The sequence below is a fragment of the Bradyrhizobium sp. SZCCHNRI1029 genome (genome assembly GCF_032487555.1).
In the GTDB taxonomy this organism is placed as follows: Bacteria; Pseudomonadota; Alphaproteobacteria; order Rhizobiales; family Xanthobacteraceae; genus Bradyrhizobium.
The window spans coordinates 115,051-230,393 of the sequence record NZ_JAUEUK010000002.1 but is presented as its reverse complement, the minus strand read 5'-3'; the positions used below and the strand labels follow the sequence as shown (position 1 = coordinate 230,393).

99 protein-coding genes, 2 other RNA genes and 1 pseudogene (2 of these 102 only partly in view) are annotated in these 115,343 nt (G+C 66.6%); 41 read left to right on the top strand and 61 right to left on the bottom strand.

What is annotated here, in order from left to right:
• From QW861_RS06675 to QW861_RS06660, 4 genes are all read right to left on the bottom strand, one after another.
• Positions 1-362 carry the 5' end (the start) of a tripartite tricarboxylate transporter permease gene (locus QW861_RS06675; RefSeq protein WP_315752476.1) on the bottom strand. It extends 1,153 nt beyond the left edge of the window, so only the first 362 of its 1,515 coding nucleotides appear in the window; its start codon is at positions 360-362; its stop codon lies off the left edge, out of view.
• Between the two features lie 7 nt (positions 363-369).
• The gene (locus tag QW861_RS06670; RefSeq protein ID WP_315713366.1) at positions 370-1,149 is read right to left on the bottom strand and encodes a tripartite tricarboxylate transporter TctB family protein; all 780 of its coding nucleotides are present in this window, start codon (positions 1,147-1,149) and stop codon (positions 370-372) included.
• Positions 1,150-1,248: 99 nt separating this feature from the next.
• Positions 1,249-1,782 carry a chromate transporter gene (locus QW861_RS06665; protein ID WP_315713367.1) on the bottom strand — a complete coding sequence of 178 codons (534 nt, stop codon included), beginning with the start codon at positions 1,780-1,782 and terminating at the stop codon, positions 1,249-1,251.
• Positions 1,779-2,375, bottom strand: a complete 597-nt coding sequence (locus QW861_RS06660) for a chromate transporter (protein WP_315713652.1) — start codon at positions 2,373-2,375, stop codon at positions 1,779-1,781. The genes QW861_RS06665 and QW861_RS06660 overlap by 4 nt, the downstream gene beginning before the upstream one ends.
• Before the next feature lie 94 nt (positions 2,376-2,469).
• Here QW861_RS06660 and ssrA point away from each other — a divergent pair.
• The 7 genes and pseudogenes from ssrA to QW861_RS06625 all read left to right on the top strand — a co-directional run.
• Positions 2,470-2,824, top strand: a transfer-messenger RNA (tmRNA) gene (gene ssrA, locus QW861_RS06655).
• Positions 2,825-3,085: 261 nt separating this feature from the next.
• Positions 3,086-3,616: an SspB family protein gene (locus QW861_RS06650; RefSeq protein ID WP_315752475.1), complete on the top strand. Its 531-nt coding sequence runs from the start codon at positions 3,086-3,088 to the stop codon at positions 3,614-3,616.
• A gap of 96 nt (positions 3,617-3,712) precedes the next feature.
• The gene (gene fumC, locus QW861_RS06645; protein ID WP_315713369.1) at positions 3,713-5,137 is read left to right on the top strand and encodes a class II fumarate hydratase; all 1,425 of its coding nucleotides are present in this window, start codon (positions 3,713-3,715) and stop codon (positions 5,135-5,137) included.
• A 238-nt stretch (positions 5,138-5,375) separates the two neighbouring features.
• A complete protein-coding gene (locus QW861_RS06640) occupies positions 5,376-5,561 on the top strand; it encodes a DUF4169 family protein (protein ID WP_315713370.1) in 186 nt (61 codons plus the stop codon).
• Complete coding sequence (locus tag QW861_RS06635; RefSeq protein WP_315713371.1) at positions 5,561-5,848, top strand: ribbon-helix-helix domain-containing protein; 288 nt, start codon at positions 5,561-5,563, stop codon at positions 5,846-5,848. The genes QW861_RS06640 and QW861_RS06635 overlap by 1 nt, the downstream gene beginning before the upstream one ends.
• A gap of 107 nt (positions 5,849-5,955) precedes the next feature.
• Positions 5,956-6,231 (top strand): ferrous iron transport protein A, encoded by a 276-nt coding sequence (locus tag QW861_RS06630; protein ID WP_315713372.1) that lies wholly within the window; start codon positions 5,956-5,958, stop codon positions 6,229-6,231.
• 20 nt (positions 6,232-6,251) lie between these two features.
• A pseudogene (locus tag QW861_RS06625) lies at positions 6,252-8,120 on the top strand (ferrous iron transporter B); the annotation flags it as partial.
• Here QW861_RS06625 and QW861_RS06620 read toward each other — a convergent pair.
• Positions 8,109-8,897: an NAD(P)H-dependent oxidoreductase gene (locus QW861_RS06620; protein ID WP_316187339.1), complete on the bottom strand. Its 789-nt coding sequence runs from the start codon at positions 8,895-8,897 to the stop codon at positions 8,109-8,111. The pseudogene QW861_RS06625 and the gene QW861_RS06620 overlap by 12 nt on opposite strands.
• 90 nt (positions 8,898-8,987) lie before the next feature.
• On the opposite strand from QW861_RS06620, the gene QW861_RS06615 reads away from it, so the two are divergent.
• A complete protein-coding gene (locus QW861_RS06615; protein WP_316183978.1) occupies positions 8,988-9,911 on the top strand; it encodes a LysR family transcriptional regulator in 924 nt (307 codons plus the stop codon).
• A 1-nt stretch (position 9,912) separates the two neighbouring features.
• Here QW861_RS06615 and QW861_RS06610 read toward each other — a convergent pair whose 3' ends face one another.
• The 13 genes from QW861_RS06610 to QW861_RS06550 form a co-directional block, all read right to left on the bottom strand.
• A complete protein-coding gene (locus tag QW861_RS06610) occupies positions 9,913-11,784 on the bottom strand; it encodes a bifunctional sugar phosphate isomerase/epimerase/4-hydroxyphenylpyruvate dioxygenase family protein (protein WP_316192845.1) in 1,872 nt (623 codons plus the stop codon).
• Entirely contained in the window at positions 11,781-12,518 is a 738-nt protein-coding gene (locus QW861_RS06605) for an ABC transporter ATP-binding protein (protein WP_316192844.1), read from the bottom strand. The genes QW861_RS06610 and QW861_RS06605 overlap by 4 nt, the downstream gene beginning before the upstream one ends.
• A gap of 10 nt (positions 12,519-12,528) precedes the next feature.
• On the bottom strand, positions 12,529-13,272 hold the full coding sequence (locus QW861_RS06600) for an ABC transporter ATP-binding protein (protein ID WP_316192843.1): 744 nt from the start codon (positions 13,270-13,272) through the stop codon (positions 12,529-12,531).
• Positions 13,269-14,267, bottom strand: a complete 999-nt coding sequence (locus QW861_RS06595) for a branched-chain amino acid ABC transporter permease (RefSeq protein ID WP_316192842.1) — start codon at positions 14,265-14,267, stop codon at positions 13,269-13,271. The genes QW861_RS06600 and QW861_RS06595 overlap by 4 nt, the downstream gene beginning before the upstream one ends.
• On the bottom strand, positions 14,264-15,139 hold the full coding sequence (locus QW861_RS06590; RefSeq protein ID WP_315755128.1) for a branched-chain amino acid ABC transporter permease: 876 nt from the start codon (positions 15,137-15,139) through the stop codon (positions 14,264-14,266). Before QW861_RS06590 ends, QW861_RS06595 begins: the two co-directional genes overlap by 4 nt.
• Before the next feature lie 71 nt (positions 15,140-15,210).
• Entirely contained in the window at positions 15,211-16,350 is a 1,140-nt protein-coding gene (locus QW861_RS06585) for an ABC transporter substrate-binding protein (RefSeq protein ID WP_315713381.1), read from the bottom strand.
• 79 nt (positions 16,351-16,429) lie between these two features.
• Positions 16,430-17,311: a shikimate dehydrogenase gene (locus QW861_RS06580; RefSeq protein WP_316192841.1), complete on the bottom strand. Its 882-nt coding sequence runs from the start codon at positions 17,309-17,311 to the stop codon at positions 16,430-16,432.
• A gap of 121 nt (positions 17,312-17,432) precedes the next feature.
• Complete coding sequence (locus QW861_RS06575; protein ID WP_315713383.1) at positions 17,433-18,374, bottom strand: LysR family transcriptional regulator; 942 nt, start codon at positions 18,372-18,374, stop codon at positions 17,433-17,435.
• A 31-nt stretch (positions 18,375-18,405) separates the two neighbouring features.
• Positions 18,406-22,179: an AsmA-like C-terminal region-containing protein gene (locus QW861_RS06570; RefSeq protein ID WP_315752463.1), complete on the bottom strand. Its 3,774-nt coding sequence runs from the start codon at positions 22,177-22,179 to the stop codon at positions 18,406-18,408.
• A 168-nt stretch (positions 22,180-22,347) separates the two neighbouring features.
• The gene (locus QW861_RS06565; protein ID WP_315713385.1) at positions 22,348-23,580 is read right to left on the bottom strand and encodes a cytochrome P450; all 1,233 of its coding nucleotides are present in this window, start codon (positions 23,578-23,580) and stop codon (positions 22,348-22,350) included.
• Positions 23,581-23,652: 72 nt separating this feature from the next.
• Positions 23,653-24,954 carry an MFS transporter gene (locus QW861_RS06560; protein ID WP_315752462.1) on the bottom strand — a complete coding sequence of 434 codons (1,302 nt, stop codon included), beginning with the start codon at positions 24,952-24,954 and terminating at the stop codon, positions 23,653-23,655.
• Positions 24,955-25,752: 798 nt separating this feature from the next.
• Positions 25,753-26,565, bottom strand: coding sequence for a class III extradiol ring-cleavage dioxygenase (locus QW861_RS06555; RefSeq protein ID WP_315713387.1), 813 nt, complete (start codon positions 26,563-26,565; stop codon positions 25,753-25,755).
• Between the two features lie 213 nt (positions 26,566-26,778).
• On the bottom strand, positions 26,779-27,213 hold the full coding sequence (locus QW861_RS06550) for a DoxX family protein (RefSeq protein WP_315713388.1): 435 nt from the start codon (positions 27,211-27,213) through the stop codon (positions 26,779-26,781).
• Between the two features lie 102 nt (positions 27,214-27,315).
• Here QW861_RS06550 and QW861_RS06545 point away from each other — a divergent pair, with 102 nt between their 5' ends.
• The 4 genes from QW861_RS06545 to QW861_RS06530 all read left to right on the top strand — a co-directional run bounded on the left by QW861_RS06545 (position 27,316) and on the right by QW861_RS06530 (position 30,949).
• Positions 27,316-28,233, top strand: a complete 918-nt coding sequence (locus QW861_RS06545; protein WP_315713389.1) for a LysR family transcriptional regulator — start codon at positions 27,316-27,318, stop codon at positions 28,231-28,233.
• A gap of 42 nt (positions 28,234-28,275) precedes the next feature.
• A complete protein-coding gene (locus QW861_RS06540) occupies positions 28,276-29,979 on the top strand; it encodes a SulP family inorganic anion transporter (RefSeq protein WP_316192840.1) in 1,704 nt (567 codons plus the stop codon).
• A 199-nt stretch (positions 29,980-30,178) separates the two neighbouring features.
• A complete protein-coding gene (locus QW861_RS06535) occupies positions 30,179-30,409 on the top strand; it encodes a hypothetical protein (protein WP_315736839.1) in 231 nt (76 codons plus the stop codon).
• A 267-nt stretch (positions 30,410-30,676) separates the two neighbouring features.
• Positions 30,677-30,949, top strand: a complete 273-nt coding sequence (locus QW861_RS06530) for a GCG_CRPN prefix-to-repeats domain-containing protein (RefSeq protein WP_315713392.1) — start codon at positions 30,677-30,679, stop codon at positions 30,947-30,949.
• A 159-nt stretch (positions 30,950-31,108) separates the two neighbouring features.
• On the opposite strand, the gene QW861_RS06525 is transcribed toward QW861_RS06530, so the two are convergent.
• Complete coding sequence (locus tag QW861_RS06525) at positions 31,109-32,530, bottom strand: FAD-binding oxidoreductase (protein ID WP_315713393.1); 1,422 nt, start codon at positions 32,528-32,530, stop codon at positions 31,109-31,111.
• 72 nt (positions 32,531-32,602) lie between these two features.
• Between QW861_RS06525 and QW861_RS06520 the strand changes: the two genes are divergently transcribed.
• Entirely contained in the window at positions 32,603-33,109 is a 507-nt protein-coding gene (locus QW861_RS06520) for a thioesterase family protein (RefSeq protein ID WP_315713394.1), read from the top strand.
• Between the two features lie 16 nt (positions 33,110-33,125).
• On the opposite strand, the gene QW861_RS06515 is transcribed toward QW861_RS06520, so the two are convergent.
• Positions 33,126-34,664, bottom strand: coding sequence for a helix-turn-helix domain-containing protein (locus QW861_RS06515; RefSeq protein WP_316192839.1), 1,539 nt, complete (start codon positions 34,662-34,664; stop codon positions 33,126-33,128).
• Positions 34,665-34,823: 159 nt separating this feature from the next.
• Between QW861_RS06515 and QW861_RS06510 the strand changes: the two genes are divergently transcribed.
• Entirely contained in the window at positions 34,824-35,663 is an 840-nt protein-coding gene (locus QW861_RS06510; RefSeq protein ID WP_316169800.1) for a class I SAM-dependent methyltransferase, read from the top strand.
• Between the two features lie 133 nt (positions 35,664-35,796).
• Here the strand turns inward: QW861_RS06510 and QW861_RS06505 are convergent, their stop codons facing one another.
• Both QW861_RS06505 and QW861_RS06500 read right to left on the bottom strand, forming a co-directional pair.
• Positions 35,797-37,014 (bottom strand): alpha/beta hydrolase, encoded by a 1,218-nt coding sequence (locus QW861_RS06505; RefSeq protein ID WP_316165973.1) that lies wholly within the window; start codon positions 37,012-37,014, stop codon positions 35,797-35,799.
• 265 nt (positions 37,015-37,279) lie between these two features.
• Positions 37,280-38,779 (bottom strand): amidase, encoded by a 1,500-nt coding sequence (locus QW861_RS06500; RefSeq protein WP_316192945.1) that lies wholly within the window; start codon positions 38,777-38,779, stop codon positions 37,280-37,282.
• Positions 38,780-39,039: 260 nt separating this feature from the next.
• On the opposite strand from QW861_RS06500, the gene QW861_RS06495 reads away from it, so the two are divergent.
• Genes QW861_RS06495 through QW861_RS06480 form a run of 4 tightly spaced genes read left to right on the top strand, consistent with a single transcriptional unit; the run spans position 39,040 to position 42,108 of the window.
• A complete protein-coding gene (locus tag QW861_RS06495; protein ID WP_315825259.1) occupies positions 39,040-39,879 on the top strand; it encodes a roadblock/LC7 domain-containing protein in 840 nt (279 codons plus the stop codon).
• A 60-nt stretch (positions 39,880-39,939) separates the two neighbouring features.
• On the top strand, positions 39,940-40,701 hold the full coding sequence (locus tag QW861_RS06490) for an MBL fold metallo-hydrolase (RefSeq protein ID WP_315713400.1): 762 nt from the start codon (positions 39,940-39,942) through the stop codon (positions 40,699-40,701).
• Between the two features lies 1 nt (position 40,702).
• Positions 40,703-41,467, top strand: coding sequence for an OmpA family protein (locus QW861_RS06485; RefSeq protein ID WP_316192838.1), 765 nt, complete (start codon positions 40,703-40,705; stop codon positions 41,465-41,467).
• Positions 41,464-42,108, top strand: coding sequence for a hypothetical protein (locus QW861_RS06480; RefSeq protein WP_315713402.1), 645 nt, complete (start codon positions 41,464-41,466; stop codon positions 42,106-42,108). The genes QW861_RS06485 and QW861_RS06480 overlap by 4 nt, the downstream gene beginning before the upstream one ends.
• A gap of 83 nt (positions 42,109-42,191) precedes the next feature.
• On the opposite strand, the gene QW861_RS06475 is transcribed toward QW861_RS06480, so the two are convergent.
• A complete protein-coding gene (locus tag QW861_RS06475) occupies positions 42,192-42,365 on the bottom strand; it encodes a DUF1328 domain-containing protein (RefSeq protein WP_006614063.1) in 174 nt (57 codons plus the stop codon).
• Positions 42,366-42,656: 291 nt separating this feature from the next.
• Here QW861_RS06475 and QW861_RS06470 point away from each other — a divergent pair, with 291 nt between their 5' ends.
• The 6 genes from QW861_RS06470 to QW861_RS06445 all read left to right on the top strand — a co-directional run bounded on the left by QW861_RS06470 (position 42,657) and on the right by QW861_RS06445 (position 48,940).
• On the top strand, positions 42,657-45,257 hold the full coding sequence (locus QW861_RS06470; RefSeq protein ID WP_315752452.1) for an ATP-dependent helicase: 2,601 nt from the start codon (positions 42,657-42,659) through the stop codon (positions 45,255-45,257).
• Positions 45,258-45,367: 110 nt separating this feature from the next.
• Positions 45,368-45,784, top strand: a complete 417-nt coding sequence (locus QW861_RS06465) for a hypothetical protein (protein ID WP_315713404.1) — start codon at positions 45,368-45,370, stop codon at positions 45,782-45,784.
• Entirely contained in the window at positions 45,784-46,455 is a 672-nt protein-coding gene (locus QW861_RS06460) for an OmpA family protein (protein WP_315713405.1), read from the top strand. The genes QW861_RS06465 and QW861_RS06460 overlap by 1 nt, the downstream gene beginning before the upstream one ends.
• Before the next feature lie 243 nt (positions 46,456-46,698).
• A complete protein-coding gene (locus QW861_RS06455) occupies positions 46,699-47,250 on the top strand; it encodes an Mpo1-like protein (protein ID WP_315713406.1) in 552 nt (183 codons plus the stop codon).
• Complete coding sequence (locus tag QW861_RS06450) at positions 47,250-48,275, top strand: NAD-dependent epimerase/dehydratase family protein (RefSeq protein ID WP_315713407.1); 1,026 nt, start codon at positions 47,250-47,252, stop codon at positions 48,273-48,275. The genes QW861_RS06455 and QW861_RS06450 overlap by 1 nt, the downstream gene beginning before the upstream one ends.
• A 41-nt stretch (positions 48,276-48,316) precedes the next feature.
• Positions 48,317-48,940: an isoprenylcysteine carboxylmethyltransferase family protein gene (locus QW861_RS06445; protein WP_315752449.1), complete on the top strand. Its 624-nt coding sequence runs from the start codon at positions 48,317-48,319 to the stop codon at positions 48,938-48,940.
• 5 nt (positions 48,941-48,945) lie between these two features.
• Here the strand turns inward: QW861_RS06445 and QW861_RS06440 are convergent, their stop codons facing one another.
• Both QW861_RS06440 and QW861_RS06435 read right to left on the bottom strand, forming a co-directional pair.
• Positions 48,946-49,992: an alpha/beta fold hydrolase gene (locus QW861_RS06440; protein ID WP_315752448.1), complete on the bottom strand. Its 1,047-nt coding sequence runs from the start codon at positions 49,990-49,992 to the stop codon at positions 48,946-48,948.
• Between the two features lie 119 nt (positions 49,993-50,111).
• Positions 50,112-50,846, bottom strand: coding sequence for a hypothetical protein (locus tag QW861_RS06435; protein WP_409998012.1), 735 nt, complete (start codon positions 50,844-50,846; stop codon positions 50,112-50,114).
• Positions 50,847-51,129: 283 nt separating this feature from the next.
• Between QW861_RS06435 and QW861_RS06430 the strand changes: the two genes are divergently transcribed.
• Both QW861_RS06430 and QW861_RS06425 read left to right on the top strand, forming a co-directional pair.
• The gene (locus QW861_RS06430) at positions 51,130-52,050 is read left to right on the top strand and encodes an ABC transporter ATP-binding protein (RefSeq protein WP_315752447.1); all 921 of its coding nucleotides are present in this window, start codon (positions 51,130-51,132) and stop codon (positions 52,048-52,050) included.
• Positions 52,047-52,808 (top strand): ABC transporter permease, encoded by a 762-nt coding sequence (locus tag QW861_RS06425; protein ID WP_315713411.1) that lies wholly within the window; start codon positions 52,047-52,049, stop codon positions 52,806-52,808. The genes QW861_RS06430 and QW861_RS06425 overlap by 4 nt, the downstream gene beginning before the upstream one ends.
• A 14-nt stretch (positions 52,809-52,822) precedes the next feature.
• Here QW861_RS06425 and QW861_RS06420 read toward each other — a convergent pair whose 3' ends face one another.
• Complete coding sequence (locus QW861_RS06420; RefSeq protein ID WP_315752446.1) at positions 52,823-53,173, bottom strand: hypothetical protein; 351 nt, start codon at positions 53,171-53,173, stop codon at positions 52,823-52,825.
• A gap of 317 nt (positions 53,174-53,490) precedes the next feature.
• On the opposite strand from QW861_RS06420, the gene QW861_RS06415 reads away from it, so the two are divergent.
• Positions 53,491-54,279 (top strand): L,D-transpeptidase, encoded by a 789-nt coding sequence (locus tag QW861_RS06415; RefSeq protein WP_315752445.1) that lies wholly within the window; start codon positions 53,491-53,493, stop codon positions 54,277-54,279.
• Positions 54,280-54,332: 53 nt separating this feature from the next.
• Here QW861_RS06415 and QW861_RS06410 read toward each other — a convergent pair whose 3' ends face one another.
• The 4 genes from QW861_RS06410 to QW861_RS06395 form a co-directional block, all read right to left on the bottom strand.
• Complete coding sequence (locus QW861_RS06410) at positions 54,333-55,358, bottom strand: ABC transporter permease (RefSeq protein ID WP_315752444.1); 1,026 nt, start codon at positions 55,356-55,358, stop codon at positions 54,333-54,335.
• A gap of 12 nt (positions 55,359-55,370) precedes the next feature.
• Positions 55,371-56,873, bottom strand: coding sequence for a sugar ABC transporter ATP-binding protein (locus QW861_RS06405; protein WP_315752443.1), 1,503 nt, complete (start codon positions 56,871-56,873; stop codon positions 55,371-55,373).
• Between the two features lie 13 nt (positions 56,874-56,886).
• Positions 56,887-57,840, bottom strand: coding sequence for a sugar-binding protein (locus QW861_RS06400; RefSeq protein WP_315713416.1), 954 nt, complete (start codon positions 57,838-57,840; stop codon positions 56,887-56,889).
• 506 nt (positions 57,841-58,346) lie between these two features.
• Positions 58,347-60,626 (bottom strand): fused MFS/spermidine synthase, encoded by a 2,280-nt coding sequence (locus QW861_RS06395; protein ID WP_315752442.1) that lies wholly within the window; start codon positions 60,624-60,626, stop codon positions 58,347-58,349.
• 200 nt (positions 60,627-60,826) lie between these two features.
• Here QW861_RS06395 and QW861_RS06390 point away from each other — a divergent pair, with 200 nt between their 5' ends.
• Positions 60,827-62,428: an NAD(P)/FAD-dependent oxidoreductase gene (locus QW861_RS06390; protein WP_315752441.1), complete on the top strand. Its 1,602-nt coding sequence runs from the start codon at positions 60,827-60,829 to the stop codon at positions 62,426-62,428.
• Positions 62,429-62,603: 175 nt separating this feature from the next.
• Here the strand turns inward: QW861_RS06390 and QW861_RS06385 are convergent, their stop codons facing one another.
• Complete coding sequence (locus QW861_RS06385) at positions 62,604-62,768, bottom strand: Flp family type IVb pilin (protein WP_315713419.1); 165 nt, start codon at positions 62,766-62,768, stop codon at positions 62,604-62,606.
• 267 nt (positions 62,769-63,035) lie between these two features.
• Between QW861_RS06385 and QW861_RS06380 the strand changes: the two genes are divergently transcribed.
• Positions 63,036-63,932, top strand: a complete 897-nt coding sequence (locus QW861_RS06380; protein ID WP_316192837.1) for a 50S ribosomal protein L11 methyltransferase — start codon at positions 63,036-63,038, stop codon at positions 63,930-63,932.
• Between the two features lie 68 nt (positions 63,933-64,000).
• Here QW861_RS06380 and QW861_RS06375 read toward each other — a convergent pair whose 3' ends face one another.
• On the bottom strand, positions 64,001-64,183 hold the full coding sequence (locus QW861_RS06375) for a hypothetical protein (RefSeq protein ID WP_315713421.1): 183 nt from the start codon (positions 64,181-64,183) through the stop codon (positions 64,001-64,003).
• A gap of 261 nt (positions 64,184-64,444) precedes the next feature.
• On the opposite strand from QW861_RS06375, the gene QW861_RS06370 reads away from it, so the two are divergent.
• Both QW861_RS06370 and QW861_RS06365 read left to right on the top strand, forming a co-directional pair.
• Entirely contained in the window at positions 64,445-66,268 is a 1,824-nt protein-coding gene (locus QW861_RS06370; RefSeq protein ID WP_316192836.1) for an aminopeptidase P family protein, read from the top strand.
• A gap of 120 nt (positions 66,269-66,388) precedes the next feature.
• A complete protein-coding gene (locus QW861_RS06365) occupies positions 66,389-67,666 on the top strand; it encodes a multidrug effflux MFS transporter (protein ID WP_316192835.1) in 1,278 nt (425 codons plus the stop codon).
• Positions 67,667-67,857: 191 nt separating this feature from the next.
• Here QW861_RS06365 and ligA read toward each other — a convergent pair whose 3' ends face one another.
• From ligA to murC, 10 genes are all read right to left on the bottom strand, one after another.
• Positions 67,858-70,005 (bottom strand): NAD-dependent DNA ligase LigA, encoded by a 2,148-nt coding sequence (ligA, locus tag QW861_RS06360; RefSeq protein WP_315713424.1) that lies wholly within the window; start codon positions 70,003-70,005, stop codon positions 67,858-67,860.
• A gap of 107 nt (positions 70,006-70,112) precedes the next feature.
• Complete coding sequence (recN, locus tag QW861_RS06355) at positions 70,113-71,786, bottom strand: DNA repair protein RecN (protein WP_315752435.1); 1,674 nt, start codon at positions 71,784-71,786, stop codon at positions 70,113-70,115.
• Between the two features lie 125 nt (positions 71,787-71,911).
• Positions 71,912-72,802 carry an outer membrane protein assembly factor BamD gene (locus QW861_RS06350; RefSeq protein ID WP_315713426.1) on the bottom strand — a complete coding sequence of 297 codons (891 nt, stop codon included), beginning with the start codon at positions 72,800-72,802 and terminating at the stop codon, positions 71,912-71,914.
• Between the two features lie 391 nt (positions 72,803-73,193).
• Entirely contained in the window at positions 73,194-74,153 is a 960-nt protein-coding gene (gene lpxC, locus QW861_RS06345) for a UDP-3-O-acyl-N-acetylglucosamine deacetylase (protein WP_315713427.1), read from the bottom strand.
• 346 nt (positions 74,154-74,499) lie between these two features.
• The gene (gene ftsZ / locus QW861_RS06340) at positions 74,500-76,338 is read right to left on the bottom strand and encodes a cell division protein FtsZ (protein WP_315713428.1); all 1,839 of its coding nucleotides are present in this window, start codon (positions 76,336-76,338) and stop codon (positions 74,500-74,502) included.
• 90 nt (positions 76,339-76,428) lie between these two features.
• Entirely contained in the window at positions 76,429-77,748 is a 1,320-nt protein-coding gene (gene ftsA, locus QW861_RS06335; RefSeq protein ID WP_315713429.1) for a cell division protein FtsA, read from the bottom strand.
• A complete protein-coding gene (locus QW861_RS06330; RefSeq protein WP_315713430.1) occupies positions 77,745-78,794 on the bottom strand; it encodes a cell division protein FtsQ/DivIB in 1,050 nt (349 codons plus the stop codon). The genes ftsA and QW861_RS06330 overlap by 4 nt, the downstream gene beginning before the upstream one ends.
• Before the next feature lie 288 nt (positions 78,795-79,082).
• Positions 79,083-80,084 carry a D-alanine--D-alanine ligase gene (locus QW861_RS06325; RefSeq protein WP_315752434.1) on the bottom strand — a complete coding sequence of 334 codons (1,002 nt, stop codon included), beginning with the start codon at positions 80,082-80,084 and terminating at the stop codon, positions 79,083-79,085.
• A 70-nt stretch (positions 80,085-80,154) separates the two neighbouring features.
• Complete coding sequence (murB, locus tag QW861_RS06320; protein WP_315752433.1) at positions 80,155-81,078, bottom strand: UDP-N-acetylmuramate dehydrogenase; 924 nt, start codon at positions 81,076-81,078, stop codon at positions 80,155-80,157.
• 202 nt (positions 81,079-81,280) lie between these two features.
• Positions 81,281-82,684 carry a UDP-N-acetylmuramate--L-alanine ligase gene (gene murC / locus QW861_RS06315; protein WP_315752432.1) on the bottom strand — a complete coding sequence of 468 codons (1,404 nt, stop codon included), beginning with the start codon at positions 82,682-82,684 and terminating at the stop codon, positions 81,281-81,283.
• A 77-nt stretch (positions 82,685-82,761) separates the two neighbouring features.
• On the opposite strand from murC, the gene QW861_RS06310 reads away from it, so the two are divergent.
• Both QW861_RS06310 and QW861_RS06305 read left to right on the top strand, forming a co-directional pair.
• Complete coding sequence (locus QW861_RS06310) at positions 82,762-82,902, top strand: hypothetical protein (protein WP_316172373.1); 141 nt, start codon at positions 82,762-82,764, stop codon at positions 82,900-82,902.
• 139 nt (positions 82,903-83,041) lie between these two features.
• Entirely contained in the window at positions 83,042-83,779 is a 738-nt protein-coding gene (locus tag QW861_RS06305; protein WP_315752431.1) for a carbonic anhydrase, read from the top strand.
• A 4-nt stretch (positions 83,780-83,783) separates the two neighbouring features.
• On the opposite strand, the gene QW861_RS06300 is transcribed toward QW861_RS06305, so the two are convergent.
• Positions 83,784-84,443, bottom strand: coding sequence for a helix-turn-helix domain-containing protein (locus QW861_RS06300; protein WP_315752430.1), 660 nt, complete (start codon positions 84,441-84,443; stop codon positions 83,784-83,786).
• A 15-nt stretch (positions 84,444-84,458) separates the two neighbouring features.
• Between QW861_RS06300 and QW861_RS06295 the strand changes: the two genes are divergently transcribed.
• Positions 84,459-84,671 (top strand): hypothetical protein, encoded by a 213-nt coding sequence (locus QW861_RS06295; RefSeq protein ID WP_315752429.1) that lies wholly within the window; start codon positions 84,459-84,461, stop codon positions 84,669-84,671.
• Here the strand turns inward: QW861_RS06295 and murG are convergent.
• The 9 genes from murG to rsmH all read right to left on the bottom strand — a co-directional run bounded on the left by murG (position 84,668) and on the right by rsmH (position 95,789).
• The gene (gene murG / locus QW861_RS06290; protein WP_315752428.1) at positions 84,668-85,771 is read right to left on the bottom strand and encodes an undecaprenyldiphospho-muramoylpentapeptide beta-N-acetylglucosaminyltransferase; all 1,104 of its coding nucleotides are present in this window, start codon (positions 85,769-85,771) and stop codon (positions 84,668-84,670) included. The genes QW861_RS06295 and murG overlap by 4 nt on opposite strands.
• 45 nt (positions 85,772-85,816) lie before the next feature.
• Positions 85,817-86,968 carry a putative lipid II flippase FtsW gene (gene ftsW, locus QW861_RS06285; RefSeq protein WP_315752427.1) on the bottom strand — a complete coding sequence of 384 codons (1,152 nt, stop codon included), beginning with the start codon at positions 86,966-86,968 and terminating at the stop codon, positions 85,817-85,819.
• A gap of 84 nt (positions 86,969-87,052) precedes the next feature.
• Positions 87,053-88,453, bottom strand: coding sequence for a UDP-N-acetylmuramoyl-L-alanine--D-glutamate ligase (murD, locus tag QW861_RS06280; protein ID WP_315752426.1), 1,401 nt, complete (start codon positions 88,451-88,453; stop codon positions 87,053-87,055).
• 1 nt (position 88,454) lies between these two features.
• The gene (mraY, locus tag QW861_RS06275) at positions 88,455-89,561 is read right to left on the bottom strand and encodes a phospho-N-acetylmuramoyl-pentapeptide-transferase (RefSeq protein ID WP_315713440.1); all 1,107 of its coding nucleotides are present in this window, start codon (positions 89,559-89,561) and stop codon (positions 88,455-88,457) included.
• A 187-nt stretch (positions 89,562-89,748) separates the two neighbouring features.
• Complete coding sequence (gene murF / locus QW861_RS06270; RefSeq protein WP_315752424.1) at positions 89,749-91,125, bottom strand: UDP-N-acetylmuramoyl-tripeptide--D-alanyl-D-alanine ligase; 1,377 nt, start codon at positions 91,123-91,125, stop codon at positions 89,749-89,751.
• A complete protein-coding gene (locus tag QW861_RS06265; protein WP_315752423.1) occupies positions 91,122-92,582 on the bottom strand; it encodes a UDP-N-acetylmuramoyl-L-alanyl-D-glutamate--2,6-diaminopimelate ligase in 1,461 nt (486 codons plus the stop codon). The genes murF and QW861_RS06265 overlap by 4 nt, the downstream gene beginning before the upstream one ends.
• 70 nt (positions 92,583-92,652) lie before the next feature.
• A complete protein-coding gene (locus QW861_RS06260) occupies positions 92,653-94,401 on the bottom strand; it encodes a penicillin-binding protein 2 (protein ID WP_315752422.1) in 1,749 nt (582 codons plus the stop codon).
• The gene (locus QW861_RS06255) at positions 94,398-94,790 is read right to left on the bottom strand and encodes a hypothetical protein (protein WP_315713444.1); all 393 of its coding nucleotides are present in this window, start codon (positions 94,788-94,790) and stop codon (positions 94,398-94,400) included. Before QW861_RS06255 ends, QW861_RS06260 begins: the two co-directional genes overlap by 4 nt.
• Before the next feature lie 3 nt (positions 94,791-94,793).
• Complete coding sequence (gene rsmH / locus QW861_RS06250) at positions 94,794-95,789, bottom strand: 16S rRNA (cytosine(1402)-N(4))-methyltransferase RsmH (protein WP_316192834.1); 996 nt, start codon at positions 95,787-95,789, stop codon at positions 94,794-94,796.
• Between the two features lie 555 nt (positions 95,790-96,344).
• Here rsmH and QW861_RS06245 point away from each other — a divergent pair.
• Positions 96,345-97,196 carry an N-acetylmuramoyl-L-alanine amidase gene (locus QW861_RS06245; protein WP_315713446.1) on the top strand — a complete coding sequence of 284 codons (852 nt, stop codon included), beginning with the start codon at positions 96,345-96,347 and terminating at the stop codon, positions 97,194-97,196.
• A 4-nt stretch (positions 97,197-97,200) separates the two neighbouring features.
• Here the strand turns inward: QW861_RS06245 and QW861_RS06240 are convergent, their stop codons facing one another.
• Both QW861_RS06240 and QW861_RS06235 read right to left on the bottom strand, forming a co-directional pair.
• A complete protein-coding gene (locus tag QW861_RS06240) occupies positions 97,201-98,445 on the bottom strand; it encodes an RNA polymerase sigma factor (RefSeq protein ID WP_315752419.1) in 1,245 nt (414 codons plus the stop codon).
• Positions 98,446-98,479: 34 nt separating this feature from the next.
• Positions 98,480-98,833 carry a YciI family protein gene (locus QW861_RS06235; RefSeq protein ID WP_315713448.1) on the bottom strand — a complete coding sequence of 118 codons (354 nt, stop codon included), beginning with the start codon at positions 98,831-98,833 and terminating at the stop codon, positions 98,480-98,482.
• Positions 98,834-98,972: 139 nt separating this feature from the next.
• On the opposite strand from QW861_RS06235, the gene rnpB reads away from it, so the two are divergent.
• Positions 98,973-99,414, top strand: an RNA gene (rnpB, locus tag QW861_RS06230) — RNase P RNA component class A.
• Positions 99,415-99,461: 47 nt separating this feature from the next.
• Here the strand turns inward: rnpB and QW861_RS06225 are convergent.
• From QW861_RS06225 to QW861_RS06215, 3 genes are all read right to left on the bottom strand, one after another.
• Positions 99,462-101,279, bottom strand: coding sequence for an ABC transporter ATP-binding protein (locus QW861_RS06225; RefSeq protein WP_315752418.1), 1,818 nt, complete (start codon positions 101,277-101,279; stop codon positions 99,462-99,464).
• A gap of 274 nt (positions 101,280-101,553) precedes the next feature.
• Positions 101,554-103,143, bottom strand: a complete 1,590-nt coding sequence (locus QW861_RS06220; protein WP_315752417.1) for a DHA2 family efflux MFS transporter permease subunit — start codon at positions 103,141-103,143, stop codon at positions 101,554-101,556.
• A gap of 225 nt (positions 103,144-103,368) precedes the next feature.
• Positions 103,369-104,700, bottom strand: a complete 1,332-nt coding sequence (locus tag QW861_RS06215; RefSeq protein WP_316192833.1) for an efflux RND transporter periplasmic adaptor subunit — start codon at positions 104,698-104,700, stop codon at positions 103,369-103,371.
• A 187-nt stretch (positions 104,701-104,887) separates the two neighbouring features.
• On the opposite strand from QW861_RS06215, the gene QW861_RS06210 reads away from it, so the two are divergent.
• Positions 104,888-105,526 carry a TetR/AcrR family transcriptional regulator gene (locus QW861_RS06210; protein WP_316192832.1) on the top strand — a complete coding sequence of 213 codons (639 nt, stop codon included), beginning with the start codon at positions 104,888-104,890 and terminating at the stop codon, positions 105,524-105,526.
• Between the two features lie 767 nt (positions 105,527-106,293).
• Entirely contained in the window at positions 106,294-106,869 is a 576-nt protein-coding gene (locus tag QW861_RS06205; protein ID WP_316159281.1) for a hypothetical protein, read from the top strand.
• Between the two features lie 1,023 nt (positions 106,870-107,892).
• Here QW861_RS06205 and nikR read toward each other — a convergent pair.
• Positions 107,893-108,384 carry a nickel-responsive transcriptional regulator NikR gene (nikR, locus tag QW861_RS06200; RefSeq protein ID WP_316192831.1) on the bottom strand — a complete coding sequence of 164 codons (492 nt, stop codon included), beginning with the start codon at positions 108,382-108,384 and terminating at the stop codon, positions 107,893-107,895.
• Positions 108,385-108,558: 174 nt separating this feature from the next.
• Here nikR and QW861_RS06195 point away from each other — a divergent pair, with 174 nt between their 5' ends.
• Both QW861_RS06195 and QW861_RS06190 read left to right on the top strand, forming a co-directional pair.
• Entirely contained in the window at positions 108,559-110,931 is a 2,373-nt protein-coding gene (locus tag QW861_RS06195; RefSeq protein WP_410052251.1) for a TonB-dependent receptor, read from the top strand.
• 333 nt (positions 110,932-111,264) lie between these two features.
• Positions 111,265-111,879, top strand: coding sequence for a class I SAM-dependent methyltransferase (locus QW861_RS06190; RefSeq protein WP_316174269.1), 615 nt, complete (start codon positions 111,265-111,267; stop codon positions 111,877-111,879).
• Between the two features lie 101 nt (positions 111,880-111,980).
• On the opposite strand, the gene QW861_RS06185 is transcribed toward QW861_RS06190, so the two are convergent.
• Positions 111,981-112,247, bottom strand: coding sequence for a hypothetical protein (locus QW861_RS06185; RefSeq protein WP_315713457.1), 267 nt, complete (start codon positions 112,245-112,247; stop codon positions 111,981-111,983).
• Positions 112,248-112,525: 278 nt separating this feature from the next.
• Entirely contained in the window at positions 112,526-113,710 is a 1,185-nt protein-coding gene (locus tag QW861_RS06180; protein ID WP_316192830.1) for an extensin family protein, read from the bottom strand.
• Between the two features lie 463 nt (positions 113,711-114,173).
• Here QW861_RS06180 and QW861_RS06175 point away from each other — a divergent pair, with 463 nt between their 5' ends.
• Positions 114,174-114,944 carry a DUF2147 domain-containing protein gene (locus QW861_RS06175; protein ID WP_316192829.1) on the top strand — a complete coding sequence of 257 codons (771 nt, stop codon included), beginning with the start codon at positions 114,174-114,176 and terminating at the stop codon, positions 114,942-114,944.
• Between the two features lie 78 nt (positions 114,945-115,022).
• Here QW861_RS06175 and QW861_RS06170 read toward each other — a convergent pair whose 3' ends face one another.
• Positions 115,023-115,343: the 3' end of an ATP-binding protein gene (locus QW861_RS06170; RefSeq protein ID WP_316192828.1), read on the bottom strand. 1,047 nt of this gene lie beyond the right edge of the window; 321 of the gene's 1,368 nt are visible here — the last part of the coding sequence; the start codon falls outside the window, past its right edge; it ends in the stop codon at positions 115,023-115,025.

The window sequence follows — 115,343 nt, the reverse complement described above, 5'->3', positions numbered from 1 at the left end:
CCGGCGAAGAATGAGCCGATCGCGGCAATCGCCAGCGCCGGACCGGCACGGCCCTGCTTCGCCATCTGGAAGCCGTCGAGCGCGGTCACCACCGACGTCGCCTCGCCGGGAATGTTGACCAGGATGGAGGTCGTCGAGCCGCCATACTGGGCGCCGTAGTAGATGCCGGCCAGCATGATCAGCGCGCCGACCGGCGGCAGGCCGAAGGTGATCGGCAGCAACATCGCGACGGTGGCGATGGTCCCGATGCCCGGGAGAACGCCGACCAGCGTGCCGACCAGCGCGCCGATCAGGCACATCAGCAGATTGATTGGCGACAACGCGACGGCGAAACCGTGGGCGAGATTTGCAAACAGATCCATCACGCCCTCACTGCAAAAGGAAACGCGGCAACAGCGGCATCGGCAACCCCAGCACGTAGGGGAACAGCAGCGCGCAGCCGCCGGTCAGGCAGATGCCGACGATCAGGGCCTCGCGCCAGCGCGTCTCGGGGCTGCCGATCGCCGCGATCAGGAAGCTTGCAAGCCCCGTGACCAATAGTCCGAGCGGGCGAATGGAGACGGCGAAGGTCAGGATCGCGAGCGAGACGAACAGCGGTCCGCGCCAGTGATAGGTCGCAAGCTGCGCGCCTTCACTCACGACGCCGATCACGGCCACGGCAGCTCCGAGCCCTAGCAGCAGCAGACCGAACATCCGCGGCGCAGTTCCGGCACCGAACGAGAAGCCGCGCATGCCCTGCAGGTCGCTGGAGGCCCACAACGCGAACAGCGCGATCGCCATCAGCACGACGCCGCCGAAATAGTCCTGCGGCGCGCGTGGACGTACCATGAATGTGAACACCGCGACCGCGATCAGCGGATAGGTGTAGATGAGAGCCAGCAGAACATCGGAAGACAGCGAGGTCTTGCCGCTTGCGGCATATTGCTGCGCCAGGCTCGGGATCGCCATTGACAAGGCCGACGCATGGGCTCCAATGACCTGCAGCGGACCGCGTCCGGAGAGTGGACCTACAAGACCGGCCAAGGCGATCAGCAGTTCGATGATCTGGGGCGCGAAGGCAAGGACCAGAATGATCGATGCGCCGGTCACGCTGCGGGCGGCCGACATGCCCGCCGTTTCGCCCGACAATTGGCCCGTGGTCTCGGCCATGCCTCGCCCCCCCCCCGATCGGCCTTGATGGCCGGCACTGTTTTCGTTCGGCGGCCCGGAGCAAACCGGTCGCGCTTCTATTTTGCCTAGCGACTTTCCCTAGAGAAGGCCAGCAAAACCAAGACAGCCGCCCGCGGCGAGCAGCCAGAGCGGATTGAGTCGCGTCATAGATGCAACGACTGCGGCAAGGACCGTCAGCGCGAACGCCCGCCACGTCTGGTCGGAAGCCTGACCGAGAATCCATGCGCTCGCCGCCATCAAGCCGATCGACAACGGCACCAGCGTCGCCTGCAGCATGGCGGGCCAGCGCGCATCCCGCGCATTCGAGAGCCAGCGGCTGACAAAATAGGAGAGCACGGCGGTGGGACCGCACATCGCGATCGTCGCGACCGCCGCACCTGCCACGCCTGCGACCGAATAGCCGATCAGGGTGACGATCAGAACGTTGGGCCCGGGCGACAATTGCGAGAGTGCGAACAGATCGGCGAACTGTTTGTCCGTCATCCAGTGCCGGGCCTCGACTGCAACACGTTGCAGTTCGGGAATCGCCGCCACTGCGCCGCCAACCGCAAACAGCGAGATCAACGCAAAGGTCCAGAACAGCTGGAACAACGGATTGTCGTCCCCGCTCATCGTGCCGACCGCGTCTTGGCATAGGTGACGGCTAGGCTGAGCGGCACGGCCACCAGCAGAACCTCCTGAAGCGGCAGGCGCGCCAGCCCGATCGCCACGAACACGCCAGCCACGACGGCAACGCCCGCCACGTCGCTCTTCTTCAGGAGCGGCGAGATCATGCGAAACACCACCGACGCCAGCAGACCCACGGCCACGCAGGACACGCCTGCAAGCGCCCGTCGCCACGTGTCGGCTTGTCCAAAATGACCGTAGATGGCACCGAGAGAGGTGATCAGCAGCATCGGTGGTCCGAGCAGGCCTGCAAAGGCAGCGATTCCACCCGCGACACCGCGCAATCGCGCGCCGAACACCACGGAGAAATTCACGATGTTCGGTCCGGGCAGGAAATGACAGAGCGCGAAGGTCGCGTTGAACTCCTCCGCCGTCATCCAGTGATGCTCATCGACGATCGCACGCCGCGCGAACACCAGCACGCCGCCGAAGCCCGACAGCGACATTTTCGCGAATGCGAAGAAGAGCGTGCGGAGGCTGGGCGGGTGTCTGGCGATGTCGGCAGCGGGAGAGGCAACCTGCGCAGCTTCGGGAGGCATGCCGCACTGTAGGAGGACGAAAACCAGGCTGCCAAGGTCGAACCAGAGGTTCCCAGCAGCCGCCCACATTTTTGTCGCGCGCCGCGGCGTTTCGGCCCTGTGCATCCGCCGGCCGGCGGCCTATATAGGGGGTGCCGGCTTGCCGGCTATGGAAATAAATCGCCGTCGAAATAAACCATTCGGACCCGGGGGCGGTACCCGGCGCCTCCACCAAAGCCCACCGACGGATGGGTTTTGGCGGGGGCGAAATAGGATCGACGAGGGCGTAAAGGGCGAGCTTTTTCCCGGTATTGTTCCGCCGTTATCGGGCTACTGCAATAGTTGCCAACGACAACTTTGCTCCGGTTGCTCAGGCTGCGTAACGCAGTTTGAAAGACCACCTTAAAGTCCTAACGGGTTAAGCTCCGTTAGGCGGGGTTCGGAGGCACCTGGCAACAGAAGCCTCCACTTTCATTTGCCCCGCTTTGGCCGGTCTCCCCGTCGCGGGCCGTGCTGTCCCCAGTTTTTTGGCGCGTCATCCGTTCATTCCTCCGTTGACCGGACTTCCGCCAGCTTCTACCCGTTCCCATATCTGGCGATCGACCGGCATGGCTGCTGACCTCGGCACCGATGCCGGGTACGATGTGACTGACGCGAGTCGGGAATGCTGCTGCCTGCCGGGCGCGGCCGCTCGACACGTCGGGCGCAGCCCTCACGATACAGGACCGATCATGGCGACGGATCATATTCGATACGATGTGCTGGCGCGCGACGCGTTGCGCGGGGTGCTGCGCCGGGTGCTGACCGACGCTGCTGCCCATGGTCTCCCGGGCGAGCATCATTTCTTCATCACCTTCGTGTCCAAGGCCGAGGGCGTGAAGCTGTCGCCGCGGCTGCTCGCGCAATATCCGGAGGAGATGACGATCATCCTGCAACACCAGTTCTGGGATCTGGTGGTTTCGGAGGATCGGTTCGAGGTCGGCCTGTCGTTCGGCGGCATCCCTGAGCGCCTCGTGGTGCCGTTCCACGCGATCAAGAGCTTCTTCGATCCGTCGGTGCAATTCGGACTGCAGTTCGAGCCGTCGGAGGCGATTGCCGAGACGCCGCCAGCTCCGAAGCTGCCGGCCGCACCGGCGCCATCGGCCATCGCCGGTCCGCAGCCTGCGACACCGGCCGAGACCAGCGACGACAAGCCGCTCCCGCCAGCCTCGCCGGGAGAAGGCGCCGAGGTCGTGCGCCTGGACCGTTTCCGCAAGAAGTAGGCGCATTCGCCGCGCGCGGAACGCCGGTTGGACCACGAGATTGAAGCATGCTTGAACCGGTCGACGCCGGTTCACCACCAATCATGGGCATGCTTCATGGCACATTCAGCAAATCCATCATCGCACGGAGCGACGCGCACGGAGACCGACAGCTTCGGCCCGATCGAGGTCGCCGCCGATCGCTATTGGGGCGCGCAGACCGAGCGCAGCCGTCAGAATTTCCGCATCGGCCACGACCGCATGCCGATCGGCATCGTGCACGCGCTTGCGCTGGTGAAGATGGCCGCGGCCCAGACCAACCGCGAGCTCGGCCAGCTCGAGCCGCGCATGGCGGACGCCATCGTCCAAGCGGCGCAGGAGGTCATCGACGGCAAGCTCGACGACCACTTTCCGCTGGTCGTCTGGCAGACCGGCTCGGGCACCCAGAGCAACATGAACCTCAACGAGGTGATCGCCAATCGCGCCAGCGAGCTGCTGGGGGGCGAGCGCGGCACCAAGAAGCCCGTTCATCCGAACGACCACGTCAACATGAGCCAGTCGTCCAACGACTCGTTCCCGACCGCGATGCACATCGCCGCAGCGCGCGCGATCTCGGGCCATCTGGTGCCGGCGCTGTCGGAGCTGCTGGCGGCATTGCGCGCCAAGCAGGAGGCGTTCGCGGACATCGTCAAGATCGGCCGCACCCACACCCAGGACGCCACGCCGCTCACGCTGGGGCAGGAGTTCTCCGGCTACGCCGCGCAGGTCGAGAGCGCGATCGCAAGAATCGAGATTGCGGCGCGGGATCTCCTGCCGCTGGCGCAGGGCGGCACCGCCGTGGGCACCGGCCTGAACGCGGATCCGAAGTTCGCAAAGCTGTTCGCCAAGCATGTTGCCGACATCACCGGCCTGCCCTTCACCAGCGCGGCCAACAAATTCGAGGCGCTCGCGTCCAACGACGCCTATGTGTACACCCATGGTGCGCTGAATGCGGCGGCCGCCGGCCTGTTCAAGATCGCTAACGACATCCGCTTCCTCGGCTCAGGCCCGCGCTCCGGATTGGGAGAATTGATCCTGCCGGAGAACGAGCCGGGCTCCTCGATCATGCCGGGCAAGGTGAACCCGACGCAGTGCGAAGCGCTCACGATGGTGTGTTGCCAGGTGTTCGGCAATCACACGGCGATCACCATGGGCGGCAGTCAGGGTCATTTCGAACTGAACGTCTACAAACCATTGCTTTCACATTGCATGATGCAGTCCATACAATTACTAGGTGATTCAGCACGTTCATTCAGCGAACATTGCGTAACCGGTATTCAGGCCGACGCTGCTCGCATTCGCGAGCTGATGGAGCGCTCGCTGATGCTGGTGACAGCGCTTGCGCCGAAGATCGGCTACGACAACGCTGCCAAGGTCGCGAAATCAGCGCATCAGCGCGGCACCACGCTGAAACAAGAGGCCTTGCGGCTCGGTCTCGTCTCCGAGGACGAATTCGACCGCCTCGTTCAACCCGAGAGGATGACAAGGCCGGGGCGAGCGTAGCGGTAGCCCCGTAGTACTACGGGGGGTGATGCAATTCTCGCTGTTAACCCCTAAAGGATACTCTCGACTACAAGTTCTGCTGCGTTTGTTGAGTAAACAAATCCCGCTCGCAACGACGCGAATGGCCATCGAACTATCAGGGAGCGATGACATGATTGTCTGGAGAACGCCTGGGCTCATCCGCGCAATGCGCATGCTCTCGTCGCGACGTTCGATGGCTTAGATGATTGGAGCAAGCATGGGTGATGTCATCAACTTGAAGCGTTTCAGAAAGCGCGTGGAGCGCGATCAGGAAGCGAAGGTCGCCGAAAGCAACCGCGCTCGCTTCGGCAGGACGAAGTCCGAACGCGCAACTGACGCCCAACGCGACAAGCGCGCGAACGAATTACTCGATCAACATCGTATCAATGGCGAGGACGCGTGATGAAGTCGCCCGTCGTAAAACGTTCAATCGTGGTCGCAGGCCACAAGACCAGCGTCAGCCTCGAAGAGGCCTTCTGGAACGGCATGAAGGAGATTTCGGGTCTCCGTAACATGACCCTGTCCGAGCTGGTCGGAGAGATCGACAACAATCGCCAGCAGGGCAACCTGTCCTCGGCGATCCGGCTGTTCGTGCTCGACCACTTCAAGAGCCGCGCCGCAGCGTCTTCAGGCCTCGAGCCGAAGGCGGCGGTGGACACCCGGCACACGGCAGCCGCCGCGGCTCCTTGAGGCAGATCAGACGGCGATCCGCCCGGCCTGTTTAAAATCGCTCTAAGATGCCGCGGCATTTAACATGCCGCGCTTGACCTCTTGGCACGCGATTGAAAATACAGGCTATGAGCGAAATTTGCGATACAAGGCCGCCTCAGCCGCTCGGTCTCGCCCGGCGAGGCTATACCGGAACAATCCAGCATCTGGCTGCGGGCGGCGCGAGCTCGTCCCTGCCGGACGTCGAATTGGAGAGCCGGCTGATCGAACTGGGCTTCGTCGAGGGCGCCCGGGTCGAAATCCTGCATGAGGGGATCGTCGGGCGCGATCCGATCGCCGTGCGTGTCGACAACATCACCGTCGCGGTCCGCCGGCGCGAGGCCATGGCCGTCATCGTGGCATAGGCCGCGCGGAAAGCGTCGTCATGGAAAGCCCTCTGCTGCATCTGGCCCTGGTGGGTACGCCCAACAGCGGCAAGACCTCGCTGTTCAACGCGCTGACGGGAAGCCGCCAGAAGGTCGCGAACTATCCCGGGGTCACGGTCGAGCGCAAAGAGGGCGCCTTCGTCACCCCGCAGGGCCGCCAGGTCTCGCTGGTCGACCTGCCCGGCACCTATTCCTTGCGCGGTCGCAGCCCTGACGAGGAAATCACCAGGGATTTCGTGCTGGGACGTGCCACCGGCGAGGTCCTGCCCGACCTGGTGTTGTGCGTTGCCGACTCCACCAACCTCAGGTTGACGATCCGGCTGCTGCTCGAGCTCAAGAGCACCGGCCGGCCGCTGGCGCTCGTGCTCAACATGTTCGACATCGCCAAGCGGCGCGGCGTAACGGTCGACGTCTCCGCGCTGTCGCAGGCGCTGGGCGTGCCGGTCGTGACGTCGATCGCCGTGCGCAAGGGCGGCACCGACGACCTGCTGCGGCTGACCGACGAGCTCCTGGCCCAGGCGGCCGCGGCCACCGGAGAGCGCGCCAACACCTGGCGTCCCCTCACGGTCCCGGAGCTGCGCGCCACCCAGCGCGAGGCCGACCGTATCATCGCGGAGACGGTCAGCCTGCCCGAGCGGCCCGATACCTGGACCGCCCGGATCGATGCCATCGCGCTGCATCCGGTCGGCGGCCTGCTGATCCTGCTGGCGATCCTGTTCGTGATGTTTCAGGGGGTGTTCGCCTGGGCCCAGCCGCTGATGCAGGTGCTATCGGCGGCTTTTGATGCGCTCGGCCAGCTCGTTCACGACGAGCTTCCCGAAGGCCTGCTGCAGAGCTTCCTGCAGAACGGGGTGATCTCCGGCGTCGGCAGCGTCATCGTCTTCCTGCCGCAGATCATCATCATCTTCCTGTTCATCCTGCTCCTGGAAGATTTCGGCTACATGGCGCGCGCGGCGTTCCTGATGGACCGCATCATGGGCGGCGCCGGGCTGCATGGCCGCGCCTTCATCCCGCTGCTCTCGAGCTTTGCCTGCGCCATTCCCGGCATCATGGCGACACGCGTGATCGACAACCGGCGCGACCGGCTCACCACGATTCTGATCGCGCCGCTGATGACCTGCTCGGCGCGGATCCCGGTCTATACGCTGATCATTTCGGCCTTCATCCCGCCGACGAAGATCTGGGGCCTGGTCAACCTGCAGGGCCTGGTGATGTTCGGGCTCTACGCCGCCGGGATCATCAGCGCGCTGCTGGTGTCGTTCCTGGTCAAGTTCTTCCTGATGCGCGACTACCAGCCGGCGCCGTTCATGCTGGAGCTGCCGGACTACAAGATGCCGCGGTTGCGCAGCATCGCGATCGGCGTCTACACCCGCGCCAAGATGTTCTTGCAGCGCGCCGGCACCACGATCTTCGCGATGATGGTGCTGATCTGGTTCCTGGCGTCGTTCCCGCAGCCGCCGGAGGGCGCGACCGAGCCCGCGATCAATTACAGCCTCGCGGCGATGATCGGCCAGGCGATCGCCCCCCTGCTCTCGCCGGTCGGCTTCAACTGGCAGATCGCGGTGGCGCTGGTACCCGGCATGGCCGCCCGCGAAGTCGCAGTCGCCGCGCTCGGCACCGTCTATGCGATCGAAGGCGGCAAGGAGGCCGCCGAGCAGATCGGACAGGTGCTGGCCAGCAAATGGAGCCTCGCCACGGCGCTGGCGCTGCTCGCCTGGTACATCTTCGCCCCGCAATGCGCCTCGACGCTCGCCGTCATCCGCCGAGAAACCGGCAGCTGGCGCTGGATGGCTGTCACCTTCTTCTACATGTTCGCGCTGGCCTATGCGGCGGCGTTCGCGACCTACCACATCGCGTCAGCGCGCGGCGTCGACATGCAGCGCGAAGCCGCGCGCGTCCGGCGCGCCGAGCTCAGGACGAAGCTGCATCGACGGGATCAGATAGTCGCCGTGGTTCTGCCGCCGGTACGGAATCGGCTGATCCGTGAACAGCGTCCGCATCCGCGCGCGCAGTCGGTCAGCGATCTCAACAAATCCGGCCTCGTCGATCCGGCTCGCCTTGTGCGCCACGAAGGCCGGCAGCACGTCGAAGCCGGGATAGAACAGGATGCCATGGTTGATCGGAAACAGGAGATCGTCGATCGGCCCGTTGATGCCGCGCGCCGAATAGTGCTCCTCCCAGCCGCCGGTGGTCACGACCAGCATCGCGCGCTTGCCGGCAAACACACCCTCGCCGTAGCGGTTGCCCCAGCGCTTGTCGCTGTGCTCGCCGACGCCATAGGTGAAGCCGTAGGAATACACCCGGTCGACCCAGCCCTTGAGAATCGCGGGCATCGTGAACCACCACAGCGGGAACTGCAGGATGACCGCGTCGGCCCACAAGAGCTTCTCTTGCTCGGCCCTGACGTCGTCAGTGAGCGTGTGCGTCTTGAAGGCCTCGCCCGACGCGGTGGCAACGTTGAGGCGCGCATCCGGCGGCAGTTGCGGAAAGTCGGCGCGATCCGCAGCCGCCTTCCAGCCGATCGCATAGAGATCCGAGACCCTGACCTGATGGCCTTGAGATTCGAGCTCGGCGACCGCGACGTCGCGTAGGGCGCCGTTGAGCGAGCGGGGTTCTGGGTGGGCGGAGACGAGCAGCACATTCATGGCCTTGATCCCTTTGCTGGAACAGCCGGAACATAGACGCGCGCCCACCTATCCACTATATGGCATATATCGATAACATTATGCTGATTTATGGATAAGTCAGGCATCAGCCTCATCAACATGCGCAGCTTCGTCCGGGTTGCCGAGCGCGGCAGCCTGTCGGCCGTGGCGCGCGAGCTCGGGCTGGGCCAATCCACCATCTCGCGTCACCTTCAGGAATTGGAGGATGCGATCGGCGTGCCGCTGCTCAGCCGCACCACCCGGCGCGTCACCCTGACCGACGAAGGCAGCCGCTATTACGCGAACTGCGTCCAGATCCTCCGCCTGATCGACCAGGCCGGCGACGAGGCACGCGGTGCGCGTGGCGCCGCCGCCGGCACGATCCGGATCTCCTGTACGGCGGCCTTCGGGATCCTGCACATCACGCGGCTGGTCTTCGCGTTCCAGGATCGCTATCCGGACATCGCGATCGATCTCAATTTGACCGACGAGCGCATCGACCTCGTGCGGGAGGGTGTCGACATCGCACTGCGTCTCGCTCCGCTCACCGACAGTTCTCTGAAGCTGCGGCCGCTCGGCTACTCGCACCGGCTTCTTGTCGCCTCGCCGGACTATCTGGAGAAACGCGGCACGCCGCGCACGCCGCAGGAGCTGATCGGGCATGACGGCGTCCGCATGACCAACGTCGCGGGCAGCGAGTCGCTCGTCGTCATGGGACCCGACGGAGAACGCCATGAGGTGCCGTTCAGAGGCTGCTTCCGCACCAATCACGGACTCGCGGTTCGAGAGGCCGTGCTGTCCGGGCGCGGAATCGGCGGGAGCCATGCGTGGCTGGTCGACGACCTCATCGCGGCTGGCAGGCTGACGGTCATCCTGCCCGACCACCGTCTGCCATCGACTCCCCTCAACATGCTGATCGTCCCGGAGCGTGCCGGCATCGCGCGCGTGCGGCTGCTGATCGACTATCTCGCCGAGGAGATCGTCCGGCTGCCCGGCATCCGGCCCGAGCCCTGAGCTAAAGCCGCGGCATCGCGTCCGGCCGCACCTCGCGGGCCTGCGCTGCCAGCCGGATCGCGGCATTGGCCGCACCGAAGCCCTGATAGTTGCGGCGCTGCACGATCTCGAAGAAGAAGCGCTCCTCGAAGATATGGGTGTAGACTTGGAAGAACTCGGCGTCGCCGTCGCGGTCGTACAGGATCTCGTTGGCACGGAGCGCGGCGACCGTGTCGGGCGCAAGATCATACTTGGCTTCGAGATCGTCGTAGTAGTTGTCGGGAATGTCGAGGAAGCCGGCGCCGCGGGCGCGCATCTCGGCCACGGCCGCGAAGATGTCGTCGCACGAGAACGCGATGTGCTGGACGCCAGAGCCGAAGAATTCGGAGATGAAGCGCGATGACAAGGTGCGCGTCGCCGTGGAGCCGTTGAGGATGAAGCGCAGGCTGCGATCGCCGTTGACGATCGCCTGGCTCTGCACGAGGCCTCGGGGATCGGCGATCTCCATCTGCGGCAGGCGGGAGAAGTCGATCAGCCCGGCATAGAACAGCAGCCAGGACAGCATCTCCTCATGCGGCATCGACTGGGCGATGTGATCGACCGCGACGAGACGGTCGGTGCTTTTGTCGCTGGCGACGGCTTCGAAATCGACGTCCCAGTGCCGCCCGTGGGTATCCAGGAAGTACAGCAGGCTGCCGCCGACACCATGGATCGCCGGGATCTCCAGCTCGCCCGGCCCGACCGGCTGGGTGAAGGTGCGCGTCTTCAAGGACTGCGCCCGCGCCATGGCACGAGCGGCACTGTCGACGTCCAGCGCCAACGCGCAGACACCAGCCCCATGCGTGACGTAGTGTGAATGCGCAAAACTGGCCGGCTCGCAGTTGATCACCAACTCGATTGCGCCCTGGGACCAGCGCTGCACCGCCTTGCTGCGATGACGCCCCGTCTTGCGGAAGCCAAGCTGTCCGAACAGTCTCGCCAGAGACTCCGCTTTGTCCTCGCTGACCGCGAATTCGACGAAGCCGATCCCGTGGCTCTTGACCCGAGGCTCGAAGCGCGGCTCCGGCTGGGCGGGCACGTTCCCGGCGAGGTCATCCTGCAACAGCAGCAGCGAGCGCATGCCGTCGAGCGCGGTGCGCGGCGCCGAGCCGGCGCGGAACTGATCGTTGAAGATCTCCAGCGACAGCGGCCCGGAATAGCCGGTCGCGGCGACCGCCTCCATGAACGCGCCGACTGGTAGATCGCCCTGCCCCGGAAAACTGCGAAAATGCCGGCTCCAGGACAGCACATCCAGTTCGAGCTTCGGCGCATCGGCAAGCTGCACCAAGAAAATCTTGTCGGCCGGAATGGCGCGGATCGCGTTGGTCGGCAGCGCTGGCGCCAGCGCATGAAAGCTGTCGAGGATGACGCCGATCGCCTTGTGATCGGCGCGGCGGACGATCTCCCAGGCGTCACGATAGTCATGGACGTGGCGGCCCCAGGCCAGCGCCTCGTAGCCGACGCGCAGGCCGCGCTTGGCCGCGCGCTCGCCGAGCTCGTGGAAATCGGCGGCGGCCCGGTCGATGCCGCCGAGCGAGGCCGGCGACACGCTGCTGCAGATCAGCAGCAGATCGGTGCCGAGTTCCTGCATCAGGTCGAACTTGCGCTCGGCGCGGATGAAGTTGCGCGCGCGCTGCGGCTCCGGCATGCCCTCGAAATCGCGGAACGGCTGATAGGCGCAGATCGACAACCCAAGGTCGCGGCACATCTGCCCGATCTCGCGCGGCCGCATCCCGAACGCGACGAGATCGTTCTCGAAGATCTCGACCGTATCGAAGCCGGCGGCGGCGATCGCCTTGAGCTTCTCGTCGAGCGCGCCTGAGATGGAGACCGTTGCGATCGAGCGCTGGTTCATGCCGCCGTCTCCTCCATCGCGCCGCCCAGGAACAGCTGGCCGATGCGCGGATCGGCCAGCACGCGGTCGGCCTTGTCGATGATGCGGGTGCGGCCGAGCTCGAGCACGATGCCGTAGTCGGAGATCTCCAGCGCCGAGCGCGCATTCTGCTCGATCAGGAGCACCGAGACGCCGCGGTCGCGCAATTGTTTCAGCATGTCGAAGGTCTGCTGCACCATCAAGGGCGACAGGCCGATGGAGGGCTCGTCGATCAGCACGAGCTGCGGCTCGAGCAGAAGCCCGCGCGCGATTTCGAGCTGCTTCTGCTCGCCGCCTGACAGGGTCGAGGCCTGCCGGTCCGCCTTCTTGCGCAGCACGGGAAAGACGTCGAGCGCCGCCTCGACACGGGCGGCCAGATCGAACTCGCGCGGTGCGGCCACGCCGCCGAGCTCGATATTGTGACGGACCGACAGCTCGCCGAAAATGTTGCGGCCCTGCGGGATGTAGCAGATGCCGGCGCCGAGCAGCGCGCGCTGGCTCAAGCCGGTGACGTCGCGGCCCTTGAAGACCACCTTGCCTTCGCGCAGCTTGAGCAGGCCGAAGATCGCCTTGAACACGGTCGACTTGCCGGCACCGTTCGGACCGATGACGGTGGTGATCGAGCCCGCCGGCACCGAGAAGGTCGTGCCGTTGAGGATCGTCATCTTGCCGTAGCCGCCGACGAGGTTCTGGACGTCGAGAATGGGATCGCTCATCGCCGTCTCCTCAATGTCCGAGATAGGCTTCGATCACGGCCGGGTTGGCCCTGATCTCGTCGGGCTTGCCGATCGCCAGCACCTTGCCCTCCGCCATCACCATGACGCGCGAGCACAGCGACATCACGAACTCCATGTTGTGCTCGATCACCACGAAGGTGGCGCGGCGTTCGCGGTTGATCGCGATCAGCCGCTCCTTGAGGTCGCCCAGCATGGTCGGGTTGACGCCGCCTGCAGGCTCGTCGAGCAGCACCAGCCGCGGGCCGCCCATGAAGGCCATGGCGGCATCGAGCAGCTTCTGCTGACCATAGGACAAGCCACCGGCCGGCTCGTTGGCGAGATGCTCAAGCTTGAAGAAGCCGATCATCTGATCGGCCGTCTCCGTGAGCCCCGCATCCGACGGGCCGAACAGGCGCGACAGCATGCTGCCGCGATGCTCCTGGCCCGCGAGGATCAGATTGTCGCGCACCGACAGTTTCGGGAACACCTGCAGCAGCTGAAATGTGCGGCTGACGCCGAGGCGGTTCAGCTCGGACGGGCGCTGGCCCGTGACGAGCTTGCCATCGACCCTGACCTCGCCCGCGCTCGGCACCAGCTGGCCGAGGATGCAGTTGAACAGGGTCGACTTGCCGCAGCCATTGGGGCCGATCAGGCCGAGGATCTCGCCCTCCTGCACGTCAAAGCTGACGCCGTTGACGGCGGTGATGCCGCCAAAGCTCTTCTTGACGTCGCGAACATCGAGGACTGCGGTCATCGCGCGGCCTCCAGCTTGGATTGAGCCGCCGCACGCAGCGCGGACGCCGCCTGGGTTCGCCGTGAGCTGAGATAGCGGTCGAGGATGCCGAGAATGCCGCTCGGCGAATAGATCAGCAGCACGATCACGGCGGCCGCATAGAGCATCAGATAATAGCCTTCCGCGAAGCGCAGCCACTCCGGCAGCAGCACCGCTATCATGGCGCCAAGGAACGGCCCGAGCATGAAGCCGGCGCCGCCGACGATCACCATCATCAGGAGATCGAGCGAGAGCTGCAGGTTGAACGGTACGGGATCGACATATTGCGTCAGCGGCGCATAGAGCACGCCGGAGATGCCGCCGAGCACCGAGCCGATCGCGAACGCCATCAGCGTATAGCGGCGCGTGTCGATGCCGAGCGATTGCGCCCGGATCGGATTTTCGCGCAGCGCCATGAAGGCGCGGCCCCAGGGCGAGCGGATCAGCCACCACATCGCGAGCGTCACGAGGCCGAGGGAGCCGAGACAGAGATAGTAGAACGGCAGCGGCTTGCGGGTCGGGAAGCCGAAGATGTCGGGACGTGGAATGTTGCTGATGCCGTAGATGCCGTTGGTGAGCCAGCTCTCGTTGCGGAACACCAGGAACGCCAGCGTCGAAAACGCGAGCGTGACGAAGGCGAGATAGTGATGCTGAACGCGCAGCGCCGGATAGCCGAGGAGCCAGCCGACGATGAAGCAGATCAAGATGACGAGGCCGAGCGCGGCAATCAGCGGCCAGCCATGCGTGGTCAGGATCGCCGCCCCATAGGCGCCAATGCCGACGAAGGCGCCCTGCGCCAGCGACACCTGCCCGGCGTAGCCAAGCGTAAGGTTCAATCCCATCGCTGCGATGGTCATCACCGCCCACTGGCTCAGGATGTACAGGCCGTAGCGGTTGAAGTTCATCGGGATGATGATCAGACCCGCAATGACCACGACGGCCAGCGCGACGAGAAGCAGTCTGCTGTGCTTGCTCATACCGTACGCTCCTCGGCGCGTCCGAGCAGGCCCTGCGGCCGGAACAGGATGACAAGGATCAGCAGCACCATCGGAACGGCGGCGCGATACTGGGTGGAGACGTAGGCCGCGGCGAGGTTGTCAACGACGCCGATCAGGAGACCGCCGGCGATGGCACCGCGCACCTGGTTGAAGCCGCCAACGATCGCGGCGATGAACGCCGCCTGCCCGAGCACCTCGCCGCTGGAGAACTTCGCGAGATAGATCGGCGTGATCAGCAGCGACGCCAGCGCGACCAGCACGGCATTGATCAGGAAGGTCAGGAGGATCATACGCTCGACGGGCACGCCGATGATGCGCGCCACCGTGGGATTCTGCGCGGCCGCCTGCATCTGATGGCCGAGCGAGGTGCGGTTCAACAGCGTGGTCAATCCGACGACCGCGAGGATCGCGACGGCGAGCACGCCGAGGCTCTGCAGCGAAATCGCCCGGCCCAGGACGGTGACGTCACCTACCGGCACGATCGAAGGGAAAGGCGAGGCCTCGGCGCTGAAGAACTGCTTCACCGCCTCCTTGATCCCGACCGCCAGCGCCATGGTGGCGATCGCCAGCGGCAGCACGCCATGCCGCAGCATCGGATCGACCAGCAGCATCTTGAAGGCGAGACCGAGCAGAAGTGCCGACAACAGGATGCCGACGAGAACCGCGAGCCAGAACGGCGCGCCGAGATGCATCACCGCGAGCATCAGGAAGGCCGGCAGCATCACGAACTCGCCCTGGGCGAAGTTGATGGTCTGCGAGGTCTGCCACAGCAAGGTGAAGCCGACGGCAACGAGCGCGTAGATGGCGCCGGTGGCGAGACCCGCCACGATCAGGTCGAGCAGATTGGACATCGTTTCCCCCTAAGCCTTTGGGTGACGGCGGCACTGGCATCCCCTCCGGCGCCGCCGGTCGACCGTTGTCCTCAGTTGAGCTTCGGCAGCACCTGCTTGACGACCTGCTTGCCTTCGACCACCTCGACCAGGAAGCCCTGGCGATCGATGTCGCCATTCTGATCGAAGGTGACGTCCATCAGGATGTTCGGCTCGGCCGATGTCTTGATGGTCAGGCCGTGCAGCGTATCGGCAAACGCCTTGGAGTCGACCTTGCCCATCTTCTCGGTCGTGGCCTTGACCATGTAGATGGCGAGATAGCCCTTCAGGCCGTTATGGTCGGGCACGTAGTTGTACTTCTTCACGAAGCGGTCGCGGAACGCCTTGATGGCCTCGACCGGCGCATCGGTGGTGAGGCCGACATGGCCGCGAGCCCCGTTGGCCGCATCACCGGCGAGCTCGATGACCTTCTGGCCGACCAGCGTGGTCTCGCCGATCAGCGGCGCCGTCACGCCCTGGCGCTTGATCTCCTTGAGGATGCGCGCGCTCTCTTCCTCGTTGACATAGATGAAGACGGCATCCGGCGCGGCCGCCTTGATCTTGCTGACGTCGGCGGCGAAGTCGGCCTGGCCGGCTTCGGTCGACAGGTCGGCCGCGACCTTGATGCCGAGGCGGTTGAACTCCTTGGTGATGACGTCGCGTCCGCCGCGGCCGAAGTCGTTGTTGACCCAGACCACCGCCACCGACTTCGCCTTGATCTCGTCGTTGATGTACTTGGCGACCTTCGGCATCGACGATTGCTGGCCGAACGAGGTGCGGAACAGGAACTTGTTGCCGGCCTGCGTCAGCTCGGCCGCCTCGCCGCCCATGATCTGCGTGATGCCGGCTTCGGCCGCCAGCGGCGCCGTCACCTTCACCGATCCGGAATAGCCGGGCCCGAGCAGCACATAGGGCTCGGCGTCGAGCGCCTTCTGCACCTGGGCACGGGCGACGCCGGGGTTCGACTGCGAGTCGGCGTGGCTCACCTCGATCTTGCGGCCGAGAATGCCGCCCTTGGCGTTGATCTCCTCGACCGCGAGGTCGATGCCGTTCTTCCAGTTGGTGCCGACGGTCGCGCCACCGCCGGACAGCTCGGCGACGTTGGCGATCTTGATGGGGGCACCGGACTGCGCGTAGGCGGCTCCGGACAGCAGCACGGCCGAGCACAGTCCGGCCAGGATGATCGATCTCACGTTGTTTCCTCCTCTGCTCTAAACGCTTGTTTGCGTTTCTTGCTTGAACGACTTGTTCCGCCGCGTATTGGCGGTCGGCTCAGGCGGCGTCAACCGCCGGATATCTCTCCGCCATGTGATTGTCGAAGGCCGCCCCCATCGCCTCGGTCGACGGCGCGAGGCCGGTGAACAGCTCGAACGCGTCGGCCGCCTGGTAGATCGCGAGCTCGCGGCCGAGCAGGACCTGCGCGCCTTTGGCCTTCGCCGCCTTCAGCAGCGGCGTCCAAAGCGGCGAGTAGACGGCATCCGCGACCCAGAGATCGGCGCGCAGCAGATGATCCGGAACCGGTGTGCCGCGGTTCGGCAGCATGCCGATCGGCGTACCGTTGACGACAGCCACCGCTCCCTGAAGCGCGTCTTCGACGCTGTCGACGACAGTCACCGTGGTGCCGGCAGGCAGCAGGCTCGCGAGCTTCGCGGCGCGCGCCCGCTCGGTGTCATAGATCCGCAGCCCAGCGACTTTGAGGTTCGCAAGTGCGAAGGCAATCGCCTTGCCGACTCCGCCGGCCCCGATCAGCGCCACGACGCCGCGATGGCTCTGGCTGACCAGCGGCGCCACCGCGCGCTCGAAGCCGGTGGTATCGGTGTTGTGGCCGATCAGCCGGCCGTCGCGGACGACGACGGTATTCACGGCGCCCATCGCCGCCGCCTTCGGCGCCAGCTCGTCGAGCAGCTCGACCACGGCTTCCTTGTAGGGATAGGTCACGTTGACGCCGGCAAAGCCGAGCCGGCGCACGCCCTCCAGCAGCATCGCCAGTCCGGCACGATCCGCGCCGGCGACCTCGATCAGCTGATAATGGCAGCGCACGCCGAGCGCCGCCGCGGCGTGCTCATGCATGGCGGGAGAGGCCGAATGCGCGATCGGGGCACCGATCAAGCCGGTCAGGAATTTTCGGGCTTTGAGCGCGGAAAGATCAGGCACGTTCGCTTTTGTCTCTTGCTGCTGTGACGTGCGAGCGCCGCACGCGCGGATTTCGTTGCAGACGATAGCGCGTCCGCTCGCTAACACAATTACTCAAATATCGGCTGAACCTAACATCATGTTATTTTTTGCCGCCACCGGATTTCGCCGGTTTGGCCACCTGACGTCGGCCGGGCTCCAGCGCGCGCATCTCCGCGCGCAAGCAGTCGATGAAGTGTTCGGCGTAGAGCGACAGCGGCGTACCGCGCTTGACCGCGATGTAGGTGTCGAACCGCGTCGGCTCGGCGATCTTGATCAACTCAATGCCGGGATAGCCGCCATGCGCGACCGTGAACTGGTCGATCACAGCGATGCCGAGCCCGGCCTTCACCAGCGCGCAGACTGTGGTGCCAAAGCGCGCCTTGATCGAGATATTGTAGCTGAGTTTGTTGCGCGCGAAGATCTCGGCCATGATCCGGCCGTAGGGGTCGTTGGGATCGATGCCGATCAGCGGATAGCGCGTCATCTCGGCAGCCGAGACCTGTTTGCGGCCGGCGAGCTCGTGTCCCGGCGGCACGATGCAGAACAATTCGCCTGAGGCCAGCGGCAGGAATTCGAGCCCGGAATGATCGAGCCGGTAGCTCATCGCCACGCACTCGCCCTTTCCCAGCATCAGATAGTCGATCGCCTCCTCGATCTTGAGGATGTTGATGTCGATGCCCAAATCAGGATAGCGGCGGCGGACGCGCTCGATCGCGCGCGGCACCATCACCTGGGAGATGCTGGGCACCGAGCCGACGCGCAGTTCCGACAGCGCGCCACGGCCGATGTTGGAGATGATGTAGCTGAGATCGTCGACCTTCTCGTAGACGCTGTTGATCTGCTCGAAGATGTTCTGCGCCTCGGGCGTCGGGAAGTAGCGGCCGTTCTGGCGCTGGAAGAAGCGGATGCCGAGCGAGCGCTCGGTGTATTTCACCAGACGGCTGACGCCCGGTGCCGACACCTTTAGCAGGCGCGCGGCGCCGTTGATGGTGCCCGTCACCATGACCGCGCGAATGACCTCGACCTGTCGCAAGGTCATCATCGGCGCGGTCTCCGCACGCCGTCAGCCGGCATCATGGACTGCCCGGCGGCGTCAGCACGACCGGCGGACGCGGCACCGGCCGTGGGCGCGGCGGCAGCGCACCCGGCGCGGGCTTGATCTCGACCGGCGGCGGCAAGGGCGCGACCTGCGGCTGGCTCGATGCCATCGGTGCCGCCGGCTGAGGCGCAGGGGCGGGAGCCGAGAGCGGCGGGGTCAGCGGCGGCACGACGGCGCGCGGACCACCCAGCTTGGTGCGCGGCTCGCGCCGCGGATCACGACCGGGCAGCGGCACGTCGGCCGCGCTCGGTGCCGCCGGGCCAGCCTCGGGTGCACCGGGCAGCGACGCCGTCGACGACGGATAGGCCGGCGGCACCTCGCCGCGCGCGATCGCATCCAGCCGCCGCGTCTCGCGATCGATGGCACGCACCGCCAGCCACGACGACAGCGAGGTGACGTCGACCGCGCGCGTCAGCGCCTCGGACGTCCCGACCACGAACAGCTGGATCTCGGGACGGCTATTGGCATTGCCGACCGTGCTCGTGCTCAGGCTGACGCGAATGTCGGCCTGATCGGCCGGAATGTCGAAGCCACCGGAGACGATGGCACGGGCGCCCTGCGCTTCGAGCGTGGTGGCGCCGACACGCAGCCGGCCATCGCGGATGATGAAGGGGATCTGCGCAGCCGTGACCGGCAACGTCCCCGATGCCAGCACCGGCTCGATCACCTGCCGCAACTTGCCGTCGTCGCTCACCTGGCCTGCGTCGGCCGCGCGCAACGCCGCATCGAACGCCCGCGGGTCGAGATTGGGGAGCGCCGCATTGTCAAGCGTCACCGTGCCATTGCCCGAGAGCGCATTGATCATTGCCTGCACGCTGCGTCCTTCGGCGGCGAGCGTCATCTGCGCCGAAACCTTGCCGGCCGGCATCTTCAGGCTGTGATAGCGTAGCGCGTTGCCGTCAATACCGGCCAACTCGACGCGGCCGTTCAGGACGAGACCATTCGCGTTGGAGCGCGCATCCACGGTCGCGTTGACGTCGCCGCCGCCGAGCTTGCCCTTGAGATTCTCGATGGTCAGCGACTGGCCGTCGCTCTTGATGGCGCCGCCCAGCGGACGCAGATCAGTGCCGTTCAGAATGGCGCCGCTGAGGGCCTGAAACGAGACGCGTCCGCGCCATCCCTTCAAGAGACCGGCGCCCAAAGGCTCGGCCGACTCACGCCCGGCCCCGCCGATCAGCACCGAGAACACTTGCGGCACGTCGAGCGCGTCCAGCCCGAGTTCGCCGTCGATCTGCTTGTCGTCATCGAGCACCAGCGCGAGCCGGCCACGCAGCCGCGATCCGCCGACCGTGCTGTCGATGTCGTCGAGCGTCACGCGATTGTTGGAAAGACCAAGACGGCCGAACAGCCGGATGTTCTGCGCCGCCGGATCCTGCGGCTTCAATCCGAACAACGGCGACAGGTTGGCGCTGCGCAGGCGCAGATTGACGTTGGCCTTGGCGGTGTCGCCCCAGGGATCGACGGAGCCTTGCGCATCGCCATCGAGACCGGCGCCTGACAGCTTCGCATTCACCCGCAGCGGCGTCCGCCAGCTGCCGGTCACGCTGGCGTCGAACTGGGCCGGACCGTTGCCCGCCGCCGCGACGCGATCGAGTCCGAGCAGCGCCAGCACGGCACTGCCCTGCTCCGACGACACCCGGCTCTCGATTCCAAGCTCGGTTCGATCGATCGCATCGAGCTCGAAGCTGCGCAGCGCCGCCGCCGACGGTTTTGCCGTCAGCGTCGCCGAGCCCTTGAGTTGCGGCGCGTCGAGATCGAGCACCGCCTTGGCCTGGCTGCGATCGGCATTGGCCGGATCCTTGGCGAGATCGAGCGTGAGCTTCAGCCGGGCGGCACCGGCAGGCGTGCCGAGCGCATCGAAGCGGGCGGCGATCTGCGGCGCCAGCGGCTGCACCAGCGCAGTGATCTCCTTGAGCGAGCCGGCCATCGAGGTCACCACCAGCCGCCCGGTTGCATCGGCGCGATCGAACCGGCCGGAGCCCTCGCTCGTCACGCCGCTGCTTTGGCCGAACTTGATCTGGTCGATGGCGATGGTCTTGGGATCGTAGGAAAAGCGCGCGGTGAGCGGACGCAGCTCCTGGCCGCTGAGCTTGGCGCGGCCGACGTCCAGCGCCACGCTGGCCTCCGCCGGCCACTCGCCGGTAACGCCGACCAGCGAACGGGTCACGGCCATCGCCGCGTCGAGATCGAGCCGATCGCCCTTCAGCACCGCCTCGAAACGCGAGCCCGGCCCCGCTGGCCGGTTGACGAGGGCGACGCGTCCATCAACGGAGCCGCCGTCGATGTCGGCCTTGAGGCTGTCGATCGCGACCCGCTCCGGCGCCACGTTGAGGTCGCCACGCAGCCGCAGCGGACGCTGCGTGCGATAGCTGCTGTCGCTGCGGCCCTGCAGCCAGGCCACCAGCGTGTCGGGCTCCGACGATTCGAGATCAAGCGCGCCGGTGAAGCCCGATGTGACCGAGGTCGAGATGCCGATGGTCCGGAAGGTCAGCCGTGTCGAGCCGGGCGCGCGCAGATCGACCTTTTCGAGGCTCCATGCCGAAGGCTCGTTGTGGAGGTCGGCAGTAAAGTTCTGCACCGGGCGGCCGGAAAGCATGATCTGCTCGGTCGCGAACTGCACGTTGGCCGGCATCGGCAGGGTCGGCAGTTGTGCGATCCAATTGCGCAGCGCCGGCAGCACCAGCGCGGGCGCGATCGCCCGTCGATCCTTGATGTCGTCACCGCCGGCCAGGAGCTTGTCGGCATCGAGCTGGCGTGCGGACAGTGAGGCTTTCAGCACGGGGGCGGCGCCGAAACGGACGTCGCCGCTGCCCGCGAATTTGAGCGAGCGATCCTCCTGGCCGAAGCTGACCTCGATCTGGTCGAGCTTGGCCGACGCCTGGTCGCCGACGATCTTGGTGGCGATGCGCCAAGGCGTCGCGCCGGCCTGGTTCAGCGGACCCGCCTTGGCCTGTTGAGCCTGCTTTGCGGATGGCTCCTTCACGGGCTGGGCGGGCTTGTCGTTGTCGGCGCCCTGCTCCTTCGGGGGCGACGACAGCGTCAGCGCGCCCTCGAACTTCGGCGAGCGGTTGGGGAAGCTGATGAGGCCTTCGATGTCGGCCATCACGGGACGCTCGCCCGGGTCGATGTTGAGGTGGACGCGCAGGCCGTTGGAGTCCTTGTCCTGGCTCGACGACACCCGGAACGGGTAGCGGCCGCCGCGGATCGACACCGCGCCATCGCCGCGCAGCGAACCGGCCAGCGAACGCACGTCGCCGGAGAAGACGATGTCGGTCAGTTCCAGCGTCGAGCGGCTGGCCGCGTCGTGCAGCGCGACACGGCCGGTGAGGTTGAGCCGGTCGATGGCGAGCGCGGCCAGATCGAAGCGGCCGGAGGCTGCCGGCAGGTCGACCTGACCCTTGGCATCGAGGCCGAGATCGGCCGCCATGCCGCCGATGGTGAGCTCGTTCGCCCGCCACTGCCCCCGCATGAGGTCGCCGAGGCTGAATTCGACGTCGAGCTTGTCGGCGCGCAGCTTGCCGAGGTGGTTGGCGCCGCCGAAGGTGACCTGGCGCAGCCGCAGCGTCGGCGTCGGCAACAGCCGTGCGTCCAGCGCACCGGCGACCCGCACGGGCACGCCAATGATCTTGCCCGCCTCGGCCTCGAACTGCGGCCGGAACTGGTTCCAGTCGACGAAGTACGGGCCGATCAGCGCAGCAAGGAGCGCAAGGATGAAGGCAATCGCCAAGCCGAGCAGGGTCGTCTGCACGGGGTCTCCCTCAAAGGACAACGCTCCGGCGTCCCAACCTTAAAACCAATGCGGCCGCGGCCCACTGGCATCGATACCGGAGCGCTGCATCATATAGGATTAAGTATGGCGAAGTCACAGCGCTGTCGGTCTTTCCGGGGCGTTGGACAACTCCGTTGACGAAGATGGTTACCAGTGGGCCGGCAGCCGCTTGAGGCCGCGCAGCACGAAGGTCGGCCGCCAGTCCGGGTTGTCCGGATCGTCCAGCTTCAGCTCCGGCAGCCGCCGCAGCAGGGTTCCGATGGCGATCTCGGCCTCGATCCGGGCAAGCTGCGCGCCCAGGCAATGATGGATGCCGCCGCCGAACGACAGCGGCTTCACGTTTGGCCTGGTGATATCGAGCTGCTCCGGATTGTCCGGATACACGGCGGGATCGCGGTTGGCCGAGCCGAGCAGACACAGCACGCTCTCGCCCGCAGGAATCCGCCGGCCGCCGAGATCCTCGATATCCTCGAGCGCGACCCGCCCGGTGAGCTGCACCGAGGAATCGTAGCGCAGGAATTCCTCGATCGCGTTCGTGATCAGCTCCGGCCGCGCCTTCAAGAGCGCCAGCTGCTCCGGGTTGCGGTGCAGCGCCAGCAGGCCGTTGCCGATCAGGTTGACCGTGGTCTCGTGTCCCGCGCCGAACAGCAGGATGATGTTGGCGGTCAGTTCCTCATGGCTGAGCTTGGCACCGTCCTCCTCGGCCTGCAGCAGCTGCGTCGTCAGGTCGTCGCCCGGATGTTTCCGGCGCAGCTCGAACAGGTGCTGGAAATACGCCTTGGACACGGCATTGCCGGCATTGCCCTCGGCAATCTCGGCCTTGGACAGCGGCACCGGCTCGAGCAGGCGGCCGCCCTCGCGCGAGCTCTTGTAGAACGCCTCGCGATGCTCCTCGGGAATCCCAAGCATGTCGCAGATGACGGTGACCGGCAGCTTGAACGCGAAGTCCTCGATCAGATCCATCCGGCCCTGCGGAATCACCGCGTCGAGCGTGCGGTCGACGATCTCCTGGATGCGCGGCCGCATGTCCTCGACCCGCCGCGCCGTGAACGCCTTCACGACGAGGCCGCGCAGCCGGGTGTGGTCCGGCGGGTCCTGCTGCAGCATCCAATGCCGCATGCTTTGGAACACCGGCTCCTGCATGATGTCGGGGCCGTAGCGCCGAATCGAACGCGCGACGAAGTCCTTGCCGAAGCGCTTATCGCGCAGCACTAGGCTCGATTCCGCGTGCCGGCTGGCGAGGAACGCGCCGAACGGCGTCACATGCATCGGATCGTTGTCGCGCAGTTGCGCATAGAAGGGATAGGGATCGCGGATGAACTCCGGCGACAGCGGATTGAACAGCGGCGCGGCCTTGGCGGCCTGGACATGCTCGTTCATGGGGTTCCTCTCCCTGGATTGGCCGATTAGCTCACGGCCGCGGCGCGATGGCAAGTCGGCCCCGATCACACATCATGCCGCCGCCCCCGCCGTCTTTAACCTGTGCAACTGGCCGGCGACGAGGCGGACCCGGCGGGGGGCCGCGATCCAGATCGCCGCCGCCGAGACGAAGGCGCCGAGGAAGGCGATCACGAAGCCCGGCGTGTAGCTCAGGGTGTAGTCATACAGCACGCCGGTCACCCACGGCCCCGCTGCGCCGCCGCACAGCCCGATCAACATCAGCGTTCCGAAGATGCTGCCGAAATGCGCCCCCTGGAATATTTCCAGCGCGACCGCGCCCATCACCGAGGTCAGGCCGTAGCCCAGCGCGCCCTGCGTCGCCACCATGACGTAGATCAGCACCAGCGACGGCGCGGCCTTGAGCGCGATCAGCGCGGCGAAGCAGATCGCGAAGCCGAGACAGCCTAATCCCCACACCGCCTCGCGCCCCAGGCGATCCGACAAATGGCCGAGTGCGATCTGGCCGGGTATCCCGAGCAGGCTGACGGCCCCGAGCGCCCACACCGCGACGCTCGAGCTGAAGCCGATCTCGAGCAGGTATTTCGTCTGGTGCACCTGCACCGCGTACCAGACATAGAGCCCGAAGAAATAGCCCAGCGCGAGCCACCAGAACCGGCCCGTGCGCAGCGCGCGCGACAACGTCCAGTCGGTGCCGGCCCAGGCGGCGTCGACGACGTTGGAGACCGGCTTGGCCGCGTGGGCGAGCGGCGCGGCGTCGCCGTCGGGGCGCAGGCCGATCTCCTCCGGCTTCTTGCGCAGCAAGAGATTGATCGGCGCCAGCACGACCAGCACGACGATGCCCATCGCGGTGCAGGCCGTGCGCCAGTTGGTCTGCGCGATCATGTGCTGCACCCACGGCAACAGCGTCATCGAGCCGACGCCGACGCCGGCGAAGGCGATGCCGATCGCCAGCCCGCGGCGGCGAATGAACCAGTTCGGCAGGAACAAGGACTGGCCGGAATAGCCAAGGCAGACGCTGCCGGCGCCGACCATCACGCCGATGGTGAGGTACAGATGCCAGGGCTGCGTGGTCAGCGGCGCGAGCAGGAGACCGCCGGCCATCAGCACGACGCCGAGCTCCATTACGGCCCGCGGGCCGGTGCGATCCATCAGCCGTCCGATCAGCGGACTGACGATTCCGGAGGCAACGAAGCCGAACGAGAACGCGCCGGCGGTGACGCCGCGGTCCCAGCCGAATTCGGCGAGAACAGGCGGATAGAACAGCGAGAACGCCGTGCGTGCATTGACGCCGACGGCCATCGTCACGAAAGTCACGGCGACGATGACCCACCCATAAAAGAACGGCAGGCGCATTGTTGTTTCACTCCCTGGTGCATCCTTCGCATCATCTGCATGCGGAGGGGTCAAGGATTTTCTACGCCGCGCCATCCCGTGTCAGTTACCTCCGAGGTCATGTGTGCGGCGCACAGATTGGAGGCAGCTCCTCTCCTCCGTCATGGCGAGCGCAGCGAAGCAATCCAGACTCGTGCCGCGGAGAGATTCTGGATTGCTTCGCTGCGCTCGCAATGACGATTGTGGCGATAGCTTGAATCCATCGATCGAACAGACGCGCGTCTGCAATTCCGCGGCATGACATGCCCGGGCTGTGCAACGTCCGTTCACCCTCATCAATCAGGAGGGCGCAGGGAAGGCCGGGCGCTGGCCGCGCCCGTGGCCCGCCTGCTCAAAAAAATGCAGGCGGCAGGTACCACAGGTTCAGCCGAGATCGCCCGGCCCTCCCTGCGCGATGGTCTTCACGCTTATATGCAGGCTTCCTGGCGCTCGGCTTGTTGGCCGCCATGCGCGACAACGCGTTTCACGCGTTGCGCGGTGATACCAGCGTCGAGGTATCAGAACCCTGCAACTTCACGTCCGCAAGAGCTTCGTTCGTCCGCACATCGAAAGGACATGCTGCGAGTTCTCGCGGCCACCGCTCCCCGCCTCGCGTGTCGTGACGATCGCGCGCAACGCCCCTCCGCAAGTGAGGCGGGATGCGCGGAAGGATCGCGGTGATTTGCCCGACGACGCAAGCGAAATCGTCTGCGACAAAGTAACCCGTCGGGCAAAATGGGCCCGACGGGCAGATGCAGATCGAACTAACAAGTCAACGGCTCACGCCGCAGCCTTCGCCTCGTCTGCGCCGTGGAACGCATACACGTCCATGCGCAGCACGCCGTAATTGGCGCTGTTGTGCAGGCGCTCCACGCGGGCGCCCTCGCCGGCGGCGCCGAGCGCGGCGAACAGCGGCAGGAAGTGCTCGTCGGTCGGATGGTTGTCGCGCGCATGCGGGGCGAGACGGCGGTAGTCGACGAGATCATCGACGCGGCCCTCGATCGCGGCCTGGTGCACCCAGTCGGCGAAGTCGACCACCCAGGACGGCGCGGGATCGTCGATGTCGAGCCGGCGCTTGCGGAACTCGCCGAGATTGTGGGTGAAGCTGCCGCTGCCGATGATCAGCACGCCCTCCTCGCGCAGCGGCGCCAGCGCACGGCCGAGCGCGAGATGATGCGCAGGGCCCTGCTCGGTCTGGACCGAGAGCTGCAGCACCGGAATGTCGGCCTGCGGGTACATCAGGAGCAGCGGCACCCAGGCGCCGTGATCGAGGCCGCGCTCGCGGTCGATGCCGACCGGCAGGCCGGCCGCCTGCAACCGCGCCGCGACGGCCTGCGCGAGATCGGGCGCCCCCGGCGCGGGATAGCGCAACTGATAGAGCTCACGGGGAAAGCCGTAGAAGTCGTAGATGGTCTCGTTGGTGGCCACCGCATTGACGGCGGGGATGTCGGTCTCCCAATGCGCCGAGATCACCAGGATCGCCTTCGGCCGCGGCAGGCTGCCGCCGAGGCCGACGAGGAAGTCACGGGCGGCCGAATCCGTGAGCGGCAGCATCGGCGAGCCGTGCGACAGGAAGATGCTGGGCAGGGTCATGTCATGGCTCCTCGTGCAATGGATATCTCAGGTGGCGCCCCAAACCACAACTGTCGTCCCTGCGAACGCAGGGACCCATACCGCGTGATCGACGGTCGAGGCAGGCTGAGCGTCGCCCCTCGTGCTCGACTCAGATTTGCCTGTGGTCATGGGTCTCCGCGTTCGCGGGGACGACGGGGTTTCGGCGACCGCTGTCGGCCCCCTACGCCAGCGTCAATGCGCGCTGCGCAACTGCCCGCCGGCAAGGCCGCTGCGAAGGCTGCCCAGCGCATAGGCGCCGTCGCCGAGCAGGGCCTGGATCACCAGGGTGACGGCCCAGAACGCCGGATACTCCCAGCCGCCCTTCGGATTGTTGAAGAAGAACCCGGCAGAGCCATGCACGGTGAAGATGGCGCCGAGCAGGATCGGCACGGCGGCGAGCGCGACCCAGCGGGTGGCGATGCCGAGGATCAGGGCAATGCCGGCCAGGATCTCGGCGGCGATCACGAGATAGGCCAGCTCGGGCGGCAGGCCGATGCTGCCGAAGAACTTTGCGGTGCCGGCCGGGCTGAAGACGAACAGCTTGAGGCTGGCATGGGCCAGGAACAGCCCGCCAAGAGTGAGGCGGAGCAGGAGCGCGGCATAAGGCGCAGTACGGGAATCGATCATCGGGACCTCCGTGGGGACTTCCCGCCATATGGATCATTTCCCCTCAGACGATAATCCGCTACAATGGAAAATCAGTTCACACTCCAAGAGTGAGATGATCCAGTGTTGGACCGGCTGACCGGACTGGAGGTGCTCTCGAAGGTGGCCGGCTGCGGAAGCCTGTCGGGCGCGGCCCGCCTGCTCGGCATGTCGCCGACCATGGTGACAAAACACCTCGCGGCGCTGGAGACGCGACTCGGCACCAAGCTGTTTCACCGCACCACGCGCCGGCTGACCATCACCGAGGCCGGACGCCGCTATCTCGACCTTGCCGAGCGCGTGCTCGGCGACTTCGAGGCGGCCGAGAGCGCGATCGCGGCCGACCGCGTCGAGCCGCGCGGGCTGTTGCGCCTCAATGTCCCGCTCGCCTTCGGCACGCGCCAGATCGCGCCGCTGCTCGCCGGCTTCGCCGCGCTCTATCCCGGCGTCAGCGTCGAGCTCGGCCTCAACGACCGGCTGGTCGACCTGATCGAGGAAGGCTGGGATCTCGCGATCCGCATCGGCACGCTCAAGGACTCCAGCCTGGTGGCGCGGCGGCTGGCGCCGTGCCGGATGATGGTGTGCGCCGCGCCGTCCTATCTCGCCGTGCATGGGACACCGCGCACCACGGCCGATCTCGCCGGTCACAACTGCCTCGGCTATACGCTGGCGGCGGCCGGCCCGTCGCGCTGGCGCATGGGCGGCAAAGCCGCGGTCGATGTCACCGTGAGCGGCAATCTGCGCGCCAACAATGGCGATGCGCTGCTCGCGGCGGCGTTGGCCGGACAGGGCGTGATCTACCAGCCGACCTTCATCGTCGGCGACGACATCCGCGCGGGCCGGCTGGTGCCGCTGACGCTCGACGCGCCGCCGTCGGACCTGCTGGCGGTGCACGCCGTCTATCTGCCGGACCGCACGCCGTCGGCCAAGGTGCGCGCCTTCATCGACCACCTCGCCGCGGCGTTCGCGCCGGAGCCGCCCTGGGATCGCGATCTTGCGTGAGCGGACGAACAACTCGACCGTGATGCGCTCGGAGACATCGACATGATCGAGCAACCACGCCACGACGGCAACCATCATTGGCCGATGCTCCGCTCGCTGCGAGGCTGGCGGATCAGCGCCCTGCCCGCCGATCTCGCCGCCGGATTGACGCTGGCGGCGATCGCGATCCCCGAGCAGATGGCGACCGCCAAGCTCGGCGGCTTCACGCCCGAGACCGGCTTCTTCGCCTTCATAGCGGGATCGCTGGGGTTCGCGCTGTTCGGCGCCAACCGCTTCCTGTCCTGCGGCGCCGATTCCACGATCACGCCGATCTTCGCCGGCGGCCTGGCGCTGCTCGCGGCCAGCGGCACGCTTGAATACGGCAGCCTCGCTGCGGCGCTGGCGCTGCTGGTCGGGGTCATGCTGGTGCTGGCCGGCGGCTTCAGGCTCGGCGGCATCGCCAACCTGCTGTCGGTGCCGGTCACCGTGGGCTTCCTGGCCGGCATCGCCGTTCACATCATCGTCTCGCAATTGCCGGGCGTGCTCGGCCTGCCGTCACCGAGCGGGCCAACGCTGGCGCGGATCGCCACCCTCGCTGGCGAACTCGGCAAGGCCAACGGGTACACGATGCTCATCGGCTTCGGCGTGCTCGCGACCATCACGGTCTGCGAGCGGATCAGCGCCCGCATTCCCGGCGCGCTGATCGCGCTTACGGCCTCGACCTTGTTCGTGCTCTCGGCCGGGCTGCGGGGACGCGGCGTGCCCGTCATCGGCGAGATCGCCGGCACGGTGCCGATGCCGTCCGTGCCGCTGATCGGGCCGGAACAATGGGCGAAGCTGGTTCCGCTCGCCTTCCTGATCGCGGTCGTGGTGATGGTGCAGACGTCGGCGACGACGCGCTCGTTCCCTTCCGATCCCGACCGCGCGGCCGACGTCGACCGCGACTTCCTCGGCGCCGGTGCCGGCAGCCTGCTGGCCGGATTGTTCGGCGCGTTTCCGGTCAATGCGAGTCCACCGCGCACCGGCATCGTGGTCGAGACCGGCGGCCGGTCGCAGGTCGCGGGCCTGCTCGCCGCTGGGATCGTGCTGCTGCTCGTGCTGTTCGGAGCCCGGCTGCTTGCAAACGTCCCGGAGGCGGCGCTCGGCGGCGTGCTGCTGTTCGTCGCGCTGCGCATCATCCGCGTCGCGCAGATCACGAGCGTCTATCGTGCGTCGAAGGGCGAGTTCCTGCTCATCCTGGCCACCGCGGTGGCCATCGTCGCACTGCCGATCGAGCAGGGCGTCGCGCTCGGCATCGCGCTGTCGCTGCTGCACGGCATCTGGAGCACGACGCGCGCCCACCTCATCGCCTTCCAGCGCGTGCCGGACACGACGATCTGGTGGCCGGCGCATCCGCAGATCAAGGGCGAGGAACTGTCCGACATCGCCGTGGTCGGCTTCCAGGCCCCGCTCAGCTTCCTCAATGCGGCGACGTTCCGCGCCGACATGCAGCGCCTGCTGCGCAGCCGCAAGCCGCGGCTGGTGGTGTTCGAGGCCAGCGCCATCGTCGAGATCGATTTCACCGCCGCGCAGACCCTGCGCGACGTGATCCATATCTGCAACGAGGCCGGTATCGTGTTCGCGGTGGCGCGGCTGGAGTCGCTGCGGGCCCAGGCGGCCTTCGAACGGTTCGGCCTGTACGATGTGCTGCCCCGGGAGCGCGTGTTCCACAGCGTCGATCACGCGCTGCGGAAGCTGCGCAGCAGTGCCTCGAATGTGCACGCTTGAGGGAATGGCGGCACGAGCGCCGCCGTGGTCGACGACGACCCCGGCGGCAGGCGGACGCTTGCGCTCTGCGCAGTGACCTCGTGATACAAACCGTTACACGTTGCGGCGACGGTCGACATATGCCCGCTAAATTCATCGGCGAGACAACCGCCTCACGAGGCCCGGCGCGTCGGCCGCGGCGAGAGAGGAATCATTGATCATGCACAAGCTGCTTCCGCTGCTGTTGATAGTCATCTCCAGCACGGCCGCCCAGGCTCAGGACAGGAGCGCCATGCGCCAGGCCTGCGGCGACGATGTGCGTACGCTCTGTACTGGAATCATGCCGGGCGGCGGCCGCATCAAGCAATGCATGATCGAGAAGTTCGACAAGCTCTCCGACGGTTGCAGGACGGCGTTGAAGGACGCAAAGGCGCAGCAAGGCGGAAAATGATGCCGCCTGCGACGAAAGCCAGCGGGACGCGTCGCTGATCGTTCATGTTCCTTGCAGCGAATGTCTGCTAGAAGACCGCACGATGGCGTCGACACTGCAGCGATGCGCCACATGATCGGCAGAGCTGCATCGGGCGACCGGCGTCGTCGAGAGCTCTATGGTACTGGGAAGAGGTTTCGAGACCTCGAAAATATTGCGAAACCAAAATTTGCCCGACGACGTCTAAGGACTGCACTGCTTCGAAACCAACGAGAGGACCGCACTGCAATGCGCAATCTGTTCACCTCCGCCCTGCTCGCCGCGACCGTCATGTTGGGCGCGTCGGCCGCGCAGGCCTTCACGCTGCCGGCCCAGCCGGCTGCTCCGGACAGCAATGTCGAGCGCGTCGCCGGCGGCTGTGGTCCCGGCTGGTTCCCCGACCGCTGGGGCCGCTGCCGGCCCGCCCCCCGCGTCTATCGCCCCTACGGCTACGGCGTCTACGGCCCGCGCACCTGCTGGGTGCGGCCGACCCCGTGGGGACCGCGCCGCGTCTGCCGTTGATCTGCACGGAAACAAAGCGCCGCCGCGTGTCGAACGCGGCGGCGTTTTCTATTTGGTGAATCGTGATGCATTCCGACATCTCCCGCGAGCTGGGAGATGTGAGCAGCGGGCCTGCACGCCGAACCCAAATCCGAAACCCAGCTCGGCTTGGATTGCCAATCAGCGCGCCGGGATGATCTTGCCTGGATTGAAGATGTTCTGCGGATCGAGCGCCTGCTTCACCGCGCGCATCGCATCGAGCGCTTCCGGGCCGAGCTCGGACTCGAGATATTTCTGCTTGCCCTGGCCGATGCCGTGCTCGCCGGTGCAGGTGCCGCCCATGGCCTGCGCGCGCTCGACGAGGCGATGCATGAACTCGTCGCCGCGGGCCATCTCGTCGGCGTCGTCGACGTCGCACATCAAGGAGCAGTGGAAATTGCCGTCGCCGACATGGCCGACGATCGGCGAGGTCAGCCTGAGACGCGCGAGGTCCTCCTCGGTCTCGGTGACGCAGTCCGCGAGCCTGGAGATCGGCACGCAGACATCGGTCGCGACCACGCCGACACCGGGCCGGATCGCCTTCACGGACCAATAGGCATCGTGACGCGCCTGCCACAGCTTGGTGCGGTCCTCCGGCTTGGTGGTCCAGGCGAAGTCGCCGCCGCCGCACTCCCTGGCGATCTCGGCAAAGTTCTTCGACTGCTCGGCGACCTCGGCCTCGCTGCCGTGAAACTCCAAGAGCAGCAGCGGCGTCTCCGGCAGCGTCAGCTTGGAATAGGCGTTGCACGCCCTGACCTGCGCCGCATTGAGCAGCTCGATGCGCGCCACCGGAATGCCGGTCTGGATCGCAAGGATCGTCGCCTGGCAGGCGCCGCGCACGGTCTCGAACGAGCACGACGCCGCGGCGATGGTCTCGGGAATGCCACGCAGCCGGATGGTCATCTCGCAGATGATGCCGAGCGTGCCCTCGGCGCCGATGAACAGGTGCGTCAAATCGTAGCCGGCCGCGGACTTCTTGGCGCGGGTGCCGGTCTTGATGATCTCGCCGTCGCCGCGCACGACCTTCAGCGCCAGCACGTTCTCGCGGATGGTGCCGTAGCGCACCGCATTGGTGCCGGAGGCCCGCGTCGACGCCATGCCGCCGAGGGACGCGTCGGCGCCGGGATCGATCGGAAAGAACAGGCCCTGGTCGCGCAGATATTCGTTCAAGGTCTTGCGGGTGATGCCGGGCTGGATCACGCAGTCGAGGTCCTCGGCATGCACCTCCAGCACCTTGTTCATGTCGCGCATGTCGATGCAGATGCCGCCGGCCGGCGCATTGACCTGGCCCTCCAGCGAGGTGCCGGTGCCGAACGGAATGATCGGCACGCCCTTTGGCGCACAGATGCGGACGACGTCCTGGATGTCGGCGGTCTCCTGCGCCAGCACCACGCCATCCGGCGGCTGCGTCGGCAGCCAGGTCGTGGTATGGCCATGTTGCTCGCGCACGGCCTGCGAGGTGATGAGCCGGTTGCCGAAGCGGGCCGCCAGCGCGTCGAGCGCGCTCTTGAGCGCCTCCGGCGCGGGCCGCTTCAAATCGTGATGGGGGATCGTCGTCGCCACTGCTTCCTCCGAAAGTTGGGCGGACCGTGGCAAAGGACGCAACAGGGGTCAAGGGAGCAAACGGAAGAGCCGATGAGCGATAATGCAGTGCCCACACAAGCCGGCGCGGGGCCGTTCCTGTCGTCCATCATGCAGATCGAGCCGCAATGGATCGACTACAACGGCCATCTCAACATGGCCTATTACAACGTGATGTTCGACCGCGCGATCGACCAGCTATGGGCCGAGCTCGGCATCGGACCGGCCTACATGAAGGAACGGCAGGGCTCGACCTTCATCACGGAGTGCCACGTGCGCTATTTGCGCGAGATCCATCTGGGTGATCCGGTGCAGGTCGCAGTCTGGCTGATCGGTGCCGACGAGAAGCGGCTGCACACGTTCGAGGAGCTCCGCCACGCCGACGAAGGCTGGATCTCGGCGAGTTCGGAGGGCATGTCGGTGCATATCGACATGACCAAGCGCAAGGTCGCGCCGTTTCCGCCGGACATCCAGGCCAACATCGCCCGCGTGCTGCAGGCGCATGCCGCGCTGCCGCAGCCCGACGGGCTCGGCCGCGCCATCGGCATGCCGAAGAGGTGACGGTGACCGGCCGCCGCTACGCCGGCAGGCCGGCGTCGGACAATCCCTCGAATACCCGGGCCGAATAGGCGTCCGGTAGCGGCGGCATGCCGCGCTGGACCTCGGCCAGGGTCAGGTCCGGATAGCCGGCACGCAGCGCCTGCAGACTGCGCAGGGCCGCGGATCGCTCGCCCGCCAGCACGTGGGACGGGCACATGGTCCGGTGCACCCACAGCGACGACGGGTGCTCGCGGAGGCCGCGCTGCTGCCAGCGCGCCGCCTCCGCGTAGGTCCCGGCTGCGAAATGCGCGCAGCCGATTCCAATGATGGCGTTGAAGGCGAGCGGGTCCTGCGGCGCGAGATCCAGCGCAATCCGAAAGCGCTCGATCGCCGACACGGCATCGCCGCGATAGACATCGAGCCAGCCGCTGCGGCTCCAGGCCCAGGCGGCACCGCCATCCAGCGCGAGCGCCCGGCCCACCACCTGCTCGGCCTCGGCGAGCTCATCCAGCAAGGTGAGCGCGTTGCCGAGCACGCACAGCACGGTCGCATCCGCAAGCTCGGTCGGCACGCGCTGCGCCAGGGCGCGACCAAGCTGCCGGTCCTGCCCGGGCGCGGTGCCGAAATGATAGACCGCGCGCTGCCCGTAGGCCCAGGCCGCGAGCGCCGTGGCCAGGGCATGACGGGGATCGCGGGCGATGGCCTGATGCAGCAGCTCGAGCGCGCTGCGGTTGCCGTCGGCGTCGAGCGACAGCACGCCGGGCATGGCGCGCAGCGCGAGATCCTGCGCGGTCAGATCCTCATCCGGTTTGCGCAGCGCCCGATCGATCTCGGCGCCGCGCAGGCTTTGCAGCAGCGATGCCGCCACGCGGGCGGCCAACCGTTCGTGACCGTCGGCCTCCCACCGCAGCATGACCTCGCCGCGATGCGCCCATATCAGCCCGCCGCTGTCCTGGTCGATCAGCTGCAGCAGCAGCCGTGACGCGCCATCCCGACCCTGGAGCGACGCGTTCATGCGGTAGCGCGCCGCGCGCGGCTGGGTCGTCACGGCAAATCCCGCGCGGGTCAGCGCCAGCGTGAGCTCGGCCGCGAGGTCGTCCGCCAGCTCGCGCACGCTCGGATCGGTGGCGATCATGGCGAAGGCAATGGTCGGCCGATCGCGCACCGGCGCAATGGTGGTGCGCGACGCGGCGAGCTGCGCCATCAAGACCGCCTGCCGCTTCAGGGTTTCCGACGGCGTCTCGCCGTGGCAGCGACGATAGCCGGCGGCGAAGCGGCCGTAATGCGGGAAGCCGCAGCGCAGCGCGACGTCCATCACCTTCCCGCCGGCGCGCCCCTGCAGAAACTCGACACGGGCGCGCGCGTAGCCGATCTCCTGCCGGACCATTTGCGGCGACCGGCCGATCGACCTGACGAACTGGCGCTGCAAGGTCCGTCCGGAAACGCCGGCAATCTTCGCCAGATCGGCCAGCGTCCAGCGCCGCCCGAGGTCGTCATGCATCGCTTCGAGCGCGCGGCGTACGCTGCGTGGCAAAGGCTGCCGCGCCGCCAGGGGAACCTGATCTCCGTCCATCATGCGACGACGTCCAATTGCCTATGGGTCATCGGCGGCGCTCGAAAAGTTCACGATCCGGATGGCCGTGTCGCGATCTGGATAGCGCCGCCCGAAGCCTGCCGCGTACGTCTCCACACACCAGCGCGCGCAACAGCGCTGCATTCTCCGGAGGAGACCATCATGACCGCATCAGCTGCAATTCAGGCCGGCGCGACCGCAGAGCCGGATTTCACCGCGCTCAAGGCACGCCAGCACAGCGCGTGGTCGTCCGGCGACTACGCCATCGTCGGCAACACGCTGCAGATCGTCGGCGAGGAACTCTGCGAGGCGCTTGACATCCGCGCCGGCCAGAAGGTGCTCGACGTGGCCGCCGGCAACGGCAACGTCACATTGGCTGCGGCGCGGCGCTGGTGCAACGTCGTCTCGACCGACTACGTGCCTGCCCTGCTCGACCGCGGGCGCCAGCGTGCCGCCGCCGACGGCCTGTCCGTGCAGTTCCAGGAGGCCGATGCCGAGGCGCTTCCGTTCGGCGATGGCACATTCGACGTGGTGGTCTCGACATTCGGCGTGATGTTCACGCCCCGGCAGGAGCGCGCCGCCGCCGAGCTCACCCGGGTGTGCCGCAGCGGCGGCAAGATCGGCCTGGCCAATTGGACCCCCGACGGCTTCATCGGCCAGTTGTTCAAGACGCTCGGCAAATATCTGCCACCGCCCGCCGGCGCCAGATCGCCGGCGCTGTGGGGCACCGAGGCACGCATCCGAGAGATGTTCGCCGATGCCACCGACATTCGCTGCCATCGGCGTCATTTCGCGATGCGCTACCGCTCGCCTGAGCATTTCGTCGACGTGTTCAAGACCTACTATGGTCCGGTGCTCAAGGCCTTCGCTGCGCTTGATGGCGACCGCCAGGCCGATCTCAAGCGCGACATGCTGGCCCTGATCGGGACGCTCAATCGCGCCGAGGACGGCACGATGGTGGTGCCGTCGGAGTATCTCGAAGTGGTCATCATCAAACGCTGAGATCGTCAGCTCTGCACCACCCAGTCGGGCAGGCGCGCGAACCAGGGCTGCGCCTGCTCGAGCTGGCGGGCGAGCTGCAGCAGCCTCGTCTCGTCGCCGAGCCGGCCCATGCGGGCGCGCCTGCGTCCCGCGCTCAGCTCCCGCCGGCCGCCCTCTTCTTCGCAGCACCGGACTTGGCGACGCGCGCCTTCGCGGCGCGCGGCTTGGGACTGGTGGCCCTGACCGCCAAGCGGGCCTGCGGCCGAATGCGGTAGCGTCCCGACCCCACCGGATCGCGGTTGCTGACCTGGTTCTGCGGCACGCCCTGCAGCACCTGGACGATGTCGTCGCGGACCACCGGGAAGATCCGGTAATACTGGTGCTGCTGCGGGTCCTGCTCGAACGTCGTCACATCCGAACAATCGATCGCGGTGACCTTGTCGCTGATGCTGCCCATGTTGTCGGGACCGTCGCTGCCGAGCCGCGGACCGTTGAATTTCGTGCCCGCGCTCAGCGTATTGAGCACCCAATCCTTGGTCGAGTGATAGACCGTGACGCTGCTCGCGGTGCGCGGCAGATATTTCAGCTTCGCCGGGTCGTCGAACGCGTCCGCGTCCTCGTCGGCCGCCGCGAGCACGACCTTGTCGAAGGTCCTGCGCAATCCGGTCAGGGACGGCTGCGTCCCGCCCATCCGCACCATCGCCGGAACGCCGCCGGCCATGGCCGCGCCGGCGACCGGGTCGGGCATCTGCATCAAGGCCTGCAACGCGTTGCGCAGGACATAGACGCCCATGCTGTGACAGATGAGATGAATGCTCTGGTTGCAGCGTTCGCTCTCGGGCAGCCCGTCGACGAAATCATAGAGCCGCCGCAGCGTGCGTGCCACGGCCGGGCCGGATGCCGCCGCCGTCTTGCGATCGTGCTGGTAGTCCACAAAGGGCAGCGGCACGCCGACCAGCGAGGCGACCGACGGCCAACTGAACACGAACATGTTGGCGTCGATCCCGTAGAACGCCGAGATCCACCCGGCGCGTTCGATCGAGTCGACGAAGCTGTTGCTGAAGCCGTGAATGAACGCCAGCGTCGGCCGCGCCTTCGCCAGCATGTCGGCACGCAGGGCGCCGAAGATCGTATTGCTGCCGAGGACCGCACGGGAGCCTTGCGGAAAGATCAGTTGCTCGTCCTCGACATGAAGCGATCCAGGCACCAGGGCATAGCTCGATGCCTGCAGATCGACCGCGATCTCGGCCCGGCCATACCTGATGTTCAAGCCGTTGACGGGACCGAGCTCGGAGCTGAACCCGGTAATCTGATTCGTGCCTTCAGCCGTGATCGGTTGCCTGTTGGTCGCGAAATAGACTGTGACGTTCATGATCCCGCCCTCTGAAAGTATCACCAACGTGCATGGCACGGCACCGGACCAGCGGACCGTCGGAAGCGACGCGGAGTAGTTTCCGCACGACGGCAGCGACGTGCGATGTGCCGGGTCCGAAGAACGTGGCCGAGCCGGCGCGGCTTAGGCGACCGCGCTCCACCTAAGATAGAACACCACAAACAGCGCGCACGCAATCGCGATGGACGTGCACGGCGTCGTGCGACGCACGACCGCGCTGCTCGAACCGGCCCGCCGGGTGTGGTCAGCTCTGCATCACCCAGTCCGGCAGGCGCGCGAACCAGGGCTGCGCCTGCTCGAGCTGGCGGGCGAGCTGCAGCAGCCTCGTCTCGTCGCCGAGCCGGCCCACGAACTGCACGCCGAGCGGCAGGCCGTCGGCGGTCCAGTGCAGCGGCACGCTCATCGCCGGCGTGCCCGTGAGATTGGCGAGCTGCGTGAACGGGACATATTGCAGGCTGTCGCGGGCGATCTTGTCGATCATGCCGTCGAGCAGGCCCCAGCGCGTCATCAGCCCGAGCAGGCCGATGCGGTCGAGCATGTCGAGCAGGGTCTGCTCGGCGGTGCTCGGATCGCCCTCGCCGTGCCGGATTGGCGGATGCGCGAGCGTCGGCGTCAGCAGCAGGTCGTAGCGGGCATGGAAGCGCGCGAGCGCCCGCGCGAACTCGTTCCATTTCAGCAGCTGCGTCGTCAGCGCGCCGGCCGAGATCGCGCCGCCGAGCGTCGACAGCACCCGCGTCAGCAGCTCGAACTCCTCGCGCCTGGCGCCCTTGCCGCGCGCGTCGGCGACCAGCGCCGCGACCTGGCCGAAATAGATGTGCAGGAACGCTGTCGCGAGCGCGGGGCCATCGATGTCGGGCGAGGCCTCCTCGACCTCGTGACCAAGGCCCTGCAGCAGCTTCACGGCGTTGTCGACCGCAAGCTTCGCCTCGGCATGCACCTCGGTCCCGATCGGCGACGCCACCGTGTAGCCGATGCGCAGGCGGCCGGGATCGCGGGCTACCGCGTTGGCGTAGACCACGCCGGGCTCGGCGGTGAGAAAGGGATCACCGGGCTCGCCGCCCGCGATGACGTCGAGCGCGAGCGCGGTGTCGCGGACGCTGCGCGACAACACGCCCTCGCTGGATGCGCCGAACCAGTACTCGCCGAAGCCGGGCCCTGACGAGATCAGCCCGCGCGATGGCTTCAGGCCGAACAGGCCGCAGCAGGCGGCGGGAATGCGGATCGAGCCGCCGCCGTCATTGCCGGCGGCCATCGGCACGACGCCCGAAGCGACCGCCGCCGCAGCGCCGCCGCTGGAGCCGCCGGGCGTATGTGCGGGATTCCAGGGGTTGCTGACGCGGCCGAAGGCGCGGGAGTCGCTGACGCCCTTCAGCGCGAGCTCCGGCAGGTTGGTCTTGCCGAAGATTACGAGGCCGGCCTCGAGATACCGCCTCACGACCGAGGCATGCTCGCCGGCGACGAATCCGGATAGCGCCTTGCTGCCATAGGCCGTCGGCAGGCCCGCATAGTCCTGGGCGCAGTCCTTGATCAGGAACGGTACGCCGGTGAGCGGGCCGTTGGCGGGCTTGGCGAGCTGCGCGCGGGCCTCGCGCTCCATCAGCCTGCAGACGGCGTTGGTCCTCGGCTGGGCCCGCTCGTTCTGCGCCAGCGCGAGCTGCAGCAGCTCCGCCGCATGGGTCTCGCCGCCCTTCACCGCGGCGGCAAGCGCCGTCGCATCGCGCTGCACATAGTCCCGGACGTTCACATTGCCCTCCCCGCGCCGCCATTCGTCGCCGTGATCGTAGCTGATTCTGGCTGCGACCGAGGCGCAGTTGCGCCGAACGCGGCGGCAATACGGCGCATTGGCGGCAATCGTGGCCACACGATGATCTGCTGCGGTCGACTTGAGGGCGGGATTACGCAGTCTGGTCCTGATTTTAGTTAATTTGATTCAGATCATTCGTCCTGTCCCTTGCACCGACCTAACCTTATGCATCGTTAGTTGCGTAGAGTGACGAGAGAGCGATGGGACGCCTCGCAAGCCTGCTGAGCCGAGCGCACGGTCCGCATGAGGATGCGGCAGCCCTGCCCGTGACCACCGCCGACTACTTCATCCTGCTGTCGCGCGCGATGGAGAGCCTGCCGGATTCCACCCCCGAACGCCGCGCCGAAGTCTACCAGTCGGCCCGCCAGGCGCTGGTGACCCAGTTGCAGGCGATGGATCCGCCGGTCTCGCGATCACGCATCAAGGCCGAGCAGCGCGCGCTCGACGATGCGGTTGATACGATCGAGACACGCGCGCTGACGGCGCCGGACGGCAGTCCGGAACAGACGACGACGCTGGTCCCGGATGACCCGCTGTATCCCTCCTTCGTTACTGCACAAATCGACATTCCGACCGCTTCCGTTTCAACAGCTCAAGATGATGACCAGGACCCCGCCATGGCTCAAACCCAGTTTCATTCCAAGTTTGCCCCGCGCGCCGTCGAGGAGAAGCCGATGTCACGACTCGATGAAATCAACCGGGTGCTGCGCAAGCTGCAGAGCGACTCGTTCGGGGTCGAGGCCTGCGCGCTGATCTCGGAGGACGGGCTGATGATCGCGAGCGTGCTCGCGGCCGACATGGAGGAGACGCGGGTTGCCGGCATGACCGCGACCTTGCTGTCGCTCGGCGGCCGCGCCGCCATGGAGCTCGGCCGCAGCCATCTGCAGGAGGTCATCATCCGCGGCGAGTCCGGCTATGCCGTGCTGGTCAGCGCCGGCCGCGGCGCGCTGCTGCTCGCGCTCACCAACGAGAACAGCAAGCTCGGGCTGACCTTCTTCGACATGCGTGAAGCCGTCAGATCGCTGCAGAAGGTACTGTAGCGCACCGTCGTCCAATGAGCCGGCGCGCTGCGATGGCGCGGCGCCGGCGGGAGTAGTTTCATGGCCAATACCGTCCTCTACGACGACGGCGTTCACAAGAACATTCTGCTGGAGGATTTCGGCGCCGGCGACCACGCGGTGCAGGCGAACCAGCATCTGATCATCCACGACCGCGTCGGCATGCTGCTCGATCCGGGCGGCCACAAGGTCTATTCCAGGGTGCTCAGCGAGACCTTCAGCGAGCTCTCGGGCGGGCGGCTGAAATATCTGTTCCTGTCGCACCAGGATCCCGACATCGTCGCGGCGATCAACGGCTGGCTGATGACGACCGACGCCGACGCCTACATCTCCGAGCTGTGGACCCGCTTCGTGCCGCATTTCGGCTTCGACCACATCGTTGCCCACCGGCTGAAGCCGATCCCCGACGAGGGCATGGTGTTCGATCTCGCGGGCAGCAGGCTGTACGCGCTGCCGGCGCACTTCCTGCACAGTGAGGGCAATTTCCAGCTCTACGATCCGATCTCGAAGATCCTCTACAGCGGCGACCTCGGCGCCTCGATCGGCGTCGACTACACCGTCGTGCGCGACTTCAAGGCGCATACGCGCTTCATGGAGGGCTTTCACCGGCGCTACATGGTCTCCAACCGCGTCATGAAGGCGTGGGCGCAGATGGTCAGCACGCTCGACATCGAGATCATCGCCCCGCAGCACGGCGCGCTGTTTCCGGATGCTACGATGTCGCGCCAGTTCATCGCGTGGTGCGCGGGGCTCGAATGCGGCATCGACCTGATCACGCCGAAATTCAAGGTGCCCGTGGGCTGACATGCTGGCGCCCTCCCCGAACTCCGCTCTGCCTTCTCCCGCCATGCGCATCGATGCGTGCACCGTGGCCGGCGAAGAGGCGCCGGTCTGGCTCGCCGCGGCCTTCGCCGTCGCCGGCACCCTGATCGCCGTCATGTCGGCAGCGCTCTGGCAGCAAGGCACCGCCACGCCGCCGGTCGCGACGGCCGCAATGCCGGTGACGGCCGTGCCGCAGCGCGACGCCCCCGTTGCCGACGCGGCACCCAAGCGACGGGAGGCGCGGATCGTCGACCCGGCACCGGTCGCGGCGCCGCCGATGCCGCCCGTGATCGCTCCCGCCGTGATCGCTCCACCGACACCGCCGGTCGCCCCGGCAGCGCCCCCGGAGCCCCAGACACCCGCGAAGCCCTCCGCCGAGTGCTTCGCGCCGCTGGCGGTCGGCTTCGAGCGCGGCAGCGCACGACCGAACCCTGCCGACATGAAGCGGTCGCTGGCGATCCTGCAACGCGCGCTCGCGCGCCATGGTGAGGCGACCATCATCATCGAGGGGCATACCGATGCCAGCGGCACCGAGGATCTGAACGTGCTGCTCAGCTATTCGCGCGCCAAGGAGATCGCGGCCCAGTTGAAGCGCGAGGGCCTCCCCGCGCAGCGGATGTCGGTGCGCGCGGCCGGCGCCGGCGAGGCGCGCGGCGATGCCCAGGCGGTCGCGGGCGACCGCAAGGCCGTGCTGCGCATTGCGGGCGTCGATGATTGCAGTCAACTCACAGCGACGAAGCGACCATGACGATCTATGCCATCGTGAGCGGCCTCGGCGCCGCCATTCTGCTCTTGACCTCGGGCTATCTGTTCGGCGCCCGCCAGGGCGCGCTGTCCCGCGAGCTGTTGCGCCGGCAGGTGCAGATGCAGGCGGCCAGCCTCGACCAGTTGCAGGAGCAGAGCAGCCACGACGCCATCGAGCGGGAGACCAGCCTGCGCAGCGCGATCGAAGATGTGCTGGCGCCGCTGGTCGAGCGTGAGCGCATCTCGCTGGATCTGGCGCAGCTCGCGAGCCGGCCGGGCCGGCGCCGCGAGCTGGTGCCGCTGCTCGACCGCATCGCCGAAGTCGGCCGCTTCCAGACCGTGCTGCTCACCAACGAGGAAGGCTTGCCGCTCGCGGCCAATACGACCGCACACCGCACCGAGCAGCTTGCGGCGGCGGCGACGCGGCTTGCGCTCGTGGCGGAGAAGATCGCCGACGAGACCCACATCGCGCCGTTGTCGGTGATGCTGCGCGACGCCTCGGAGGCGACGACGCTGTGCCGGATCTTCCGCGTGCAGGACCAGACGCTCACTCTGACCGCGCTCTCCAACGATACGCGCCTCGCCTCCGTGGCGCTCGATCCCGCCCTCGCCAAGGTGCAGGTCGCGCTGACGGCCCCGGCCTGACACCTCCTCAAAACGCAAAGGGCGCCGCACCTCTTGCGAGGCACTGCGCCCTTCGCCGACCTCATTGTCAGGGATGAGGCCGACTACACGCGGCTGCGGCCGCGGGCGAGGCCCACGACGGCCGAAACCAGAAACAGCACGATGGCGATGAAGAAGATGATCTTGGCGATCTCGATCGACGCACCGGCGATGCCGCCGAAGCCGAGGATGCCGGCGATCAATGCGATAACCAGGAAGGTGACAACCCAGCCTAACATGACACGACCTCTGTCTCTCGATTGCGGTTCAAAGCGACGCGGAGCTTGCGCCGTTGCCAGGACAATCGTGGCTCGGAACAAAGGTTCCGGGCGCGCGGGCCGCTAAAAATTCGCGATTTGCCGGAACAAACGCCCATCGAAGCTGGAGCGGCGTCCGTCTGCCCCGAATTAGGGCTGTAAAATGCCCCCGCCGGCCCCATATAGCCGTCAATCCCTGCTATGAGGGCTCCTTCCTGCAGACCTCGTGATGCCGTCATATGATGCCATCCGAGGGACGAGACTGATTCGCTGATGACCGAGCCCAACCGCGTGAGCCCCTTTCCTGCGCCTGACCACCAGCCCGTTGCCGGCGGCATCGCCGCGCGCGCCCGCGCCGCCGCGACCGGTGGCGCGCGCTATCTGGCCGGCCTCAATCCGGAGCAGCGCGAGGCGGTCGAAACGCTCGATGGCCCGGTGCTCGTGCTCGCCGGCGCAGGCACCGGCAAGACCCGTGTGCTGACCACGCGCATCGCGCATATCCTGAGCCAAGGCCGCGCCCGGCCGAGCGAGATCCTGTCGGTGACCTTCACCAACAAGGCCGCACGCGAGATGAAGACGCGGCTTGCCGAGATGCTCGGACAGGCGGTCGAGGGCATGCCCTGGCTCGGCACCTTCCACTCGATCTCCGGCCGCATCCTGCGCAGCCATGCCGAGCTGGTGCAGCTCAAGTCCAATTTCACCGTGCTCGACGTCGATGACCAGATCCGCCTGCTCAAGCAGTTGCTGCAAGCCGAGAACATCGACGACAAGCGCTGGCCGGCGCGCATGCTGGCCGGCCTGATCGACGGCTGGAAGAACCGCGGCCTGGCGCCGTCCCAGGTGCCTTCGGGCGAGGCCGCCGTGTTCGCCAACGGCAAGGGCGGCAAGCTCTATGCGAGCTACCAGGAACGGCTGAAGATCCTCAACGCCGCCGATTTCGGCGACCTGCTGCTGGAGAGCATCCGGCTGTTCCGCGAGAACCCTGACGTGCTGCGGCAATATCAGAGCCGCTTCAAGTTCATCCTGGTCGACGAGTATCAGGACACCAACGTCGCGCAATATCTGTGGCTGCGGCTGCTGTCGCAGGCGCCGAGTTCGTCGCGTGCCGTCGCCCCATCCTCCGTCATTCCGGGGCGGCTCGAAGAGCCGAACCCGGAATCCCGCGCTGAGGATAACCAACTGCGAGATTCCGGGTTCGCACCTGGCGGTGCGCCCCGGAATGACGACGCCGCGCAGGGCGCCACGCCGCCGCTCAAGAACATCTGCTGCGTCGGCGACGACGATCAGTCGATCTATGGCTGGCGCGGCGCCGAGGTCGACAACATCCTGCGCTTCGAGCACGACTTCCCCGGCGCCAAGGTCATTCGCCTCGAGCGCAACTACCGCTCCACCGGGCACATCCTCGCCGCCGCCTCGCACCTCATCACCCACAATGAAGGCCGGCTCGGCAAGACCTTGCATACTGAGGACGTCGAGGGCGAGAAGGTCACCGTCACCGGCGCCTGGGATTCCGAAGAGGAAGCGCGCGGCATCGGCGAGGAGATCGAGGAGCTGCAGCGCAAGGGCGAGCATCTCAACGACATCGCGATCCTGGTGCGCGCGTCCTACCAGATGCGCGAGTTCGAAGACCGCTTCGTCACGCTCGGCCTGCCCTATCGCGTGATCGGCGGCCCGCGCTTCTACGAGCGCGCCGAGATCCGCGACGCGCTGGCTTACTTGCGCGTCATCAACTCGCCGGCCGACGATCTCGCCTTCGAGCGCATCGTCAACGTGCCCAAGCGCGGGCTCGGCGATGCCACGGTGCAGATGCTGCACGACCATGCCCGCAAGCGCCGCATCCCGCTGTTCGAGGCGGCGCGCGCGGTGGTCGAGACCGACGAGCTGAAGCCGAAGGCGCGCGGCTCGCTGCGCGGGCTGATCCTGCAGTTCGAGCGCTGGCGCGCCCAGCGCGAGGTGACGCCGCATACCGAGCTCGCCGAGATCGTGCTCGACGAGAGCGGCTACACCGAGATGTGGCAGAAGGACCGCTCGGCCGATGCGGCCGGGCGACTGGACAACCTCAAGGAGCTCGTCCGCTCGATGGAGGAGTTCGAGAACCTGCACGGCTTCCTCGAGCACATCTCGCTGGTGATGGACCGCGAGGGCGCGGCCGACGAGGAAGCGGTGTCGCTGATGACCTTGCATTCGGCCAAGGGGCTGGAGTTCGACAACGTGTTCCTGCCGGGCTGGGAGGAAGGGCTATTCCCGAGCCAGCGCACGCTCGACGAGCAGGGCCGCGCCGGGCTGGAAGAGGAGCGCCGCCTCGCCCATGTCGGCCTGACCCGCGCGCGGCGTCGGGCAAAAATCTATTTCGCCACCAACCGCCGCATCCACGGCACCTGGACCACCACGATCCCGTCGCGCTTTCTCGACGAGCTGCCCGCGGCGAGCGTCGAGATCACCGAGTCGAAGGGCGGCTCGGGCTGGGGCGGCGCCGGGGGCTACGGCCCGTCGCGCTTCGACAATGTCGAGTCGTTCGGATCGAGCTATTCCACGCCGGGCTGGCAGCGCGCGCAGGCACGTCGGCCGGGCGCAGCGCGCGGTTCGTCGGAGGGCGGCTTCAAGGAAGAGCCGTCGCCGTTCTCGGGCCGTGATCCGTTCGGCAGCGGCTTCGGCGGTCATTTCGGCCGTGGCAAGCGCGGACCGATGACCATCGAGGGCGAGCTGGTGGCGAAATCCACCGGCACGACATCCGAATTCGCCCTCGACGACCGCGTCTTCCATCAGAAGTTCGGCTATGGCCGCGTCGTCAAGATCGACGGCAACAAGCTGACCATCGCCTTCGACAAGGCCGGCGAGAAGCACGTCGTCGACAGCTTCGTGCAGCGGGCGTGACCTGACCGCCACGCCTGCGCTTGCCGCGTAGCCGCTCGCCGCGATCGAACTTCACACTTCGCCTTGGTTAGGCCTTGACCGTGGCAGCATGCATCGTATGAGATGCAATCATGGTCCGGGGATACATTCTGTTGAGTGTTGCGGTCGCGCTGTGTGTGCCCTCGCTGGCGGCGGCGCAGACGATGAGCTTTGGCGATTCCGCGGGGCTGATCGCGTCGAGCTGCGGCGCCGACATCACCGCCAATTGCCGCGGCGTCAATCTCGACTCCAACCGCCTCAAGGAATGCCTCTCGCGCAACCAGGACGTGGTCTCCGCGCAGTGCAAGGCGACCTATTTCAAGGCGTTCGAGGCGATCCAGAAGCGCATCGCGGCACGGGTCACGGTCGCCAACGCCTGCCAGCGCGAGATCGTCAAGCTGTGTGGCGGCTCCACGAAGGAGACGAGCAAATCGATCCCGTGCCTGATGACGGCCAACGGCGTGAGCGCGCGGTGTCAGCAGGCGATGGGTGAAGCGGGGTATCGCTGATGCGGCGGACCGCGAGATCATTGCTGTCAGGGCCGATCGTGGCTTCGCTGATGGCCGCGAGCGCGCCCGCCTGGTCGCAGGAGCCGGGTCGCGAGGACATCGTGCGCCAGCTCGGCCGCTTCGAAACCGCACCCACGCTGGATCTGCCGGCGCTGAAGCAGCAGACGCAGGAGCGTTCCAGGTCGCGCGGGCGCAACGAGCCGCCGCCCCAGAAGCGTCCGCCGATCGCGCCGGAGCTGATGAATCTGCCGGCCTTCAACGTCGACATCCAGTTCGACGTGGACACGCCGATCGTGCGCCCGGAATCGTACCAGACCGTCGGGCGGATCGCCGATGCGATGGTGTATTCCGATCTGCTGCCCTACACCTTCCTGATCGTCGGCCATGTCGAGGCCAACGGCAAGCGCGAGGCCAACGTCATCCTGAGCCAGCGCCGCGCCGACGCGATCCGCGACATCCTGGCGAACACCTTCAAGATCTCGGTCAAGCGGCTGCAATCGATCGGACTTGGCGAGGAGCAGTTGCTCGACCCGTCCAAGCCGACCGCCGCCGTCAATCAGCAGATCCAGATCATCCCGATCGCAAAGACCGTAGAAGAGGCCGCGCCGCCGCCTTCGGCCCCTGCCCCGGCAGCGCCCCACAAGCAGGCCCCGCGCAAGCATCGCAGTTGATGCAATTGAGACCTGCGCTGAGGCCATGAACCCAGCGCGCTGCAGGTGCGACTGTTGTCTCAGCAGGTTGCCGATACGCTATTCCCGACAGGCGCCAATGGAACCTGTTTTCAAGTCGGGTCGCGCGGCAATGCTGCTGGGCCGTGATTGCCGGGTTTGTCGATGCAGCCGCTTGATGGTATAGCCCCCTCTTTGCGGCCGTCGATTGAGCGACGGTCGATCTCATTGACGAGCGAGCCAGCCATGAACGCCATGTTCCGACGCCAGATGGTCGACTACGTCGAATACCATCGCGATCCGCGCAACGGCCTGATGCATGTGTTCGGGATCATCCTGTTGTTCCTGGGCGCCGTGCTGCCCCTGAGCTTGTGGCATTTCGACGCGTTCGGCATCCGGATCGGCCTCGGCGCCGTGCTGGCGCTGCCCGTCCTGCTCTACTGGCTGCTGCTCGATGCCGCACTCGGGGCCGGCATCCTGGCCTTCGCCGTGCTGTTCCTTGCTGCGGCCATGATGATCGCCGATCACGTCCATGGCGTCGCCTTCTGGGCGCTGTTTGCCGCGCTCATCATCTTCGGCTTTGTCTCGCAGGCCGTGGGCCACAAGGTGTTCGAGCGCAACAATCCATCTCTGCTGGATCATCCGGCGCATCTCTTTCTCGGTCCGATGTTCGTGATGGCGAAATTGTACATGGCGTTGGGTCTGCGGCCTTCGGTGGCCGACCTCATCGCGCCGGACTGGTCGCCGGATCGGCTCGCATCGGACCGGCTTCAAGGCGATCAGCACTCGCGCCCCTAATGAAAGTCCTCGTCACCGGCGGCAGCGGTTTCATCGGCCATCACCTCGTCTCTGCGCTCGCGACGCGGGGCGCGGAGGTGCGTGTGCTCGATATTCGCTGCCCCAGCCACATGATCGCTGACGTCGAGTACATCGAAGGCTCGGTGCTCGATGCGGGCCTGGTGAAGCAGGCGGTCGCCGGCGTCGATCAGGTCTATCATCTGGCTGGACTGCCCGGCATGTGGATGCCGGACCGCGAGGACTTCTACCGCGTCAATTGCGTGGGCACGGAGACGGTGCTGGCGGCGGCGCGCGCCGGCCGGGTGCGCCGGTTCCTGCACTGCTCGACCGAATCCATCCTGTTCGACTATCCCGGCTCGACCGGCGCCGCATCGGCACCGACCGCACCGCCGGCCGAGGCGATGCCCGGCGCCTATACGCGCTCCAAGGCGCTGGCGGAGGCCCGCGCCATGGCCGCCGCGGCGGACGGCTTCCCCGTCGTGGTGGGCACGCCGACAATGCCGATCGGGCCGCACGACAGCAACCTGACACCGCCCTCGCAGATGCTGCGGCACTTCCTGGACAGCCGGCTCCAGCTCTATCTCGACTTCGTCGTCAACCTGGTCGACGTCCGCGACGTCGCGGACGGCCTGATCCTGGCGATGGAGCGCGGCAAGGTCGGCGGCCGCTACGTGTTCGGCGGCGAGAGCCTGCGCCTCAGCCGCATCCTCGATCTCATGGCGGCGATCAGCGGCCGCAAGCATGTCGCGGTCGCCGTGCCCGGCCGGCTGGCCGAGCTGTCGGCGGGCATGCTCGAGCTCGTCTCCGATCACCTCACCAAGCGCTGCCCGTCCGGCACCGCCGAGGGGGTGCGGATCGCCCGCGCGGCCTCGGATCTGTCGATCGACAGGGCCAAACGCGAGCTCGGCTACGTCCCGCGCCCGATCGAGCCGACCTTGCGCGAGACGATCGGCTTTCTGCTCGGTTCCGAGCCGGGAAAGCGGCTCGACGGTAAACAACACCCTTTTCGCACCGCGGCCGAATAGCTAAGAGCAGCCGGTCCCAGGTCTCATAACGGTTCCAACACATGTCCGGCGATGCCAGCCCCATCTCGTCGTTTGCGTTCAGCGGATGGACCACCACCTGGCCCACCTCGCTGCTGGCCATCATCTGGCTGATCTGGCTCGCAAGCTGGGTCGGCGCCTCGTTCTGGTCGGGGCAGACCCGCAAGCATGTGACGGTGATCAAGACCAGCCGCTATCACGCGCTGATCGTGCTCGGCGGCATCCTGTTCACGCCGTGGACCTCGCGCCTGCTCGGCGAGAAGCCGTTCTGGACTCCCGGTGAGACCGGCGTCTACCTGCTGACCGTCGTCACCCTGGCCGGCATCGCCTTCACCTGGTGGGCGCGCATCCATCTCGGTCGCTTCTGGTCCAACGCGATCACCCACAAGGAAGGCCACAAGGTCATCGACACCGGCCCCTACGGCATGGTCCGTCACCCCATCTATACCGGGCTGATCCTCGGCATGATCGCCACCGGCATCGCGGTGGGCACGGTGACCGCCGTGCTGGGCGCCGTCCTGATCTCGCTCGGGATGGCCTGGAAGGCAAAGATGGAAGAGGTCTTCCTCGCGCAGGAGCTCGGGCCGGATTACGTCACCTACCGGCAGCGCGTGCCGATGATCATTCCGTTCCTGCCGCCGGGCTAGAGCGCTCAGCGTCTGGCCTGGGCTTCCGAAGGCGGCTGCGGCGACTGGTTTGCCGCCTGCGGCAGCAGGTGGCGCGGCAGGATGATGCGCTGGCCGGGGACCAACGGCTGGGTGGCGAGGCCGCGGTTGGATTGCTGGAGCGCCCAGAGCGGAACGTGATAATTGGTGGCGATCTGGTCCAGGGTCTCGCCCGGCCGTACCGCCAGAGCAGTGCCGCTGTCCCACAGCTCCACGGAGGCTTTCGGCGGCACCAAGTAGCGCAGCGGCACCGGGTCCGCGTCGGCGGTCGCCGAGGTCTGCGACAATTGGCTGATCATGGTGACCAATTGGGCGTGCACGTCCTCCATCTTGTCGATGTTGATGTGCGTGACCTCATCATGATCCTTCATGTCGAAACTGGCGTAGTGACCGCGAAAGCCGGGCTCCGGCTTGACGTCGCCGCCGCCGAGAATGTTGTCGGACAGGAACAGGTTGATGAAGCGCTGCACGTTGGGCGGCACGCTCTTGGTCGCATGCGCCGGATCGACGGTGACGACGAGGGCAACCGGGATGTTCTGCTCCTGCAGCGTGATCGCGATGCGGACGCTGCACAGCCCGCCCATCGAATGGCCGATCAGCACGATCGGGCCCGGCTCCTGGCGGTAGTTCTTGGCCACCTGGAGCGCGATCAGGTCGCACAGCGTGAATTCATAGACACTGGCCCGGTAGCCGGCCTGCTCGATCTTTTCGGCCAGACGATCCATCCCGGTCGAGAACAGCGGCCCGAGCGCGCCGCGGAACAGGTACACCCGCGGCGGCGGCAGCGGCTGGCTGATCTCGGGCGGCGCAGTCGGTACGGCGCGGATCGCCGCGGGGGTTGCTGCCGGGGATGCCTTGGCGGATCTGGTCGGCGCGGGGGCGGACGCAGCGCCGGGCTGGGCGGCCCGCGAGATGCTTGGGGCGGCAAGTCCCGCGAGCAAAGGTGCGGTGACGAGGATCGCGAGCAGTCTCCTGCCGGCAGCCACCTTGGCTGGACCGAGCCACCGCTTCGCGATTCGCGCCACGCTGGTCATTCGCGCTCCCGGGAAAGCTCTCGGCTGAGATCAAGCAGGGTCATATCCCCCCTGCCATACCGTTTGTCGCCGCCGAATGGGAGCATTTTGGGGCGCGCGCCCCGTGGCGCGGCCGCGGACTACCGGTAGCCGGTCACGTTGGCCGCGCGCTGCGGCGCGGCCATGCGCGTCGGCGGCGCCGCCGCCGGGCGGCCGCGGCCGCCGAACACCACGCCATCGATGGCACCGATCACCTTCTGCTGCATGATCTGGTTCTTCTCGATCGTGACGTGGCCGACACCGGGAACCGACTGGACGTCGACATTCTCAAGCTTGCCGCGGAAGCCGTCGTCGCGGCGGACCGGCTCGCCGGCACCGCTGGCGATGTAGAAATTGATGTAGCGCTCGGCGTTGCCGCCGACGAGCTTGGTCTTGAACACCGAATCGAGCCCGATCGCGAGCTTCACCGGCACCCCGAGCTGGCCGAGCTTGTTGATCATGTCCGGCAGCGCGGTCGCGCCCGAGGAATGGCCCACCAGGATGATGGTCTTGATCCGGCCGGCGCGATAGGCGGCCGCCGCTTCGTCGGCGAGCGACGACCACGACACGAAATTGGCGACCGTGTTCGGAATGCCCTGCGAATCCAGCTTGGCGGCGATGTCGTCGAGCCCGAGCGAGAAGATGTTGAGCACGCCGCGCAGCAGATAGACATGCGTGGTGCTGGCGGCGGTTGCGGCCGCCGGGCTCGGTGCCGCCCGGACCGATCCGGTGCCGAGCGGCAGAGCCAGCGCAACGGCCAGCGCCACCATGCCAAAGCAGCGCGCCGAGAGGCTGCGCTTGAAGGTGGGTCGAACGGTGCTGGCGCGTGCCGTCATCGGTCCTTCTCCGCGGCGGAAATGTCGAGACGGCGCGACCGTACCCAAGATGCTCGCGGACGCAACATCGTCGGACATCGCAAGGCGGCGTTCCTCCTCAGACGTGGCTGAGCGGCAACACTCAGCCATATCGGCCACGGAAAAGCCCAACAAGCGACATGATCGAGGGCGGCGCGCACGATTGCGCGAACGCATCGCCGTCCCTATCTGAGCGCTTCGCCTGCGCCCCCTCCTCCGCGCAGCTCCCCCGCTCTTTTCGAATCCCTCGCATCGAATCCCCGTGATGGCTCCCGTCATTTCCGTTACCGGCCTGTCGAAGACCTATTCCTCGGGCTTCACCTCGCTCAACAATGTCGATCTCGCGATCGAGCGGGGCGAGATCTTCGCGCTGCTCGGGCCCAACGGCGCGGGCAAGACGACGCTGATCAGCATCATCTGCGGCATCGTCAATGCGTCCGCGGGCAAGGTCGCGGTCGGCGGCCACGACATCAACCGCGACTACCGTGCCGCACGGGCGCTGATCGGGCTGGTGCCGCAGGAGCTGCACACCGATTCGTTCGAGACCGTATGGGCCACGGTCAGCTTCAGCCGGGGGCTGTTCGGCAAGCCGAAGAACCCCGCCCTGATCGAGAAGATCCTCAAGGACCTGTCGCTCTGGGACAAGAAGGACGCCAAGATCATCACGCTCTCCGGCGGCATGAAGCGCCGCGTGATGATCGCGAAGGCGCTCTCGCACGAGCCGCAGGTGCTGTTCCTGGACGAGCCGACCGCGGGCGTCGACGTCGAGCTGCGCAAGGGCATGTGGGACGTCGTGCGCGAGCTGAAGGCCGCCGGCGTCACCATCATTCTCACCACGCACTACATCGAGGAAGCCGAGGAGATGGCCGATCGCGTCGGCGTCATCAACAAGGGCGAGATCGTGCTGGTCGAGGACAAGGCCAAGCTGATGGCGAAGCTCGGCCGGAAGCGGCTGAGCCTGCATCTGCAGCACCGGATCGAGACCATCCCCGAGACGCTCGCGCCCTATCATCTGGCGCTGTCGGACGACGGCTGGCGGCTCGCCTATGACTACGATACCAAGGGCGAGCGCACCGGCATCACCAGCCTGCTCGGCGATCTCAGGACCGCCGGCATCCGCTTCGTCGATCTCGAGACCAAGCAATCATCCCTTGAAGACATCTTCGTGAGCCTGGTGCGGCAATGAATTTTCGCGCGGTCGCCGCAATCTACAAGTTCGAAATGGCGCGCACCTGGCGCACGCTGCTGCAGAGCATCGTGTCGCCCGTCGTGTCGACGTCGCTCTACTTCGTCGTGTTCGGCGCCGCGATCGGCTCGCGCATCAGCCACGTCGAGGGCGTCAGCTACGGCACCTTCATCGTGCCCGGCCTCGTGATGCTGTCGGTGTTGACCCAGAGCATCTCCAACGCCTCGTTCGGGATCTACTTCCCGAAATTCATCGGCACGATCTACGAGATCCTCTCGGCGCCGATCTCGCATTTCGAGATCGTGCTCGGCTATGTCGGCGCGGCCGCGACGAAATCCATCATTCTCGGGCTGATCATCCTCGCGACCGCCGGGCTGTTCGTGCCGCTGCACATCCAGCACCCGGTGTGGATGCTGTCGTTCCTGGTGCTGACGGCCGTGACCTTCAGCCTGTTCGGCTTCATCATCGGCATCTGGGCCGACGGCTTCGAGAAGCTGCAGATGGTCCCGATGCTGGTGGTGACGCCGCTCACGTTCCTCGGCGGCAGCTTCTACTCGGTCAACATGCTGCCGCCGACCTGGCATTCGATCGCGCTGCTCAACCCGGTGGTCTACCTGATCTCGGGCTTTCGCTGGAGCTTCTACGAGATCGCCGACGTCAGGGTGGAAATCAGCGTCGGCGTGACGCTGCTGTTCCTGGCGATCTGCATGACGATCATCTGGTGGATCTTCAAGACGGGCTACCGGCTCAAGCATTGAGCCGGCGCCTCAACTCAGCGGTAGCAGTGGAAGCGGCCGTAGCTGTCGCGGTATCCCCGGCAGTGATAGTGCCGGTGGTAATAGGAGCGGTGCGGAATGCCGAGCACGCCTTCGACGGCGCCCACGGCTCCGCCGACGCCGGCACCGACCGCGCCGCCGACGACGCCGCCCACCGGACCGGCGATGCGGTTGCCTTCGTGGGCCCCTTCATGGGCGCCACGGATGATGCCCTGGGCATGGGCGAATTGCGGCAGCGCCAGCCAGGCCAGCGCCAGGACGACCAGCGCGAGCGCAGCCAGCAGGTAGGTCAGCTTCTGCGGCGCGCGATCATCGAGCACCGCCGTCTTGGCCTTCATCGTCAACATTTTGAGTCCTGGGAACCGCATGGGGGAATCTTTGAAACGCGGATGCGGCCAAAAAGTTGCGCGGTCGTGACGAATTGCACCGATTAGAGAGGTCCCAAAACGCCGGAATGAAAGACCATCCGCGGTCGCGAAAATGTCAGCGCCGGTGAACGCGGGGAGCCTTTGTCCTGGTCCTGCCCGACATTAAGGTTGAGGCTGCCCTCGGCTGGAACAAAGCCGGCAATTCCGACATAGTGCAGGCCGAGGCGATGACCTGGGCGTTAAAGTCCCGTTTTGAGGTCTCTCCACAGTCGAGGGCCCTGGAGGCCAGAGGTTAGATGCGTACCATCCTTTTTGCAGTTGCCGGCTTCGCCTTTCTGTCGGCCACGCCGGCTCTGGCCAAGATCGACATCACGGTCGACAAGAACAGCCAGATCATGACGGTCGCCGTCGATGGCGTCGAGCGCTATCGATGGCCAGTCTCGACCGGCATTCCCTCACGGGAAACGCCGAATGGCTCGTTCCGCGCCTTCCGCATGGAGGCCGATCATTTTTCCAAGGAATTCGACGACGCACCGATGCCGCATTCGATCTTCTTCACGAAGGTCGGTCACGCGATTCACGGCACGGATTCGGAAAGCCGCCTCGGGACCCCGGCGTCCCACGGCTGCGTCCGGCTGTCCAAGGCCAACGCCACGACGCTCTACGACCTGGTGCAAAAGGACGGCGTGCTCAACACCACGGTGACCCTGACCGGCTCGGCCGAGGTGGCGCTGGCGCGCAATCCACGCCGCGGCACCGCTGTTGCCCGCCGCGACGTGCCGCAGCAGTATGACGACAGCGGCGAGCCGGTCGTGCTGACGCCGCAGCCACAGATGCTGCCCGGACGCCAGGTCGTTCCGCAGCAGCGGCCCGATGACGGCTACATCTATCCCGCCGACGGCAGCGACAACGGCGTGCGTTATCCGGCGCCGCGCGGCACGGCCCGGCGCGTCTATGACGCCCAGGCCTATCCGCAGCAGCAGCAGTACGATTACCAAAACGGCAATCCGAGCTACGCGCAGCCGCGCTATTACCAGCCGCGCTCTTATTATCAGCCGCGCGGCTACTACACCTATCAGGACTGATCGCGCATTGATCCTCGCGGCCGGGCGCTGTTACGCAGCGCATCGGCGCCTCCTCACTCGGCGTTGACCCGCTCGAGCGAGGCGGACGCACGATCGGCGCTGGCCTGCCCGCGGGCCGTCGGCATGCGCGCGCGCCGCTGCACGAAATACTGATCGGCCAGCACGCCGATCAGGATCACCGTGCCCATCACGGCGAAATTGAGCGAGCTCGGGATGCCCAGCAGATTGACCAGGTTCTGCAGCATCTGCAGCAGGATTGTGCCGAGCACGACGCCGATGACCGAGCCCTCGCCGCCGCGCAGCGAACAGCCCCCGAGCACCGCTGCGGCGATCGCATAGAGCTCGTAGAACGAGCCATGCACCGCCGGCGAGATCGAGCGGGTGTACATCGCCAGCAGGACCGCGGCGAGCGCCGTCAGGGCGCCGCAGATCACATAGGCCGCGATCGTCACCCGATCGGACCGGATGCCGGAGTAGCGCGCCGCCTCCTCGTTCTTGCCGACCGCGTAGAAATAGCGGCCGTACACCGAGCGGTGCAGCACCAGCCAGGCGATGCCGGCCACGATGGCGAGCGCCACGACGCTATGCGGCAGTGGAAAGCCGAGGACATCGGTGCGGCCGGCGGCCAGCCATTCCAGCGCCGGGAAGCTCGCGCCGTAGCCGAAGCCGGCCGTGGCATCCTCGGTGTAATAACGGGCCGCGCCGCGATAGATCAAAAGTCCGCACAGGGTCACCACGAAGGGCTGGATGCGCATCTTGGTCACCAGCGTGCCGTGGACCATGCCGATGGCGACGCCGCCGGCGAGGATGAGGAACAAGGCGGCGACCCAGTCGACGTCCCGGTTGACGATGAGGTCGATGAACAGCACGCCGAGCAACGCGATCACCGAGCCCACGGCGAGCTCGATGCCGCCAACGATGATGACGAAGGCCTCGGCGATCGAGAAGATTCCGAACATGCCGACCTGGTTGGCGGTATTGGAGAGGTTGCCGACCAGCAGGAAGCGCGGGTTGATGAAGGCGACGACGGCGCCGACCACCAGGATCAGGATCAGCAGGCTGAGATCTTTTTTCTGCACGGGCGCCCTCGCTCAGACGGTATGGCCGACGGCGAGCTGAAGCACGTTGTGCTCGCTGAACTCGTTGCGGGCCAGGAAGCCCGAAATCATGCCTTCATGCATCACGGCGATCCGGTCGCTCACCCCGATCACCTCCTCCATGTCGCTCGAGATCATCAGGATCGCGACGCCGGAATCCGCCAGCCGCCGCAGCATGTCGTAGATCTCCTGCTTGGCGCCGACATCGATGCCCCGGGTCGGCTCGTCGAAGATCAAGACCTTTGGCCGCATCGACAGCCATTTGGCGAGCACGACCTTCTGCTGGTTGCCGCCGGACAAGGTGCCGACCGAGACCTTGACGTCGGACGCCCGGATCTTGAGCCGTTCGCGCTGCCGGTCGGCATTCTCGGTCTCACGCCTGATGTCGACAAGTCCAAAGCTGAGATAGGAGGCGAGATCCGGCAGCGAGATGTTCTCGGCGATCGACAGGTCGAGCAGCAGGCCGCAGGCCTTGCGGTCTTCCGGAATGAGATAGATGCCGCGATCGATCGCCGCGCGCGGTGTCGAGATGCGGATCGGCTCGCCCTCCAGGCTGATGCCCCCGGCCAGCAGCGGCTCGACGCCGAAGATGCCGCGCGCGAGCTCGGTGCGGCCGGAGCCGACGAGACCTGCAAGCCCGAGGATCTCGCCGCGCCGGAGCTGCAGGCTGACGGCCTGGTTGGGATAGGTCGCGGTCACGGCCTCCACCACGTCGAGCACGGCCTCGCCGGGCGGCGCGGCCGGCGGCACGTAGAGTGACCGCAGGTCCCGGCCGATCATCAGCCGGATCATCGCGGCAGGACTGAGCTCGTCCCGCGTGAGCGCGCCAACCATGCGGCCGTCGCGCAGCACGATCGCGCGATCGGCGCATTGCATGACTTCGTTCAAGCGATGCGTGATGAAGATGACGCTGACCCCGCCCGCCTTCAGGCCGGCGATGACCTGCATCAGCCGCTCGGTTTCCGACAGCGTCAGGCTGGAGGTCGGCTCGTCCATGATCACGCAGCGCGCATCGAGCGACAAAGCCTTCATGATCTCGACCAGCTGGCGCTGCGCCAAAGACAACTCGGCAAGCGGCGTCTCCGGCTCGAAATCGGCCCCGAGGCGCGCGATCAGCGGGCGCACCCTGGCTCGCAGCGTCGCCCGGTCGATCAGCCGCAGCGGACCGCCATAGACCGGCTCGCGGCCGATGAAGACGTTGCCTGCGACATCGAGATTGTCGAACAGGTTCAGCTCCTGGTGGACGAAGGCGATGCCGGACGCGATCGCGTCCGCCACCGTGTAGCTGGTCCGCGCCGCGCCATCGATCCGGATCGTGCCGCTGCTCGGCTCGACGACGCCGCCGAGCACGCGCATCAAGGTCGACTTGCCGGCGCCGTTCTCGCCGACCAGGGCGATCACCTCGCCGGGCGCGACCGACAGGCTGGCGTGGTCGAGCGCGACCACGCCAGGATAGGTCTTGCCGATGTCGATCAGCTCGAGGAAGGGCTCGCGCACGCCGGCCGTCGCGCTACTTCTTCAGCATCTGCTTCATCTGCGCCATGAAGTCGTCGACGTTCGACTTCTCGATCACCTTGCCGGGCACGATGATGATGCCGTTCGCCGGCACGCCCGACTTGTCGCCCTCAACGACCTTCGCCATCAGCTTCATGCCCTGATAGCCCCACTCGAACGGCTGCTGCACGACGGTGCCCTCGATCGCGCCGTCCTTGACGCCGCCGAGCGTGATCGGATCCTCGTCGAAGCCGATGATCTTGATCTTGCCGAGCTTGCCGGCCTCCTTCAGCACCTCATAGATGCGCGGGGTGTTGTAGGAATAGAAGCCGACCAGGCAGCTCACGTCCGGCATCGCTGCCAGGATGTCCTCGACATTGCGCTTGGCCCGGGTCTGGTCGATCTCGTCGCCGCGCACGTCGACCAGTTCGACCTTCGATCCCTTGATGGTCTCCTTCACGCCTTCGATGCGCTCGCGAGCGTTGTCAGCCCCGAGCAGGCCGACGAAGCCGACACATTTGCCGCCGTTCGGGAGCGCCTTCAGCATCAGCTTGCCGGCATCCTTGCCGAGCTCGGTATTGGAGGAGCCGATATAGGCGATGCGTTTGGATTGCGGGGCGTCGCTGTCGGTGGTGAAGAGCACCGTCTGTGCGGCAATCTTGTTCAGGTGCTCAGTCTGGTTCTTCGGATCGACGGCGCTCACCATGATTCCGGCGGCCCCGGCCGCGACGAGGTCATCCAGCATCCGCTGCTGCACGGCGGCTGCCGCCTGCTCGGGATATTTGAGCTGCAGGTTGTAATTGGGCAGCTCGCCCTGCGCCTTCTTCACGCCGGCCTCGGCGATCTTCCAGAAGTCGGAGGCACCGTTGACGACGAAGGCGAGGACCTTCTTGTCCGCGGCTCCCGCGGAGCCGAGACCGAGCGCCATCGACAACAAGGCAGACGCACCGGCAATCCAAAGACGCTTCATTGAACCCCTCCCATGTGAAGCCAGCCTGCTTTGATGCGGCCGGCATTTGGTAGTCGAACGATATCTAGTCGCGAACAGTCGTCTCTCGTCCGAACCGCTGGCTCCGCCCGGACGAACAGCACCTCGATCTGGACAGCGTCCGCGCGATCGTTCGCTCAGGGCAAGACGACCAGACCGGTCCCTCACCGCTCAGTTTGCGATCCAGCTCGACTGCGCGTGCGTGCCCCAACCCACCCATTCGAAGACGCGCAAAGTACCGACCTCAAATGAGGGGCGCACCTCAAGGTAGCATGGTCATGACGGGCACGCAACAGAGGCCCGCGCAGAAAGCGCGAAACCACTGCGTTTTGCGATGCGGTACAGCAAAGTCGGCGATCAGACGCTCGAGAAATCGATGCGGCAATGCAACCGAGGCCCGCCGCTGACGAGGCGCGCACCTCTTTGGGCGCAGACGCCATCATCACGGCGATCCAAGCCCGGCGACGTCGAACGGCGGCAGTGCCCTGTTACTCGCCGTCGCGAAGCCGCCGATACACGGCGCCGAGAATGTTCGAATAATCGTCGGTCCAGACCCGTTCGCCGTCGGTCGGCTCAGTTTCGGTCCACTTGTCCGAGGAGGCGAGCTTGCCGACGTCGGCGTCCTCGCGCGCGCTGATGACGACGTCGGTGGAGAAGATGTACTCGTCGTCGCGGCCGGAGTCCTCGTTGTAGACCCAGCTCTTCAGGTCGTTGGCGTCGGCGATGCCGACAACGACGCTCTCCAGCTCCAGATGCCGATTGGAGACATGCATCACAACAGCGCCCTGCGGCGCCAGCTTCGCCTTGTAGATCGCCATCGCCTCCTCCGTCGCCAGATGGATCGGAATCGCATCCGAGGAATAGGCGTCGACGATGATCAGATCGTAGGCGCCGTCCGGCTCCTTGGCAAAGGTCAGCCGGGCATCGCCGATGACGGGCTTGATGTCCGGCGCGCAGTTCCTGATGTAGCTGAAATATTTCGTGTCGCTGGCGGTGTCGACCATGGTCTGATCGATCTCGAAGAATTTCCAGCTCTCGCCAGGCTCGGCTGCGCATGTGAGCGTGCCGGCGCCGACGCCGATGACGGCGACCTTGAGCGGCGCGCCCTTGCGCTCCCGGATCGCGGTGATGGCGCGGCCGATGCCGCCGTCCTTGTGATAGTAGGTGATCGGCTCGGGCCGCCCCGTCACCTTGGAGCCATCGGCGTTGAGATATTTCTGCGCGCCGTGAATGGTCGTGCCGTGCATCAGCACGTGGTAGTGCCCGTCCGATGTCACCACGATCTTGTGCACGCCGAAGAAGCTGCGCACCGTCTCGACGCGGCCGTCATCGGCCGGATAGGCGCGGATCAGGACGAGCGCGAGCGCGGCCGTCGCGAACACCTTCCAGCGGCCACCGTTCAGCAGCAGAGCGAGCAGCGCTGCGAGCACGCCCGCGGCGCCCGCGACATAGACGCGGTGGTCCTCGAGATAGGTCGTGACCTTGCCGGTCATGCCGGCGGGCACCAGCAGCGCGACGGCGATGACCGCGAGCGGGAGCCAATACCAGCGCGTGATCCCGGGCAAGCGCTCGTTGGCCGCGGGCCGGCACAGCGCCGCCAGCGCCAGCAGGATCGGATATTCGGCAACCCATGAGAAGGTGAAGGGGGCGATCAAGCCGGCGAACAGGCCGCCGACCATGCCACCGAACGACAGCGCGACATAGAAGCCGGTGAGATATTTGGCCGGCGGGCGCGTGCGCGCGAGCTCACCATGGCAGGCCATGGCGATGATGAAGAAGCAGAGCTGGTGACCGCCGAGCGTGAGCGCGAGATTCTGCTCGCCGCCAAAAGCGAGCAGCACGACGACGCCGGCGATCGCCAGCGGCTGCAGCGCCAGCATCCATTTGTGCGGCAGCAGCGGCCGCGACTGGAACACCAGCACCCAGGTCAGCAGATAGAGCGACAGCGGCAGCACCCATAGCAAGGGGGCGGCCGCGACGTCGGTGGAGATGTGCGCGGTCACCGCGATCAGCAGGCCGGAGGGCACTGCGGCCAGGAAGATCCAGCGCAGGCGCAGCAGCCAGCGTGGCGCCGGCGCATGGCTCTCCTCGGTCTGCAGCAGGCTCGTCACGATCACGGGCGACCGCAGCAGCAGGACGCCGCAGCCGGCGATCAGCGCGATCAGGAGGCCATAGCCACCGGTCCAGATCAGGTTCTGCATGCGCAGGCTGAAGATCGGCTCGATCAGCAGAGGATAGGACAGCAGCGCCAGAAAGCTGCCGATGTTCGACGACGCATAGAGGAAATACGGGTCGGGCGCGGCCGGATGACCCGTGCGCACGAACCACGCCTGCAGCAGCGGATTGTTGGCGGCGAGCGCGAAGAACGGCAGGCCGATCGACACGGTGAACAGGCCGAGCAGCCACAGCCCGTAGCCCGAGGTCGGCGGATCGCCCCAGCTACTCGCGATCGACAGCGGCAAGCCCAGGATGGCGAAACCGAGCAGCAGCAGATGAATCGCGATCGGCAGCACCCGGCTGCGCAGCTGGGTGAGAAAATGCGCATAGGCGTAGCCCGCCAGCAGCAGGGTCTGGAAGAACACCATCGCCACCGACCACACCGCCGGCGAGCCGCCGAGTCGCGGCAGCACCATCTTGGTGAACAGCGGCTGCACCGAGAACAACAGCAGCGCGCTGACGAAAATGGCGGCGGTATAGACGACGAGCACCAGCCGGTTGCGTGCGGCGGAGGGCTGAGCGACGGCGGCGGGCGAGGCGATTGAGGTCATGACAACTCCGGCAGCAGCGCGGCCGGCATCAGATGCCGAGGCCGGACCGCGATGAGCAGACGAGACATAGCGGATCGCAGGGCGGTATGGCGAGGAGCTGAGGCAAAATGGAGTTTTCCTTGACGTCGCAGCCGTCCGGCGCGACAGCACCAGCCGAGGTTCCCGGTGCGGGCCATTAAACAGGGCTTCTTGAAGCTGACATGAATGAAACCGACGTCATCATCATCGGCGCGGGCCACAACGGCCTGACCTGTGCGGCCTACCTCGCCATGGCGGGCCTGCGGGTGCATGTGGTCGAGCGTCGCAAGGTGGTCGGCGGCGCTGCGGTGACCGAGGAGTTTCATCCGGGCTTCCGCAACTCCGTCGCGTCCTACACCGTGAGCCTGCTCAATCCGCGCGTCATCTCCGACCTGAAGCTGCTCGAGCACGGGCTCGAGATCGTCGAGCGCCGGGCGCAGAACTTCCTGCCCTCGCCGGACGGTCGCTATCTGCTGACGGGCGAGGGCCGCACGCTGGCTTCGGTTGCGCGGCTGAGCCAGCGCGACGCCGACGCGATCGGCCCGTTCTCGGCACGGCTCGAGGCGATCGCGGATGTGCTGCGCAGCCTCGTGCTGCGGGCGCCACCGAATCTGGTCGCCCAGTTCGGGCTGTCGGCGATCCGCGAGGCGTTCAACGCGCTCGGCACCGCCAACACCCTGCGCGCACTGTCGCTGGAGCAGCAGCGCGACCTGCTCGACCTTTTCACGCGCTCGGCCGGCGAGATGCTCGACGAGATCTTCGAGACCGACCTGGTGAAGGCGCTGTTCGGCTTCGACGCCATCGTGGGCAACTATGCCAGCCCCTACGCTGCCGGCTCGGCCTATGTGATGCTGCATCACGCCTTCGGCGAGGTGAACGGCAAGAAGGGCGTCTGGGGCCATGCGATCGGCGGGATGGGCGCGATCACGCAGGCGATGGCCGGGTGCCTGAAAGAACAGGGAACGCTGGTCGAGGTCGAGGCCGGCGTGCGCGAGGTGATCGTCGAGCGCGACCGCGCGGTCGGCATCGTGCTCGAGGATGGCCGCACCATCCGGGCCCGCCATGTCGTCGCCAACGTGAACCCGAAGCTGCTGTATACGCGCCTGGTGCCCGCCGGTGCCGTGCCCGAGCCGTTCCTGAGCCGCATCCGAAACTGGCGCTGCGGTTCGGGCACGTTCCGCATGAACGTGGCGCTCGACCGGCTGCCCTCGTTCAGCGCGCTGCCGGGCGAAGGCGACCATCTGTCCGCGGGAACCATCCTTGGCCCGAGCCTCGGCTACATGGACCAGGCCTATCTCGACGCGCGGGCGCATGGCTGGAGCCGCGATCCCGTGGTCGAACTGCTGATCCCCTCCACGCTCGACCCGACGCTCGCGCCCGCGGGCCGGCACGTCGCCAGCCTGTTCTGCCAGCATGTCGCACCCGAGCTGCCGGACGGCCGCTCCTGGGACAATCATCGCGACGAGGTCGCCGACCTGATGATCGCGACCGTCGACCGCTATGCGCCGGGCTTTGCGGCCAGCGTGCTCGGCCGGCAGGTGCTGTCACCGCTCGACCTCGAACGCCAGTTCGGGCTGATCGGTGGCGACATCTTCCACGGCGCGCTGACCTTGAACCAGTTGTTCTCGGCCCGCCCCATGCTCGGTCACGCCGACTATCGCTCGCCGCTGAAGGGGCTCTACCATTGCGGCTCGGGCAGCCATCCCGGTGGCGGCGTCACCGGCGCCCCCGGCCACAATGCGGCCCAGGCGATCCTGGCGGACCATCGCGCTTTGTTCGGCTGAGGATAAGGGGTGGAAAGGCGCGGCACACCCGTGTGGACAAGCGGTGGATCAACCGCCAAAGAAGCAGTGCACGGCCGTGTGGATATGCTGTGGACCCGGCGTTCGATACGCCCTCTCAAGAGCAGAAAAACCGGGCGCTGAGGCCCGGTTCTTCGAGGACGCCGCGGCGGTCGGATTACTTCAGCGACGTGTTGATCGATTCGAACTTGCTGCTGAGCGAGCTGCCCAGGCCGTTGACGGCGGCAATGATCGCCAGCGAGATGCCCGCTGCAATCAGGCCGTATTCGATGGCGGTGGCGCCGGATTCATCACGCAAGAACTTCGACAGAATGGACTTCATCTGAACCTCGTTTCCCAACCCAGGAACCGAGGATCATCCGGTTCCCATGACGGGAAAATTAGGGGCCAGGACCCTAAAGTCGGGATAATGCCCCCAGTTCAAGTTGCAGAGATTCTTCGCTGCAATTGAACCTCAACTTTTATTCGGATCAGGAAAGGCATTATACAACCGCCGGATGTGCAGATCCGGCCGCATTGCGGCCCTATCGCTTGCGTTGGCAGGCAGTTCCCTTAACCACGCCGTCAAATCTCGCCAGGATCCACCTTGATGACCTCAACGACCACGCCCGCCACCCACAAGGCCAGCTTCACGGTTGCCGATGAAGCGACCGCCCGCCCGGCGGTCGACGTCCTGACCGAGGTGTTCTTCGAGGGCGACGCGGCGGTGGCGGCGTTCGAGCGTCCGGACGGGCGCTGGGACGTCACGGTTCATTTTGCCGACCCGCCCGACCAGGCGCTGGTGCGCGAGTTGGTCGGCGGGGCGGCAGGCTCCGACGTGGCCCAGACCCTGGCGTTCGAGGTCGTCGAGGCCAAGGACTGGGTCAAGGCCAGCCTGGACGACCTCGTTCCGGTGCCGGCCGGCCGCTTCATGGTCCATGGCAGCCATGACCGGCAGCGGGTGCCCGCCAACAAGCTCGGGATCGAGATCGAGGCGGCGCTCGCCTTCGGCACCGGCCACCACGGCACCACCCGCGGCTGCCTGCTGCTGCTCGATCACGTGCTCAAGACGCGCGCGCCGCGACGGGTGCTCGACCTCGGCACCGGAACCGGCGTGCTCGCCATCGCCGCCGCCAAGGCGACGCACCGGTCCGTGCTGGCGAGCGACATCGATGCGCCCTCGGTCATGGTGGCGCGGGAGAACGCCCGGCTCAACGGCGCAGGCCCCCTGGTCCGGGTCATCCGCGCCACCGGCTTCGCCGCCCCGGACTTTGCCCGGTGCGGCCCGTTCGACCTGGTGCTGGCGAATATCCTGGCCAACCCGCTGCGCCAGCTGGCCGCGCCGATGCTGCGCCACCTCGCGCCTGGAGCCTTCGTGATCCTGTCGGGCCTGTTGACCCCGCAGGCACGCGCCGTCCGCGCCGCCTATCGTGCTCGCGGCCTGGTTCCGATCCGGCATTTGAGAATCGAGGGGTGGAGCAGCCTCTTGCTGCAGAAGCAGCAGTAAGGCGGATCAGCTCGCGGCGTGGATCGAACCTGCACGCTAACCTTCACGCTGGTGCGGCAAGCTCGCGACTACGTCTTCGGCTGGCTCTGCTGGGAGGTGGAGTCGGACTGATTACGCGAGGCACGTCGACCGCGCGGCGCAACGAGACGATTGACGAGATCGGCCAGCGCGCTGCGCGGCTTCTCGGCCGGTGCGGACGCCGGTCCGCTTGGCGCGGGCGCCGATAGTTTTTCGAAGGTAAAAGCAGGCATCGTGCATCCCCTCGCCGTTGAGTTGAGGCACTCCCCGGATCATGCGACCGACCGCGGATGATCTTTACGATCGCGGTCGTCACGTCCATACGTTTCCTCGCCGCACCTCTTTCGGATGACTGGCATGCGACAGCAAATCTTTTTGCACAGGCGAATGCAAGGAGATTCTTCGTGCACTGCACTGTCGGCTGAAGGAGTATTCGTCGCCGACGCGGCAAGATCCACTTCTGCGGCAGGATCCACTTCTAAAGTATGAGACCGATGTTCGAAGCTCTGTTCCAGACGTTCGAAGAACCCGAAACCGGCGTGGCGCTGACCGCGCGGCTGGCCGCGCTCCGCGAAGAGCTGGCCAGCCGCAAGCTCACCGGATTCATCGTGCCTCGCGCCGACCAGCAGCAGAACGAATATGTGCCGCCATCGGAGGAAAGGCTGGCATGGCTGACCGGCTTCACCGGCTCGGCCGGCCTCGCGATCGTGCTGCCGCAGGCAGCCGCGATATTCGTCGACGGCCGCTATACGCTGCAGGCCGGCAAGCAGGTCGACGGCAAGGCCTGGATGGTGGAATCGCTGATCGAGCCGCCGCCCGAGAGTTGGCTGACGAGACACCTGCAGAGCGGTGACCGCGTCGGCTTCGATCCGTGGCTGCATACGACGGCCGCGGCCGAACGTCTGGCCGCCGCTTGCGCCAAGGCGGGCGCGGAGCTGGTGCCGGTCGAGCGCAACCCGGTCGACAGCATCTGGACCGAACGGCCGCTGCCGCCGCTCGGCGCCGTCTCCATCCACGGCGCGGAATTGTCCGGCGAGAGCGAGGCGGACAAGCTCGGCCGGATCCGCCAGGAGATCGAGCGCCTCGGGGTCGAGGCGCTGGTGCTGTCCGATTCCCACAACGTCGCCTGGACCTTCAACATCCGCGGCGCCGACGTCTCGCACACGCCGCTGCCGCTGTCCTATGCGCTGGTGCCCAAGGCCGGACGTCCGACGATCTTCATCGATTCCCGCAAGCTCTCGAACCTGACGCGCGATCATCTCGAGCAGAGCGCTGGTGTGGCGGAGCCGGACACGCTGACACTGCGCCTGAGCGAGCTCGCACAATCCGGCGCAGCCGTCGCGCTCGACAGCGCCACGGCCGCCGATGCCCTGACGCGGCTGATCCAGGGCGCCGGCGGCAAGGCGGTGCGCGGCGCCGATCCGGTCAGCCTGCTCAAGGCCGCCAAGAACGCGGTGGAGATCGAGGGCACGCGGCGCGCCCATCAGCGCGATGCGGTCGCGCTGGCGCACTTTCTCGCCTTCATCGATCGCGAGGCGCCGAAGGGCACGTTGACCGAGATCGATGCGGTCGAGGCGCTGGAGAGCTTTCGCCGCGACACCGGCGCGCTCAAGGACGTGTCGTTCCCGACCATCTCGGGCACCGGTCCGAACGGCGCGATCGTGCATTATCGCGTCACCCGCAAGAGCAACCGCCGCATCATGCCGGGCGATCTGCTGCTGATCGATTCCGGCGCGCAATATCAGGACGGCACCACTGACGTCACCCGCACGATCGCCGTGGGCGCGCCGACCGCGGAGATGCGCGACCGCTTCACCCGCGTGCTGCGCGGCCACCTCGCGATCGCACGCGCGATCTTCCCCGACGGCACCACCGGTGCGCAGCTCGACACCTTGGCGCGGCAGTTCCTGTGGCAGGCGGGCATCGATTTCGAGCACGGGACCGGCCACGGCGTCGGCAGCTATCTGTCCGTGCACGAGGGACCCGCGCGCATCTCGAAGCTCGGCACGACACCGCTGAAGCGCGGCATGATCCTGTCCAACGAGCCCGGCTACTACAAGACCGACGCCTTCGGCATCCGCATCGAGAACCTTGAGCTCGTTGTGGCGAAGGACGTCGCAGGCGCGGAAAAGCCGATGAACGGCTTCGAGGCGCTGACCCTGGCGCCGATCGACCGCCGCCTGATCGATGTCGTCATGCTGACCGCCGAGGAACGGGCGTGGCTCGACGCCTATCATGCCCGGGTCAGGGAAACCGTCCGTGCAGCGCTCGACGACAGCGACCAGCGCTGGCTCGATCAGGCGACTGCGCCACTGTAGTCATCCGGACTGTCCAGCTACGAACTGTCCCGCTGCCCGCATGGGCGCATGCCGAAACAGGCATTTCCGCGAAGCGGAAGGCCGCTACAGTCAGGGCGTTCACCCGATTTGAGCGGCAGCATGCATGGAATGATCAGCAGACCGCCCGGGGCGGCGCCACCGCGCGCCGTCCCCTCGCGCACGCTGCTGGTCCTGCTGGTCGTGATGACCGGGCTGGCGCCTATCTCGCTTTACCTGCTGGTGCCGGCCCTGCCGCTGCTCGCGACCACGTTCGGGCGCGACGCCTCCGTCGTGCAGATGACGGTGTCGTTCTACATGGCCGGCATCGCGATCTCGCAGCTGCTGCTCGGGCCGCTGTCGGACCGCTTCGGCCGCCGCCCCGTGATGCTCGCAGGGCTCGCGCTCTCGATCGTCGCGAGCGTCAGCTGCATCTTCGCCGACACCCTGCCCCAGCTGATCGCGGCGCGCTTCTTCCAGGCGCTCGGCGGCGCCAGCGGCATGGTGATCAGCCGCGCCATCATCCGCGATCTCTATCCGCGCGAGCGCATCGGCGCGATGATCAGCCTCGTCGTCGCGGTGATGATGATCGCGCAGATGCTGTCGCCGCTGACCGGCGGCCTGATCGAGATCGCGTTCGGCTGGCACGCCATCTTCTATGTCGTCGCCGCGCTGTCGATCGTGATCGCGATCGCCGTGACCATGGCGCTGCCGGAGACCCGCCCTGCCCGCATCGAAGGCGCGAGCTTCCGCCGCGACGTCGCCATGCTGGTGAAGAGCCGCGCCTTCCTCGGCTACATGCTGTGCCAGGTGCTGGCCTCGCAGATCATCTTCGCCTTCGCCGGCGGCGGGCCGTATATCGTCGAGGTGCAGATGGGCCGCTCATCGGCGGAGTATGGCGCGTGGTTTGCGACCACGGGCTTCGCCTATTTCGTCGGCAACCTGTTCTGCGTGCGCTACGCGCCGCGCCATTCGCTCGATCGGCTGATCTGGTTCGGACTGGGGCTGCAGCTCACCAGCGCCGCGCTGAACTTCACGTGGAGCCTGTTCGGCTTCAACCAGGTGCCTTCGGTGCTGTTCGGCACGCAGATGCTGCTGATGTTCGCCAATGCCGCCGTGATGGCGAACTCCGCCGCCGGCGCCATCAGCGTCCGGCCGGGCGCGGCCGGCACCGCCTCCGGCGCGATGGGCTTCCTGCAGATGGGCGTGGGCGCGCTGACGTCGCAGCTCGGCGCCTGGCTCGGCGGCCATTTCAGCAGCACGCTGCCGCTGACATCAGCGATGCTCACCCTGTCCCTCGCCTGCGCCTGCAGCATGATCTTCCTGGTCCCGCGCACGCAGATGAAGGTGACGAAGGAGCTGATCGAGACGGCGGAAGAGGACGAAGCCGGGGTAATGTGAGGGAGGTGCGTGAGCGACTGCACGACCGCGCGTCACTGTCGGCGTCATACCCCGCGCAGGCGGGTAACCAGCAGGCCGAAGCGTCCTGGCTCCATGACAAATGCCTCTGGAATACTGGATCATCCGCTTTCGCGGATGATGACAATTGTTAGGGCGCATCCAGCGTCTGTCGCACCGACACCGCGGAGCTGCTACTCCCCGATCAGCTGCAGCCACTCGTCCTCGGTGAGCACCTGCACGCCGTGCTTCTGCGCGTCCTTCAGCTTTGATCCCGCGCCGGGACCGGCGACGACGTAGTCCGTCTTCTTCGACACCGAGCCCGAGACTTTCGCGCCGAGCCGCTCGGCGGTCGCCTTGGCTTCATCGCGCGTCATCTTTTCCAGCGTGCCGGTGAACACCACGGTCTTGGTCGCGATCGGCGAATTGCGCTTCGGCTTCTCCGCGTCGAGGATCTTCACCTCTTTCGTCAGCCGCTCGACGATGCCGCGATTATGGTCCTCGCCGAAATAGGCGGCGACGCTCTTGATCACGGTGTCGCCGATCTGGTCGAGCGCATCCATCTCCGCGATCGCCTCCTCGTCGCCGTTGGCGACCTTGAGACAGGCTTCGTGGAACGCATCCCAGGAGCCGTAGCCCCGCGCCAACGCCAGCGCCGTGGTCTCGCCGACATGGCGCATGCCGAGCGCAAAGATGAAGCGCTCCAGCGCGATCTCGCGCCGGGCGTCGATGGCATTGAAGAGATTGCGCACCGAGGTCTCGCCATAGCCCTCAATCTCCTCGAGCTTCAGCTTGGCGTTGCGCGCGGCCAGCGTGAAGATGTCGGCGGGCTCCTTGACCCAGCCCTGGTCGAAGAAGAATTGGATCTGCTTCTCGCCCAGGCCGTCGATGTCGAAAGCGCGGCGCGAGGCGAACAGCTTGAGGTGCTCGATCTTCTGGAACGGACAGGCGAACTCGCCGGTGCAGCGGGCGCGCGAGCCCTCCTCGCCGGTCGCAATCTCCTCCCGCACGACGTCGGTATGCAGCGGGCACGGGCACGTCTTGGGGAAATGGAATTCCTTGGCGTTCTTCGGCCGCTTGTCGATGAGGACGTCGACCACCTGTGGGATGACGTCGCCAGCGCGCTGGATCACGACGGTGTCGCCGATCCGGATGTCGCGGCCCTCGCGCAGAACCTCGCCCTTGTTGCCGATCCCCTTGATGTAGTCCTCATTGTGCAGCGTCACGTTCTGCACGATGACGCCGCCGACACCGACCGGCTCAAGCTTGCCGACCGGCGTGAACGAGCCGGTGCGGCCGACCTGGATCTCGATGTCCTTGAGCACGGTCATGGCGCGCTCGGCCGGAAACTTGTGCGCGATGCCCCAACGCGGCGTGCGTGACACGAAGCCGAGCCGCTCCTGCCAGTCGATGCGATCGACCTTGTAGACGACGCCGTCGATGTCGTAGTCGAGCTCGGCACGCTGCTCCTCGATGTGACGATGGAACGCGATCAGTTCCTCCACCGAGTGGCAGAGCCTGGTGAGCGGATTGGTCGTGAAGCCGCAGCGCTCGAACCATTTGATCATGCCGCTCTGCGTCTCCGCCGGCATCGCGCTCATTTCACCCCAGGCATAGGCGAAGAAGCCGAGGGGACGCGAGGCGGTGATGGCCGGATCCTTCTGCCGCAGCGAGCCTGCGGCGGAGTTGCGCGGGTTGGCGAAGATGGTGTCGCCCGCTTCCTTCTGGCGCTCGTTGAGCGCGAGGAAGGCCTGCTTGGTCATGTAGACCTCGCCGCGCACTTCGCAGATGTCGGGCAGGTTGCGGCCGTGCAGCTTGTGCGGCACGTCCTTCAGGGTGCGGATGTTGGCGGTAACGTCCTCCCCCTCGGCGCCGTCACCACGCGTCGCGGCGGTGACCAGCTCGCCGCCCTCGTAGCGCAGCGACATCGACAGCCCGTCGATCTTCGGCTCGGCCGAGAAATCGATGCGATCGTCGGCAAGCTTGAGGAAGCGCGCAATGCGGCCGACGAAGTCGCGCACGTCCTCCTCGGCGAAGGCGTTGTCGAGCGACAGCATCGGCACCGCGTGCCGCACTTTCTTGAACCGGCCGGAGGGCGCCGCGCCGACCTTCTGCGACGGAGACTCGCTGCTGACGAGCTCAGGGAAACGCTTCTCGATCGCATTGAAGCGGCGACGCAGCTCGTCATAGGCGGCGTCCGAGATCTTCGGCGCGTCATCCTGATAATAGAGCCTGTCGTGGGTCTCGAGCTCCAGCGCCAGCCGTTTCCATTCCACCTTGGCCTGGGCCTTGGTGAGATCGGCAACGTCGACGGGCTGCTTCGGTTTTGCTGTCTTGGGCATGCGTATGATCTGCTCGTCGTTGCGGGACGGCCCGGAGGCCGTTCCGAAACGACGGTGTACACAATGCGCACGCCGGAGCCAAAGCGTTCGGCCCGCTCCGTTTCCAGCTACGCCGCCGCAGCCTCCAGCAGCCGGTCGGCGGCGGCGCGGGCTTCGGCGGTGACCTCGGCGCCGGCCAGCATGCGGGCGATCTCCTCGCGGCGGTGCAGGGTGGCGAGCGTGTTGACCCGGGTGACGACACGCTTGCCGCGATCCAGCGCATCCTTGGAAATCAGGAGATGCTGGTCCGCCCTGGCCGCGACCTGCGGCGCATGGGTCACGGCCATCACCTGAACCCCGTGCGCGAGCCGCGCCAGCCGGGCGCCGATGGCATCCGCGACCGCGCCGCCCACGCCCGTGTCGATCTCGTCGAACACCAAGGTCGGCGCCGAGCCGCGGTCGGACAGCACGACCTTGAGCGCCAGCAGGAACCGCGACAGCTCGCCGCCCGAGGCGACCTTCATCATCGGGCCCGGCCGCGTGCCCGGATTGGTCTGGACCCAGAACTCGACACGGTCGATGCCCTCCGGCCCCGGCGTCTCGGCATCGCTGTCGACCTGGGTCATGAACTTGGCGCGCTCCAGCTTGAGCGGGGCGAGCTCGGCATGGACGGCCCGGTTCAGCTTGTCCGCCGACTTGGTCCGCGCTGCCGACAGCTTGGCCGCCGCCGCGGCATAGCGCGCATCGGCTGTTGCCGCCGCCGCCTCCAGCTTCTTCAACTGCTCGGCGCCGGCATCGATCAGGACGACATCCGCGGCATATTTGGCAGCCAAGGCCGCCAGCCCATCCACCGGCGTCGAATATTTGCGCGCAGCCGCGCGCAGCGCGAACAGCCGCTCCTCGATGCGCTCCAGCTCCAGCGGATCGAAATCGGTGGCCGCGAGCGCCACCGTCAGATGCTGATCGGCCTCCTCCAGGGCGTTGATCGCCGAATCGATCGCCTTCACCGCCGGATCGACCAGCGCGGGCGAGCTGACCGCGCGTCGCTCCAGCCGGCGAACGGCCGCGGCCAGCGCGGCGATCGGCGACTGGTTGCCGCTGACCGCATCCTGCGCGTCGCGCAGATCGCCTGCGATCTTCTCGCCCTGCATCATGGCCGTGCGGCGGGCGGCGAGCTGCGTCTCCTCGCCCTCCTTCGGCGCCAGCTTCTTCAGCTCGTCCGAGGCATGCCGCAGATAGTCGGCCTCGCGGGCCGCGCGCTCCATGCCCGCCCGGTGCTCGTCGAGCGCCGTGACCGCGGTCCGGCGGGCCGCCCAGAGGGCCTCGACCGCGGCGACGTCCTTCTCCAGGCCCGCAAAGGCATCCAGCAGCCGGCGGTGGGTGGCGGCATCGACCAGCGCACGCTCATCATGCTGGCCATGGATCTCGACCAGGGTGGCGCCGATCGCTTTCAGCGTCTGCACGCTGACCGACTGGTCGTTGATGAAGGCGCGGGTGCGGCCATCGCCGAACTGGACGCGGCGCAGGATCATCTCGCCATTGGCATCCAGGCCGTTGGCGGCGAGGATCCTGGCCGCGGGATGATCCTTGCCGATCTCGAACACGGCCGTGACCTGCCCCTGGTCGGCCCCGTGGCGCACCAAGCTGGCGTCGCCGCGACCGCCGAGCGCGAGAGCGAAGGCGTCCAGCAGGATCGACTTGCCGGCACCGGTCTCGCCGGTCAGCACCGCAAGTCCATGGGAGAATTCGAGATCGAGTCGTTCGATCAGGACGATGTCACGGATCGACAGTCGCGCCAGCATGGAACCGAAGTCCTTCGTAACGGGGCGGAACGCCCCTGAGCGAACGACTCGATGCTAGCAGCAAATAGAGAACAAAACAAGAATATAGAACAAAGCAAGATCAAACGAGCGATCCGGCCGATTGCTCAGCCCAGGCCGAGCTTCTTGAAGGCGCGCGAGATGTAGGAGCCCTTGTTCTCCTCGGGCTCGACGCCGCCCGACTTCACGAGATTGTAGGCGTCCTTGTACCACTTGCTGTCGGGGAAATTGTGCCCGAGCACGGCCGCCGCGGTCTGGGCCTCGCCGACGATGCCGATCGTCATGTAGGCCTCGGTCAGGCGATACAGCGCTTCCTCGACGTGCCGCGTGGTCTGATACTGCGTCACCACCGCCTTGAAGCGGTTGATGGCGGCCGTGTAGTCGCGCTTCTGCATGTAATAGCGGCCGACATCCATTTCCTTGCCGGCGAGCTGGTCGCGGGCGCCCTCCATCTTGGCCTTGGCATTGGTGGCGTATTCGGAGGTCGGATATTTACGCACCACCTCTTCGAGGGAGGCGATGGCCTTCTCGGTCCGGCCCTGGTCGCGGCTGATGTCCGGGATCTGGTCGTAATGCGAGGCAGCAATCAGGTATTGCGCATAGGCCGCGTCCGGGCTGCCCGGGTGCAGGGTCACGTAGCGGGTGGCGGCGCCGATGCAGCCGTCGTAGTCGCCGGCCTGATAGGAGGCGTAGGCCGACATCAGCAGCGATTTGCGGGCCCAGTCGGAATAAGGATGCTGACGGTCGACCTCCTCGAACTTCTTGGTCGCGCCTTTGACGTCCTTCTTCTCGTTCATCAGGTACAAGCCCTCATTGTAGAGCTTGTCCGCGGGCTCATCGACGAAGGTGTCGTCCTTGGCGAGGAACTTGTCCCAGAGTCCGCCGGTGCCGCAGCCGCTCAACGGCAGCGCCAGCAGGATCAGCGACGCGGCGAGCCGGAGCCGGCCGATGCTTGCTGCGGGATGACGGAGGTCGCGCGTGAGACGCTGTATCGACATGCTTCTTTGGAACCCGATGCCTGTGATCTGATCTACGCCGTGCACCATGAAGGTCGCTTCATGACCGCGAAGGAAGAGCCCCGCCGGTGGCACGCATCACGCGGCCCCGGCCTCTCTAGCCGAAAACACTTCATCGACCAACCGCATAGGAAGCCAATCCGCCCGGATTAAGGCAACACCGAGGCTGCCGCCACGCATCATGGTTACCGCTGAAGAAGCCGTTGGAAAACATCGAAATGCCGATGATCCAGCCACGGAGAAGACGTGGCCAGTAACAAACATTGACAAAAAAGCAGCCGGAAAAATCTGAACGAAGTCGAAAGCAAAGCTCCCGGCAATGTCGCGCGTCGCGCAACCCCGTCGACGGATCAGCCGAGCGGCAGGACGACGCTCAGGACACGTCCGGGCCGTAGGCCGGCGCAACCATGCCACCGACCATGCCGCCAACGACCTCCGCGGCCACGCGGGGACGCCGCACGGTCTCGCCTTCGACGATCCGCCAAGCCGTGCGATCCGCCATCAGAGCAGTCAGCACCGCATGGTTGAGCTTGTGACCGCCACGGACCGAACGATAGGTTCCGAGCATCGGCAGGCCGGCCAGCGCCAGATCGCCGATCGCATCCAGCACCTTGTGGCGGGCGCATTCGTCGGCGTAGCGCAGACCTTCGGGATTGAGCAGGCGGTCCTCGTCGAACACAAGCGTGTTGTCGAAGGACGAGCCGAGCGCGAAGCCGGCGCTCCACAGCCGCGACACGTCGCTCATGCAGCCGAAGGTGCGGGCGCGGGCGATCTCGCGGCGGAAGCGCTCGGGGCTGAGCTCGAAATGATAGGCTTGGCGACCGATCACGGGGTTGGTGAAATCGATTTCGGCTTCGACCCAGAAGCCGGAGCTGTTGGGACGCAGCTCGCCCGTGGAGGCGCCGATGGTCACCTGGACCGGCTTGAGCACCTGAATGTAGCGCCGCGGAGCCGACTGATTGACGATCCCGGCCTGGTCGATGGCAGCGACGAACGGTGCCGCACTGCCATCCATGATCGGAACCTCGGGGCCATCGACCTCGATGAGCGCATTGTCGACACCCATGCCGCGCAGCGCGGCGAGAACATGCTCGGCGGTGGACACCAGCGGACCGTTGCGGTCACCGAGCACCGTCGCCAACTCGGTGGCGATCACCGAGCCGAAGGACGCCTGGACCTCGCGGTCGGCGCCATCGAGGCCGGTGCGGAGGAACACGATCCCCGCATCGATCGGCGCAGGCCCGATCGTCAGGCTGACAGGCGCGCCAGAGTGGACGCCTACACCGGTGACGGTGGCTTGCGAACGAAGCGTTGTTTGCCGGCTGAATTTCATCGACGATCGCCCAAGACCCCGCCTGATCCCTCGTCAGCCCGCCCCTCGCGAACCGACTCACTTTCAGGCATCCCCAAGTCACGGCAGAACTTAACGAGAGCCCCAAAGAGCGCCAACTCACGCTTCTTTACGGATTGTTACCCCATCTCTGCCGTATTCGCGCCAACCCTTAACCAAACTGGAACGAGGCCTTAACCCTCCCGGTTCCCGATCTAAACACCGAAAGAATAATTAATCATTTAAAATCAGTTAGTTGAGCGGAAATCACGGAGCCCCAGCGGCCCATGGAAAAGGCCCGGCTCTCGCGAGCCGGGCCTGTTCAGCACCATCAGGGCTGTAACAATTCTCAGGTTGCCTGCCGGCGGAGGAAGGCCGGGATATCCAAATGGTCGTCTCCCTGTGGCGCCGGGGACACAGGCGCAGGACGGCCATGGACGTCCAGCCCCTGCGGCGCGGGACGGCGGGCATATTCCGAGACCGGCGATTCGTGGCTCGCAACCTGCTGAGCAACGTTCCGCTGCGGCTTACGTTCCGGCAGGGGCGGCATCTGCGGCATGGCAGGACCCGCGGTCCGCACCGGCAGCGGCGGCTCGGCGTCCTCGTCCCGGCGGCCGAGACCGACATTGGCGAGACGCTGCAGCAGCGACATTCGGGTCTTCTGCGGATGCTCGTCGCCCTCGTCGCCCCTCGCCTGACGGATCTCGGCCTGGGCCGGCATCGGCAGGTCCTCGAACTTGGGCATGCGCGGCGCGCGGACCGGAACCCGCTCAGCGGCCTGGGGAATGAAGGTCTCGGGCGGGGCCGCCGGCTCGATCGGAGCCGCGCGCTGCGCCTCGGGCTCCGGGAACAGCGACGGCTTCTGCGCAATCGGGCGGACCGTCACGTCGCCATAAGAGGCTGCCGGCGCCGGAGCAGCCGAGGGCGCCGGCTCGCTTGCCATTGCGGCCGCAACGGCGGCCAGCGTGTCGCGCTCAAGATTCGGCGCCGGACGCGGCGCAGGCGCCATCGGCGCGGGCGCCGCGGCGGCGACGGCCGGAGCCTGCGACGCCTGCTGCTCGAGCTTGGCGGCGCGTTCAGCCAGGCGCTGATTGTCGGCGCGCAGGCGCGCAGTCAGATCGGCGAGGCGGCTTTCAGGGAGACCCGCGGCAGCGGTCGGGGCGGCGGCAATCGGAGCGACAGCCGCCGCCGGCTGTGAGGTCGTGACGTTCCGGTTGAACTGCGCCTGCTCGATGCCGGTCGCGACCACCGAGACCCGAATCAGCCCGTCGAGCGATTCGTCGAAGGTGGCGCCGACGATGATGTTGGCGTCCTGGTCGACCTCCTCGCGGATACGGGTCGCAGCTTCGTCGACCTCGAACAGCGTGAGATCCTTGCCGCCGGTGATCGAGATCAGGAGGCCGCGCGCGCCCTTCATCGACGAATCGTCGATCAGCGGGTTGGCGATGGCGGCTTCGGCGGCGGTGAGCGCGCGCTTGTCGCCGGAGGCTTCGCCGGTGCCCATCATCGCCTTGCCCATCTCACGCATGACAGCGCGGACGTCGGCGAAGTCGAGGTTGATCAGGCCTTCCTTGACCATCAGGTCGGTGATGCAGGCGACGCCGGAATAGAGCACCTGGTCGGCCATCGCGAAGGCGTCGGCGAAGGTGGTCTTCTCGTTGGCGACCCGGAACAGGTTCTGGTTCGGGATGATCAGCAGCGTGTCGACGACCTTGTGCAGCTCGGAGATGCCCGACTCCGCGGTGCGCATGCGGCGCGCGCCCTCGAAGTGGAACGGCTTGGTGACGACGCCCACGGTGAGAATGTTCATCTCGCGCGCGGTCTTGGCAATGACCGGAGCTGCACCGGTGCCCGTTCCGCCACCCATGCCGGCGGTCACGAACACCATGTTGGCGCCCGAGAGATGATCGCGGATCTCGTCGATCACCTCCTGCGCGGCGGCGGCGCCGACGTCCGGCTGCGAGCCGGCGCCGAGGCCTTGGGTCACCTGCGTGCCCATCTGGATGATGCGCTGAGCCTTGGACATGGTCAGCGCCTGCGCGTCGGTATTGGCGACCACGAAGTCCACCCCCTGCAGGCCGGCCGTGATCATGTTGTTGACGGCGTTGCCGCCCGCGCCACCGACACCGAACACGGTGATCCGGGGCTTCAGCTCGTGGATATCAGGAGGGGTAATAGTGAGTGCCATGATTGCCTCTCGATCACGCGCGGGTGGGTTCGCCCCGGCCGCCGGCCGCGGTTGGTGTTGTTGAAAATCGCATGGGGTGGAAACCGGTCATCAGAAGCCCTCGCGTAGCCATCGTCCGACCTTTCCGAAGTAGCCGTCGGTTCCTGTCCCGACCTGCCGCGTATGCCGCGGTTCGACGTGTTCCAGGTGCGCGTATTGCGGATAGACCAGAAGCCCGGTGGGCACCGCGAAGGCGGCGTTCTTGGCCTCGTTGGGGAGACGGCCGAAACCGAGCGGACGGCCGACGCGCACCGGGCGGTCGAGGATCCGGGTCGCAAGCTCGACCAGCCCCGTCAGCTGGGAGGCGCCTCCGCTAAGGACGACGCGCGCCTTGGGTTCTGCCGCAAAGGGCGAATCCTTCAGCCGGTCGCGGACCATTTCAAAAATCTCCTCTGCGCGGTGCCTGACGATGTTCGCGATGGTGGCGCGGGACACGATCTGCGGAACATCCCGCTCGTTGTCACCGGCCGTCGGAACAGACATCAACTCACGCGCGTCGGACCCGCCAGTCAGCACCGTGCCATATAACGTCTTGATTCGCTCGGCATCTGCAATGCACGCTGATAGTCCGCGCGCAAGATCCATGGTCACGTGATGCCCGCCGAGCGCAAAACCGGAGGCATGGACGAAGCGGCCGCCGGAATAGATCGCGATCGTCGTGGTGCCGGCCCCCATTTCGACCACCGCCGCGCCGAGATCGGCCTCGTCGTCGGTCAGCACCGACAACCCGGCAACATACGGGCTTGCCGCCATGGCCTCGACGTTGAGATGGCAACGCTCCACCACGAGCATCAGGTTCTTGGCCACGGTGGCGTCGGTCGTGACCACGTTCATGTCGACGCCGAACTGCCGCGCCAGCATGCCGCGGGGGTCGCGGATGCCCTTCACGCCATCGAGCGTGTAGCCGACGGGCAAGGCATGCAGCACCGCGCGCCCGTCGCCGGTGGCGTGGTGCATGCCGGTTGAGGTCACGCGGCTGACATCGGCCTGGGTCACGGCGCCGCCGCGAATGTCCGAGGTGGCCTCGATCAGATGGCCCATGACGCGGCCGCCGGCGACCGGCAGCAGCACGGACTCGACCCGCACCTTGGCCATGCGCTCGGCCAGCGCGACCGCCTGCCGCACGGCCTGCTCGCATTCGACGGGATCGACGACGGCGCCGGCCTTGACGCCGCGCGACTGGATCTGGCTGTAGCCGATCAGCTCGACCGTGTGGGTGCGGCCGCGCAGCGCGTCGCTGGGCGGCGCCGGCTTCAGCCGCGCGATCATGCAGGCGATCTTGCTGGTGCCGACATCGAGAGAGGCCACAAGCGCGGTGCGCTTCTGGCCCATCGGGCGCGTCTTCGGAGTCTGGCGATCGAAGCCGGTCATGCGTCACCGGCCTTCTTCTTGGACTTCTTGTCCTTGAACAGCTCGTCGTGCGCCTTCGCTGCGTCCTCGGACAGTTGCACCGTCAGCCGGTCCGACAGCCGCAAGTCGATGGCGACGATGTCGCGCGAGAACAGCTTGTCGTCCTGGTCGAGCTGGGTCAGGGTCGCGAGCGCATTACCGACATCGTGCTCGGGCAGGCGAATATCGAGGCCGTCCTTGGTCCGCAGGTTCCAGCGACGCTCGCCGACGAACACGGCGGCCTTGGTAACCGCGCGCACCTGCGGGTAGCGGGCGAGCAGCGCCAGGAAATCACGCGCCCGGCTTTCGGCTCCCTTGCCGACCACGAGCGGCAGGGTCAGGAAACGGCGCGAGACATATTGCTCGAGCACGGCGCCGTCATCGGCGATGACCGAGAGGCGGCCCTCCTGCTGCCAGAGCGCGAACGCCTTTCGCTCGACGACGTCGATCTGGAGCTGGTTCGGAAAGAACTTCTGCACCGTGGCGTCGGCGATCCAGGGGTTGGCCTTGAGCCTGTCGCGCACGGCGGCGGCATCGAGGAACAGCAACGAGGAGCGGCCGGTGACGCCGCCGACGGCGAGGATCTCGTCCTGGGTGAGCTGCTTGCGGCCATTGATCGCCACGGCCGTGATGCGGAAGCCGGCCGCATTGGCCAGGGCATTGCGGGTGTCGGACAGGGCCGCGCTGACGTCCTGGGCGTGGCCGCCCTTGACGATGCCGAGCCAGACGCTGCCGAACAAGAGCACCACGGTCGCCACGGTGCCGAGCCGGCGCGGCAGATAGCGCTCGACGAGCTCGACCACGCGCGGCGGCGCCTCGCGCTCGACCATCGGCGCGCGCGCGGCCTGCATCGACGCCAGATCTCTTCGGCTCGACCGCCTGCCTTGCTTCGTGCCGCCGTGCGCGAAGCGGATACGCGGAAGGCGGGCCGAGACATACTCGCGCAGCAGGATTGCCGCGCCAAGGGCAGCGGCTTTCAGGTTCGCTTGAGGCCTCTGCGATCGAGCGAGGCGTCCTGCACCATCCATTGCACGAGCTCATCAAACTGTTGCGCCCGCAGATACTCGCGGACCCACGCCTGCGCTCCCGGCCGGCCGGACGCTGGTGACGTCGCGATGCGTGACGTCACGACCCGGCAGCCGAGCACCACTGAGGCGCCAGCGTTAACCTTCGGACGTCCTGGTAAACAAAAAGTAAAATCGGTCCGGAGAGACGAATTTTTTCTCCGATTTATGAGGACCTTGCCCGGAATTCTTAAGCATTTTACGGGTTACAGGAACCACCGGGAGACGCCGGGCCGGGTTCCTGCGGGGCGTCTACCGAACGCCGGATCGACGGCTGCGCCCCTCCGCCAAGGCGATCTGCTGATTGAGGAAATCGACAAAAGCGATCCCCTGCGCCGCGAGCGCCTTGGGATACAGCGAGGCCGCGGTCAGCCCGGGCAGCGTATTGGTCTCGAGATAAACGGGACCATTGGCCGAGACGATGAAGTCGGTCCGCGAATAGCCGCCGCAGGACAGCGCGCGATGCGCCTTGATCGCCTCCGTCTGCAGCGCGGCCGTCACCTCCGGACTGAAGCGGCCGGGACAGATCTCCTTCGTCGCCGCGGCGAGGTACTTCGCGAAATAGTTGAAGGCGCCGTCGGCGGGGAGGATCTCGATCGGCGGCAGCGCGATCAGCGAGCCGTCTACCTGTTCGAGCACGCCGCAGGTGGCTTCCGTTCCGGTGACGAACGGCTCGATCAGATACTCCTCGGTCGCGGCCGCCGCTTTGACGGCAACGAGGTCCTGGCTGGCGTTGACGAAGATCAGCCCAAAACTCGATCCGTCCTTCACCGGCTTGGCGATCAGCCGGCCGTAGCGCGCCAGCGCCGCTTCGGCGTCATCGAACGCGACGCCCTCGGCCGCTGTGACCCCGCCGAGCACGGCGAAGCGCTTGGCGGCAACCTTGTCGAAGGCGAGGTGCGAGGCGGCCGAGCTCGAGCCGGTGAACGGCACGCCGCGAAGCTCGCACATCAGTTGAAGCTCGCCATTCTCCGCCCGGCCGCCGTGGAGACCGAGCACCAGAACCCGATCCTCGGCCCTGGCGCGATCGAGCGCCTCGGCGAGCGTCCCGATACTCTCACCATCGGCGGTGAACGGCTCCTCGAACGGCTTGGCATGAGCCGTGAGCGCCGGGCCGCTCGCCTGATGCACCGTGTCGTCGGCCTCCCAGAACCAGAGGTCAGCCTCGGGCAGCGCGGCATGCAGCGCTTTGGCGCTGGCGACCGAGACGAGGCGCTCCTTGTTGGAGCCGCCGAACAAAATCGTGGTGCGCATCAATGTCTTCTCGGTTGATCTCACAACCGCAGTCGCGATTGCGCTGACGTCACTTGAGCAGGCGGGGCGATCAGCTCGCCTTGACTCCGATCCGCTTGATCTCCCACTGCAACTCGATGCCCGATTTCGCCTTGACCCGCTCGCGCACGGTCTCGCCGAGAGTCTCGATGTCGTCAGCGGTGGCGTTGCCGGTGTTGATCAGGAAGTTGCAGTGCATTTCTGAAACCTGGGCGCCGCCGACCTTGAGACCGCGGCAGCCTGCGGCATCGACCAGCTTCCAGGCGGAATGTCCCGGCGGATTCTTGAAGGTCGAGCCGCCGGTCTTCTCGCGGATCGGCTGCGCCGTCTCACGATGCGCCTGCACCTCGGCCATGCGCGCCCGGATCGCCTCCGGCGCCGACGGCGTGCCGCGGAAGCGCGCTACCGTGAAGATCAGCGACGGATCGACGCCGCTCGCGCGATAGGTGAACTTCATCTCGGCATTGTCGAAGCGGTGCGTCTTGCCATGGCGGTCAATCGCGATCGCCTCGACCAGGATGTCCTTTGTCTCGCCGCCATTGGCGCCGGCATTCATCCGCAGCGCGCCGCCGATCGTGCCGGGAATACCGAACAGGAATTCCAGGCCCGCGAGATTGGCCGACGCCGCGATCTCGGCGACGCGCTTGTCGAGCGCGGCGGTGCCGGCGGTCACGATGTCGCCCTCCGCCTTGACCTCGCCGAACGCGCGCGGCGCCAGCCGGATCACGACGCCCGGCACGCCGCCGTCGCGCACGATCAGGTTGGAGCCGACGCCGATGACGTAGAGCGGCAGATCACTGGACAGGTTCTTGAGGAAGTAGGCGAGGTCGTCAGCATCCGCCGGCGTGAACAGCACCTGCGCCGGTCCGCCGACGCGAAACCAGGTGAGAGGCGCGAGACTCTCGTTGGCGAGGAGCCGCCCGCGCAGCTCCGGCATTGCGGCTTTGAGCTCGGGCGTAATGTCGGGGAAACTCACGCGGCTGCTCTCACATCGTGCGCCGACATCGTCAGGGTCGGCACGCACTCTCCGTTCCCTCCCCCCTTGTGGGGGAGGGTCAGGGAGGGGGGTGAGCCCCAGGCGCCGGCGCTCGTGGTCCCCCCCTCTCCACCTCTCCCCCACAAGGGGGGAGAGAGCAGAGTATGCCGCGTAGCTGCCAGCTCGCCCAACGACACAGCCCTCATCCCAGCGCCTTCAACTCACCGGGCAGCGCGTAGGCCCATTGCGTGATGTTGCCGGCACCGAGGCACACGACCAGGTCACCGGGCTTGGCGAGACCCTTGACGATGCCGGCGAGATCGGCGGCCTTCGGCAGCGGCACCACGTCGCGATGGCCGTGGGCGCGCAGGCCCAGAACGAAGTGATCGCGATCGATGCCCTCGATCGGCGCCTCGCCGGCCGGATAGACGTCGGCAACGACGACCGCATCGGCGTCGTTGAAGCAGGTGCAGAACTCCTCGAACAGCGATTGCAGCCGGGTGTAGCGATGCGGCTGCACCACGGCGAAGACCTTGCCATTGGTGGATTCGCGCGCCGCCTTCAGTACCGCCGCGATCTCGACCGGATGGTGACCGTAGTCATCGATCACGGTGACGCCATTCCACTCGCCGGTGCGGGTGAAGCGGCGCTTGACGCCGCCGAAGCCGGCAATCGCCTTGCGGATGGCCTCGTCGGACAGGCCGAGCTCGCGCGCGACCGCGATCGCCGCCGTTGCGTTCGAGGCATTGTGCCGGCCTGGCATCGGCAGCGCGATGGCGGCAATCTCGTGCGTCTCACCGCTCTTGCGGTCGCGGAACACGACCTTGAACGACGAGCCGCCGCCCATCGGCGCGAGGTCGACAAGGCGGACATCGGCTTGCGGGTTCACACCGTAGGTGATGATGCGGCGGTCCTCGATCTTTCCGACCAGCGTTTGCACCACCGGATGATCGATGCACATCACGGCGAAGCCGTAGAACGGCACGTTCTCGACGAAGGCGCGGAAGGCGTCCTGCACGGCCTCGAAGGTCTTGAAGTGATCGAGATGCTCGGGATCGACATTGGTGACGATCGCGACATCCGCCGGCAGCTTCAGGAAGGTGCCGTCGCTCTCGTCGGCCTCGACCACCATCCATTCGCCGGCGCCAAGCCGCGCGTTGGTGCCATAGGCATTGATGATGCCGCCATTGATGACGGTCGGATCGAGACCGCCGGCATCGAGCAGCGCCGCGACCATCGAGGTGGTCGTGGTCTTGCCATGGGTGCCGGCGATGGCGACGCAGCTCTTCAGCCGCATCAGCTCGGCCAGCATCTCGGCACGCCGGACGACGGGAATGCGCTGGGCGCGCGCCGCCATCAGCTCGGGATTGTCGCGCTTGATGGCGGTCGAGACGACGACGACGTCGGCACCCGCGATGTTCTCGGCCTTGTGCCCGACGCTGACGGTGATGCCCTTCTCGCGCAGGCGTGCGACGTTCGCATTGTCCGAGGCGTCCGAGCCCTGCACGGTATAGCCGAGATTGCACAGCACCTCGGCGATACCGCTCATGCCGATGCCGCCGATCCCGACGAAGTGGATGGGTCCGATCTCGCGCGGCAGTCTCATGGGGGCATCTCGTCTCAAGGGTTCCGGGCGCCCGGCGGGAGGGAGCGGCCGCGAATCATCAGCCCTTCTTGCAAGACATGACCGACCTGGACAAGTCCGGCCAGGCCGTAAGAATTGCCAAATTCGCAGGCGTTCGCCCGATTTTGGCCGATTTTGGCAACCCAGCCGGCGCGATCGGCCAGGAGTTCCCGCTCGATCCCACCTTCACAAATTGTTAAGCGCGATCACACGCTGCCCCCTCCCAACAGGATACCTGCAATTTTTGCGCGCTCACCGCGTCAGTTCGCGTGGCATGAGTAGCGGGCGGCCGGCGTGCCGGGCACGCATATTTCAATCTTTGATGGAGAACCCTCGCCGATGTGCTCGCTGTGTGAAACGCACCCTCCCGTATTGTCCCGGCGCCGGCTGCTTGGCGGCGGCGCAGTGCTGGCTGCCGCGGCGGTCGGCGCACTTCCGGCGTTTGCCAAGGAAGCCAAGCAGGCGAGCGACAGCGCGATGCCCCCCAACGCCATCTCTCCGGACGACGCGATGAAGCGCATCGTCGATGGCAACGCGCGCTACGTCGCCGGCAACCTCGACAACAAGGATTTCTCGGCCGGCCGGGCGGCGCGCGCCGCGGCCCAATACCCGATCGCCGCGATCGTGAGCTGCGCCGATTCCCGGGTCGCCCCCGAGCTGGTGTTCGATCAAGCGCCCGGTGAGCTGTTCGTGGTCCGGGTCGCCGGCAATTTCGTCAACGACGACGGTCTCGCCAGCCTCGAATATGGCGTCAAGTTTCTCGGCACGCCTCTCGTCCTGGTGCTCGGTCACAGCGGCTGCGGGGCCATCGATGCGACGATCAAGGTACTCAAGGACGGCACCAAGCTGCCAGGCCACCTGCCCGCACTGATCAATGCACTCAAACCCGGCGTCGAGGCTGCGATCGCGAAGAAGCCGCAGGATCTGCTGGCCGAAGCCACCGCGGAGAACGTGCGCAGCAACGTCCGGCGCCTGTCGACCGCCAAGCCGATTCTCGGCCGCATGGTCGCCGAGGGCAAGGTGAAGATCGTGGGCGGCATCTATGACATCGGCACCGGCCGGGTCACGATGATCTGACGCCTCAAGCTGGCCGCAGCACGCGATCCGCACGCACGGCTGCGGCCGCGAGCCAACACACCTGGTGGCAGAACCAGGCCTCCACGGAGGCCACGAAACCCGGCGTCAGTATCAGATGCCGGCGCCCGTCGCCGAAGCGCAGCAGACCGCGCCCCTCCATGGTCGTCAGCAGATTGCGGATATGGGAGCGCGAGACGCCGAGCGAGGTCGCAAGCTCCGCCGTCGAAATCGCGACGGCCTCGCGCCCAACGGCGGACCGGGCGACGAGCATCAGCGCCAGATGGATGCCGCTGTCATGCTCGTCGGTCCAGGCGAGATCGGGAAATCCCGTCAGGGGCCGATTGTCGCGGCACAGCCAGCTCGCACATTGCCGGATCGTCTCCGCATAGAACGCGGCGTCATCCTGCAGACGAAGGCTCAGTCCGCCGGCATGCGTCAATCGGGCGTGGCAATCCAGATGCATGGCAAGCCAGCCTCGCAGCCCCTCGAGGATGACGGGGCCGGGCACCAGGTAGCGGATACGAGCATCCTCGGGATCGCGCTCGACGGTCACCAGCGACAGACCGCGCAACACCGCGACGAACGCCGCCGTCTGCCGCGGACCCGGCAGCCGCCTCTGCAGGCGTGTCAGGGTCGGCCGCTCGACCGGCTTGCGCGCCGACATGTGCATCATCACGATGTGCGCAGCGATTTCCGTCGGAGCGCGCTGACCGAACAGCTTGATCATCAGGCGTTGACCGCGCAGCGGCGCAATCAGCTGGTCGCAAAATCCGACGAGCACAGGCACAAAGGACGGATGGCGCCGCAAGTGCATCGGATGATCGTCAAGCAGGACAGCGCCATTGTCGGAGCTCCGGTTCATCATGGGATCACCGTGCGCTTGCGCGACTAGAGCGCCGCCGTCCTGATCACGAGATCGGCCAGCCGTTCCGCGGCATCGAGCCGCCCGGCTGTGCGCGCAGCCTGGGCCATCGCGGCGAGACACGTCGGCTCGGCGGCGAGCGCCGAGATCTCGGAGGCCAGCCTGTCGGAGGTGAATTCGCTCTGCACGATCCGGATCGCGGCGCTCGCGTCCGACAGCACGCCGGCATTCGCGAACTGGTCCTGGTCGATGGCGCCCGGCAGCGGCACCAGGATCGAGGGCCGGCCGATCGCGGCGAGCTCGGCCACGGTGCCGGCGCCGGAACGCGAGATCACGAGGTGATTGGCGGCGAGCCGCGCCGGCAGGTCGGTGAAGAAGGGTTGCAGATCGGCATTGATCTTGAGCCGGTCATAGACCGCGCGCACCCGCGCCATGTCCTCCTGGCGCACCTGCTGGGTCAGCACCAGACGGCCCCACAGCGCCGGCTCCAGCCGCTCGATCGCGCCGGGCACGATGTCGCTCATGATGCGCGCGCCCTGGCTGCCGCCGACGACGAGCAACCGCAGCGGCCCGGCGGTCTCCGGCGGGACATAGGGCACGTCCGCGGCTTCGAGGATTGCAGGTCGCATCGGGGTGCCGACCGTGGTCGTCTTGCCGGCCAGCGCGGGATCGCGGTCGAGCACGCCCGGCAACGAGGTTGCAATCGCCTTCACATGCGCGGACAGGAAACGATTGGCGCGGCCGAGCACGGCATTGGCGTCGTGGATCAGGCTGGGCACGCCGGCGAGGCGCGCCGCCAGCAGCGGCGGCACGGTCGGATAGCCGCCGAAGCCGATCACGGCCGCGGGCTTGAGCCGCCGCATCAGGTTGAAGGCCGCGATGGTGCCGGTGCCGAGCAGCAGCGCGGTGCGCGCGAGCGCGACCGGCGAGCGGCTGCGCACCGTCTCGCTCGGCACCACGTCGATCATGTCCTTGGTGAACAGGCCGCTGTAGCGCAGCGCGCGCGCGTCGGTGACGAGACGGACGCGATAGCCGCGCCTGATCAGCTCGACGCCGAGCGCTTCAGCCGGAAACAGATGGCCGCCGGTGCCGCCGGCCGCGAGCAGAATGAGAGGCGCGGTTGAGGTCATGCGCGCTTGTTTACAGGCAATGTCTCGTCATTGCGAGCCAGCAGCCTAAGCGTAATTGCGCAGCGCGCCGGCTGCGTCGCCGGCCTCGAGCTCCATCCGCGGCCGCTGTCGGGTCAGCGCCAGCATCATGCCGACGCCATAGGCCAGCGACACGATCGAGGAGCCACCGTAGGAGATGAAGGGCAAGGTCATGCCCTTGGCCGGGATCAACTGCAGATTGACCGAGATGTTGATGGCCGCCTGGATACCGAACAGGATCGCGAGGCCCGAGGCCGCGAAGCGCGCAAAGCTATCCTCGGTCGCATAGGCGCGCGACAGCGTGCGGATCACGATGAACGCAAACAGCGCGACCAGCGCCAGGCACAGGATGATGCCGAACTCCTCGGCAGCGACCGCGAACACGAAATCGGTGTGGCTGTCCGGCAGGCTGCGCTTGGCGATGCCCTCGCCCGGCCCCAGCCCGAACCAGCCGCCGTTGGAGAACGCCTCCATCGCGGTGTCGACCTGGAAGGTGTCGCCGGAGGCCGGGTTCATGAAGCGCTTGATGCGGCCGGCGACGTGCGGGACCAAGAGATAGGCGCCGAACAGGCCGGTGGCGGCGGCGCCCGCGAGGCCCGCAACCCAGATCATGCGCATGCCGGCGATGAAGAACAGCGAGCCCCAGACCATCAGGATCAGCATGGTCTGGCCGAAATCCGGCTCCATCACCAGGAGCGACACCAGCATCAGCAGCAGCACCAACGCCATCGTGGTCGCCGGCATGTCGGGCCGCCGCGCGGATTCCGAGAACAGCCAGGCGGAAACGACGACGAAGGCCGGCTTCGCAGCCTCGGACGCCTGGATGTTGACGCCGATCAGCGTGATCCAGCGCCGCGAGCCCTTCACCTCCGGGCCGATCGCGAGCGTCAGCACGATCAGCACGATGGCGATCGTGAACACCACCAGCGCGCTGCGCCGGATCTGGCGCGGCGACAGGAAGGAAACGCCGATCAGCACGATGAACGACGGCAGCAGGAACAGGACGTGGCGGTTGAAGAAGTGGAACGGATCGAGCCCGATCCGAGTCGCTACCGGCGGGCTGGCCGCGAGCGACAGGATCACCCCGCACAGCATCAGCGCGAGGATGGAGCCGAGCAGCGGCTTGTCGACCGTCCACCACCAGTCGGACAGCGGATTGCGTTCTTCACGGGAGAGCATCGGGCGTCCACCTGAGCCGAGTGTCAGCCCATTGGCACCCAGGATGGTTATCGAAGGGTTAAGAAAATCGCTGGCAATGCTGCCTCAGGCCACCCGCTCCACGCCCGGTAGCGCCTGCACCAGGTCGCGGAAATGCGTGCCGCGGATTTCGAAGTTGCGGAACTGGTCGAAGGAGGCGCAGGCCGGCGACAGCAGCACCACGACATCCTTCAATCCCGAGGCCTCCGCATCGGCGGCCGCCTGGGAGACCGCGACCTCCAGCGTGCCGGACATGTCGTGCGGCACCTTGTCGCCCAGCGTGCCAGCGAACTCCGCGGCCGCCTCGCCGATCAGATAGGCCTTGCGGATGCGCGGGAAGAAACCCGCGAGGCTGGTGATGCCGCCGGCCTTCGGTTTGCCGCCGGCGATCCAGAAGATGTCGGCGAAGGACGACAATGCGTGCGCGGTCGCGTCTGCGTTGGTGCCCTTGGAGTCGTTCACGAACAGCACGTTGCCGCGACGGCCGACCTGCTCCATGCGATGCGCCAGGCCCGGGAAGCTGCGCAGCCCTTGCTGCAACACGTCCTCCTTCACACCGATCGCGAGCGCCGCGGCGGCGGCGCAGGCCGCATTCTGAGCATTGTGCTGGCCGCGCAGCGAGCCGATGCCGCCAAGCCGGGCGACCTCGCTGCGGGCCCCGCCTGCACTGCACACAATCGTCTCGTGCTCGACATACAGCCCGTCCGCCAGCGGGTTCTTCACCGAGATGCGCACGACGCGCTTGCCGGCCCGGTCGAGCCGGTCGGCGATCGCGCGCGAAAAACCGTCGTCGACGCCGACGATCGCGGAGCCCTTGGACTGGACACTCGCCACCAAGCGCTCCTTTACGGCCGCGTAGTTCTCGATCGTGCCGTGCCGGTCGATGTGATCCTCGCTGACATTAAGCAGGATGCCGACGCTCGGATCGAGCGATGGTGTCAGGTCGATCTGGTAGGACGACATCTCGATGACGTGGACGCGGCCCATGCGCGGCGGCTCGAGGGACAGGATCGCGGTGCCGATATTGCCGCCCATCTGGGTGTCGTAGCCGGCGACGCGCATCAGATGCGCGATCAACGCCGTCGTGGTCGATTTGCCGTTGGTGCCGGTGATCGCGACGAACGGCGCATCCGGCGCGTGCCGCCTGCGCTCGCGGCAGAACAGCTCGATGTCGCCGATCACCTCGACCCCGGCCTCGCGCGCCTTCAACACGCTCCAATGCGGCACGGGATGGGTCAGCGGCACGCCCGGCGCCAGCACCAGCGCGGCGAAGTTCGCCCAGGAGACGGTGCGCAAATCGGCGGTGATGAAACCCGCCTTCGCCGCTTCCGTCATCCGATCGGCGCTGTCGTCGGCCGCGATCACTTCGGCGCCGCCGGCCCGCAGGGCATGACACGAGGCCAGCCCCGAGCCGCCGAGCCCGAACACGGCGACGCTCTTTCCAGCAAATGCGGTGACGGGGATCATGTCAGCGCAGCTTCAGCGTCGAGAGACCGACCAGCGCCAGCATCACCGAGATGATCCAGAACCGGATCACGATCTGCGGCTCGGTCCAGCCGAGCTGCTCGAAATGGTGGTGGATCGGCGCCATCTTGAATATGCGCTTGCCGGTCAGCTTGAACGAGGCGACCTGCACGATCACCGACACGGCCTCCAGCACGAACAGGCCGCCGATGACAGCCAGCACGATCTCGTGCTTCACCGCGACCGCGATCGATCCGAGCATGCCGCCGAGCGCCAGCGAGCCGGTGTCGCCCATGAAGATCGACGCCGGCGGGGCGTTGAACCAGAGAAAGCCGAGGCCCGCGCCGAGCACCGCGCCGCACAGCACGGCAAGCTCACCAGTGCCCGCGACATAGTGGATCTGCAGGTAGTCCGAGAACACCGCATTGCCGGCGAGATAGGCGATCAGGCCGAAGCTGGCGGAGGCGATCATCACCGGCACGATTGCCAGGCCGTCGAGCCCGTCGGTCAGGTTCACGGCATTGCCGGCGCCGACGATGACGAACGCTCCGAAGATGACATAGAGCCAGCCGAACTTGATCACCAGATCCTTGAAGAACGGAATGGCAAGCCCGGTCGAGGACGGATCGCGCCCGAGCCGCACCAGCGCGTAACAGGCGACCAGAGCGATCGCAGCCTCGATCAGCAGCCGCAGTCTGCCGGCAAAGCCGGAATGCGACTGCTTGGTCACCTTCAGATAATCGTCATAGAAGCCGACGAAGCCGAAGCCGAGCGTCACCGCGAGCACGATCCAAACATAGGGGTTGAGCGGATTGGCCCACAGCACGGTGGAGACGACGAGGCCCGACAAGATCATCAAGCCGCCCATCGTAGGCGTGCCCTTCTTGCTGATGATGTGCGATTGCGGGCCGTCGGTGCGGATCGGCTGGCCCTTGCCCTGGCGCAGGCGAAGATGATCGATGATCCAGGGCCCGAACAGGAACACGAACAGCGCCCCGGTGACGACGGCGCCGCCCGTACGGAACGTGATGTAGCGGAACACGTTCAGCAATCCGCGAAAGACGGACAGGCTCGGAAACGTATTCGTCAGCTCGATCAACCAGTAGAACATCCAACCCGCCTATGCCGCCTCACCGAGACCGCGAACACGAATTCGGTCGCGAATCCGGTCCAGCCTCTTTTAACCATGATCGGGGCCGGGTGCGAATCATAGCCCGGCGGAATGACCCATCCGGCATGACCGCTTCGACCACCAGTGGAAAATATCCTTCTGCCGCGCCGCGATATCGCCCGATTTTTCAAGTGGGCCGCTGCAGCGCCGCGGCGAGCTTCGACACGAACTTGTTGACCCAGAAGATCTTCTTGCTGCCCTTGATGACGACGACGTCGCCCGGCGCAAGCAGCGCCGCGACCCGACCGGGATCCAGAGTCACCGGATCCTCATGCCAGCCGAGCCGCTTCGCGTGAGGCAGGGCGTCGAACAGGTGACGCATCAGCGGACCGACGCAATAGACGCCGTCGACCCCCGCGAGATGAGCGACCATCCCCTGATGATAGGCCGGCGCCTCGTCGCCGAGCTCGAGCATGTCGCCGATGATGGCGATCCGCCGTCCCCGCACCGGTCGCGCCTGCAGACTGTCGAGCGCCGCCGCCATGCTGGCCGGGTTGCCATTGAAGCTGTCGTCGATCAGAACAATGTCGCCGACGGTCTGCTCGACGCCACGGCCGGTCATGATGCCGACATCGCCGAGCGTCGGCGCGAGCAGCGCTGGATCGAGCCCGGCCGCTGCGATGGAGGCGAGCGCCGCCAGCGCATTGTGCAGGCGATGCGGCGCACCCGGCGTCAGCGTGAAGGCGACGCGGCGACCGGCGATGTCGGCGCTCACATCCCAGGTCTCGCCGCGCGAGTCGTGCGAGAGCTCGCGGACGTCAGCGCCGCCACCGAAGCGGATCACCTTGCCGGTCCATTCCGGTGCTGCGAGATCGGCCGGCAATACGAGGACGCCGTCGGCCGGCAGCCCAAGCGCGATCGAGACCTTCTCTTTCCTGATCGCTTCCAGGCTGCCGAGCTTCTCCAGATGCACCGGCTGCACATTCACGACCAGCGCCACCGTCGGCTGCGACAGCTCCGTCAGCCGCGCGATCTCGCCTTTTTGATTCATGCCCATCTCGACGACCCACACCGAAGCGGAGGGATCGGCGTTGCACAGCGTCAGCGGTACGCCCCAGAAATTGTTGAAGCTCGACGGACTCGCAGAGGCACCGGGATAGGCGGCGATGAACTCCTTGGTCGAGGTCTTGCCGGCGCTGCCGGTCAACCCGATCACCGGGCCATGGAAGCGCGCCCGCGCGGAGCGCGCCAGCGCCCACAGCCCATCGATCAGCGTGTCCGGCACCACGAGCTGCGGCACCGTGATCCCATCGATCCTGTGGGGAACGATCATCGCCACCGCGCCGGCCGCTTCGGCATTCGCCGCGAACTCCCAGCCGTCGCGGCTGGAGGCGAAGCTCGATACGAAGCCGCCACTCGGTGTGCCACTCAGTGCCACGAACAGGCTGCCGGGCTTCACCGCGCGACTGTCCTGCGTGACGAAGTCGATCGGGGTCTCTGGGTAGTCGCCGGCGAGGCCGAGCGCGCGCGCCGCCTCTGCCACGGTCCACAGCGCCTTCGTCATGATGTCCTCGCTGCCAACGCGTCCGCGACCGCTTCATGATCGCTGAAATGCAGAATAGTGCTGCCGATGATCTGTCCGGTCTCATGGCCCTTGCCGGCGATCACGAGCGCATCGCCGGGCTGCAGCTCGCCGATCGCGACGCGGATTGCCTCCGTTCGGTCGCCGATCTCACGCGCACCGGGCGCGGCGGCCAGGATTGCAGCGCGGATCGCAGCCGGATCCTCGCTGCGCGGATTGTCATCGGTGATGATGACACTGTCGGCCTCTTCGGCGGCGATCGCGCCCATCAAGGGGCGCTTGCCGGTGTCACGGTCGCCGCCGGCGCCGAACACGACGACGAGCTTTCGCGGAGCATAGGGCCGCAGCGCATGCAGCGCCTTGGCGAGCGCATCCGGCTTGTGCGCGTAGTCGATGAAAATGGGTGCGCCATTGTGCTCGCCGACCAGCTCGAGCCGGCCCTTGGCGCCCTCGAGCTGCTCGAGCGATTCGAACACCGCTTGCGGATCGCTGCCGGTGCCGATCGCGAGGCCCGCCGCGACCAGCGCGTTCTCGATCTGAAACGCGCCGACCAGCGGCAGGCGGACCGCATGCATGCGGCCGCAATGCTGGATCTGGAGCTGCTGCGCAAAGCCGTCGATTGCAACGGCCACGAGGCGAATGCCCTCGCCTGCACCGTCGCCATGCGTCCCCACCGTCATCAGGCGAAGACCGCGCGTCTGCGCCGCAGCGATGACTTCCGGCGAGCACTCATGATCGGCCGAGATCACCGCAGGCCCGCCCGGCGGCACGAGATCGCGGAACAGCCTCAGCTTGGCGTTGAGGTAGTGAGCGATGTCCGGATGATAGTCCATGTGGTCGCGCGACAGGTTCGTGAACCCGCCGGCCGAGACCCTGACACCGTCGAGCCTGAACTGATCGAGCCCGTGCGACGAAGCCTCGAACGCTAGATGGGTGACGCCATCCTGCGTGATCTCGTCGATCTGCCGATGCAGCGCGATCGGATCTGGCGTCGTCAGCGAGCCGTAGACGGTGCGCTTGTCCGACACCAGCCCGACGGTGCCGATGCTGGCCGAGCTGTGGCCGAGGCGCTGCCAGATCTGGCGCGTGAAGGCCGCGACCGACGTCTTGCCGCTGGTGCCGGTGACGGCGGCAATCGTCGCCGGCTGCCGCGGATAGAACCGGGACGAAGCGAGCGCGAGTGCCCGCCGCGGGTTCGGCAGCGCGATGAATGGAACGGCCAGCCCTGTTCCAGGGCCCGCCGCGCCGGCCACGGCGACCGCACCGGCCGCGATTGCCGCCGCAATAAAGCGGGAGCCATCGGTCTTGGTGCCGGAGAGTGCAAAAAACAGGTCGCCGGGCCGCACGGCTCGGCTGTCGACGGCGAGGCCGGATATCTCGACTGCGGCGATGGGAGCGTCGAGCGTCGCCTGATCGCCCAGGAGGTCGTGAAGTTTCATCCTGGTTCCGTGCCAGTCCTGGCCCCGCCCGGGATGGCGGCAGCTCCAAAGCCTGCGATTCGACGACGGCTTACTGTGTCAGCCGCGATGCCGCAAGAATTTGGCGGTCGGACGGCGGAAGGTCAAAACGGGGCTCAATTCCCAGCAGCGGCCCGATCCGGGAGATCACGTTGCCAGCGGTCGGCACCGCGTTCCAGCCCGAGGTGATGAAGCCATAGGTTTCCTTCAGCGGCTGCGGCTCGTCCAGCATGATCAGGAGCTGGTATTTTGGCTTGTCCGCCGGGATCACGGCGGTGAAGAGGGTCAGCACCTTCTTCTTGGCGTAGCGGCCGTTGATCACCTTCTCGGCGGTGCCGGTCTTGCCGCCGATGTAGTAGCCCTTCACGTCGGCCTTGCGCGCGGTGCCGACCTCGGCGTTCAGACGCATCAGATACCGCATCTTCTCCGAGGTCTCCGGCTTGATCACGCGCTTGGCGACCTGCATCGCCTCTGCCTCGGTGCGCTTCATGAAAGTCGGCGGGATCAGATAGCCGCCATTGACCAGCGCACTGACGCCCATCACACCCTGCAGCGGCGCCACCGCCATGCCGTGACCGAACGCGATCGTGACCGTGTTCAATTCGCCCCAGCGCTTGGGCAGGATCGGCGAGGCGCTCTCAGGCAGCTCGGTGCGCAACCGGTCGAACTGGCCCATCTTGCGCAGGAACGCCTTGTGCGCTTCCACGCCCTGCGTCAACGCGATCCTGGCGGCGCCGACGTTGGACGAGAAGTAGAACACTTCCTTCATGTTGAGGAAGCGGCCCTTCGGCTCGTCGTCATGAATCGCGAACTTGCCGTAGTGCAGCGGCCCGCGTGCATCCCACAGCGAATTGAGATCATATTTGCCGGTGTCGAGCGCCATTGCCAGGGTGAACGCCTTGAAGGTCGAGCCCATCTCGTACACGCCCGTGGTCAGGCGGTTGATCCGGTCGGGATCGTGCGCTTCCTTCGGGTTGTTGGGATCGAAATCCGGCAGCGACACCATGGCGATGATCTCGCCTGTCCTGACATTGACGACGAGACCGGAAGCTGCCTTGGCCTTGAACTTGTCCTTGGCCTTGAGCAGTTCGTCGCGCAGCGCGTGCTCGACGCGCAGATCGACCGAGAGCTCGATTGGGCGCTGCAGGCGATCGGTGGCGAAGCCCGCGCGATGCAGGTCGGCAAGGCCCTGATTGTCGAGCCACTTCTCCATGCCGGCGATGCCCTGGTTGTCGATGTTCACCAGGCCGATCAGATGGGCCACCTCGTTTCCGGTCGGATAGACGCGCTTGTTCTCGCGCAGGAAGCCGATGCCCGGCAGGCCGAGGCGATGAATGTCCTGCTGCTGCTTCGGCGTCATCTCGCGCTTCAACCAGACGAAACCCTTGCGCGACAACAGTCGGTCGCGGACCTCGCCCGTATCGAGATCCGGCAAGGTCGCCGTCAGAAGCTCGATTGCCTCGTCCTTGTCGATGAGACGACGCGGCTCGGCGAACAGGCTCGGCGTCTTCACGTCGGTGGCGAGAACGGCGCCATTGCGGTCGACGATATCGGGGCGCGCGGTGGCGATGGCGTCCTGCTGCGCGGCGCGCCGCGCGCTCGGACCATCCGAGCCGATCGCGAACATCACGAGGCGGCCGCCGATGACCGCGTAGACGGCAGCAAAGGCAATGATCGCGAGGCCGACTCGCGCGCGCGCCTTGGCAGTCCGATCGACATCGCGCCCATACAGCAGCGTGCGCACCAGACGTTGCCGCCAGGGTTCCTGCGGCTTGACGTCGGGCCGAAGCTGATCGGTCATTGCTGATCCTCCGGGCGACGCACCGACCCGGTCACGGGGGGCTCTTCGTTGATCGCGTCGATCGCATCGATCATCGATCCGATCGGATCCGGATTGTCCGGTCGCGCAAATCGCGGCGGCCGCTCCGGCAGATTCTTCAGGCTGTCGTATTGTGTGGCGTTGAGCGGCTTCAGCGGCAGATGCCGCTCGACCAGCCCTTGCAGCCGCAGCGGCGCGTCGAGCTTGGCCCATTCCGCACGCAACACTGCGATGGCCTCGCGCTGCTCGCGGATCTCGGCGCGCAATTGCAGCACGCGCTCGACCCGCGCCGTGGAGTCCATCTTAATGCGATAGACATAGGCCGCCGCGAAGATCAGCGAGCAGATCACGACGAGATGCAGGAGGCGCATCGGTCACCCTCCTCGCAGGACATCGGCCAGCCGCGGCCAGGGCGACGAGGATGCCGAAGCGTGCGCCGGCGCCGCCGTGCGCTCGGCACCGCGCAGCTTGGCGGACCGCGCCCGCGGATTGGCTTCGGTCTCAGCCTCCGCGGCCACGACCGGCTTGCGGTTGAGCAACTGGAAGCTCGGTGCCTCCTGCGCGATCTCGGGCAGATGGCGCGAGCCGCCGCCGGTCCTGCTGCGCTCGGCGAGGAACGTCTTGACGATGCGGTCCTCGAGCGAATGGAACGAGACGACCGCCAGCCGGCCGCCCGGCGCCAGCACGCGCTCCGCTGCCGACAGCGCCTGTTCGAGCTCGTCCAGCTCCTCGTTGACGAGAATCCGCAGCGCCTGGAACGTGCGCGTCGCCGGATGGATGTCGCCAGGCCTGGATCTCACCACGCGCGCGACGATGTCGGCGAGTTGCCGCGTCGTCGTGATCGGCTGTTCCTTGCGCGCGGCGACGATGGCCCGCGCCACGGCGCGGGAGTGCCGCTCTTCGCCAAAGATGTAGATGACGTCGGCCAAAGCGCGCTCGGCAGCGTTGGCGACGACATCGGCGGCCGTCGGTCCCGTGCCGCCCATCCGCATGTCGAGCGGGCCGTCGAACCTGAACGAGAAGCCGCGCGCGGCGGAGTCGAGCTGCATCGAAGAGACGCCGACATCCATCACGATGCCATCGACATGCGCAAGGCCTCGCGATGCACAGATGTCGGCCAATGCCGAGAAACGGTTCTCGACCAGTGTCAGGCGACCGCCCGCTTCGGCGAGGAGACCTGCGCCGCCGGCGATTGCGGTGCTGTCGCGATCGATCCCGATGACGTGTGTTCCCGCCATTGCCAGGATCAGGCGCGTATAGCCACCGGCGCCAAAGGTCGCATCGACGTAGGTTCCGCCGCCGCGTGGCGCCAGCATCTCGACCGCTTCGGGGCCGAGCACCGGGATGTGCCGCTGGTCAGCCGTGCTCACCCGGCCGCTCCGCACGCGCGCCGTTGCTTCAGACTGACTTTGGTTGGCAGCGAGCCCATCGCGCCCTCGATCCTCGCGCCCCGTCAATTCGCCAAGCCATCTCCCGGGACGCTCCGTCATCCGTCGCGCCGTCACGACATCAGCAGCACGATCCGGCCATGTCGAGATCCTCGATCCGACAGCGATCGCGCGGCGCCGGAGCGCCCCGGAACCGCTTTCGATCGTGATCTGCCGTGCAGGACCTTGCATCGTGGCGGCTTGCCGTCCCGAAAGCCGGCTTGGCTCTTCACCACTCAGTAACGGCGTTTAGCGTTAACAAACCGTTGATGGTCTGTGGCGGATGTTGGGCACTTGGACCGCGAGGCGGAGCTGCCCGGTAGACCTTTCGTCCTGCTCGCCGCCGTGCCGTTCGGCGGACCGGCGATCGCGATACAACGGTCCGCTCAATAGCGAGGGCTCGCATGCGATTTCGATTGCGGCTGGGTCATGTAAAAGAGTAGTGCCTGCCCATATCCGGTTTGAGCCACCGCCGCCGCCGTCCGCTTCGAGTCGTTCATGCCAAGTCCCTCCGACAAGCCGGAATCGAAGCGTCCTCGTGCGCTGCAGATCCCCAAAGGCGTTTCCAACCTGCCGGTCTTCACGCCGGACTCGTCGGTCGCCTCCGACGTGATCCCGTCGGCCAATTTCGGCGAGCGCAAGGGTGGGCGCCAGCCGGACATGATCATTCTTCATTACACCGGCATGCCGGATGTCGAAGGGGCGATCACCAAGCTGTGCACCGCCGGCAGCGAGGTCTCCGCGCATTACGTCGTGCTCGAGGACGGACGCATCGTCCAGTGCGTGCCGGAGGCCTTGCGCGCTTGGCACGCGGGTCTCTCGTCATGGGACGGCGAGGAGGACATCAATTCCTGCTCGATCGGCATAGAGATCGTCAATCGCGGCCACGATTGGGGCTATCCGGATTTCCCACCGCGGCAGATCGCGGCGGTCATCGCGCTGTGCCGGGGCATCATGCTCCGCCGCAATGTCCCGGCGCATCGCGTGCTCGGGCATTCCGACGTGGCACCCGCGCGCAAGAAGGATCCGGGTGAGAAATTCCCGTGGCATTCGCTGGCGAATTCGGGCGTGGGCCACTGGGTGCAGCCGGCGGCGATCACCAAGGGCGAGACGCTGAAGCTCGGCAGCATCGGCGACGACGTCAAGGGCTTGCAGAAGGCGCTCGCCAAATACGGCTATGGCGTGCCGATCACGGGTAAATTCGACGGCATCACCATGGACGTCGTCACCGCGTTCCAGCGGCACTTCCGCCCCGAAAAGATCGACGGCATTGCCGACCGCTCGACCTTGTGGACGTTGCATGCGCTGCTGACGAGCCTGCCGGCCGAGGATCAGGCGCCGCGCGTCTGACACGTCAGGCCTCCACATCGAGCTCACCGAGCCGCCGTGCATAGAGACGCTTGAGCGGCGCGAGCTGCGTGGCTGCGCTCGCCTCGCGGTAGGCGGCGCGCGCCTCGTCGCGCCGACCGAGCCGCCGCAGAAGGTCTGCCCGCACCGCCGGCAGCAGATCGTACTGCTTCAATCCGCCGCGCGCGGCCAGCGCATCGACCAGTGCCAGCGCCCGCGCCGGGCCGTCGACCATCGAGACAGCGGCCGCATGATTGAGCTCGATCACAGGCGATGGCGCGATCCGCAGCAGAACCTCGTAGAGCCCCACGATCTGCCGCCAATCCGTTTCAGCGTAGCTGGCGGCCTGAGCATGAAGCGCGGCAATCGCGGCCTGGACCGTATAGGGCTGCGGGAGCCCCTTCATGCCCAGGGCCTGTTCGACCAGCCCAAGCCCTTCGGCGATCTGCTCACGATTCCACAGCGAGCGGTCCTGCTCCTCCAGCAGGACGATGTCGCCCGCCGCATTGGTACGGCCGGCGCGCCGCGCATCGTGCAGCAGCATCAACGCGAGCAGGCCCTTGATGTCGCGCGCCTCCGGCATCAAGCCAAGCAGCAGGCGACACAGCCGGATCGCCTCGCGCGCGAGATCCTCGCGAATCAGCTCGGTGCCTGAGGTCGCGAGATAGCCCTCGGTGAACACCAGATAGATCACGGTCAGGACGCCGCGCAGCCGCTCCTCGAGCGCATCGCGTCCCGGCACCTCGTAGGGAATGCCGGCGAGGCGGATCTTCTGCTTGGCGCGCACCAAGCGCTGCGCCATCGCCTCCTCGCCGGTGACAAGAGCGCGGGCGACCTCGGCCGTGGTGAGGCCGCAGACCGTGCGCAGCGTCAGCGCCACCTGGACCTCCGGCGCGAACGACGGATGGCAGCAGGTGAAGATCAGCCGCAGCATGTCGTCGTCGAGATCGGCCGGCGCGTCGGCGTCGTCGTTGGCGGCATCACGCTCGATGGCGTGAACGATCTCCGCCTCCTTGTCGCGAAAATTGCTCCGCCGCCGGATCCGGTCGATCGCCTTGTTGCGGGCGACATTGACCAGCCACGCCCGCGGGTTGGCGGGGGCGTCGGACCCCCGCCATTTGAGCAGCGCCGCAGCGAACGCATCCTGCAGCACGTCCTCGGCCAGATCGAAGTCACCGACGAGCCGGATCAAGGTCGCGAGTGCGCGGCCGGCCTCATCGCGGAACACCTTGTCGATCGCATCAAGCGTCATCGGTGACCCTTCTCGGCCGCGAACCGCACCGGTCTCAATGATTATATTGCCAGACCGGCCGCACCTCGATCGAGCCAAAACGGGCGCCGGGAATCCGCGCGGCAATCCCGATCGCCTCGTCGAGATTCTTGGCCTCGATCATGTAGTAGCCGCCGAGCTGCTCGCGGGTCTCGGCGAACGGACCGTCGGTGGTGAGGATCTTGCCGTCGCGCACCCGCACGGTCGTCGACGTCGTCGTCGGCTGCAGCCGGTCGCCGCCCTTGTAATTGCCGCTCGAGATGATCGACTGGGTGAAGGTCTGGTACTCCGCCAGCATTTTGCCCTCGGCCTCCTTCTCCATCTTCGCGTAGTCGACTTCGTTCTGGTAGATCATCAACAGATATTGCATCGAACTTGCTCCCTTGTTTCGGCCGGATCGCCGACATCCAGTCGAATGGCGCGCTCACGTAACGACACGCCCAGGATAATATTTTTGCAGGCGCAGCGATGGCTTGACCTGATGGCCGGGAAGCCCCATTCAAGCTGCGTCAGTCGGCCGGACGGCCGCTCCGGCAGGCGCCGAAAGGCCGCCGGGGAGGAAAGTCCGGGCTCCATCGACATGCGGTGCCGGATAACGTCCGGCGGGGGCGACCCCAGGGATAGTGCCACAGAGAACGAACCGCTTCCTCCCGCGAGGGAGGCGAGTAAGGGTGAAAAGGTGCGGTAAGAGCGCACCGCGGGGCCGGCAACGGAACCGGCATGGTAAACCCCACCGGGAGCAAAACCGAATAGGGACGGCCACGCGGAGACAATCGCCAAGGCAGATGATGCCAAGGCGATGACGTCCGCGGGAGCGATGTCAGGCTCGCCGTCCGGGTAGGTTGCCCGAGGTCGCGCGCAAGCGCGATCCCAGAGGAATGGCCGTCACGTATCGTCATGCGCAAGCATCACGGTGCCCTACAGAACCCGGCTTACAGGCCGGCTGATATGTTCATGAGGGGCTCGGCGCAGCAGCGCCGGGCCCCTCACCATTTTTGTCAACCGGCGGCCGAGAGCTGGCCGAACTCGGTGGCCTGGCGCTCGAACAGGCTGCGATAGAGTCCGCCGGGTCTGCCAACCAGCGTGGCGTGGCTGCCCTGCTCGACGATACGGCCGCGGTCGAACACCAGGATGCGATCGAGGCTGCGGACGGTCGCCAGCCGATGCGCGATCACGATCGCCGTCCTGCCCTTCATCAGCCGCTCCATCGCCTCCTGGATCAGCGCCTCGGATTCCGAATCGAGGCTCGAGGTCGCCTCGTCCAGGATCAGCACCCGCGCGTCCGCCAGGAACGCCCGCGCCAGCGCGACCCGCTGCCGCTCGCCGCCCGACAGCTTGACGCCGCGCTCGCCGACCAGCGTGCCGTAGCCCTTGGGCAGGCGCGTGATGAACTCATGCGCGTTGGCGAGCCGCGCCGCCTGCTCGATCTCGGCCTGGCTGGCGCCAGGACGGCCATAGGCGATGTTCTCGGCCAGCGAGCGGTGGAACAGGATCGGCTCCTGCTGCACGATCGCGATCTGGCTGCGCAGCGAGTCCTGCGTGGCATGCGCGATGTCCTGCCCGTCGATGAGGATGCGGCCGCCGCCAACGTCGTAGAGCCGCTGCACCAGCTTGACGAAGGTCGTCTTGCCGGAGCCGGAGCGCCCGACGAGGCCGATCCGCTCGCCCGGCCGGATGTCCACCGACAGCCGGTCGTACAGCGGGGTGCGATGGCCGCCATAGTGGAACGTCACCGCATCGAACACGATGTGCCCACCGGTCACCGCGATCGGCCTGGCGTCCTTGGCATCGATGATGCCGATCGGCTCGCTGTGGATCGCCACCAGCTCGTCCATGTCGTTGACCGCGCGCTGCAGGTTGTTGATATGCATGCCGACGTCACGCAGATACGCATGGATGACGTAGTAGCTCGTCAGCACATAGGTGACGTCGCCTGGCGAGGCCTTGCCCGCCATCCACAGCAGCACGGCGCCGCCGATCACCGAGGAGCGCAGGCACAGCAGCACGCCGAGCTGCACGGCCGCCGTCGTGTTGTAGCGCAGCCAGGTTCGGTTGACGCGACGGCTCCAACGGCTGACGACGCGCATCAGCCGGCCGTCCTCGCGGGCTTCCGCCCCGAACGACTTGACCACCGCATTGCAGCTCAGCGCGTCCGCCAGCGTGCCGCCGACCTTGGTATCCCAGGCGTTGGAGATCCGTGCGGCCGGGGCGATGTAGCGGGTCGAGAACACGACCGTCATCGCGACATAGAGCGCCGCCCCGACGGCGATCACGCCGCCCAGCGCGCCCCAGTGCAGGCCGAGCAGCACCATCGAGCCCAGCAACACCGAGAGCGACGGCAGCAGCGCCAGCAGGATGGTGTCGTTGTAGAGGTCGAGCGCCCACATGCCCCGGGTGATCTTGCGCACCGTGGAGCCGGCGAAGCTGTTGGCGTGCCAGTCGGTCGAGAAGCGCTGCACGCGTACGAATGCGTCGCGCGCCACGTCGGACATGATGCGCAGGGTGAACGGCACGATCAGTTGCAGGCCCGACAATCGCAGCACGATCGAGGCGAAGCCAAGGGCTACGATGGCGGCGAACGCCACCAGCGCGCTGTGCCGTGCATCGGCATTGCCTGGGCCCAGGGTGAGCGCATCGACCAGCCGGCCGGAGAACAGCGGCATGAACAGATCGGCAGCGGTGGCGCCCAGCAGCGCGCACGCAATGCCGAGCGTCATGCGTGGCTGCTTCAGCCAGTGGCGGGTCACGAACGGGATCACGACGCGGATCGCGGCGGGACGCTTGTCGGCCTTCAGGCCGGAGACGTCGACGGTCATGGCATCATCCGGCCGCGCTCGCAGCGCCAGCCGGCTCCAAATAGTGCAGACGCGACGCGGCGCGCGGTCTGCGGATGAGTAACTCAGGCGTTGGGAAGTTAAGCGATGGTGCTCAAAGCGAGCGGCCGAACACCAGAACAGGCATCGAGCGGGTGCATGCGATCTGCAGATGCGATGTGGTCATGCAAATCTCCCCGGTTCGAGCGACAATTCTTGTTCCATACCATCGACGGTATGATTTGGCAACCCGCGGCGCGCGCAGGAGCCGCTCACGTCAATGTGCGTCGCCGCCGCCCGCCATCGGCGAGCTCGGCTTGTTGAGCAGCATCACCATGAAGCTGAGCCCGATGTAGAAGCAGGTCAGCATGAAGAACGCATCGCCATAGCCCATCACGACGGCCTGGCGATGCACGATCTGCGACAGCTGCTTCATCGCCATCAGGGCCGAATCGCCCATGCCCTGCAGCTTCTGCTGCAGCATGTTGAGGGTCTCGACCGCGGTGGCATTGCCCCAGTTGACGCGCTCGTGGAGGCGGGAAATGTGCAGGTCGGTGCGATCGTTCAGCACCTGGTTGATCACGGCAAGGCCGACGGCGCCGCCGAGATTGCGCATCAGGTTGAACAGGCCGGATGCATTCTTGACCCGGTCCGGCGCCAGGGTGCCGAGCGCGATGTTGTTGGTCGGCACCATCGCGAACATCATGCCGACGCCGCGCAGCACCTGCGGCAGGAAAAGCTCCCAGAAGTCGTAGTCGCGGGTGATGCCGGTCATCTGGTAGGAGCCGATCGCGAAGATCACGAGGCCGAACGCGATCATCAGGCGCATGTCGATCTTCAGCATCAGGCGGCCGACCACCGGCGCCATCAGGAACATGGTGACGCCCGAGACGAACATCGTCTCGCCGATCATCAGGGCGCTGTAGCCGCGGACTTCGGCGAGATAGCGCGGATAGATGTAGGTCAGGCCATAAAGGCCGATGCCGATGCAGAATTGCAGGAGGCAGCCGACCGCGAAGTTGCGGTTGCCGAAAGCGAAGAGGTCGACGATCGGCTCGTCGGCCGTCAGCACCCGCCAGAAGAAGCACACCGCCGAGACGGCGCAGACCGCGGCGAAGATCGCGACCGAGGTGTCCTGCAGCCATTCATATTGCGGCCCCTCCTCCAGCACGTATTCGAGCGAGCCGAGGAAGCCGGCCATGAACAGCAGGCCCCACCAGTCGAAGCGGTCGAGCAGCTCGAAATGCGGCTCGTCGAAATCCACCAGCGCCAGCACGCCTGTCGTGATGATGATGCCCGGCACGATGTTGACGAAGAACAGCCAGTGCCACGACATCGCGTCGGTGATGTAGCCGCCGACCGTTGGACCCACCGTCGGCGCCAGCGTCGCGACCAGGCCGATGATCGGACCGACGATGTGGAATTTGGTGCGCGGGAACACCGTGTAGGCCGAGGCGAACACGGTCGGGATCATGCCGGCGCCGAGGAAGCCCTGCAGCGCGCGCCACACGATCATCTGCTCGATCGACGAGGCGAAGCCGCACAGGAAGCTCGAGATGGTGAAGCCGGCCGCCGAAATCGCGAACAACAGCCGCGTGCCGAGCGCGCGCGACAGGAAGCCGGACAAGGGAATCGCGATCACCTCGGCGATCAGATAGGCCGTCTGCACCCACGACACTTCGCTGGAGCTCGCCGACAGTCCGGCCTGGATCTCGCTCAGCGACGCCGAGACGATCTGGATGTCCAGGATCGCCATGAACATGCCGAACACCATGATCAGGAACGCGATCAGCCGCCGCGGCGCGATGCGGTCCGACGGCGCGGCCGGTGCGCTCATAGTGGGGTCGGCTGTCGTTGCGGTGGCCATGTTCTAATGAGTCCGCTGGAGTCGATGACCGCGCCTCGTCACAGGTGCGCTCCCCTCCCCCCGCGCGAAGCGGAGCTTCGCTAGGCGGGGAGGGGTCGGGGGTGGGGGTCCCCAACGGCGGTCTCGCCCGGAGACCCCCCACCCCACCCCTCCCCCGCAAGGGGGGAGGGAGCTGACTTCCGATGACGCAACAGCGAATGCAATCGCGTCAGTTAGATCACCTCGCTACTTCCCCTGCACCGTCGCCGGCGCGTCGAGATCTCCGTCGCTGTCGGCATCCTTGGCGCCGACGGTGGTGTCGACGGTGACGTAGACCGACATGCCGGCGCGCAGCAGGTTCTGCCGCGCCACCTCCTTCGGCACGCGGATGCGCACGGGCAGGCGCTGCACGATCTTGGTGAAGTTGCCGGTCGCGTTGTCCGGTGGCAGCAGGGTGAACACCGAGCCCGAGGCCGGCGAGATGCTGTCGACCACGCCCTTGAAGCCGCGTGCACCATAGGCGTCGACCTTGATCGTGACCGGCTGGCCCGGACGGATACGCCTGAGCTGGGTTTCCTTGAAGTTCGCGTCGATGAAGACGTCGTCGAGCGGCACGACGTTGCCGAGCCGCTGGCCGACCGCGACGAAGTCGCCGGTGCTGACGAGACGGTTGGAGAAGGTGCCGTCGACCGGCGCGCGCACGGTGGCGAATTCGAGATCGCGCTCGGCCTTGGCAAGCGATGTCTTCAGCTCGGCGAGCTGCGCCTGGGCCTCGACCTGCTGCGCCTTCGTCACCTCGACATTGTCGCGCGCGGCGTCGTACGCGGCACGGGCGGCGCGGACCGCCGCCATGCCCTGGTCGCGCGCGGCTTCCGACTGCTCGAAGGTCGCATGCGAGGCAAAACCCTTGCTGCTCAGCGCCTGCTGGCGCTCATAGTCGAGCCCGGCGCGCTTCATCGCGGCTTCGGATGAGGTGAGATTGGCCTGCGCCTGCTCGGCGGCACTCTGCTGTGCGGCGACCTGGCGACCGATGCGCGCGATCGTCGCCTCCTGCGTGGCGATCTTGGTGCGGGCGGCATCGACCGCGATCTTGTAGTCGCCGTCGTCGATACGGAAGATCACGTCGCCCTTGCGAACCACCGAATTGTCCCGCGGCACGATCTCCTGGATGTGCCCGGAGACGCGCGCGCCCAGCATGGTGTTGTTGGCGCGAACGTAGGAATCGTCGGTCGAGACCATGAAGCGGCCGACCAGATAATAGTGCGTGGCGTAGCCGGCGGCAGCGAGCGCGAGCAGCACGCCGATGCTGGCCAGCACCCGCTTGCGCTTGCCTGATTTCGGAGCGGGGGCGGGCCCGGCTTGCGGCGTCGTGGCTGTGGGAGCGCCGGCCGGCGCGGGCCGTTCGGGCTGAGCCTCGGTGCTGACGTCGGCCTTCGGGTCGGCCGGCTTAGCATCAGCAGGCTTGCGCTGCGCCGTGTCGCTGGCCTGCGGCCGGACCGGCTCAGACCTCGTCTGTTCCGGCGCCTCCTCAGCGTCCGGACGGCGCGCCCGCACAGCCTGATCTCTCGCAGCGGCCATCAGAGACTCCCACCCATGACAGCGGGGCCGTCCAGGCCCCGAAAATCCCGACCGAACCGTTCGGTCAATCCACATCTATCATTGACCGAACCGTTCGGTCAATTTATATCTTCGCTATCGCAACATATCCGCGCAGATGCGTTTGTGACGTTGGCGCCGGCCAAATCTTCGGGAACAGCCTAAACCAATGATTGAGGCGGACCACAACACCACCCAGGCAACGTCGGACGACGATTCCTCGAAGCGCCGGCAAATCCTCGCGGGTGCCCGCAAGGTGTTCATGGACATGGGTTTCGACGGCGCCAGCATGGGCGAGATCGCGCGCGTTGCCGGCGTCTCCAAGGGCACGCTCTACGTCTACTTCGCCGACAAATTCCGCCTGTTCGAGGCGATCGTCGAAGAGGAGAGCGTGCATCGGGGCGCCTCGAACTTCAGCTTCGATCCCGCCCGCGATGCCACGACCGTGCTGTACGAGTTCGGCACCGCGTGGATCGCGGTCGTCTGTCGCCCCGGCGGCGGATCGGCGATCCGCACCGTGATGGCGATCGCCGAACGCATGCCGGAGGTGGGACGGCGCTACTATGATTGCGTCATCGAGGGCACGATCGGCCGGCTCGCCGCCTATCTGCAGGCCCGCGTCGATGCCGGGGAGCTCGCCATCGACGATTGTCACCTCGCCGCATCGCAATTCCAGTTGATGTGCCAGGCCACGCTGTTCCTGCCCTTCATCTTTCAGGGAGCCCCCGCCCCCTCGCCCGACGAGACGCACAAGGTGGTGGCGAGCGCCGTCCGCATGTTCCTCGCGACCTACGGCATCAAGAGTTGAGACGCCGCTGACCGCCTTGATGCGCGCGGCGATGTCGGCCCAGAAGATGTCGGTCCAAGCGACGTCGATCCAAGACATGCGCTCTCCTTCTCGCGGCGGGTGACGCCCGAGCTCTGCAATCGGATCACCCTCGAACTGATCGGAGGGTGCAGGGAAGGCCGGGCGCTGGCCGCGCCCGTGGCCCGCCTGCTCAAAAAAATGCAGGCGGCAGGTACCACAGGTCTGGCCGAACACACCCGGCCCTCCCCGCGCGATGGGCTTACGACTTATACGTAATCTCCCCGGTGTCCGGGCTTGTAGCCACCGTCGCCATCCGGATCATCACCGAACGACTTAGCGCCAGCATCGGGGCGCCAGGACCATACGACTTCATCGTCCTGCCGGTCGCGTTCGTCCGCTCGCGATTCCAGCGCGCTGCGCGCCGACAGGCCACCGCTCCCCGCCTCCAACGCTCGTGACGACCGCGAAACGTCCCTCTTCGATCGAGGCGGGATGGCGGTAGACAACCACGAAATTCGGAAAAATGGAAGAACAAAATTTTTACGCGAGGGACTGGACAGGGCAAATCAGTTTGATCGGGCAAACGAAATCGGATTCTGCGCGCAGCCGGTTTTAACCGCGCGCGACCGCAGCAGCAGCGGGCGACGATACCACGGCGCCGTATCCGCGGAAGGAGCCTAGCGTCCGAGAAGGGTCGCGAGCCGACCTTGCAAGCGGTTGCGGATTGGGGCAATCGAAGCTCGGCAGCTGCGCATCCTGGGCCTACCATGTCAAAGTTCTTCGCTATGGAATCCGTCGGATCTCCCTGGGGTGACTACGGCGATATTCTTTTGAACGGCCTCGTTGAAGCGACCGAGTGCGTCGGGCCGCCGATCATCCGCATCTTGCGCACTGGCCCATATGTGCCGCCGATGACCCAGCCATTCGGCTTCATCATCGTCACCGACGAATTTCGACGTGACCTTGAACGCAGCCAGTTGACTGGCTTTGACTTCGAGCAGACTCAGTATGGGAAAGTCGTCCGCCTCGATTGGCAGACTTGGAGCACGGACACCAATGAGCCGATGTCGTATCCCGAGACAGGCGAACCAGAGGACTACATTTTGGGATGCCCCCACGACCCCACTCTTCTGGCGCAGATGCCTCGGTTGTGGGCTCTCGCCGTCCGGCCTACGCCCGAATTGCAGGTCCAGGGCACACATTCCTTCCGCGCAGATCGACATCCGGGCACGGACATCGCTCGTGAGCATACGCTCCATTGGGTAAGCGAGCGTATGAAGGTTTGGCTCGAAAGATCGTCGGCGGCGAGATGGATTGCGTTTCGTTCGATAAGGCCGAGATGAACAATGTCCGCTTCGGGACGAGACTGTTGACTAAGCCGCTGCTTAACGAGAACTGTCGTCGCCAACAACGTCTCGCTGCTGGTCCAAAATGCGCCTCAGCACCGACGAGGGTCGACGAATTGCTCGCTTGGCGCGTCGGCCAATCGATCTGCTGTGTCGGAAAAACGCATAACCAGCGAGCAGAATTGCAGTGACGCCAGAAATCACGTGACCAGCCGCTAGAGTCGCAAAGCAGAGCGGCCCACCGACGCAGATCACACCGGTCCATAGTAGACAGAATCCAAGGTAAGTCTTGCCTGTCGGGATGCCGCTGCTCATGGTCACAACCGTAGCGCCTTTATGATCTCTGGGCCCCGGCAAAATCGTCCGCGCCGCATCCGCACGTGGCCAATGGTGAATCTAGGATTGACGCTATCTGCCATTGTCCCGGTCGGACCAGGCGCTAGGTGTTTCGCCGACGGCATCCGCAGGCGCATGACCGGGCGCTGGCCCGCCGGCTCTGGGAGCGCTCGGAGCAGTTGCTCGACGCAGCCCCGACGATGTCACGCGCAGCCGTGCGGGCCATCTGATGGGTATCGGAAACATCAGTTGTAGGGTGGGCAAAGTAGCCGCCTGCAGGTCGGTCGCGTGCCCACCATCGCCCCGCGCACGAGAAAGCGGGATGGTGGGCACCGCGCGCGATGCATCACGTATGATCAGCGGCATCGGGGGCGCGCCTTTGCCCACCCTACCCTGTCGCCAACACAAGCGAAGCAGTCAGAGGCGCGGGAAGAGTCTGGATTGCTTCGGCGCAAGAGCGCCTCGCATTGACAGAGAGTGGGCAGGCTCCGCGCCAAAACCTCAACTGTCGTCGCCCGGCCCGACCGAGCGATCCAGTATTCCGCGGCGGCTGTGATGACACGCGACGTCATGGCGTACTGGATGCCCGCCGGAGCCTGCCCTCGGGCTCGCCAAAGGCGAGACCCGGGGGGCGGGCATGACATTGGAGGATTTGGCCGGCAGTGTGCCAAATCTCTTTCTGCTCTACTTCTTACCGCTCTTGGTCGTGTGGGAATGCGAATGGCTATGACTATGGGCGTGGCTATGACTATGCGCGTGCCCGTGGTCATGCGCCGGATCGACCGGCATCATCGCGACGTGGCCGTGGCGGACGCCGCGCTCGGCGATGACGTGGTCGGCGAACGCCTTGACCTCGCGACGCTCGCCCTTGAGCACGGTGACCTCGAGGCAGCTCTCCTGGTCGATGTGGACGTGCAGGGTCGCCTGGGCGAGGCCGGAATGGTCGTGCGCCTCCTGGGTCAGGCGCTTCGGCAATTCGCGCGCGGCATGGTCGTAGACGTAGCTGAGAGTCGCGATGCAGTGGCGGCTGTCGGCGGCGCCGGCATCGGCCGTTTCGAGGCCGCTGCGCAGCAGATCGCGAAACGCCTCCGAGCGGTTGTCGTAGCCACGCCGGGCCATGAAGGCGTCGACCTCGGCCAGAAGATCGTCGTCGATCGTGATCGTCAGGCGCTGCATGTCCCGTCTCCCTGAGCTGCGCGACAAGCGCCTATCCACCCGATGAGTATGATGTTTTCACGTTGACATCATACTGGTGTCACCTTAGCGTTCTTTAACACTCGACATCAGGGCGAACCAAGTGCGCGTGTCGCGGGCCAACGACGGCTCGCGGCAGATGATGACGCACGCCCGATGACGAGACCGAGGGGCGTGACGATGCGGTGGCGTGGGGCAAGTGTTGGCGTGCTGATGGCGGCATTGGCGCAGCAGGCAAACGCCCATCCGGAACGGGCCCCGGCCGAACTGCCGACGGTCGACGTCGATGCCCCCCGACGCGCGGCCAAGCCGAAACCGCAGGTCCGGCGCGAGGCGCAGCGGCCGAAGCCGGGCGCCGCCCGTGCGGCGACGAATGTAACGCCGGCCACCGCGGCGGCGGCTGCACCGTCCGGCGCGCCCAATGTCGGCTCCGGCCCCGCGCGGCCGCAGGGCATGGCGAGCGAGGTCGTGATATCCGGCGAGGAGATCAACGCCCGCCCGGCGACCCGCCCCGGCGAGGTGCTGGAAGCGGTGCCCGGCCTGATCGTCACGCAGCACTCCGGCGAAGGCAAAGCCAACCAGTATTTTCTGCGCGGCTACAATCTCGACCACGGCACCGACCTCGCACTCCATGTCGATGACGTGCCGGTCAACATGCGCACCCATGCCCACGGCCAGGGCTATGCCGATCTCAACTGGCTGATGCCGGAGACGATCGGCCGTGTCGACGTGCGCAAGGGGCCCTACTTCGCCGACGAGGGCGACTTCGCCTCGGTCGGCAGCGTCCATATCGGCCTGGTCGACAGCGTGCCTAAGGCGATCGCGCAGGTGACGGCGGGCAGCTTCGGCTATCGCCGTTTCTTCAGCATGGATTCGGTGCATGTCGGCGATGGCCATCTGCTGATCGCCGGCGAGGCCGGCCGCTATGACGGACCCTGGACCACGCCCGACGACGCCAAGAAGCTGAACGGCCTGATGCGCTATTCGCAGGGCACGGCGACCGACGGCTTCTCGATCACCGGCATGGCCTATGCGAACCGCTGGACCTCGACCGACCAGGTGCCGGAACGCGCCATCACCTCGGGCGATCTCGGCCGCTACGACGCATACGATCCGACGGACGGCGGCAAGACCAACCGCTTCGCGCTGTCCGGCCGCATCGCCGGCACCGACGAGGCCGGCTCGTGGAAGGCCAACGCCTATTTGGTGAAAAGCCAGCTCGATCTCTACAACAACTTCACCTACGCGCTGAACAACCCGACCTATGGCGACCAGTTTCACCAGCACGACGACCGGCTGATGCTCGGCGCCAATGCGTCACGCACCTTGAACGGCAGCTTCGCCGGCCGCCCCATGGAGACGACGTTCGGCGTCCAGACGCGCTACGACGACATCGCGCTGGCGCTGACCAATACGCGTCAGCGGGTGCTGCTCTCCGACATCGATCCCTTGAGCACCGGCGTCGTTCGCGCCGACAAGGTCGGCGAAGGCAGCGTCGGGCTCTATGTCGAGAACACCGTGCGCTGGACCGACTGGCTGCGCACCACGGTCGGCTATCGCGGCGACTATTATCAGACCCACGTCTATTCGCTGACCAACGGCAACAACACCGGCGATGCCGCGGCCAGCCTCGGCAGTCCGAAATTCAGGATGGTGATCGGGCCGTTCGACAAGACCGAGTTCTTCGTCGGCGCCGGCTATGGCATGCACAGCAACGATGCCCGCGGCGCGACCACTACGGACGATCCGGCTGCGCCGGGCACCAGGATCGACTCCTCGCCCCTTCTGGTGCGCACCAAGGGCGCCGAGGTCGGCGTGCGCACGCGCATCGTCCCCGGACTCGACTCGTCGCTGAGCGTGTTCATGCTCAACCAGGATTCCGAGATCCTGTTCTCCGGCGATGCCGGCAACACCGAGGCCAGCCGGCCGAGCCGGCGCTACGGCTTCGAGCTGACCAACCACTATCGCCCGGCGTCGTGGATCGACATCGATGCCGATCTGGCGATGACGCATGCGCGCTTCGTCGGCGACAACACCGACCAAGCGGCGGTCTACGCCTCGCTCGCAGGCTACCCCCAGGCCCAGCTCGGCAATGCGCCCGGCAACTACATCCCCAACGCGCCGGCGATGATCGCGTCGGCCGGCATCACGCTCGGCGAGAAGACCGGCTGGTTCGGCGGTCTGCGCTGGCGCTATCTCGGCTCCACGCCGCTGACCGAGGACAACTACTTCCGCTCCACCCCGACCAGCGTGTTCAACGGCCGCATCGGCTTCCGCGACGCCAATGGCTGGCGCATCCAGCTCGACGTGCTGAACCTGCTCAACAGCAAGGCCAGCCAGATCTCCTACGGCTACGGCTCGCTGCTGCCGACCGACCAGCTCTACCAGGCGTGCTACGGCTCACCGGCCTCCCCGTTGCCGCCCCCGCCGGTGCCGCCGGCCCAGGTCTGCCAGACCGGCGTGATGGACCGCGTGCTGCATCCGATCGAGCCGCTGACGTTCAGGGTGACGGTGGCGGGGACGTTTTGAGGCGGAGCTTGCTAGGTCTCACGCCCTCTCCTCGCGGACGGTGAACTCCCCTCCCCCTTGCGGGGAGGGGTTGGGGGTGGGGGACCACGAGTCCCGCTGTTCGTGATGGAGAGTCGATCTATCAAGAACACTGGAGAATCATCGCGCGCGTCGAACGACCGCAGTCGAACGCGTGAAATCGTTCACGCGTGAAGTGTGCCCCATGGAACGTTCAGCGCGTGGGGACCCCCACCCCCGACCCCTCCCCGCAAGGGGGAGGGGACTCACCGCCGGCTGGGCAAGAGTTCGAGCCGTCACGTGCTATAATGTGTGCCTCTCCTCGGGACCGAAACCATGTCCGACCGCACCACCCATTGGCAGACCGTCTACACCACCAAGGCCGAGACCGAGGTGAGCTGGTACCAGGACGACCCGGCGACGTCGCTGCGGATGATCCGCGAGGCCGGTGCGACACCGACATCGCGGATCATCGACATCGGTGGCGGCGCATCGCGGCTGGTCGATGCGCTGCTCGCGGCCGGCTACGGCGCGCTCGCCGTGCTCGACATCTCCGACGCGGCACTGGCGACGGCGCGCCGCAGGCTTGGCGCGGCGGCGGCCGGGGTGACGTGGATCGCCTCCGACGTCACCACCTGGACGCCGGACGCGCGCTACGAGGTCTGGCACGACCGGGCCGCCTTCCATTTCCTCACCGCGCCTGAGGACCGCGCCGCCTACGTCGACCGCCTGCGCGCGGCCGTGGTGCCCGGCGGGGCCGTCATCATCGGCACGTTCGCGTCCGATGGTCCGGAGAAGTGCAGCGGACTGCCGGTCGTCCGCTACGACGCCCACGGACTGGCCGCTGCGCTGGGTCCTGCTTTCACGCTGGAGGACAGTTGCACCGAGGTGCATCGCACGCCATGGGACTCGACGCAGCAGTTCCAGTTCTGCCGCTTCCGCGCCGGTTAGAGCATGATCCGGAAAAGTGGAAACCGGTTTTCCGAAAAGATCATGCTCAAACAAGGAGATGAGATCATGATGCGATTCCGTGGAATCGCATCATGATCTAGTCAGCAGCACAGAGGCGGGCCATCCGACACGACGAGAACCTCGGTGTCGGCATCCTCGCTGCGCGCGGCATCCTCCGCTCCACCAGCCGACGTCTCGCTCTCCGGCGGCGTGCGCCAGGGAATCGGCTTCGGCGGCATCCGCTCCAGACGCTGTGCATCGGCGACGGCGCGGCGTGCCGTCTTCAGCGAGCGGCAGACCAGCACGGCCTGCTCGGCGGTGCCGACCTCGAAGCCCGCCCCAATCGCCTTGATGCGATACGATGCCATCTCCGCCTCTCCCAATCCGGCAGCAACCAGAACCCCGCGCGCCTTGTTCCTGGCGACTGTGGCAGGTCTAGTGTCGGCCAAAGGCGGACGGCAAAACTGGTCAACGGACTCCTAATCCGCAGCGCGTGACGTCGGGGTTTCCGTTTCGGGGCGGGACAGAGCGCGGTCAGGCGCGGCTGACGGCGAAAGAAATCCACAGCCGCGCACAGGAATGGCGAATGGCGAGCAGGTGATCGTCCCGATCTCGATTCGCTACTCGCTGTTCCCTATTCGCCCTCTCAATAGTCCCGGAATTCGTCTTCCTCGTTGATCAGCTGGCCGATGCTGCGCGGCTGCTTGCGCGACGGGATCGAGCTGGTCACGTCGGGCTCGCGCTGGCCGTAGCCATAGCGCCGCTGCTGCGCACGTGCCGCCACCGCCTCGCCGGATTGCGCGGCTGGCTGGCAGATCATGCGGCGGCTGGCGCGGCGCATCAGGTCCACATGGATGTGGTCGTAGTGATAGACGTTGGAGCCGGGCGCCAGCACGGTGGTGAACTGCTGGCACGCCCCGCCCTGGATGTCGCGCAGAAAGCCCTGCTCCTCCGGCAGGCCGATCCAGCCGTCCTTGACGCTGATGCGGCGGCCGTCGGCGAGCGTGAAGGCGGCGATGTCGAGCGCGTTGCCGAAGGCATGCTCGGAAATGTGCGCGCTCGGATTGCCGTTCATGCCGCGGCAGGAATAGGCCGAGATCTGCTTGATCTCGACGACCTTGGTGCCGAACCAGCGCTGGGCTGCCGGCTGCACCGACTCCGCGATCCAGCGGTCGAGTGCCGAGACGATCGGACAGGCGAGCGTCGCGGTCGGCTTCACCGCGACCGGGCCGACGGTGCCGACCGGATCGCGCGACGGTCCGAGCCGCGGCGGCGGTTCCTGCTGCGGATAGGCGGTGCGAGCGCCCGGCTGACCGCCAGAGGGCGAATAGGCCGCGTCGGCCGGCTGATTGACGTCGTCCTCGCCGACCGGCGGCTCGAGCTGCAGTGGCGCGCCGGGAGGGGCGCCATAGGACGGCGATGCCGGACCCGGATAGGCCGCGCTCGACGACGGATAGGCGGGCTGCGGCGCCGCCTGTGGCTGATAGGTCGCGGGCGGGGCGTAGCGTTGCGGCGGCTGGTTGATCGGCCAGCGCGGCTGGCCGCCGATCGCGGCCGGCGGACGCAGGCTTTCATCGGCGAAGCCATAGCTCGTGGTCGCTTCGCCGAGCGCTGCCACCTTCAGCGGATAGTCGGCGCCGCACATGCCGGGGCCGGAGATCGGATTGATGCGGACGATATCCGCGCTCTCCTTCACCGCGCCAGATTTCAGGCAGGCGATCTCGGCCTCGGCCCGCCACGGCTCGCGCTCCTGGAAGAATCCACGGCCGCAACCCGCAAGCGAGACAAGGACGATGGAGCCGACGAGATACAAACGAACTCCGCGCGTCATATGCAGAGGTTTGCGGCAATTTGCTTAAGGACCTGTCAATGCCGTCCATTTACGGCGCGCAAACCATCGTGACGTGAAAGGCAGTCCATTTACGGGGAAGCGACAACCGCGCTGTCTTTTTTGCCGATGCCGATCGGATATGTGTGGCGCGCGCTTTGCGGAGCAGGCGTCAAGCGCGAGCGCACGCCAGGTGCGCGAGATGCGAAACGGGAGCGGTCCCATGAGCCTTGCCGATCGGCTGAGCATGGTGGTCACGTATGTCGTGTTTGCATTCGTCGGCGCGATCATCGTCGGGATGATCTGATCGCTGCGATCCGACCTCGATCGATTGACGGGCCGCGGTGGGCCGCGTGCGGCCCCAGCCGCATTGGCCTTTCGGCTGTGACCCTTGTCACAGATCGCGCCGTCACCCGCGTCTAAGAGTTCCCTCCAGGTTCACGACGCCGTCCGAGGGAGCTCATTCATGAAGACCGTGTATCTGGCCGCAGCAGCCGTTCTGATCGCGAGCAGCGCCGCGCAGGCCGGCAGCTCGATCGCGTTCAATTTCGACGGACACAAGATCCGCGTCACCGTGCCGCGCAACTGCCAGTCGCTGTCCTGCCTGCAGGTGTCCGGCATCGACCTCAGCGGGCTGAAATCATCCAAGCTCGACGATGACGATGCGCCGGCGGGCAGCGCGCCTGCGGCCGGCGCTCCGGCCCCCGCTGTCGCGGCGCCCGTGGCGGCTCCGCCGGTCGTCAACGCGCCGGCGCCCGCCGCCACCGCGCCAGCCGCGGCCGCGCCAGCCCCTGCATCGCCCGCTGCCGCTGCGCCATCCACGACCGTGCAGATGCCGGTGCCGCCGGCGCCAGTCGCGGCGACCGCGCCTGCTCCACAGCCAGCCCCGGCACCCGCGCCGGTCACGGTTGCCGCGGCGCCTGCCGCAGTTCAGCCGGCGCCGGCAGCCGATCCGAACTCGCCGCTCGGGCTGTGGGCCACCGAGGGCGGCAAGGGCAATGTCGTGATCGAGCCGTGCGGCGCCAACATCTGCGGCTTTGCCGAGAAGACGCGGGAGAAGATCCTGATCAACATGAAGCCGAAGGACAGCAAATGGGTCGGCCGCATCCACGATCCGGACGGCGGCGGCAACTACGACTCCACCGTGGTGCTCAAGAATCCGAACACGCTGCGGGTCCAGGGCTGCGCCTTCGGCGGCCTGTTCTGCGGCGGACAGACCTGGAAGCGCGTGAGCTGATTGCCGTCCCTCGACATCGGCGAACGCAAAGGCCCCGCCGGGATCAGCACCGGCGGGGTTTCCTCCTCGTGGCGTCTGCTACGCCACCTTGGCGGGGATCGCCGCGGGCATCGCGAGGCGCAGCGGCAGCGACAGCCGTACCCGCAGGCCGCGCGGGGCGTTGGGCATCAGCGCGATGCCGCCGTCATGCTTCTTCATGATCTCCTGCGCGATCGACAGGCCGAGGCCGAAGCCGCCGGCCGAGCGCGCCTGGTCGAGCTTGACGAACGGCTCCAGCGCGCGCGCCTGCAGCGCCTGAGGAATGCCCGGACCGTCGTCGGCGACCTCGATCGCGATCATGCCGTCGGCCAGGGTCGACAGGCTCACCACGACCTCGCTGCCATGCTTGACCGCGTTCTC

Bases quoted from the DNA above. Each gene is read 5' to 3' on its own strand.
- QW861_RS06670 (WP_315713366.1), bottom strand. From the start codon at position 1,149: ATGGCCGAGACCACGGGCCAATTGTCGGGCGAAACGGCGGGCATGTCG.
- QW861_RS06665 (WP_315713367.1), bottom strand. From the start codon at position 1,782: ATGAGCGGGGACGACAATCCGTTGTTCCAGCTGTTCTGGACCTTTGCG.
- QW861_RS06660 (WP_315713652.1), bottom strand. From the start codon at position 2,375: ATGCCTCCCGAAGCTGCGCAGGTTGCCTCTCCCGCTGCCGACATCGCC.
- QW861_RS06650 (WP_315752475.1), top strand. From the start codon at position 3,086: ATGGCGACGGATCATATTCGATACGATGTGCTGGCGCGCGACGCGTTG.
- fumC (WP_315713369.1), top strand. From the start codon at position 3,713: ATGGCACATTCAGCAAATCCATCATCGCACGGAGCGACGCGCACGGAG.
- QW861_RS06640 (WP_315713370.1), top strand. From the start codon at position 5,376: ATGGGTGATGTCATCAACTTGAAGCGTTTCAGAAAGCGCGTGGAGCGC.
- QW861_RS06635 (WP_315713371.1), top strand. From the start codon at position 5,561: ATGAAGTCGCCCGTCGTAAAACGTTCAATCGTGGTCGCAGGCCACAAG.
- QW861_RS06630 (WP_315713372.1), top strand. From the start codon at position 5,956: ATGAGCGAAATTTGCGATACAAGGCCGCCTCAGCCGCTCGGTCTCGCC.
- QW861_RS06620 (WP_316187339.1), bottom strand. From the start codon at position 8,897: ATGAATGTGCTGCTCGTCTCCGCCCACCCAGAACCCCGCTCGCTCAAC.
- QW861_RS06615 (WP_316183978.1), top strand. From the start codon at position 8,988: ATGGATAAGTCAGGCATCAGCCTCATCAACATGCGCAGCTTCGTCCGG.
- QW861_RS06610 (WP_316192845.1), bottom strand. From the start codon at position 11,784: ATGAACCAGCGCTCGATCGCAACGGTCTCCATCTCAGGCGCGCTCGAC.
- QW861_RS06605 (WP_316192844.1), bottom strand. From the start codon at position 12,518: ATGAGCGATCCCATTCTCGACGTCCAGAACCTCGTCGGCGGCTACGGC.
- QW861_RS06600 (WP_316192843.1), bottom strand. From the start codon at position 13,272: ATGACCGCAGTCCTCGATGTTCGCGACGTCAAGAAGAGCTTTGGCGGC.
- QW861_RS06595 (WP_316192842.1), bottom strand. From the start codon at position 14,267: ATGAGCAAGCACAGCAGACTGCTTCTCGTCGCGCTGGCCGTCGTGGTC.
- QW861_RS06590 (WP_315755128.1), bottom strand. From the start codon at position 15,139: ATGTCCAATCTGCTCGACCTGATCGTGGCGGGTCTCGCCACCGGCGCC.
- QW861_RS06575 (WP_315713383.1), bottom strand. From the start codon at position 18,374: ATGATGACCTTGCGACAGGTCGAGGTCATTCGCGCGGTCATGGTGACG.
- QW861_RS06565 (WP_315713385.1), bottom strand. From the start codon at position 23,580: ATGAACGAGCATGTCCAGGCCGCCAAGGCCGCGCCGCTGTTCAATCCG.
- QW861_RS06560 (WP_315752462.1), bottom strand. From the start codon at position 24,954: ATGCGCCTGCCGTTCTTTTATGGGTGGGTCATCGTCGCCGTGACTTTC.
- QW861_RS06555 (WP_315713387.1), bottom strand. From the start codon at position 26,565: ATGACCCTGCCCAGCATCTTCCTGTCGCACGGCTCGCCGATGCTGCCG.
- QW861_RS06550 (WP_315713388.1), bottom strand. From the start codon at position 27,213: ATGATCGATTCCCGTACTGCGCCTTATGCCGCGCTCCTGCTCCGCCTC.
- QW861_RS06540 (WP_316192840.1), top strand. From the start codon at position 28,276: ATGATCGAGCAACCACGCCACGACGGCAACCATCATTGGCCGATGCTC.
- QW861_RS06535 (WP_315736839.1), top strand. From the start codon at position 30,179: ATGCACAAGCTGCTTCCGCTGCTGTTGATAGTCATCTCCAGCACGGCC.
- QW861_RS06530 (WP_315713392.1), top strand. From the start codon at position 30,677: ATGCGCAATCTGTTCACCTCCGCCCTGCTCGCCGCGACCGTCATGTTG.
- QW861_RS06520 (WP_315713394.1), top strand. From the start codon at position 32,603: ATGAGCGATAATGCAGTGCCCACACAAGCCGGCGCGGGGCCGTTCCTG.
- QW861_RS06515 (WP_316192839.1), bottom strand. From the start codon at position 34,664: ATGATGGACGGAGATCAGGTTCCCCTGGCGGCGCGGCAGCCTTTGCCA.
- QW861_RS06510 (WP_316169800.1), top strand. From the start codon at position 34,824: ATGACCGCATCAGCTGCAATTCAGGCCGGCGCGACCGCAGAGCCGGAT.
- QW861_RS06505 (WP_316165973.1), bottom strand. From the start codon at position 37,014: ATGAACGTCACAGTCTATTTCGCGACCAACAGGCAACCGATCACGGCT.
- QW861_RS06495 (WP_315825259.1), top strand. From the start codon at position 39,040: ATGGGACGCCTCGCAAGCCTGCTGAGCCGAGCGCACGGTCCGCATGAG.
- QW861_RS06490 (WP_315713400.1), top strand. From the start codon at position 39,940: ATGGCCAATACCGTCCTCTACGACGACGGCGTTCACAAGAACATTCTG.
- QW861_RS06485 (WP_316192838.1), top strand. From the start codon at position 40,703: ATGCTGGCGCCCTCCCCGAACTCCGCTCTGCCTTCTCCCGCCATGCGC.
- QW861_RS06480 (WP_315713402.1), top strand. From the start codon at position 41,464: ATGACGATCTATGCCATCGTGAGCGGCCTCGGCGCCGCCATTCTGCTC.
- QW861_RS06475 (WP_006614063.1), bottom strand. From the start codon at position 42,365: ATGTTAGGCTGGGTTGTCACCTTCCTGGTTATCGCATTGATCGCCGGC.
- QW861_RS06470 (WP_315752452.1), top strand. From the start codon at position 42,657: ATGACCGAGCCCAACCGCGTGAGCCCCTTTCCTGCGCCTGACCACCAG.
- QW861_RS06465 (WP_315713404.1), top strand. From the start codon at position 45,368: ATGGTCCGGGGATACATTCTGTTGAGTGTTGCGGTCGCGCTGTGTGTG.
- QW861_RS06460 (WP_315713405.1), top strand. From the start codon at position 45,784: ATGCGGCGGACCGCGAGATCATTGCTGTCAGGGCCGATCGTGGCTTCG.
- QW861_RS06455 (WP_315713406.1), top strand. From the start codon at position 46,699: ATGAACGCCATGTTCCGACGCCAGATGGTCGACTACGTCGAATACCAT.
- QW861_RS06450 (WP_315713407.1), top strand. From the start codon at position 47,250: ATGAAAGTCCTCGTCACCGGCGGCAGCGGTTTCATCGGCCATCACCTC.
- QW861_RS06445 (WP_315752449.1), top strand. From the start codon at position 48,317: ATGTCCGGCGATGCCAGCCCCATCTCGTCGTTTGCGTTCAGCGGATGG.
- QW861_RS06440 (WP_315752448.1), bottom strand. From the start codon at position 49,992: ATGACCAGCGTGGCGCGAATCGCGAAGCGGTGGCTCGGTCCAGCCAAG.
- QW861_RS06435 (WP_409998012.1), bottom strand. From the start codon at position 50,846: ATGACGGCACGCGCCAGCACCGTTCGACCCACCTTCAAGCGCAGCCTC.
- QW861_RS06430 (WP_315752447.1), top strand. From the start codon at position 51,130: ATGGCTCCCGTCATTTCCGTTACCGGCCTGTCGAAGACCTATTCCTCG.
- QW861_RS06425 (WP_315713411.1), top strand. From the start codon at position 52,047: ATGAATTTTCGCGCGGTCGCCGCAATCTACAAGTTCGAAATGGCGCGC.
- QW861_RS06420 (WP_315752446.1), bottom strand. From the start codon at position 53,173: ATGTTGACGATGAAGGCCAAGACGGCGGTGCTCGATGATCGCGCGCCG.
- QW861_RS06415 (WP_315752445.1), top strand. From the start codon at position 53,491: ATGCGTACCATCCTTTTTGCAGTTGCCGGCTTCGCCTTTCTGTCGGCC.
- QW861_RS06400 (WP_315713416.1), bottom strand. From the start codon at position 57,840: ATGAAGCGTCTTTGGATTGCCGGTGCGTCTGCCTTGTTGTCGATGGCG.
- QW861_RS06395 (WP_315752442.1), bottom strand. From the start codon at position 60,626: ATGACCTCAATCGCCTCGCCCGCCGCCGTCGCTCAGCCCTCCGCCGCA.
- QW861_RS06390 (WP_315752441.1), top strand. From the start codon at position 60,827: ATGAATGAAACCGACGTCATCATCATCGGCGCGGGCCACAACGGCCTG.
- QW861_RS06385 (WP_315713419.1), bottom strand. From the start codon at position 62,768: ATGAAGTCCATTCTGTCGAAGTTCTTGCGTGATGAATCCGGCGCCACC.
- QW861_RS06380 (WP_316192837.1), top strand. From the start codon at position 63,036: ATGACCTCAACGACCACGCCCGCCACCCACAAGGCCAGCTTCACGGTT.
- QW861_RS06375 (WP_315713421.1), bottom strand. From the start codon at position 64,183: ATGCCTGCTTTTACCTTCGAAAAACTATCGGCGCCCGCGCCAAGCGGA.
- QW861_RS06370 (WP_316192836.1), top strand. From the start codon at position 64,445: ATGTTCGAAGCTCTGTTCCAGACGTTCGAAGAACCCGAAACCGGCGTG.
- QW861_RS06365 (WP_316192835.1), top strand. From the start codon at position 66,389: ATGCATGGAATGATCAGCAGACCGCCCGGGGCGGCGCCACCGCGCGCC.
- ligA (WP_315713424.1), bottom strand. From the start codon at position 70,005: ATGCCCAAGACAGCAAAACCGAAGCAGCCCGTCGACGTTGCCGATCTC.
- recN (WP_315752435.1), bottom strand. From the start codon at position 71,786: ATGCTGGCGCGACTGTCGATCCGTGACATCGTCCTGATCGAACGACTC.
- QW861_RS06350 (WP_315713426.1), bottom strand. From the start codon at position 72,802: ATGTCGATACAGCGTCTCACGCGCGACCTCCGTCATCCCGCAGCAAGC.
- lpxC (WP_315713427.1), bottom strand. From the start codon at position 74,153: ATGAAATTCAGCCGGCAAACAACGCTTCGTTCGCAAGCCACCGTCACC.
- ftsZ (WP_315713428.1), bottom strand. From the start codon at position 76,338: ATGGCACTCACTATTACCCCTCCTGATATCCACGAGCTGAAGCCCCGG.
- ftsA (WP_315713429.1), bottom strand. From the start codon at position 77,748: ATGACCGGCTTCGATCGCCAGACTCCGAAGACGCGCCCGATGGGCCAG.
- QW861_RS06330 (WP_315713430.1), bottom strand. From the start codon at position 78,794: ATGGATGGTGCAGGACGCCTCGCTCGATCGCAGAGGCCTCAAGCGAAC.
- QW861_RS06325 (WP_315752434.1), bottom strand. From the start codon at position 80,084: ATGCGCACCACGATTTTGTTCGGCGGCTCCAACAAGGAGCGCCTCGTC.
- murC (WP_315752432.1), bottom strand. From the start codon at position 82,684: ATGAGACTGCCGCGCGAGATCGGACCCATCCACTTCGTCGGGATCGGC.
- QW861_RS06310 (WP_316172373.1), top strand. From the start codon at position 82,762: ATGACCGACCTGGACAAGTCCGGCCAGGCCGTAAGAATTGCCAAATTC.
- QW861_RS06305 (WP_315752431.1), top strand. From the start codon at position 83,042: ATGTGCTCGCTGTGTGAAACGCACCCTCCCGTATTGTCCCGGCGCCGG.
- QW861_RS06300 (WP_315752430.1), bottom strand. From the start codon at position 84,443: ATGTCGGCGCGCAAGCCGGTCGAGCGGCCGACCCTGACACGCCTGCAG.
- murG (WP_315752428.1), bottom strand. From the start codon at position 85,771: ATGACCTCAACCGCGCCTCTCATTCTGCTCGCGGCCGGCGGCACCGGC.
- ftsW (WP_315752427.1), bottom strand. From the start codon at position 86,968: ATGCTCTCCCGTGAAGAACGCAATCCGCTGTCCGACTGGTGGTGGACG.
- murD (WP_315752426.1), bottom strand. From the start codon at position 88,453: ATGATCCCCGTCACCGCATTTGCTGGAAAGAGCGTCGCCGTGTTCGGG.
- mraY (WP_315713440.1), bottom strand. From the start codon at position 89,561: ATGTTCTACTGGTTGATCGAGCTGACGAATACGTTTCCGAGCCTGTCC.
- murF (WP_315752424.1), bottom strand. From the start codon at position 91,125: ATGACGAAGGCGCTGTGGACCGTGGCAGAGGCGGCGCGCGCGCTCGGC.
- QW861_RS06265 (WP_315752423.1), bottom strand. From the start codon at position 92,582: ATGAAACTTCACGACCTCCTGGGCGATCAGGCGACGCTCGACGCTCCC.
- QW861_RS06260 (WP_315752422.1), bottom strand. From the start codon at position 94,401: ATGACCGATCAGCTTCGGCCCGACGTCAAGCCGCAGGAACCCTGGCGG.
- QW861_RS06255 (WP_315713444.1), bottom strand. From the start codon at position 94,790: ATGCGCCTCCTGCATCTCGTCGTGATCTGCTCGCTGATCTTCGCGGCG.
- QW861_RS06245 (WP_315713446.1), top strand. From the start codon at position 96,345: ATGCCAAGTCCCTCCGACAAGCCGGAATCGAAGCGTCCTCGTGCGCTG.
- QW861_RS06240 (WP_315752419.1), bottom strand. From the start codon at position 98,445: ATGACGCTTGATGCGATCGACAAGGTGTTCCGCGATGAGGCCGGCCGC.
- QW861_RS06235 (WP_315713448.1), bottom strand. From the start codon at position 98,833: ATGCAATATCTGTTGATGATCTACCAGAACGAAGTCGACTACGCGAAG.
- QW861_RS06225 (WP_315752418.1), bottom strand. From the start codon at position 101,279: ATGACCGTCGACGTCTCCGGCCTGAAGGCCGACAAGCGTCCCGCCGCG.
- QW861_RS06220 (WP_315752417.1), bottom strand. From the start codon at position 103,143: ATGGCCACCGCAACGACAGCCGACCCCACTATGAGCGCACCGGCCGCG.
- QW861_RS06215 (WP_316192833.1), bottom strand. From the start codon at position 104,700: ATGGCCGCTGCGAGAGATCAGGCTGTGCGGGCGCGCCGTCCGGACGCT.
- QW861_RS06210 (WP_316192832.1), top strand. From the start codon at position 104,888: ATGATTGAGGCGGACCACAACACCACCCAGGCAACGTCGGACGACGAT.
- QW861_RS06205 (WP_316159281.1), top strand. From the start codon at position 106,294: ATGTCAAAGTTCTTCGCTATGGAATCCGTCGGATCTCCCTGGGGTGAC.
- nikR (WP_316192831.1), bottom strand. From the start codon at position 108,384: ATGCAGCGCCTGACGATCACGATCGACGACGATCTTCTGGCCGAGGTC.
- QW861_RS06195 (WP_410052251.1), top strand. From the start codon at position 108,559: ATGACGAGACCGAGGGGCGTGACGATGCGGTGGCGTGGGGCAAGTGTT.
- QW861_RS06190 (WP_316174269.1), top strand. From the start codon at position 111,265: ATGTCCGACCGCACCACCCATTGGCAGACCGTCTACACCACCAAGGCC.
- QW861_RS06185 (WP_315713457.1), bottom strand. From the start codon at position 112,247: ATGGCATCGTATCGCATCAAGGCGATTGGGGCGGGCTTCGAGGTCGGC.
- QW861_RS06180 (WP_316192830.1), bottom strand. From the start codon at position 113,710: ATGACGCGCGGAGTTCGTTTGTATCTCGTCGGCTCCATCGTCCTTGTC.
- QW861_RS06175 (WP_316192829.1), top strand. From the start codon at position 114,174: ATGAAGACCGTGTATCTGGCCGCAGCAGCCGTTCTGATCGCGAGCAGC.